Source organism: Treponema sp. OMZ 857, assembly GCF_024181085.1.
Lineage (GTDB): Bacteria > Spirochaetota > Spirochaetia > Treponematales > Treponemataceae > Treponema.
Map to the genome: position 1 here is coordinate 2479877 of NZ_CP051147.1, position 115343 is coordinate 2595219.

The window sequence follows — 115343 nt, forward strand, 5'->3', positions numbered from 1 at the left end:
TCGCACCATCACGTTTAGGCGTCAGCTTATTTCTCAGCAAGCTCTAGGATGAGCTGTACCTCTCCTTGCGATAGATTGAGGGCATTGGCAATAGCGTCCTGCGTCCATCCGCTTCTAAAGAGCTTCAACACATTCTCACGAGTACCCACTGCTGTTGAGCCTTCCGTCTTGTTGACCGGCTTTTCAGTTTTAACCAAATCCGCAAGCAGCTTCAGCTGGTTTTCCGAATTTTTCGATATATCTTGTAAGCGAGTCTCGGTGCCGGCAAGCCATTCGCGGGCATTGTGCAGTTTTTCAATACGCCCCTCAAGCTCTCCAAGCAATTCATCGATGGTATCAAGCTGCTCCCGCGCCTTCTCCGCTTTTTCCTGATTGGAAATAAGATATTCCATCTTTTCTTGAATATCTTGCAATTCCGGCGGAATGGTGTAGAGCTTACTCTGTACCGACTTAATATCTTTTTCAACCGTCTTTAAATCTTCAAAGGCGGCATCAATACTCTGCACTGTTTGGTCGAGCACAGTACCTTTTTTCTCCAACCGGTCATAGCGGGTATTCACATCGGCAATGCTTTCTTCGATACGCCGAATTTGCACCTGATAGCGCTGTAATTCATCATCAGCCGAAGCGAGCTCAACAAGTTTTTTATCCATCGATTCGGAAAGCACCGTCAGTTTTGCAAAGTCATTTTCCAAAATTTCAATGTTTTTACGTTCACCCATAAATCGGGCGATTTTTTGTGTCGCTTCCTCTTCGAGATGGGTTACCTTTTCGTATTTCAAATTCAGGTCATCCATTGTATTGCGGTAGATTTCAAAACGGGTAACTTCCGCTTTCAGCTTTTCGATATTCTGTTCCAAGTCGGCCTTCAATTCGTCCGCACGGTCAAACACGCGTGTCTGCGTAATAAAGGCATTTTGCCGCTTATCGATTTCTTCAACGGTTTCGGTCAGCTGATCGGAATCGCGCCGTATCTTTTCGAATAAATCATGCTGCGTTTCTTCCACTTCGCTGCGAAGACCGTGTACCAGCTCCCGTATGTTGTCAAGCGAATGATTTGCTTCCCCCGTCGCGTTGTTGATCCGTTTATCCAGCTCGTTCGTAACCTGTTCGGCATCACGCGTAAAGGCTTCGGTAACGCTGCGCACCTGTGCAGAAAATTCTTCTTCGGCACTCTGCACCTTTGCATTAAGATCATTGATTCTCTGCTGCATCAGTTTAAGCGCTTCATCGCTTTTCACGCTGAAATCTTTATAGTACGAGGTGTATTTTGAGCCGATGCCTTCGATAGCCCGTTCCGTCGATGCGGTAAAATTCGCAACCTTTTCGTCTACCGTAGCCCGCATCTCTGCCAACTGTTGGTCGATGCGAGCCTTCCATGTTTCAAAATCGGTTTTAGCCGCATCAAGCTGTCCGCCTGATTCTTGCTTAACCGTATCAAGCCAATTCTTTACCTCTTTTGTAGCATTTTCAACTTCAACACTCTGCTGCCGCATCGATTCCTGCAGTTCAAGCTTGAGACCGGAAAGCTCATTGCGCATATATGTTTGAGCTTTTTCCTTTGTCTGATCCATCATATTTTTAAACTGAGTGTTATAGGCGAGCAGCGCTTCATCGCTTGCCGTAATACGCTTGGCAATTCCCTCTTCGATTGCGGCAATATCTTCTTTGAATTTGGCAAAGTGTCCCTTGTATTCCTCTGCCGTCTGCGCAAGCCGTGCTTTTAAATCCTGTTTATACGCATCTTCCAAATCCTTACGCGCGGACTCGCTTTCCGACCCCATCAGTGCAAGCCGTTCGGTAACATCGTTCCGCAGCTTTTGGATATCTCCGCTGAGCGCATCGCTGCGGCGGGTCAATTCGCTTGAAAAATCGGTTTCAAAGAGGCGCAGCTTTTCGGAAAGCGCGGCTTGAGATTCCTCACGCAGCACGTTCAGCTGTTCGGTTATCTCCTGAAGTCTACCGGCAAGCGCATTTGCCCGTTCGGAAAAATGTTTTTCAAAGCCGTTATATTTTTCCTGCATGGTATAGGTATGCTTTCCGAAGTCCTGCAAAAGCCGGTCTTTCACCGACTCTTGTGCCTTTTCCATTTCGGCAGAAAGCTTATCGATACCGGCAATGGACTTATCAAATTTTTCGTAATAGTAGGTTGCTTGTTTTTTATATTCGGCAAACTTTGTATCTGCCGACTGAGAAAGCGCGGTAATACTTTGAGCAGCCTTTGCAGCGGTCTTTTCGAGGCGGGCATTTAATCCCGTTTCAAACTCGGTAAGGCGCGAATCAAGCTGCCGGTTCGTATTCTGCATATCCGCCTCGGTTTTCTCCAATCCTTTTTCAAGATTTGTGATGCGCTGCGTAAATGCAATCTCAGCAGCGCTGAACTGCGAATGCAGTGCGCTTTCAAGTTTATCAGCTTCTTCTTGCCAATCCTGTTTAAACTTTTCGGCAAGCGCTTTATTTTCGGTCATGCCGGCAGTGATCTCCGCTTCAAGCGCTGCAGAACGGTCATCAAGCGCTGCCTTATACTGCTGCATCTGTAGTTCCATCTGGGTCTGCAGTTTAGCAAAAGATTCATCGCCAAGGTTTTGAGCTTTTTTACTCGCCTCGGTGAACGCCTTTTTATAAAGGTCATTCAATTGGATTGAGGTTACCTCGAGCAATTCCGCACTTTTTTTCTCTGCGCCGGTAACCCTATTTTCAAAAGCGCTAATGGTATTATTAAAACCCGCAGTAAGCTGTTCTTCAAGCATCTGGAGATGTTCACGATTCTGCTTATAAAAGCTATCCTGCATTTCGGGCATCAGTTTTGAAATATGATTCAATTCACTCCGTGCATCCGTAATTTTTTTTGCAAGCGAATCGACAAAGTCTGATTCCTGACTGACCCGTGCAAGATTTTTTTCCGCAAGGGCAGCCATATCCATAACAGTCTTAATTGTCTCCTCCGCCCCTGCAACATTTTTTTCTATTGCATCGATGGATGATGAACGGGCAGTCAACACATCGGATTTTTTCATAAAATCGTTGTATATGGAATCGAGCCGGTTAACAGCCGCAATCGCCTGTGATAGTTTTGCGTCAAGCTCGATCGCCGCATCACGCAAATTCTGCGTCCGTTCCTTAACAAACCCTTCTATTTCATCTTTAACACGGTCGCCGTATTTTTTTGCTTTTTCTATCGAACGGCTGTTTTTATCCATTTGCCGAAAAAAAAGAATCAGCATCAGAGAAAGCATAAGCGTTATCGCGGAGGCCAAAAGTTGCATTGACATTCTAAGTTCCACCCTTACTTAAAATAAATTCTGTTTTAATGAATAGATCGGACACATCTAAAAACAGCGGTTTTTAAAATTATCCTACCTATTATATTATAGCACATAGTTTAAGAATTGACGATAGTTTGAAAAGGAAATATCAGCATACGGCGGTTTTTTTCTGAACAATGAAACAAGCGGATTTTCGATATAAGCGGTCTTCATACCGACTGAAGAAGCGCCTGCGACATCATACGCTTTACTGTTCCCGACATACAGTATCCGTTCGCACGGCGTGTTCAAGGCTTCGGCAAGTTTAAGAAAAGGGATACGGGAAGGTTTAAGAGCGCCAAGCGCTTCGGAATCCAGCGCAACATCGCAGAGCGGAAGAATGTCCCATACGGAACCTTTCTGTTCGGGCGGAAAATCCGATAGAATACCGATTTTAAACCCTGCCTCTTTTAATCGCATGATCGCTTCTTTTACAAAAGGGTACGGACGAATACGCACAAATTTCTTTTTCCACCCCTTATATATTTCTCTGTCTAAAAAATCGCCTACTTCTTGCGGGGAGATATTAAGATGAGTTGCCAATAGTTCATTTTGCACATTGAAAAAATCCGGCAGCACTTTATCCGGATCAGATGAACTATATCCGTGTAAAATATGGCGGACTTTTCCAAAAGCTTTCATAAAACGGATATGGCGGATAAAAAACGGAACAGCACGCAGCGTCAGCTTCCATGCGGGATAGAGCGTACCGTCTATATCGAATGCAATAGCTTCAATGCCGGGGATTTTGCTTACAATCATTTTTTTATTATACCGTACCGATTACACCCTGTCCATTCATAAAAAAGAACGTGTGTGAGCCTCAGTTGTTTTCATTTCAGTCTCTTTTTCGTCCCTTTGCTGCGAACCCTATAGAGGATATATGCTGCCCGAACCGGATATTCGGCGGTCAATCATAAGAGGATTGCCTTTATAACCGACCGAACCTGAACCGCTGATATCGGCTCGTAAAAACGTCGTAACCCATACTTTTGCAGAACCGGAGCCGGAAATGGAAATATCGGCATCTTCGGTTTCCAGACGAGTCGTTTTTATATTGCCGGAACCGGAAATACTGCCCTCTAAACTTTGAGCTTTCCCTGTTGCTCCAAAAGAACCCGAACCGGATATGTTCAGCTTTAATTTTTTTACGGTAATATCACGTGCAACAACATCACCGGATCCGGAAACAACTACCGACATCGTACGTCCGGGTATATTGAATGATGAAACGGTACCGGTAAGCGAACCGGAGGCTGTTAATTGTATTAAGACCGGCATGGTAATAATAGCTTTGCAGTTCGAGCACCCGATAACATATCCGTGCTGAAAGCCGATATGCAAGATATTATTAGAAACATCTACATATAAATAGTTGAAGAGATTTTCATCAGCATCAATGGTAACGGAAAAAGTTTCACTCTGTCGTATATCGACCATCCAATCGCCACTGATGGAAACGGAATCAAAATTACTTCGAGAAAAGCTTTCCGTTTTCAACGTTCCATTTCCACGGACACGACCATTAACTACGATAAAGCAGCTGCTGGCGGTAAACAGAAGCAATGCGGTAAGGGCAATGCATACAATACTGATTTTTATTTTATTCATAAAAAAATCCTATTATGATAAATTTCTTGTCTGCAGAATACTTTAAGACAAAAACCGTGTTAACGCAACAGGGTAAACGCATCAGACCATTTTTTAACAATCCTGCAGAATAGGGGATAGACTTTCCGTTAGGTATTGACAATTCATATACCGTTCGGTATATTATATACCAGTCGGTATATAATATGAATAGTACAACAAACGATAACAGCAGAGATGAAATTCTCAACACAGCCATTCGTCTTTTTTCTCAAAAAGGATATGAGGGAGTTGGTGTACAGGAAATTTGTGATAACGCCGGTATTACAAAACCGACCCTGTACTATTTTTTCAAAAGCAAGCAGGGACTCTTACAGGCAATAGCGGATACCAAAGGCGCGGAGCTATTGCATCGTTTGAGTGATGCGGCAGTGTACGAGCACGATTTTCTGAAAAGCCTAACACGCATTTTGACCGCAGCGATTGATTTTGCAGTTGCGTACCCCGCCTTTTTTAATCTGCACAGCGTACTCTTAAATGCACCCGGCAATGCGGAAACCGAGGCTGTCTACGCGCCGTTAAAACAGCGTTTTGATTCGGTATTTGCAGCATTTTTTATAAAATCCGCAAACGAGTTCGGCAATATGCGCGGGAAAGAGGAGCTGTACTCAATCTTGTTCCACAATAATGTTATTTCGGTAGCACTGCTGTGTGCGCAGAACAAACTGCCTAGAGATGATCAAACGATTTATCGGATTGTGCATAGTTTTGTCTACGGCGTCGCTTAACCTTTTGAAAATATACGGCGCATCTACTTCGTTGCTGCACACAAATTAATCCTCAACGTATCAAAGATACGCCTGCGGTTAATTTGTGTTCGCGCCTCGTATCTGTACCGTCTTTTTTCAAAAGGCTTACGGAAAGGGACTTTTGAAAATATACGGCGCATCTACTGCGTCGTACGCTGAAAATAAATGCTCAACGTATCATAGATACGCCTCCGCTTTATTTTCAGCTATCTCCTTGTAGCTACACCGTCTCTTTTCAAAAGGCTTACGGCAAGGAGTTCAGGACGGACAGGGATGTCCGTGGTTGCAAACAGAAGCGATGTTTTTGCACAGCAAAAACTCGCGTTCAAAAATTGACAAGGATGTCAATTTTTGAACTTGCCATGGATGGCGGTGATAGTAGTCAGAAGTGAGTTTGCTGCAAGCAAACTCACGCATTAGCTTGTACACGGATGTACATTTCAGAACCGCCACGGACGGCGGTGGTTCCATGCAGCAGCAAGTTTTTCGCGAGAAAAACTTGTCGTTGAACAGTGTACAAGGATGTACACTGTTCAACAGCGGAAAGGATTGTAGGGGCGGCGAAGCCGTTCCGAAGGAATGGAGCCGAGAGGCGGAACCCCGAAAAGCCTGGTTTTTGCTGGAAGCAAAAAGCCGCCCAAAACTAAAAAAATAAAACAAATGACGGAGGTGTCTATGTCTCAAGTTTTTTCAGATAAGGTTTTTTATCATATTTATGCGCTGGGGATGGGGAATTGTCCTAAGCGGAATGACTTTGCGTGTCCGGCGGGGGATTTTTTTGAGAAACTGGCGGGGCGGTTGGATGAGATTCGGGCGTTGGGGTGTAATGCGCTGCTGATTGGACCGGTGTTTGAGTCAACGGCGCATGGGTATGATACGGTGGATTATTACCATGTGGAGCGCCGGTTGGGGAATAATGAGCGGTTTAAGGAGTTTTGCCGTCTGTGCCACGAAAAGGGCTTTGCGGTGGTGCTGGATGCGGTGTTTAATCATACGGGGCGGGATTTTTTTGCGTTTAAGGATATTCAGCGGCATGGGTACGGCAGCGCCTATAAGGATTGGTATGTCAATCTTGATTTTTCCCGGCGGAGTGCGCAAGGGGATTGCTTTGAGTATGAAGGCTGGGCCGGCTGTAAGGATTTGGTCAAGCTGAATGGCGATAGCGCCGCAGTGCGGGAGCATCTTTTTGGTGCGGTAAAAATGTGGATTGAAGAATTTGGGATAGACGGACTCAGGCTTGATGCGGCGGATGTGTTAAGTAAAAACTTTCTTGATGCACTGGGGGATTTTTGCCGAAGTATTAAGCCGGATTTTTGGCTGATGGGTGAGGTGGTGCATGGCGACTATGCCGAATGGACGCGGAACGGCAGGCTTGATTCGGTAATAAATTATCAAATTTATAAAGCGCTCTGGTCGTGTTTGAATGATCAGAATATGTATGAGCTTTCGTATAATTTGGACAGGGAATACAATAGCGAAAGAGGAATGTACAGGGACAGTGCATTGTATAATTTTGTGGACAACCACGATGTAAACCGCGCGGTCAGTACGCTCAACAAGCCGGAGCAGCATATCCATCTTTTATACGGACTGCTTTTTACCATTCCCGGTATTCCGTCCATTTACTACGGCAGTGAATACGGCATCAGAGGGGTTCGGAGCCATAATTGCGATTATGAACTGCGTCCGCCGCTCCCGCCGTTCGGTGAGCTTCCTGATTTTACTGCTCCCGGTTTTGATGCAGGGTTTATCCGCACCTCGATTACAACATTTGCAAAGATACGCGGACAGCATCCCGCCTTACAGCGCGGGTCGTACCGGCAGGAGTTTATTGCAAACCGGCAATTCGGCTTTTGGCGTAAGTGCAACGAAGAACAACTATTGATTATCGCCAATTCCGATTTTGCTCAAAGCTTTGTTTCGCTGCATACCATCCCGACGGGTGAGTATGAGAGCCTGACGGATGGAAGAGTCTATCATTCCGATGCGTTAAAAGGACTGCAAATGCCTCCGTGTTCGATACTGATATTGCGCAAGAAGTGATCAAGGCAGTATACTGAAAAAATTATGATACATATATTGCTCGCAATCATTTACGCAGCGTTTATCAGTCTTGGACTGCCGGATGCTCTGTTAGGTTCCGCATGGCCGGCGATGTATCGGGAGCTTTCTGTCCCTGTGTCTTATTCCGGTGCTATTTTTATGATTATTGCAGGCGGGACTATTGTTTCCAGCCTCCAAAGCGACCGGTTGACAAAGATTTTCGGTGCCGGAAAAGTAACGGCATTCAGTGTTTTGATAACAGCAGCGGCACTCTTCGGTTTTTCGGTCAGCCATTCCTATAGTGCACTGTGCCTGTGGGCGATACCATACGGACTCGGTGCCGGAAGTGTTGATGCATCTCTCAACAATTATGTAGCAGTGCATTATGCCAGCAGGCACATGAGCTGGCTGCACTGTATGTGGGGGATAGGCGCCTCAATAGGTCCGTACATTATGGGCGCTGTTCTGACCGGCGGTCAGCCGTGGAATATGGGCTATCGATATATTGCGGTGCTACAAACCTGCTTAACCGCCGTACTACTGGTGAGTCTGCCGCTTTGGAATAAGCAAGCGAAAACAGATGGCACTACGGATGAGGATGTAAAAGCGCCGCCGCTCCCCCTAAGACAGGTGATTGCCATTCCCGGTGCAAAAGAAATTATGCTTACCTTTTTCTGTTACTGTGCTGTGGAGCAAACCGCAAATTTATGGACAAGCAGTTATCTGGTTTTACACAGAGGGCTTCCGGAAAAAGAGGCCGCAGGACTTGCCAGCCTCTTTTTTATCGGTATTACTGCGGGGAGATTTTTGAGCGGATTTTTAACCTTCAAATTAACCGATACGCAGATGATTCGGCTTGGACAAAGCGGCATCGGCGCAGGTGTTGTGCTGCTGTTCCTTTCGTTCGGAAAAACAACGGTACTGCCCCTGCTCGGTTTAGGGCTTATCGGCTTGGGGTGTGCACCGATTTATCCTTCGATTATCCATGCGACACCTGCACAATTCGGAAAAGATAAGTCTCAAGCGATGATCGGGGTCCAGATGGCGTCCGCGTATGCCGGAACCTGTCTGATGCCGCCGATCTTCGGGTTGGTTGCAAATCATATCGGTGTCGCATTGATGCCGCTCTATTTGGCGGTGATTTTAATTGTGATGATCTTTATGCACGAAAAAATGCTCACAAAAACGGCAACTTCTACAGCGTGCAGTTAAAATCCTTGACCAAGATACCGGGCAAGAGACAGCCGCCTACTGCGCGCTCTTCGTAGGTGCTTGTTTCTACAAAGAGTTTCCGTTCTTTGGTGAGTGCAAGGAGATTCGCGCCGAACATATTGTACAGCGATTCATCCCAGCGCATATCCGCAATGGGAGCTGTAATTTTTCCGTTTTCCACCCAGAGGCAGGCAAAGCGGGTCATACCGGTTACGCGGGCAGTTGCTGGATCGCTCCAGTTAAGGTAGTGGAAGTTCGAAATGTAAATGCCGGTTCCCAGTTCTTTGAGCGCATCCGCTTCGGCGAGCGACCCCGCTCCGATAGCTGCGGAACGAAATCCTTCACTTGAATCGGCGCCGTTTGCCTTTGTACCGTACTGTTTTTCCGAGCGGGAACTCACGATGGTATGAATGAGCTTTCCTTTTTCGATAACGGTTAATTTTTCAGGGGCGGATTCTCCTTCGCTGTTAAACGACGGTTCCACACCGATGGAAAAATCCTGCGTCAAATTGAAGGAATCGGCAAAATGCTCCCGCCCTTCTTTTAATGCAAGATAGGCGCTTTCGCCCTGCTGCATTCCCCGCTCTCCGAAGCCGTTCCACGAGAAAAACTCTACGACATCCACCAACGCATCCTCAGCGATAAAAACGCGGTATTTACCCGGCTCGATTTTTTTCGGTTCAAGTGCAAGCACCTGCAAACTCTGCCGCGCATCGGCGATGCGTTTTTCGTATTCAGCCTGCTGCCAGTCACGCCCTGCATACAAGCCTTTTACCGCGCGTCCATTTTTCAGCCAAATCGAATAGTCGAGCGTAAAGGTCTTTGTTTGGAACCAGTGCCGCGCACCGGCCGTATTAGCAGCCCCGCGGCATATCATCCCTTGCGAAAAAAGCCCGGCAAAATCCAAATCCGACACAGGCTCAAGCAGCGTCTTTTCTATTATCTCTTGCGGAAGCAACGCACCGTCATAGATTGTTTCGGAATCGTCACTTGCAGTGGGAATAGACTGATAGGGGTCTTCGGGAAGCTGCGCGATAATACTGCGTGCATTCTCCAACGCTGCGGCAAGCGTTTCCTTATCCTGCTCAAGCTGGCCGCTCAACCCTTGTGCAAAGCGATAGGTTTTCTTGTTTTTGTAGAGGGTAACCGAAACCGCAGCCTGTTTCACAAAACCGTTTTGGCGCACCTTGGCGTGATTCATCCGCAGGAAGTAAGTGTCCTCCGCGTCGTAGCTTAGAGACGCTTGTTCAGTAGGCAACAGCTCATCGAAGAAAAAGTCTGCAAGAGACTCAAAATGCCATTTAAAATCGGAATCCATTTCACACATCATTTCTTGATCACAACTCATTTTCCGCCTCCAAATACTTCAACATCGCTGAATGCACATACGGGACTTGCGTGCCCTACCCGTATCACCTGATTCGGTTCGCCCTTGCCGCAATTCGGGGTGCCGAACACCTCGAAAGTGCTTTCATCGCCGACTGCGCAGAGGCTGTTCCAAAAGTACCGTGAAATGCCGCGGTAGTTCGGGTCGCGGACGGTTTTTGTCAGTTTGCCGTTTTCGATCAGCTTGCCGTACTCGCAGCCGAATTGAAATTTATTGCGATAGTCGTCGATCGACCATGAACGGTTGGAGAACATCAGAATGCCGTTTTCGATTGAGGCGATGATGGAATCGAAGCTGCTCGTTCCCGCTTCGAGGTTGAGGTTTGCCATCCGGTCGATGGGCGGGCGATTCCACGAACAGGCGCGCTGGTTTGCAACGCCCCGGAGTCCCGACCGCTTTTGACTTTCCAAGCTGCCAAGCGCCCGTATCAAAATGCCGTCTTTAATGAGGTATTCTTTTACCGCAGCGTTGCCGATATCGTCCGCCCCGTAGCTTGCCAGCTCCTGCGCGATGGTCGGGTCAAAGGCGACGTTCATCAACGGGGAACCGTAGCGGAAGTTGCCGATATCTTCCGGCGTGATAAAACTGCCGCCCGCATAGTTGCGCTCATCGCCGAGGATGCGGTCTATTTCCAGCGCGTGCCCAACGCTTTCATGAATTTGCAGCATCATCTGGTCGGGCATTAGCACGAGCGTCCGCTTACCGTTGGGGCACGGCTCGGCGGTGAGCAATTCGACGGCTTCCGTGCCCGCCTTGCGTGCCTTTTCAAGCAGCGCCGCAGGGTTGAACAATTCCCGTCCGCCCTGATAAGTTAGTGCAGAACGTCCGTGCACGCTCCGCTGCTGGATAATATCTCCTTCACGTGCAACAGCGTTCATGCTGATGCCGCCGAACCGAACGGTTTGCCGGATGTCGGCGCCGTTGGTAGAAACCATTTCGGTTTCGCAGATACCTGTTTCGCAGGAAGCGGCGGTCTGAATAATCTTTGAAGAAACCTTTGCGGCATCGCAGATACTGCACAAGAGCTCAACCGTTTCGGCGGCGGGAATCCCGCTTAATTTTTCACGCTTTGAGGCATAGCGTACCTGCGCGGCGGGGCGCATCGTTTGGTCAAAACGATGGATGCCGTAGGGCTGCGCAGCCTGTGCCGCCGCAAAAGCCTGCTCCGCTGCACGTTTGATACCGCCGCTACTCAGGTCGGCAGTCGCCGCATAGCTAAACGTTCCCTTGTACAGTACCTCCAGCATAACTCCCTCGTCAGAGCCGCCGGCCGCCTCGTCAAATTTACCGTCGATAGCGGAAAACCCTGTCAGATAGTTGGTAACCCGCCGTAATCCGATCCACTCGGCCTGCGGGACAGCGTCCTTCGCTTCCTTCAAAAGCCGGTGTATATTCACTTTCATAAAAAACTCCTTCGATATTTGTTAAGCAAACACATGGATGATCGGTTGTATTTGTTTAATAGTTTCTTTTGTTTCTGCTTTCATGCTATCAATTTCATACCTATTTTGAATATTCAGCCAAAATTCAGGACTTGTGCTAAAAACCTGCGCGAAGCGCAATGCGGTATCGACTGTAATACCTCTTTTTCCTTTTATGATCCGTCCTATTTGTGTTTGCGAAAGCCCTGTCATTTGCGCAAGTCTATATGCTGTTATATGATACGGCTGCATAAACTCTTCATACAGTATATCGCCTACATGTACCGGTTTTAGTATAACATCCATCAATATGCCTCCTAATGATAATCAACGATATCTACTATAACAACTCGTCCATTGTTCCATTCAAAGCAAATACGCCACTGACTGTTTATTCTAATACTGTACTGACCTTTTCTGTCATGTTTTAAAGCTTCCAAACTATTTGATGGCGGAGATTTTAGATCACTTAACGAAATTGCAGCATCTATGAGAATTAATTTTTGCCGTACTCTTTGCTGTATTTCAGGAGGTAATCGTGTTGACGGCTGCATATTCCATATTTTCAGCGCTTCTTTATCTTGCCAATCAACTATCATAGGGAAATACTATCATTAGCGGTTAGCATCTGTCAACCTGAACCTTTGACAAAACACTCTTGACTTTTAGGGTATTATGGAAGAAAGCCAGTGTAATAAACTCTCTTCAAATTTTAAGGGAGATGGCTTTAGGTGTGGATGGGAAAAATACCGGAGCGCTTCGTTATCAAAATAGATAATTATGAGATTGCTCCGTATAACTTTTCAGTCCGCAAAAACTATAAATGGCAGTGAAAAAGCATTGCAAAAGGACGGGTATCGTAATGAAACGGAAGGAATTATTTTCAATGATTGGTGTAATACTGGTTTCTATAGGAACAGTATTTTTATTTTCGGGGTGTGTAACAGATTTTAACGGTCTCTTTTTTGGCAAAGAAGACACGTCGGTAAATTGGGAGATGACGGCAGTAGATAAAGTCCCTTCATTAAATCAACTGGAAAAATTAAGCAACCTTTCTAAAGAAGCCTCTGCAATATACAGATATGCAGATAGAGCACATGCGGAAGGTAATAAATGGTATAAATTTACGGCACCTGAAAAAGAGAAAGAAGAATATTACGCATATAAAAAAACAAATGGCAATTCTTATATATGGGAAGTATACAAGAAGCGATAAAAAAATCAATGAATCTGTTTGATAATTTTATTGTGCATTTCAAACGGGGTAGACTGACCGGCCTAAAAACAGGAAGAGTATAAAGAGCAAAAAATGCTATGAATACATACAGGAGTATTTGATGAAAAAACTAGGGTTCATACTATGCCTCGCCCTTTTCTATCCGTTTGTCGCCCCGAGACTATCATACGTTTGTCGAAGAGTGCGGAAACGCCTTAGACGTATATACCATACTGCAATATTCGCATTATCATACATTTGCAGAAGAGTGTGGAACCGTCTTAAACTCATATACTATGGTGCAATATTTGTGTGGAAAACATTTAAGCTTTTCGGCTTTAAAAACGGATGCAAATGTGCGAAAGCCGTAATACAAGATATTTACAATTTATGATGATCGAATATTATTCGGAAAGCTCATTTATTGGAGAGTGAAGTATGATCCGACAAGCGTATTTTTATGAAGGCGAAGACCATATCGATGACGAATACATCAAAACAATTGCTAGACGATGTGCAAGCTGTGCAAGAGATTTTGGGTGTTCTTATTGTACCAACTGTCAATTCAATCCAGCTCAATTTGTCGAATTTAATAGAGCAAAGATGCTCCGCACAGCCTTTTATATTAAAAATCAAGAGCGTATTGGATACCATAGTAAGCCCTCTGCTGGGGAACATAGTGAACCTTCTAGTGGTGAAGCTTTTTTAAAATTTCTTGCACTGTGTGCCGGTTTACTTATCATTATTTTAGCAGTTAAGAACAACATTGATACTACTCGATATCCTTATAGTGCACCGGCGAGTACCTATAATAAGCAGGTTCAACCTGTTAAAAAAGGTAAATCAAATACGTCGTTAAAGAATGTGGAACGTGAGGTGCAACGTGTGCTTTATAAGATTCACGATAATATACGAGATGTTAATAGAGATGGTGAGATAAACTGTCAAGATTATTGCTTGTTATTTTGTGATTATTATTCAACTGCTCAAATTGTTTATAACCAGTATATAGGGGATAGCGGACACGTGTTTATTAGAGTTCATACTGATGATGGATGGTTATATATAGAACCTCAAAATACAAATAATTATTATGCACGTAATGCGTGGTATAAAGATATATACCCCACAGTAAAAGAGTATAATAAAATTGTTCCATTGGAGTGGATACAATGAGTAAATAGTATCATACATAGTATGACTATAACAAAGATAGAAATCTCAAAAAGTATACGGAATACTATTTAGAGACGATTTTTGATATCAGGAGGAAATTAAATTATGAGTAAAATAATAGGTTTAATCGCTTGCAGCAGCCGTAAACTAGGACAAGATAATCTTGCTGAAAAATATTTAGCCAAAGATATATACAAAGGTAATACTTTTATAAAGTCAAAAGAAGAAGGACTAAAAAAATATAAGTGCGAAGAATGGTACATTCTATCGGGAAAGTACGGATTATTAGATAAAAACGAACGTATTTCGTATTATAACTTGTATTTAGGAAAACAATCGGCCGAATATAAAAAGAAATGGGCGGAAAATGTATTGAATACATTAAAGTCAAAGTATGATTTAAAAAATGATATATTTTATATTTTTGGCGGCAAATCATACTATGAGCATTTAATACCTCATTTACATTGCATCGTTTTTGCCTATAAAAACAGTAATTGTATTGACTTAAATAAACCGACCGAATATCGAAACGGGGAGGTCTATGATAGTAAAAGCGATAGAATTAAGAGATAAAGAAAATTTACAAAAGATAAAAAAAGCACCGGGATATTATAAATGGTGGGCAAATCGAGCTGAGTTAGATGTGATTTTAAATGAATTGGACATTAAGTTTGATGATATAAAATCCTCAATTGAAACGCAGTCGGATAAGTTTTGTATATATGTCGGTATTGCCGTAAAAGAATCTATTAGAGACAGATTGAATTGGCATATTAACGATACACATACGGAGACCCGCGTAAAATATGGAACATTATCTACCCTTAGACAAAGCATAGCCAGTATAGTTGCGCATGATCAGTATGACAAGAAAGCGACAGATGATTTTATTGATAAATTGGAAGTCGAATATTTTTTTAATGAGCAGCCGATAAAATCTGCTAATGCAAAAAATGAATTGACCGGTATTGAAAAGGTGTTATTACAAGAATATTTAAGAATTTTAAATATTAGAGACAACAACCATCCTTATGCAAAAGAAATAAAAAAAGAGTTAAAACGGCTGAGAAAGATAAGTAAGAATACGATAAGAGATCAAGCAAATTTTCCTGCCGGTAAAGTTTGAATAAAAATGCTATACTTGAGTTTTTTCATTTATTGAAACCAGGAAGGAGCTCATAGAGCAGCTCTTCGGATTTTGTATTATTTCTTTTCCCTATGACTGATGACGCGTTTCTTCAAGATTGATTCAGCAGTATTTGTGCGTTTCTTCAAGATTTCAAGAGTGGTGATAAAAATCCGAATTTCACTCGGCGCCTCCTATTTCTAAGAATGTCCTGTATATTTACAAAAGGCAGATAAGGGGGTATTGTTTATATGCAAAATAATAGGAGCTTCAGATGTTTTATGATAATAATCCGGCAAAAATAAATCGGTTCACCAAACCTCATTTCTTTCAGGGCGGGGATAAAGCCATTTTGTTGATACACGGGTATACAGGCTCTCCGCGGGAAATGCTGTGGCTCGGCACGCAACTGCATAAGGCGGGATACACCGTATCAATTCCGCGTTTGCCGGGGCATGGAACAAACAAAGAGGACTTTATCGCAAGTTCGTGGAAGGATTGGCTGCGGCGCGTGTATGACGAATATCTCAATTTATCCGAAGCATATCAGACGGTATATGTCGGCGGGCTTTCGATGGGCGGCGTGTTGACTGCACTCCTTGCGGCAAAATTTCAGCCTGAAAAAATCTTCCTTTGTGCACCCGCATTTATGGCTGCCGATTCGCGAATCAAACTGACACCGTACTTAAAATATTTTATACAGACCATTCCAACGGAAGGGAAAACATTTTATAAAGAACCCGAATATTATGATTGTGTTAAAGATTATTGCAATTATGATTACGTCGGCAAAGCTGCGGACTTGTACAAGCTGCAGAAGATGGCTATTCGGCAGCTTCCGAATATCCGGTCAAAGGTCATAACGGTTTTATCAAAATCGGATCAGTCGGTACCGTTTAAGGAAAAAGAACTTATCGACCGGCTGCTCAAGGCGCCGAATGAGTATGTCATCTTGGAAGAAAGCAGTCATATTGTTACCGACGATGTCGAGCGTGAACTGGTAGCGCAGCGTATTATCGACTTTTTGAACAGATAACTGATAACGTATTTTGCTCATTTCCGTGAGCTGTTTGTAAATAGCTTATTGAATAGAACTGTCCAAAAGCTTCAGCTTTTGGACAGTCCCTGCTACTGCTTATACCCGCGGACATCCTGTCAGAGTAGGTGTGCCGTATATTTTCAAAAAGAAACTAGGCCTTTCCCACCAAACACATCCACTCCGCTTCCGCAGCGACAGCATCACCGTTATAGATTTTACCGGATTGTTTAATCATTTGGGATGAAACACGCAGGTTTTTTACCTCGATGCGTACCGTATCTCCCGGGCGTACCTGTGCACGGAGCTTTACCTTATCGATAGTCGCCAAAAAGAACAGCGCACCTGTTTCAAACTTGCCCATAGAACTCAGTGCTGCGCCGCCCGCTTGAGCCATTGTTTCTACCAACACGACGCCGGGCACTACCGGATATTCGGGAAAATGTCCTTTAAAAAAGAACTCTTCCGGCTTAAAGGTATACCGGCTTTCGCTGCCTTCATCGTCGGCACGGATAATTTCATCAACAAACAAAAACGGCTTCCGGTGCGGAAGCAAGGCTTCAATATCTTTTGTCATCGTTTTCTCCTTTAGGGTAAACGCATCAGACATTTTTATGGATATCCCGCAGAATAATCGGAGATTGTTCAACCAGAGTTGAACCACTTCGCGGTTCAAATGGTCTCACAATCTCCATTATTCTGCGATTCTTACCTATTTGTCTGATGCGTTTACCCTTCTTCTAAATAAATAGCGCGAAATTTTATCTAAAATTTCGCGCATCTCAAAAGGAAGGCAACCGCTTGAGATATTCCTAATGCGGTTGCCCAATTTTTCCTACTTTACTTTTTTGAATACTAACACGCCGTTGTGGCCGCCGAAACCGAGCGAACCGGATGCGGCGCAATCGATCGTGCAGGAAACGCCTTTTTGCGGCAGGTAATTCAAATCGCACCCTGCCTCCAAATCAGGTTCCGTTAAGTTCACGGTGGGGGGACAGAAGCCTTCTTCAATTGCTTTTACGCAGATAATTGCTTCCAACGCGCCGGCAGCTCCCAAACAGTGTCCAATCATCGACTTTGTTGAAGAGATTTTCAGGTTATATGCATGTTGCCCGAACGCTTTTTTAATCATCGCGGTTTCGGAGGGGTCATTAATCGGGGTTGATGTTCCGTGCGCGTTATAGTACTGCACATCTTCCGGTTTTACCCCTGCGTCTTCCAAGGCCTTCGTCATCGCCAAAGCTCCGTTGACACCGGAAGGATCGGGGCTGGTCAGGTGATATGCGTCGGAGGAACCGCCGTAGCCGGCAAGTTCTGCATATATCTTTGCACCGCGCTTCTTTGCGTGTTCGTATTCTTCAAGAATGAGGATACCTGCGCCTTCCCCCATCACAAAACCCGTTCGCTTTTTATCAAAGGGACAGCAGGCTTTGTGCGGTTCATCATTATAATCCGACGCGAGCGTTTGCAGTACGCTGAATGCATTGATACCGAACCCTGTAATTGCGGCCTCGGTTCCTCCTGCAAGGCACATATCCATTCTACCCGAGCGGATTAAATCGAGGGCATTGCCCAAAGCGTCGGTACTGGAAGCACAGGCGGTCGTAATTGTCCACGAAACGCCATGCAGTCCGAAATGCATACTGACGTTGCCTGCTGCCTCGTTCGGAATGAGCAGCGGAATAGCGAGAGGCGGGATCCGCGAGTGCCCCGCTTCAAAGTATTTTTTGAACGAACTTTCATGGATTTCAAAACCGCCGATGCCGTTTCCAATCATCACGCCGGTACGGGCGCCCTCTATCGTTTCTTTTGAAAGCCCTGCATCCGCTACTGCCTGTACCGCTGCCGCCACTGCAAGCTGCGAAAAGCGTGCCATTTTACGGGCATCCTTTTTATCCATAAATACGGTAGGATCAAACTCTTTACATTCAGCCGCAATTCTTACCCTATCATCTCCTGGGTCATAGTTGACGGTAATCTTCTCGATTCCGCAGCGGCCTGCTTTTATTCCTTCCCATGTTTCCGCAACCGTATTTCCCAAAGCGGAAACAGCCCCAAGACCGGTTATTACAACTCTTCTCATTCTTTTCTCCTTCAATTAGGCGCCCATACCGCCGTCTACGCCGAGTACCTGCGCGGTAATATACACGGATAAATCGGATGCTAAAAAGACAGCCGCATTTGCAACATCAAGCGGCGTTCCTCCGCGCTTTAAGGGAATAGCGGTTTCTATCCAATTCTTCCGCATATCTTCCGGTAATGACGATGTCATATCCGTTTCGATATAGCCGGGCGCAATCGCATTGACCCGTACCCCTCTGCTGCCGATCTCCTTTGCAAGGCTTTTGGTCATACCGATTAAGCCCGCTTTACTTGCCGCATAGTTAACCTGCCCGCCTTGTCCGTGCAGACCGACGATACTAGCCATATTGATAATGGAACCTTCCCGCTTTCGCAACATATCGGAAGAGACAATTTGCGATACCAAAAAGGCTCCCGTCAAATTAACGCGCAGTACAGCGTCCCAGTCCTCCTGCGGCATACGGAAGGATAGCCCGTCCCGCGTAATTCCTGCATTGTTAACCAAAATATGGAATCCACCGGATTGTTTGAGCGCATCCTTCACCGTAGCGGTCAGTTCTTCGGCATTTCCGCAGTCGGCGTATATCTCGTGGAATACGCTATTGTGCTGTGCGGCGAATGCTTCCATTTCCGCCTTTCCTTGAGAGGGCTTTGTGCAGAGCCCCCATACCTCAGCGCCTTCTTCCAGAAACCTGCGGACTATTTCTTTCCCGATTCCGCGTGAAGAACCGGTTACCAATGCTTTTTTTCCTTGTAATAACATATAAACCTCTTATGAACGGCTGGTGTCTATCACAGCCGATAATTGTTCAGCGGTACCGGTGGGGCGGCAGTTTCCTGCACAGCCGCTGTCCCGCCACAGATTGCAGAGCGTCATGCCCGGCCCTATTTCCAACAGTGTAGCCGCATTTGCCAGCGCAGCGATTTCCCGCTCTTCCTCAAGCCAGCGCACAGGATGCGTTAGGTGCAGTACGGCGTTTTTTTTCGCTTCTTCGCCGGTTAAAAGCCGCTTTCCGGTAACATTTGAAAAAATCGGAATAACGGGATCATTGAACGGGACATCCTGCAGCACTGCGGAAAATTCTTCGGCTGCACCGCGCATCAGCGACGAATGGAACGGCCCTGCAACCGCAAGCCGGATAAAGCGTTTTGCTCCCGCTTCCTTGCAGAGTTTTTCTGCAATATCGAGCCCTTCGGCTGTTCCCGATACAACGGTCTGCATCGGACTATTCAAATTTGCCGCAAAGACAATCCCCGTTGCAGGATCGGAATACGGTTTCAAAATTTCGACAATCCGCTCAGGATCAAGTTTGAGTACCGCGGCCATACCGCACCCGCTGCCGGACGCTTTACTCTGCTCATCGAGTTTTTTGCAGTATTTCTGCATGATTTTTCCGCGCAAAGTTACCAGTTTTGTCATCGTTACAAGGTCTAAGACCTTTGCGGCATACAACGCTGAAAATTCACCTAGGCTGAACCCTGCGGCGGCAGCCGGCGTAATACCGTGTTCCTGCAAGACTGTAATAATTGCAGCCTGCATCGCGGTGATTGCAATCTGGCTTCGATCGCTGCGAGCAAGTTCTTCCGGTTCGGTGGTCCACAAGAAAGACGCGATATCCTCTCCCGAAGCTTTGCTCATCTCATCGATGACGGCGCGGGCTGACGGGTATTTCTTACAGATATCTTCAGCCATTCCCTTAAACTGAGAACCCTGTCCCGAAAACAAAAAAATATATTCCATTATTTTCCTTCTATAGATGTATTTATAGTAATCATAAAATTATATTAGACCTTAGAATCTAATGATAGCGCCGCCCCATGTCAGACCTGCGCCGAATCCGGTAATCAGTATGGTCATACCTTCATGTATTTTTCCCTGTTCCATCAGCTCGGTAAGGGTGATGGGGATGGACGCTGCCGAGGTATTCCCGTAGTTTTCAAGATTACGGACAAATTTACCGAAGTCGATTTTAAGCCGTTTGGATGCGGCTTCCAGTATCCGCTCGTTCGCCTGATGGCATACGATTAAATCAAGATCGTCGGCTTTCAAGTGTTCCTTTGCAAGCAGCGTTTTCACCGTTTCGGTAATATGACTGACGGCAAAATCGTATACAGCCCTGCCGTTCATGTGTACGCGTCGGTCGGGCGCAATATAGAGCTTATCAGCCCCCGTTCCATCAGCACCGAGTATAGTAGCACCGATACCCAGTCCGGAAGGCTCAAATGTGTTCTCAAGCAACGCAGCGCCTGCCCCGTCGCCGAATAAGACACACGTAGAACGGTCTGTCCAGTCCATAATACGGCTAAGTACCTCCGCCCCGCACACAAGTGCAAACCGCCAATGGTGCCGTTCCATCATACTTGCCGCCGTGTCCAGCGCGTAGATAAAGCCGGAACACCCTGCCGTTAGGTCAAAGCAAACCGAATGCACTGCTTGCAATTTATTTTGAATAAGGCAGGCATTTGATGGGGAACCCGGGAAATCGGGTGTTGCCGTGCCGCAAATAATCAGGTCGATTTTGTCTGCCGTTACAAGCTCGGAAGTCTTACTGTTTTTAAGCGCTTCCGTACATGCCTGATATGCCAGCGATGCGCTCGTTTCGTCTGCACCGGCAATCCGGCGTGAGCTGATTCCGGTGTGACTCTTGATCCATTCATCCGATGTATCGAGCTCCGGCGGAAAATCGGTATTTTTCATCTCTTTTAAGGGAAGGGCTTTACCCAATCCCTGAATAACAATAGCCATATTTTATCTCCAGTAATAAAATTAAGAAAAAAAACTGAGAACTGTATTTAACGCCACTAGCGTTAGGTATTTAACTACAGCCTATGATACTTTAGTATATTTTTTAATTTCTTGCAAATATACGACGCATCTGCATTGCCAAAAGGCTAGCGGAAAGGTTGTTCTTAACAGTCATAGTCACTTCGCTCATTTGACTTACTCAGCTGAGGGGGAATACTGTCCTATGCATTTTCTACAGCAGACTCGATTTTTCCGTTAGCGAGGATTTTGGGATATACCGTTATTCCCAGTTTTTTTTCGATGCCCTGCAAAATACGCAGCTCGTATTCATCTCCGATAACGATGTTAATGCCTTTTCTCCCTGCCCTTCCGGTACGTCCAGCGCGGTGTATAAAGACATCGGCATCCTTTGAAAGCTGCATCTGTACGATATAGTCAATATCGGCAATATCGAGTCCGCGGGCGGACAAATCGCTGGTAATCAATATCCGCGTTTTACCCGATCTAAACCGTGCGATAATTTGTTTTCGTTCGGAACCTTCAAGTTTACCATATAACGGCACGGCATCGATTTTTTTATATTGCAGCTTTTGCGCGAGGGTTTCGACTTCCTGTGCAGGCGCAGTAAAAATAAGGATTTTTTTTCTGCCGTCCAATGCTGTACTGTCCAATGCATGGATCAGCGCACGCAAGGTATCGGCTTTGCTCCGACGCTCGCTAAAAAGTGCCCAATGTTCAATGGACTTTTGCAGTACACCCGTATTTGCAATCGAAATATGTTCCGGTAATGCAGCAGTTTTCGAACGCCGCAAAAAGTTGTTCAGCAATTCACTGTTTTTTTCGTTAAAAGTTGCCGAACACGCGAGCGCCTGCACATCCTGCGGCAGCGCGGTAAGAACGACTTGCAGTGCATCTCTGCTTTCCCGCGCAAGCTGCCGGTCTGCTTCGTCAATTACTACAGCTTCTATTTCTTGCAGTTTGAGTTTCTTTAGCCCGATTAAATCGGAGATACGCGCCGGTGTTCCGATGATGACGGCAGGTTTTTCTTTTAAGCCGTCTATTTGCCGTTTTAGCGAACTGCCGCCGACACAGAGCAGTGTCTTAAAACATTTCGTATCAGTTCCTTGCAGTTGAGTTGCCGCTTCTTTAATTTGAGATGCAAGTTCTACCGTAGGGCTTAAAATAAGAATACGCGGAGCGGTTGTCTTTTTCTCATCCTGCATCAGCCGAGTTAGAAGCGGCAGCAAAAAAGCAAAGGTTTTACCCGTGCCGGTTTCGGATTCAAAAAAGACGCTTTTACCTTCTAAGGCGAGCGGTATCACTTTTTCTTGAATAGGGGTCGGTTGTATAATCCCGCCGGCGGCAAGTATTTTAACAAAAGGTTTGTACAGCGGCAAATCCAAAAAGTCAGTCATGTGGCAAGGATAGCATATTGTTACGGTAAATGCTATAATCGTGAAAATATCCAGCAGAGCAGTCTCACCGGATGTTTTATATAACCCCGCAGAATAATCGAGGCTATCCAACCAGAACTGAACCTCTTCGAGGTTCAGATGGTCTCACAGCCTCGATTATTCTGCGATTTTGATTTATTTATCCGGTGAGACTGCTCTAAGATACTTAAAAAAGAGGTTTCCTTTGAAAATAGGAATTGATACGCTCGGATGCGATCACGGCAGGTCGGGAATCGGAGCCTACATTCTTTCATTAGTCCATAATTTGCCCAAAACCGAACACAGCATTCAGCTTTTCGGCCACGAATTGGATAAATATACCTATACGTCGGGTGTTGAAGGGGTTAAGTACACCTGCGTTTCCGTCGGAGATTCTGCTTTTGCGGAGCAGACTTGGCATCGCCTTTCTTTTAATATCTTTGCCCGTAAGCAGCAATATGACATTGTTTTATTTCCATCGGGGACAAAACTCCTGCCCATGCGTTTTGAAGTACCGGCAGTGCTTGTTATGCAAAATATCCTTACGGATAATGCTCAAGGATATTTAAAAAACTTATCGTCTTTTGTTTCCAAGTTAACGCTCAAATCCGTCAAGGGAATCATCAGCCCCAGTAACTATATCAAGAACAATCTGCTTAAAAACGGCATTGCGGAAGATAAAATACGGGTTATCCACAACGGAATCGATACCGATCTATTTCACCCGCATAATCTGCAAGCGCAGGAAGCTCTGATGATTAAGCCCTTTGCCATTCGCCGTCCGTATATCATTTATGCGTCGCGGATTATTCATCCCGAAAAGCGGCATGTTGAGCTGATTAATGCTTTTTCCATCTTTAAGCAAAAAACGAAGGCGCCGCATCGGCTGGTAATTGCGGGTGCGGACGGCGAACAGGCGGAACAGGTGCATCAGGCTGTTCTTCGCTCTCCCTTTGCATCGGATATCTTGCTCACCGGATATTTCCCGCACGAGAATCTTCCGCTGCTCTATTCTGCTGCCGACCTCTGTGTGTTTCCTTCTCCCGTCGAAGGAGTCGGCTTGCCCGTAATCGAAGCGATGGCTTGCGGTATTCCGACAGCCTGTGTCCGTGCAGGGGCATTGCCGGAAATTGCAGGCGACTGCACTTGTTATTTTGAACCCGATAAGCCGGAAGAAATTGCCTCAGTCATCGGCAGCCTTATCAACGATAGCGCCGGTGCAAATAAAGAACGGCGACAAAAACTAATCGATGCCGGAATAGAATGGGTAAAGCAATACAGCTGGAAAAAAACAGCCGAAGAAACGCTTGCCTATTTGGAAACAATCAGATAATGAATGATAATCTTGACATATTCAAAGAAAATTCGATATACTTATGATCTATAGCTTTATTTTATGTGCATTGAGAAAAGTGTACTGGAGGAGAATAGTTGGCGGAGAATAAAGGTTTGCGGATTAATGAACAAATCCGTGTCCGCGAGGTTCGTTTAATTGATGATGCAGGGGAGCAAAAGGGCATTGTTTCCACCCTTGAAGCTCTTAGGATGGCTCAAGACGTTAATCTTGACCTCGTTGAAGTGGCTCCGCAAGCGGATCCTCCCGTTTGCAAGATTTTAGATTATGGAAAGTATCGTTTTGAATTGGAAAAAAAGCTCCGTGATTCCAAGAAAAAACAGAAGCTGCAAGTTCTCAAAGAAATTCGTATGCAGCCCAAGATAAATGACCATGATCTATCCTTTAAAGCACGGCATATACAGGATTTTCTTGATGACGGCGATAAAGTAAAAGTAACAATCCGCTTTCGGGGGCGGGAGTTAGCCCATACCGAGCTGGGGCTTGACGTATTAAATAACGTACTGGCAAAACTCGGCGGAGATTTAACGGTAGAAAAACCTCCGGCAATGGAAGGACGCACCATGTCGATGACGCTCGCGCCCAAATCAAAGAAATAATTTACGAGGTGTACTATGCCTAAGATGAAGAGTAAGAGTGCTGCAGCAAAGCGCTTTAAGCTTACCGGCAGCGGTAAAGTGAAGTACAAGCAAATGAATTTGCGCCATATTTTGACCAAGAAAGCCCCGCAACGCAAACGCGATTTGCGCAAGGCTGGAATTTTATCCGAAGCCGACAGCAAAAAGATAAGAAAACAGCTGCTTCCTTACGGCACCAATTAAGTTTTGATTATTTAGGAGAATACAATGCCCAGATCGTTATGTTCAAATAAACGCATTCATAGACGCAAGAAGATTTTAAAGTTAGCAAAAGGATTCCGCGGACGCAGGGGTACAAACTATAAAGCGGCAAAAGATGCCGTTGTAAAAGCCCTTACCCATAGCTTTGAAGCACGTCGCGACCGCAAAGGCGATATGCGCCGTTTGTGGATCAGCAGAATCAATGCCGCCGTCCGTGCGGAAGGAATGAGCTATTCACGCTTTATCAACGGAATGGCAAAAGCGGGTATCACTTTAAACCGCAAAGCCTTATCCAATATGGCCATCGAAGATCCGGCCGCTTTTAAAAGCGTTGTCGAACAGTCAAAAAAAGCATTAGGAGCCTAACGTATGCTAAACCTCGATCAAATTAAACAGCTTGAAGCAAGAGTCTCTAAAGCAATTGAGCTTATGCAGACTCTTAAAGATGAGAACGATTTATTAAAGCTTGAACTGCACGACCGCCAACAGCGAATCGAAGAGTTGGAGAATATAGTTCTTGTCTTTAGAAACGACCAAGCAAAGATCGAGGAAGGCATCATCAATGCGCTCAATCACTTGAGCGCATTTGAAGACACCGTATATCAGGCGGCAAATTCCGCTGCTGCATCTGCCGTACACGAAACAGCTCCGGCAGCAAACGAATATCAGGACGTGCAGTCAACAGCATCAAGTTCTATTGAAACCGCTGCCCCTGAACAACCGTCCGCCGTACATCAAGAAGCTTCAGAAGCTCAATATCCGGCCGCTGCTGCCGAAACGGCACCACAGCTGGCTCCGCAAGAACCGGTAAATCATTCCAATCAACTGGATATTTTTTGACAATGGCCGAACGCAAAGGGCGGCTGCAAATCGATCTGTTAGGTACGTCATTTGCACTTGCAGCAGACCAGCCCGCTGAATATTTGCAAGCCATTTATAATCATTACAAAAAAGTCGTGTCGGAGGTTCAGCAAACCTCCGGCGTTAACGATTCACTGCGTGTTGCAATTATCGCCGGTATCTTGCTTTCGGATGAATTGAGCAAAGAACGGCTCAATCAGCAGGGAACGATTCCGCAAAACGAAACAGAGGTATTAATCGAGCAGTCGGCAAAAAAAATGATTGAAGATATCGATTCGATTATTTATTCGCTCACTCCGTCAAATAATGAGCAAGCATGACCCTCTTTGTCGATGCGGACTCCTGTCCGGTGCGTATCCGCGAAATTATTTGTAAAACGGCAAAGCGGCTGCAAGTTCCGGCAGTGTTTGCCGCTAATCGTCCCATCCCTATTCCGAAAAATTCTTATTGTACCTCGGTTATAACCGAAGCCGAAGATCAAGCAGCAGACATATATATTCTTGCTCATGCTGTGCAGGGCGACATGGTTATTACCCGTGATATTCCGCTTGCGAAACAGCTGGTCGATGCGCACATCAAAGTTATTAACGACCGCGGTATAGTATATACTATCGAAAATATCGGCGAACGCTTATCTATCCGGAATTTTATGTATGAACTATCGGTAAACGGGCTTGCTCCGGAACGGACAAAAGCATTCGGTAAGAAAGAAATTATGGAATTTGCCCAATCGCTTGACCGGGAGACGCAGCGCCTTCTGAAAAACGTTCCTTGATAGCTTTGATTCTCGGTACAATTTCTAAAAAAGCATCGGTAATTTCGGGATCGAATTTTACGCCGCGCAGCCGCCGTATTTCCTCCAAAACTTTCTCTTCAGTCCATTCTTCTTTATACACCCGTTTGCACGAAAGCGCATCGTAGACATCTGCAAGCGCAGTAATGCGTGCGCCAAGCGGTATCTCTTCACCGATAAGCCCCTGTGCAGCGGTATGCGCACTGTTGTATTTTACTATTGCACCGGTCTCCTCAGAGATATGTCCGGGATAGCCGGTTCCGTCCCAGTTCTCGTGGTGCCGCAATGCAATGTCCCTCGACATGGTATCAACCGCCGAATTGCCTGACAAAAACAGCTTTGAACCGCGCCATGTATGGCTCTGCATAATTTGATATTCTTCAGCGGTAAGTTTGCCGGGTTTTTTGAGTATCGAATCCGAAATTCCAATCTTTCCGACATCGTGCAACATAGCGGCGATTTTGAGAGCATCTCGGAATTTTTCCCGTTCATGTCGATGGACATTATGGTTAAACGCCCAACGGTCATAAATTTCTACTGCGTAGTTTGCAACACGGTGTACATGGAGACCTGTCTCCCGCGGATCATGCAGCTCAGCCATCTGCACCATGCGCAGAATCATCTCGCGGGTAAGCGAGGCGTGCATAAGCGTTGCCGCAGCATTTGCCGCAAAATGAGAAAGGAACATTTCATCATCGGAAGTAAATGCGCGGATATTGCCGTGTACATCTAGCGCATTAATCATCTGTAACACACCTAGTACATCACCGGAAACGGCAATTAACGGTATCGTCAGCGTCGATACTGTTTTATAGCCTGTCGCCACATCACTGACAGTACCGAATTTATAATGCTTATCGGGAGAAATGGCATAAACATCAGGTTCATTGATTAGCTGTTTGGTAATCGCAGCAGAACCCGCAATAGTCGTGTCATTGATTGGGAACGAAAAAATATGAAACGGAAGTTTCTCTCCGGGTTTTAATCGCTTTTGCAGCGTTGCATTTTGCGCATAGTGAATAACCAGCTGTTTGCCTTCAACCAGATAAATGGAACCTGCATCGGCATTCAAAGCCTGCCGCGCCTCGGTTAATATCCTTTCCAGTAAAATATCTTTATCGCGAATACTGTATAATCGGGAAGTGGTCTGCATTATATCAAACAGAATTTCTTCCCGTGTCCTGACTGTCGGCATCGTATTCATACTATTTCCTTTCTACATTACAGTTAACAATATGCGGAGACTGATAATATCATCTAAAATGCGATATGACAATACGGACGGACACCCTGTACAGGGCTTCAGCATGAAAAAAGGATCTGAGCTCTAAAATTATCGTCGTAGATGCAAGCGCGCTTGCCCATACTGAGCGTATCCATTTTAGAAAGCATCTTAATTCTATTGTAGACAATTCTTCTGATAATAGCTAGGTTTTCTGCTGCATTCCGGTCAAGAACAGTACAGGCATCATCAGAAAACAACACATCTAAACACCAATGTAAGTTATTTTCTATCGCCCAATGACTGCGTACTCCCTTTGCAAATTGTTTTACATCTGTAAGACTCGTAATAAAATAGCGAATTTCACGGCATTCTTTCCCCTTCCTCGTTACAATGCTTTCGACCATACCGAATGCAGCAAGGTGCTTCCACTCCTTTTTATCTTCAAACCATTCTATGTTGGTATCAAGGCTATATATTCGCCTTTCTATTCTCCCGTGCCCTTTATCAAAGGTCGTATGGACGATCCGAGTCGATGGTGCAGGACTAAGAAAGAAGTCCTTTACCTCCTGCTCCATAAGCGGATGATTTCCTTTAAGAGCCAGAATATAATCATTATCTTTTGCAATCTTTTTCACTATTTCTTTCTGACATAGCATTGCATCAGCGGTTATAATGACGCCTTTGATTTTGAGTATCTGTATCAGCCTTTCAGCGATTGGTATTTCGTTCGTCTTTTCGCTGCTGCATTCCATCTGTCCGATAACGACTCCCAATTCATGGCTATAAGCGTGTAACAGATGCAATGGATCTATGCCGACTTCTTTCAACCCGCTTCCTCTTAGACTTTTTCCATCTAAACTGACATAACTGCCTACTGGAATATCGAGTTCTTCTTCTATCCAGCGAATAAATACACTTTGAAACTGTTTTGGATCTAACATTCCTAGTACTCGCCGTACCGTATCATATGAAGGCAGTCCATTCGGCAGTTTAAGACCGATAACATCTCGCAACCATTGTTCTTTTAGCCGCGCAAACTCTCGAATCCCATAGATGCTTCGTTCTCCGGCACTTACTCCACACATTACTACCATCAGTATTTCACTTATCGAATGCTTTACTTTCCAGTCTTGCCGACTGTCTTCTACTTGTTCAAATAATATCCCTTCCACCATAACGTTACTTTACTATACTTTTCTTTCATGCTGAAGCCCTGCTTTTGAAAATATACAGTGCATCTACTTCGTTGCTGCGCACAAATTAATCCTCAACGTATCAAAGATACGCCTGCGGTTAATTTGTGCTCGCGCCTCGTATCTACACTGTCTATTTTCAAAAGGCTTACGGAAAGACTGGTTTTAACAGATGGCATCTTCTAAAAGTCTAACTGAGTTTTTAGAGATGTCCAGTTACTACTTTCTGATATAATTATTGACGTCATACGGCTTACCCGCATTGTAATCGCGCAGGACAGCTGCGACGGTACCGCTTAGTAACAACAAGCTGATAAGATTCGGGATAACCATAATGCCGTTAAAGAAGTCTACCAGTTCCCATACCAAATCGATTTTCAGCAAGCTGCCTAAGAAGATAAATATTACAACCAGCAGCTTATACGGCATTAATCCTTTTGAACCGAATAGATACCGGATATTGGTTTCACCGAAATAGTACCACCCGATAATCGTGGAGAATGCGAAAAAGAACAAACAGATTGCAATGAAGAGGTAGCCGAAGGTATGTCCGAAGAGATGCTGTGAGAAAGCCTCCTGAACCAACTGAATACCTTTCATTACCGGCTGTCCGTTTTCAAATTTGATAATTCCGGAGCTGAGCACCGTAAAAACAGTAATATTCAAAACAACAAAGGTATCGATAAATACCGCGATAATTCCCAATACACCTTGCTCAACCGGGTTATCGACATTAGCAACCGCGTGAGCATGCGGCGTTGAACCCATACCAGCTTCATTGGAAAAAAGACCGCGGGCAATACCGTAACGAGCGGCACGTCCTATACCGAATCCCAAAGCTCCTCCCCAAACGGAGCGCGGGTTAAAGGCGCCTTTAAAGATCATCGCAAACATTGCCGGAATATTGGACGCATTCATTATAATAACGATGACCCCGACAATAATATAAACAATCGCCATTAACGGAACAACTTTTTCGGTAACGGAAGCAATACGCTTTACACCGCCCATGAAGATAATACCGGCAATAATCGCAAGGCCGATACCGGTTACCCACGTCGGCAGAGAGAACGCATTTAAGAACGCATCGGAAATGGAGTTCGCTTGAACCATATTTCCCATAAAACCGAGTGCAAGGATAATTGCAACGGAAAAGAACGCTGCAAGGAATTTTGAAAAGCCCGTATTCCCCAAACCGCGAGAAATATAATACGCAGGGCCGCCGACGGTTTGCCCCGAATTATCTTTTGTCTTGTATACTTGCGCGATACAGGCTTCGGCAAAGTTCGTCGCCATCCCCGCTAATGCGGCGAGCCACATCCAAAAGATTGCGCCCGGTCCGCCCATAATCAAAGCAGTCATTGCACCGACAAGATTTCCGGTACCGACTTGTGCTGCAATGGCCGTTGCTACGGCTTGGAAAGAACTCATACCGTGCTTTCCCGCTCTTTCTCCCTTTAAAGAGAAATTACTGAACAACCTGCTCCATCCGGCGCCGAACTTTGAAAATTGCACCCCTTTGAGTCGGAGTGTAAAAAACACCCCTGTTCCACAGAGCAAGGGAATAAGGAAGTAGGGACCCCATACAAAACCGTTAATACTTCCAAACACATGAGTAAGATTTTGTAAAAATGCTTCCATACAACAAGCACCTCCAATTAACAATCTTAATATATCGTATCATATATTATCGGCGCCCGCAAGAATATAATTATTTTTTTATCTATTTATAAATATTTTTAATAGAACTGAAAAACGAATAATAAGTAAGACGGAGGCGTAACGAGTTTGTCATAAAATTCCGGCTCTGTTGCTCACGCTGTGAACTTAGCGGTTAATTAGCATAAAATGGCTGATACATAAAGAACGCAGGGAAGCATCGAGTAAGATTTACCCATTTCCGATGCTTCCCTGCGTAAACTATTGGGTTGTATTTCTTACCGCATGTTTTCCAGAAGTTTAACGATAAACTTCCACATCCGCTCGGCTGAGGAAATACTCAAATGCTCATTCGGGGTATGCACATCGTATAAATTCGGGCCGAAGCTGAGGGCATCGATATCGGGGATGGTCTTTTTGATGAGACCGCATTCGAGTCCTGCGTGAACGGCGGAAACAACCGGCTCTTTCCCGGTAAGGTCTTTGTATGTTTTTACGGCAACGTCCCGGGCATGCGACTTCGGCGAATACTCCCACGCGGGGTACTCCGACACCTTGTTAAAGATACCGCCGGTACGTTCGGCGCATAGCCGCAGCACTTGTACAATTTCATCCAGCTCGCTCTTCACCGAGCTACGCACCGAAATCGTAAACTTCAGAGTTTCTCCGTCAAGGGCAAGAATGCCGTTGTTCAAGCTGGTTTGCACCAATCCGGGGATATCCATACTCATGTATTGTACCCCGTCAGGAGCCATCGTCATAAAGTCTATGATGCCGGAGCTGACCGTACCGTTATACATCATCTTAGGCAGAGCCGTCGCTGCTTCGGCTGCAATGCGGATATCTTTGTCGGCAACACGGTATTCAGCCTTAATTGCTTCAGCAAGTTTTGCAATCGCTATCTGTGCGCGGGCGGCATCCTCGATGGTGATAATCGCCTGCGCTTCTTTTGCAATGGCATTATGCTTCGAGCCGCCTGCAATGGACACGATATGCACGGACTGCTCAGCCTTTACTGCGGACAAAATTCGCCCCAGCAGTTTGATGGCGTTTGCACGTTGTTTAATAATCTCCATACCGGAATGCCCGCCGAGCAGTCCGTCAACTTTAATGGAGAGCGCCTGTCCCTTTAACGGTTCCGTTTGGATCTTAAAATCGACATGGGTATTGGCGCCACCTGCGCAGCTGACTAAAAAGACCCCTTCCTCTTCGGAATCGATATTGAAAAGAATTCTCCCCTGCAAATGATCGGCTTTTAACGCTCGTGCCCCGTCCATACCGACTTCTTCGGTTGTGGTAATTAAGACCTCAAGCGGCGGATGCACAAGCGACTTTGAATCGAGAATTGCCAATGCATAAGCGACCGCGATACCGTCATCTCCGCCGAGTGTTGTCCGGTCGGCATGGAGGTTGTCACCGTCCACAATCAGCTTGATCGGATCTTTAAGAAAATCGTGATTTGAGTCTGCCGTTTTTTCGCAGACCATATCCATGTGTCCCTGTAATATAACCGTAGGGGATTTTTCATATCCGGCTGTTCCGGGCTTTTTGATAATGACGTTGAGCGCCTCGTCTTGATACACTTCAAGTGAACGTTCTTTTGCAAAGCGTACTAAAAAATCGCTGATGGCCTTTTCGTTGTGTGAACCGCGCGGTACAGCCGAAATTTCGGCAAACCAACGGAATACTTCTTTGGGTTGAATGTTTTCTATATTCATAATTGTTCCCCCTGAGTGGAAAGAGTGGATTCCTCTAAACCATCGAAACATCGCTTAGAGTTCCTTTCAGTGTATCATAATTTTACGAATGTTACAGGGTGTCAGGGCTTCAGCATGAAAGAAAAGTATAGTAAAGTAACGTTATGGTGGAAGGGATATTATTTGAACAAGTAGAAGACAGTCGGCAAGACTGGAAAGTAAAGCATTCGATAAGTGAAATACTGATGGTAGTAATGTGTGGAGTAAGTGCCGGAGAACGAAGCATCTATGGGATTCGAGAGTTTGCGCGGCTAAAAGAACAATGGTTGCGAGATGTTATCGGTCTTAAACTGCCGAATGGACTGCCTTCATATGATACGGTACGGCGAGTACTAGGAATGTTAGATCCAAAACAGTTTCAAAGTGTATTTATTCGCTGGATAGAAGAAGAACTCGATATTCCAGTAGGCAGTTATGTCAGTTTAGATGGAAAAGTCTAAGAGGAAGCGGGTTGAAAGAAGTCGGCATAGATCCATTGCATCTGTTACACGCTTATAGCCATGAATTGGGAGTCGTTATCGGACAGATGGAATGCAGCAGCGAAAAGACGAACGAAATACCAATCGCTGAAAGGCTGATACAGATACTCAAAATCAAAGGCGTCATTATAACCGCTGATGCAATGCTATGTCAGAAAGAAATAGTGAAAAAGATTGCAAAAGATAATGATTATATTCTGGCTCTTAAAGGAAATCATCCGCTTATGGAGCAGGAGGTAAAGGACTTCTTTCTTAGTCCTGCACCATCGACTCGGATCGTCCATACGACCTTTGATAAAGGGCACGGGAGAATAGAAAGGCGAATATATAGCCTTGATACCAACATAGAATGGTTTGAAGATAAAAAGGAGTGGAAGCACCTTGCTGCATTCGGTATGGTCGAAAGCATTGTAACGAGGAAGGGAAAGAATGCCGTGAAATTCGCTATTTTATTACGAGTCTTACAGATGTAAAACAATTTGCAAAGGGAGTACGCAGTCATTGGGCGATAGAAAATAACTTACATTGGTGTTTAGATGTGTTGTTTTCTGATGATGCCTGTACTGTTCTTGACCGGAATGCAGCAGAAAACCTAGCTATTATCAGAAGAATTGTCTACAATAGAATTAAGATGCTTTCTAAAATGGATACGCTCAGTATGGGCAAGCGCGCTTGCATCTACGACGATAATTTTAGAGCTCAGATCCTTTTTTCATGCTGAAGCCCTGTTTTCAAAAGGTGTATACCTTGCAAAAACCAGCAATAAGCAATATCATTATACTTTAATGTTCAATGTATGAACCGCATAGGAGTAATGTATGGCACATAAAGTTCGGATTTCCGATCTGGTATTAAGGGATGCGCATCAGTCTTTACACGCAACGCGCATGACAACTGCAGATATGCTGCCTATTTGCAGCAAGTTGGATAGCGTCGGGTATTGGAGCCTGGAAGCATGGGGCGGAGCGACGTTCGATTCATGTATCCGTTTTTTAAATGAAGATCCGTGGGAGCGGCTGCGCTCTTTGCATAAGGCTTTGCCGAATACTCCCATTATGATGTTGCTGCGCGGACAAAACTTATTGGGTTACCGGCACTATGCCGATGATGTCGTCGATGCGTTCGTGAAAGCTGCTGCCGATAACGGCGTCGGTGTATTCCGCATCTTTGATGCGCTTAATGATCCGCGCAATCTTAAACGTGCGGCGGATGCAGCAAAGAAAACCGGCAAGCATGTCCAAATGGCGATCTCCTTTGCGACGACTCCGTATCATACTATCGAAAAATATGCGGAACTGGCAAAAACGTATACGGAATTCGGTGCCGATTCCATCTGTATTAAAGATATGGCAGGGCTTTTAAAGCCGTTTGAAGCATTTGATTTGGTAACAGCTATCAAGAAAAAAACGAGCATCCCGATCAATATTCATACCCATGCAACAACAGGGCTCTCCGTAGCGACGCTGCTCAAAGCGGCGGAAGCGGGCGCTGATATTTTGGACACTGCGATTTCATCGATGTCGATGGGAACCTCGCACAGCCCAACCGAAACTATGGTAGAAATTTTCCGCGGTACCGAAATGGATACCGGTTTGGATATTAACCTGCTTCTTGAAATTGCAGCCTATTTCCGTGAAGTGCGCAAGCATTACGTTCAGTTTGAATCGAGCTTCCTCGGCGCAGATACCCGTATCCTTGTGTCGCAGGTACCGGGCGGTATGCTTTCCAACCTCGAAAACCAGCTGCGCGACCTGAAAGCCTCCGACAAAATGGATGCGGTATTAAAAGAGATCCCGATTGTTCAAAAGGACTGTGGCTATATTCCGCTTGTTACTCCGACCAGCCAGATTGTCGGTACTCAGTCGGTATTCAATGTCTTGTTCGGCCGGTATAAAAAACTGACCGCAGAGACCCGCGATCTGCTTATCGGCCGGTATGGTAAAACCCCTGCTCCGTGCAATGAAGAACTGGTAAAAATTGCTTTGGCAGAAGCAAAAGTAGAAGCCCCTGTAACAGCGCGTCCTGCCGACCTCATTCCTAATGAGCTGGATAAAATAAAAGCCGAAGCAAAAGAGAACGGCGCGGGCAATTCCATCGAAGATGTTTTGACTTACGCGATGTTCCCTAAGGTTGCGCCCAAATTCTTTAAAGAGCGCAGTAAAGGCCCCGTTGTGTTTACGGCGCCGGCGGCGGAGAAAAAAGCTGTGGGTACTGCGAACGGCAGCGGCTCGTATACGGTAACGGTAAACGGAACCGATTATGCGGTTTCTTCATCTAACGGAACATTCACCGTAAACGGTACTGCATACGCGGTGAGTGTAAAAGAGAATGCATCCGCCGCATCTACGCAAAAAACGGCTGCCGCAGCTTCAGCATCAACCACATCAGCAGCCCCTGCCGCAGCGCAAGCAGCACCGGCCTCCAAACCGGCAGCACAACAGCCCGCTGCGTCCGCACAAACTTCAGCCGGAACAGGCGGCGAAAAACTTACCGCGCCCGTTGCGGGTACGCTATTACGGTACACTGTCACAGAAGGTGCACAGGTGAGCGAAGGGCAAACGGTCATGATGCTCGAATCGATGAAGATGGAGTTGGAAATCAATGCACATAAGGCGGGCGTTATTCACTTTACGGCGGCAGCCGGTGCACAGATTGCAGAAGGCGACTCACTCGCAGAAATCCGTTAACAGCCGCTCCGCCGGTAGTGCTTCTCCATGTTAGCAATAAAAAAAATATGCTGCAGTTGTTGTTTGACGGCTGCAACTGTTTTCTTTTTTATCATCCCTTCTTTATTTGCGCAGCCTTTTGGTGCCTTGGCACAAGCAACACCAACATCAGCGCAGAACGGCAGCTCTCCCGAACATATCGGCAAGAGAGCCGCACAGCTCTGCAATCTTGCCATATCAACGGCAGCTTCCGAACATACGGCATCATCTCAAAATGAGGAAGCCCTACATGCCGTTGTTTCTCAGCTTTCGCTTGAAGAAAAAGCGGCGCAAGTACTGATGGTTAATATTGCCGGAAGCAAAACAGCGGATGCAAAAAGCATCGCATCGTTTAAAGGAACCGTTCCGGGCGCCGTGCTTTTGTTCGGATATAATATCGCGGACACGCCCCAAGCGGTCGCAGATTTTTTGGAATCGGCCGTACAAGGTTTTCAGGAAGCGGCGCGCCGTTTAGGTCATACTTTTATCCCGCCGCTTTTCGCGCTCGATAACGAAGGCGGTACCGTCTACCGAACCCGCCGCATCACCGCCCCGCTGCCCGCTGCAGATGAAATCGGCAAGCGTTTTTCCGTCGAGGAAACGGAGGAGCTCTACCGATTGTTGGGACAGCAGATGCGGGAGCTTGGTCTCCATCTTAATCTAGCACCGGTCGCGGAAGCGGGAACGAAACACGTTGCAGCGGCGCTCGGTACGCGGACATTCAGCCCGGAAACCGAACAAGCGGGAGAATACGCCGCCGCCGCAGTACGAGGTATGCAGGACGCCGGTATTCTTGCGGCGGTCAAACACTTTCCCGGCAACGGCGCCGCGGATTTACACAAAAGCGCTGCCGAATTAACCGTTGACTATGACACCTTCCTCAGCCGCTATTGCTCAGTATTCCGGCCTTCAATTACAGACGGTGCGGCAGTGGCGCTCATTTCTCATATTATGGTGCCGGCAATTGAAGCGGTGCCGTTCTGCTTTTCCGAAAAGGGAATTGCCCTGCTCCGTAATGAATTGGGATTTTCCGGTCTTATCATCACCGACGACATTGCAATGCAGGCATTAAACCGGAACGGCGCATCGCCTGAAGAAAATGCTGTACGTGCAATCGCTGCCGGCTGTGATATGGTTATGTGTTCGCTGTCGAAAATCTATCCGTTGATTACAGCCATTGCCGAAAAAGCCCGCACCGATACTGCGTTTGCAAAGCGGCTTGACGAAGCAGTGCTTCACGTTTTAACTGCCAAGCAAAAAGTGAAACTCATCGATACAAGCAAGCCCATTGCTGCCGACAACTTCTCTATACCGCATACACCGGATTGGGAAAAATTCCGGCACGCAAAAGAAGCTTCCTCCGTATACGAAAAGGCAATTCGTTAAAAACTCATTTTATCCGATATGGAGAATAGCCTGAAGATGCTTGTGAAGCAATGTCTTTGTAGTCGTCAAAATGCGGAATATAAACACCGATATCGGAATCTTTTCGTTTATTTTGTTCAGTAAACCACTCATATAAGAAAATCTTTCCATTTGTTTGCATAATACCAATCGGATCAAATTCATAAAATTTTTTATTAGGAAATTTTTCCTTTACATAAGGGTGCTTTTCAAGCGCAACCCAATCCCGAGGGACGCTGTTTCCCAAAATTTTATCAAATCTACTTGGAAGTGCATAGTAAAAGAGAAGACCTGTATGCATATCCAGCGCGAAAAGATACACATCAAGCCATGGTAACAAGGTTTTCCCCGTAAAACGATAAAAACAAAACCTCTTTAGGAAATTTACGGTACCTTCATCTTGCGCATAGTATGCAGAGTCAAGCGGATGCATATTTTTGTATCTATAATAGCGAACATGCTTTATCATATTAAATTGGTAGGGAGAAACGACCTCATCCTCACTCCCTGACACCCAACAATTATCTTCTTTTAATTGCCATTCGCCTTTTTCAAACCAATACAACGGGATATTGGCGGAACTAACATACATTTTTAAAATAAGTCGGTCATATTCTTGCTCAGAAAAAGGCGAGCTTCGAGAAACATCTCCAAATAAATTTTTTTTCTGATGTTCTGCTGCTTCCTCTGTTGAATTGCTAGACATTTTTGATTCAGCACTATAGAGAGGAAGAAATACCACTGCAATATAAACGAACAGCAGAGCAAAGCATAATGAATGTTTATTATATAACATAATATGTATGGTTGTGCTATTTCTCGACTTTGTCAAGTGATCTGCACATCGCATATTACTGGTAAATACATCAAACAACATCCAATAAGTTTACCCTGACATTTTTTTAATAGATTTGACGAAAAGTCAAAATTTTTTTATATTACCTCTAGAAAATAGGAATAAATCCTATAACTATAAAGCATTTCTTTAATGTATTAAAGAAAAAGGAGGAACTATGACAGTTACTGTTGATGAAAAAGCAAGAACTTTTCTTGCAAAACACAATGAAACCAGCGTGTATACCTATTTAGGCGGATGCCGTACGTGAGGCGGCGTCGTACCTCAACCGGCCGTGTTTGCCGGTTCGCCTGATTCGCTCGATAACTACGATACCTTTAATGCTGACGGCATTACCGTCTATGTACGCAAAGGAACTCAAACCGAGAATGGAACACTGACCGTTACAGTGGTTAAGATGCTGTGGATGGATTCTTTAGCGGTAGAAGGGATGGCATATTAGCCATAGAAGTTATCCCCGCAGGATGAACGCCTCCGGCAATCGATTTTCAATCTATTTTGAAAATCGATTGTTGGGGTTACCGAAATGAGCTTCCCCTCCTTTTTATCTATTTCAAGATGTTTATCGTCTTTGTAAATATAAACTGTTTCTTTTTTATATGAACCGTCTCTATTCTTAAACGGAAGAAAATAAACTGAAAGCCTGCAATAATTTATAAATATTATCAGGGAGCTCAGTTTTGCCCAACACTGTGAGTTCCGTGATACCGGAGTCTGATTTATAGACATTGTATATGAAAAGCGATAAAATACCGGCTATTAGGATAGCGGTGTTATATACGGGTTTTATAATCCTATTTTTATAGATAATATGCTATCTATTATGCCGGTCTATCCTAATAGAGGAGTTTTTATGAAGGTTGTTATTGCCGGCTCAGGTGCTATGGGCTGCAGTTTCGGTTTTATGCTGCAAAAAAGCGGTAATGATGTAACACTGCTGGACGGTTGGCAGGATAATATCGATGCAATTAGAAAAAACGGTTTGCACTTGCAAGACGGTACTGCGGAATTATCGACAAAGATCGATGTTTATAAACCGGAAGAGTTTAAGGGCACTGCCGATTTTGTTATCGTGTTTACAAAATCGATGCAGTTGGAACATATGCTGAGTAGTATTAAACATGTTCTGCGGGATGATACAAAAATCCTCTGTCTTTTGAATGGACTCGGTCATACTGAAACACTGAAAAAGTTTATCGCTCCTAAAAATATTTTTATGGGTGTTACGGTAGTAACTGCCGGTATGAAGGGGCCGGGAAGTGCAGTGTTGTCAAGTCATGGAAAAACAGAAATTCAGAATATTGTACCGGAAGGTAAAGCCGGTGCGGAGGTCATTGTAGAAGCGCTCAATAAAGCAACAATGCCTGCAGTTTATTCCGATAATATTTTATGGTCTATTTGGCGGAAGGCAGCACTCAATGGAGCAATGAACAGCACCTGCACAATTATGGAATGCAATATGCTGGAGCTTGGCAGTATCGTAGGTTGTAAAGATATGATGCGCTGTATCATCTCTGAATTTGCCGCAATAGCAAAAACACAAGGGGTTACATTGGATATCGACTCCGTAACTGACTACGTTTACGGGTTTACGCAGCCGGACTTTGTCGGGGCAAAGCACTATCCTTCGATGCACCAGGATCTGATCAAAAATCACCGTTTAACCGAAATTGATTTCTTAAATGGTTATATTTCCCGTAAAGGTAAAGAACTGCATATCCCTACACCGTATTGTGATCTTATTACCACCTTTGTACACGGCAAAGAGAAATTATTCGGGTTATAAAAGGGCAATGGGAGTATCATTTTGGGGTACTCCCGTATTTGATAGTATAAGGATATAAGATCGAGAACATTATGGCTGAACAAACAAAGAAAATTACGGTTAAATTTTTTATTAATACGCTTTTAAATGGCATGGCTGCAGGGATTGTTGTTGCCCTTATTGCTAACGCTGTTTTAGGACAGATATTTAAGGCGTTGGCGCCATACGGTGCCATATTCGGTATGCTGTACCAGTCTGTTGCGGATGTGCAATATTTGGTATCTGCGGTGATCGGCTTTATCGTCGGTATACAGCTTGGTTTTGTGCCGATTAAGGCTTCTATGATCGGGCTTGCCGGTTTTATCGCGTCTGGAGCAGTACGCCATGTAGACGGTATTGTTAAACTTGCCGGTATCGGCGACTTAATCAATGTGATGATTATTGTTGCACTGGCAGCCCTTGTTACGCTGTGGTTGGGTAACAAGCTCGGCTCGCTTACGATTATTGTGCAGCCGATTATTGTTGCAGGCGGGTTGGGGGCATTGGGACTCTTTATCTTGCCGTATGTAGCAGAAGTAAGCGCTGCAATCGGCCGCGGTATTAACTCGTTTACCGTGCTGCAGCCGGTACTGATGTGTATTCTTATTGCCGCATCTTTCTCTATTGTCATTATCTCACCTATTTCGACGGTGGCAATCGGCATTGCGATTGGGCTTGCAGGGTTGGCATCAGGGGCTGCAAACTTGGGTGTTGCTGCTTGTACTGCCGTACTTATTGTAGGATCGTGGCGTGTAAATAAGGCTGGAATTACTGCAGCTATTGCCCTCGGCGGTATGAAGCTGATGATTCCAAACCTTGTGCGTTACCCTATTATGGCATTGCCGGTTGTATTAACGGCCGCTGCATCAGGGATCGCAGGGCGTTTCCTAGGTATTATGGGTGATAAGGTGAGTGCCGGTTTTGGTATTGCAGGACTTGTCGGTCCGATTAAGGCATACGAGCTATTAAGCGGATCACCTGCTGTGCGGATTGGTGCATTGCTGATTGCATACTTAGTTGTACCGTTCGGCTGTGCTTTGCTGCTGCATATTTTGTTTACAAAAATAATTAAACTCTATAAGCCGGAAATTTATAAATCCGAAGCGGTGTAGGTATTTAACGTCATGTATGGCAACTGTATCGGATATTTCCGGTGCAGTTGCCGTATTAAGACGGAATATCTTTATGTAAGAATATCATATCATGAGAATCAACAACCCCGACGCAGAGCGTTACCGAAAAACGGCAGGTATTAAACCGCACGAATAAAAGCAAAATAAAATATCGCAGTAAAGAAATAGAAAATTGCAATAATATAAAAAAATAAAGAAGAAGGCATAAATGCGGAGGCGGCAGCACCGGCTGCGAAACATATAATGCCGGACAGATAGTGTACACTGCGTCGCAGTTCTTGCCTTTTTCCACGGATAACTTTCCCCATCGCGAGTCCCGCATCCGTTAAATAGCCGCTAAAATGCGAAGTTCGTATTAAAATTCCGTCATAAGGAATGAACATACCGTTTTGTATACCGAGTATCACACAAGTTATGGAAAGGACAATACGTAGTGGAGGTCCTATAACGGCTATTGCAAAAAAGACTGTTGAAAAAACCAATAAAAGAATGCCATAGCGTTTTGAAAATGTACAATCACTCTTGTGAAAAAGCATACCGGAGATGCATGCGCCGATATAAAAAGAAAGAATAAGCAATAAAAATGCTGCTGCCTCCGCAATCGCTCCTTTGGAAAGGGTCAGCGCTACACGAGTAATAGTACCGGTATGATGGCTGACCGCCGTACCGGCTGTAATAAAAAATACACCGTTCAGAAACCCTGCGATAAAGGTTAGCAGATGTATTAATATCGTTAGAATAAGTTTATGTCTTTTACTCACTCGAATACTATAATCCGATTTCGATAAAAAAGCTATGCGATTTATTCTGGACAGTGCGATTTATTCATACAAAGGCTTTAATACCTGCCGTTCTCACTCTGCGGCGGGGTTTGTTGATTATCCGAAAAGTGATATAGTACATTCTCATCAGGAGGTATTCGTATGGATTTACAAACATGTATGGAACAGCGCCGAAGCGTGCGCAAATATACAAATCAGCCTGTACCGCGTGAGCTGGTACGGGAAATTATTCAGGCGGCGATTCTCGCTCCTTCGTGGAAAAATTCTCAAGTTTCGCGCTATTATGTAGCGGAAGGTAATGCCGAAAAAGAGCTTGCAAAATGTCTTGCGGATTTTAATCGGCAGAGTGTGCAAAATGCGCCGGTCTTGATTGTGTCTACAGTGGTCAATAAGCGTTCGGGCTTTACACGGAACGGGGAATATGAAACGCACCTTAAAGGCGGCTTTCAGTACTACGACCATGGAATGCAGGCGATGAACCTCTGCCTTAAAGCGCATGAGTTAGGGCTTGCAACACTTATTATGGGAATTTACGATGAGGCGGCAATCAGAAAGTTTTTTAATATCGATGAAAATCAAATTATCGTTGCAGTTATTGCCGTAGGTTATGCTGCCGAAGAGCCGCCGATGCCGAAACGGAAAACCGTGGACGATATTACGGTTTTCAAAGAATAGGGCATCTCTAAAAACTCGGTTAGATTTTTAGAGGTTTCCAATAAGGCACTAAAAGTATTAAAGCTACAAGCAGTTCTTAATGGCAGAGGTGACAGTGATTATCCTTGAAGTACAGGACATCTGTAAATATTACGGCACAGGAAAGAAGCGGCAAACCGGCTGCGAACACATCAGTTTTACCGCGGAGGCTGGAGGTATCTACTCCCTGCTCGGATTAAATGGGGCGGGGAAAAGTACGGTATTGAACAGCATCAGCGGGTACCGCTTGCCCTCTTCCGGAGATGTATCGATTTGCGGATACTCCATTTTGAACGAACCGATCGAGGCTAAGCGGAATATCGGGATTTTGTATGAGCAAAATCCGCTCTATGATTCGATGACGGTACGGGAGTTCTTACTTTTTACGCTGCAAATGCGCGGCTTCGGTAACACCGTGCAGCAAGACCTGCTTGACGAGGCGGTTGAGTTTACCGATCTGCAAGAGGTATACACCAAACGGATTAAGGAGCTGTCGAAAGGGTATCGGCAGCGGGTAGGGCTTGCGCAAGCGATTATCCATCATCCCCGCCTCGTCCTCTTGGACGAACCCGCGTCCGGCCTTGATCCGTTCCAGCTGAAAGACTTTGAAAAAAAGATACTCGCGCTATCCACGTATGCCGCGGTCATCCTTTGCACCCATCAGCTTGAACTGGCCGGACGAATATGCTCGCAGCATATTCTGCTCCACAAAGGACGGCAGATTGCCGGAGGAACACGGGCGGAACTCGCCGAGCGTTTATACGAGGACTTCGGCATTGAAGAAGATGCTGCTTCCGATACGCTTTTGTTCAAGACCTTTGAACAGTACGCCGGAGTTACCACCTGCGAGTTCCGTGAATCCGCCGTTTCCGAATCCGGTAAGCGGAGGCGGCGATGAATCGATTCCCGGCGTTTAAGGCGCTTTTTAACAAGGAACTACATACCCTCATATACAGCCCCGCACTGTATGCGGCAGCGCTCGTGCTTTACCTCGGAGCGGCGCTTCCGTTCGTGGGTTCAGGGTACTGGTTTTCGGCGGGGCTTTCGGACTTCCGCTCCTTTTTCCTCAATCTGCCGTTCCTGTTCTGTATTGTCATTCCTCTGCTTGCGATGAATAGCTGGGCTGATGAAAAAAAGCACGGCACCGACCGCCTTCTTGCCGCCTATCCGGTGGATAAACGCCTGCTTGCCGCGGCAAAATATGCAGCGCTACTCGTCTGTTTTGCAGGAGCCGCCACACTTACGATGGTAATTCCGCTTTCGGTTATTCCGCTTGTCTATTTTGATTTTTTTCCGTTTTTTCTTTCGTATTGTGCCGTTCTCTTCTTCGGCGCAGCCTTTACCGCATGGTCGCTCGCACTTTCAAATATCTCTGCGCATACCGCCGTCAGCTTTTTGCTCAGCTTTTTTACCGGCATCTTTTTTACCGCAAGCCACGTGCTTGCTCAAGTTTTGCCGCTCCCGTCAGCCATTGTAAAAATACTGCGCTATTGCTCTTTTACGCTTCATTTTGAATCGGCTGCGCGCGGTATTTTCGACACTCGTGATTTCTTCTTCTATATATTGCTCATCGTTGCGGCGCAGGGGCTTTCGGTCTTTTTACTGTACGTTCAGGAGGAAAGCCGATGAAAACAAAACCGATAAACATAAAAATGCGCAGCGTAAAAGAGTACCGTATTCAAGCCCTGCTGTTGGGTGCCATTGTAGTAACGGCAGCGCTGCTCTCACAGCGGCTCTATGCCCGGCTTGATATGACGCAACAGCACACCTATTCGCTTTCAGCCTATACCCGATCGATACTGAACAGCCTTGAAGGCACGGTAACAATCACGTGGTTCCGCTCGTACAATATTGATGGATTCCTGCCGTCGCTGCAATATGTTGAAGATATCCTCGCAGAATATCAGCGTACTGCGGACGGACGCTGCCTCGTGCTATACAAGGATACGGAGAAGCTTTCCCCGCAACAGCTGAATCAGCTCGGCATTGTCGCTCGGCAAATTGAGCGGAACAGCAACAATACGCAGGTACTGCAAAACCTCTATTCGGGGCTGCTGTGCGAATATCGCGGGGAAAGCCGCGTTATTCCGTTCCTTTCCGATATCTACACCCTTGAAGCTGATATTGCGCGTTTTATTACCGAGATGAATCAGGATGCGCAGGGGAGAAAGGGAGACCGCTCCGTTTATGTTGCGCTTCCCGAAGGCGGTACAGAAAATGGCGCAACGGGCAATTATAAGTATGTACTGCCGTGGCTTGAGTATGCGGGTTTTGTACCGATTATGTTGACCAAGCCTTATCTGGAGCTGCACCCCGAAATTCCACTATTGGTCATCGGTTCTTCCTATTTTGATGCCGATATGCTGACGGCTGTTGATACTTTCATTAACAGGTACGGTTCCGCCGTCTTTTTTGTGTCCGCAAACACCGTGGATATCGGCGGCAGCTGGGAGGCAACACCCAAAAAAGATGACGGACTGCTTGAACTGCTCGCCCGCTCCGGCTTTGCGGTGCAGACTAATCTTGTGATGGATCCCGTAAACTTCCGCATGACATTACCGGCCGCCGACGGCTCTCGGTACGAGCATATCAACTACCCGTTTTGGGTTCAGGTGTTCCGTCAAGAGGCGGAAGCGATTCCTCCGCTGCTATCTGCGGCAAAGCCCGTGCAGTTTTTCTGGCCGTCGGAGGTGGTTTGTACTACCGCGCGGGGAAAGACGCCGCTTCCGCTCTTTGTTTCAAGCAACAGGTCGGCGCTGCAACAGCCGCCGTATAACACCGACCCACACGGAACTCAGCTCGCCGCAGCAGCAAACGGCGAACACGCGGCCTATCCGCTTGCAGCCTTCAGCGAACGGGGCGTCAATGTGGTAAGCGGTATCAGCGGCGCAGACAATGCGCGGCTCTTGGTGATTGCGGATGAGTATTGCGTGAGTTCCGCCGTAGAATACACAAATTCCGATGCGAATTTGGACTTTATGGTGAATACCGTGTACTGGATTGCGCGGCAGGATGCGCTTTTGCAACTGAAAAACAAACAGCCTGCGGTTTTACCCTTCCGCTATTTTGAAAGCGATACAGCGTTTAACCGCATTATCGCCACCGCCCGTATCTTTAACCTTGTGCTGGTCCCCCTGCTGATTATCAGTGCAGGCGCCGCGCTGTACATCTTCCGGCGAAGGAACCGCGCATGAAAAAAGAAACAAAGGTTCTGTTTATCATCCTCTGCGTGCTGCTCTGCTGCTATGCGCTGAGCTTTTTACACCGGCCTTCATGGGCGGGCGTTTTTTCGAGTAGCTTGATGCATGAACAGGATATCCGCGAGGTTGCGGAAATCCGGTTTTCCATTCCGACAAGGGCTGAACCGGTAGAGATGGGCGAAATAACACTGATTAAAGACGGCGCCCGCTTTTATCTCCGCACCGGAAACGGGAGCTATCCGGTCAGGCAGGAAATTATCGATCGTTTTTTTTCGCTGCTCGGTGCCGGACGCTCCTTTCTCCCCATATCGGCACGCCCGCAGGATTATCCCGATTACGAAATCGATGATGGACACGCTTCGCGTATTGTCTTTGTGCGGAAGGATAAAACCATTCTTTCGGAACTCTTTTTCGGAATGACCGATGCGGCCGGCGCCGGTCGATATGTACGGACGGGAACAAGCGTCAAGGTGTTTTTAATCGATAATGCGTTTGAACCTTTTTTAACGGTCGCCGCTCCCTTCTGGCTCGATTTACAGATATACGCGGCGCTTTTCCGCGGCACGGGCATCCAAGGCTTGGAGTACGGAAATCACAGCGTAATCAGGACGGAAGCGAACGGCGATGCGTTCCGCGCATTGGAAAGCTTTTTAGAAAAATTCTCCTGTATCGATATATACAGCGCGCCGCCATTGCAAAGTCCTCAAACGGCACGGGTGCGTTTAGCACTCGGTAACGGCACGGAGCTACGCTTTTCGTTTACTCCTCTGCAAAGCGGCGACTATGTATTTTTCGATAACCGCAACTCAAATGCCTACCTCATCAGCGGGTATACCTGCGAACAGCTGCTCCGGCATATCGATGCAATATGTAATTCGTAATGGGGATAGAAACTAAGAATTGGGTAAAAACGCCGTTATGGTGGAGTTCCTCTAAAGGGAAACGCTCATGTATACGACGGTGCGGGTATACACGGCAGGTTTTCTACACCGCTGTTCCAGCTGCTGAATGATTTTTTTGAGGGCACCTTCCTCCGAAACAAAAGCGCTGCGGATTGCCGTGCCGTATTCAGATTCTATTGAGAACCATCGTCCGAGTTCCGCCTGCGTTATCAGCCGCTTCTCCTTATAGTCTACTTTTTTTAAGAGTTGTACGCGGTACCCCGCTTTTTCGGCGATGTCTGCAACGGTGTTCTCCGTCCATGCGGTACGCGTATTTCGGCTGTCTGAAAAAAATGCGGCTTCGGCAGCCGAAAAACGATTTACGGATTCATCAGTCGGGAGCAGTGCCGACAGCCGGAGTCCCTGTTGCGGAAGCGCGAATGCAAAAATGATACGTGCACCGGCGGTATGCTCTTGCGCTACACGGGAAAAGAAAGCAGTAAAACCGTCCGCAGTCGCAGCGGGGTTATACGAAAGCACAACATCAAACGCCAGCTCGGGAAAAAGAGCCTTACTATCTGACGGAGGAGCAGCTTTTTCATCGAGCTGAGTAGCGGCAGGTGTTTTTTCACTAGGGTGGGTACAGACTGGAAGCACGGTCATAATCGGACGGTTTAAAAATTCAAAGGTTTCCGCGTACCGCTGTGCGGAGTGTAAGGCTTCTGGGTATTCAAAGATTCCTGCGGTACATCCGTTGAGGGTGATACGGGTACTCGGCCACAGCAAAAGCCCTCCGTCAGCCCGGTACACCAACACGCGGTCATCGACGGACAGGTTTGCCAGTCCGATAATGGTGTCCCGTATCTGCTCCAGTATTTCGGCGCTGCTGCCTTCCGTCCGTGCCTGCCAGTCCTCAACCGTAAAGGCATCCTTCTTTCCCTCGGCAGCCTCGTGTATTGCAGCCAGCTGGGTTTCCCGCTTTGCCAGTACCTCATTCCGTATCTTTTCTTCGTAGCCGGTGTATCCGGGTGTGTAAAATACCCTGCCGATCAGTTCGTCGGGCAGATACTGCTGCGCAATCCAGTGGTCGCGGTAGGCATGGGGATACAGATACCCTTCGCCGTGCCCGAGCGATTCTCCGTCGCGGTTCGCGTCTTTCAAATGGTTCGGCACCTCGGTTTGTTCCTTTTCTACCGCCTTGAGAGCGTCAAAGAAACCGAGCGAGCTATTCGATTTTGGGCAGGTTGCAAGATACAGCGCCGCGTGGGTGAGATGGTACCTGCCCTCCGGCAAACCGATACGGTCAAAGGCTGCCGCCGCGCTTGTAACAACGGTCAGCGCGAGAGGATCGGCAAGTCCGATATCCTCGCAAGCGGAAATAAGCATACGCCGAAAGATAAAGTGAGGGGACTCCCCTGCCCGCACCATTCGGGCAAGCCAGTAGAGCGCCGCATCGGGGTCGCTCCCTCGGATGGATTTTATAAAGGCACTGATGATATCGTAATGGTAATCGCCGTCCTTATCGTAGAGCACCGCTTTTTGCTGGATACTTTCCTCGGCAGCTTGCATACCGATAGTGATTTCCGTACCGGCAGGCGGCGGCCAGTTATCAACAGAGGTTTCAACAGCTAGCTCAAGCGCATTTAAGAGGCTGCGGGCATCACCTGCGGCGGTTTCGACGAGGTGTTCCAATGCGCCTTCGGTAAAAGAGACTTTCCATTTTCCGTAGCCCCGCTCCGTATCCTGCAAGCACCGTTCCACCGTCCGGTACAGGTCGGCATCGGTGAGCGCCTTGAGCTGAAATACCCGACTGCGGCTCACTAAGGCTTTATTCACTTCAAAAAAAGGATTTTCGGTTGTCGCGCCGATAAAAATAATGGTTCCGTTTTCCACCCACGGCAGCAAAGCATCCTGTTGGGCGCGGTTCCATCGGTGTACTTCATCGACAAAAAGAATGGTCGGTTTTCCGTAGAGTTTTTTATATTGCTCCGCCGATGCAATCGCATCGCGTATCTGCTGTACGCCTGCAAGGACGGCATTTAAACTTAAAAAATTACTTTTGGTATGATTGGCAATGACTTGAGCAAGAGTTGTTTTTCCCGTTCCCGGCGGCCCGAAAAAGATAACGGACGAGAGCCTGTCCGCTTGGATAGCTCTTCTTAACAACCGCCCTTTCCCGACAATGTGTTCCTGCCCGATATATTCGTCAAGACTGCGGGGGCGCATTCGTGCAGCAAGCGGAAGCCGTTCCGCCGCCGCTGCCGTCTCAAATAAATCGTTACTCACGGTTCCATTCTTTTTTACCAAAAGAATAGAAGCCCCACAAGCCGGTATATTTTGCGTTGGGATCGTTTACGCCCACATAGATAATATAACCGGTACCGTAATCAAGCGCATAAATAGGATTAATCGTATGTTTTCCAACACTATTGTTATATTGATGGATATTTGCCGACGGTACGGAAGAATCTGCGGAACCGGCAGAGACGGTGTGGGCATTCGCTAAATTTGTATCAGTCGCTGAAGCCAATTTAATTTCCCCATATCCCTTTATACCGCTGATCAGTACTAACTGCTTACTCGGCAAATAAGTAATACTTTGCGGGCTGCTTACTCCGTGTACAATATTTGTCCAAGTCGAAGTATTGCCGTCATAACAGTACAATTTCGTGTTGTCAACAACAAAGACGGAGTCTGTAGGGCCTTCGCAAATCCCCTTTAGTCCAGAAGAAGGACTGTCGGTTCCGATTACCTTTGTACCGGTATTATTGTAAAGACCGTCTTCCAATAAGCAGTATAAACCGGCTGCACCGACCGGCGCCTTGTCGGTAGGCGACGCCCATGTATTCGGCGTACCGCTTTCAATAGCGCTGCTTATCGTATAGGTTGTCGTATTACCGCTCGTTCTCGAGTCGATAGCAAAAACCACCCGCGTTCCGAAAACAGCCTTCGCCGTTAGTCCGGACACCTCAGTCCAAGATTTAGCTCCCGTGTCGTACCAATAAATTGTGAAGGTATCGCCTTGCCCGAATGCGGCATAGAGATCGGAGCCACTGACAGCAAGCCCTGTGCAACGCCCCGATGGACAGCCGCTCAGCTCCGACCATTTTCCTGTTTCTCCCTTTGCCTTGTACCATATTTTTCCGTTTGAAGCATATAACGTACCGTTTATCTCAACTATTCCACAGACGAAGCCTTTAACGGATGCAGGATTGAGCTTTACCTCCTGCTCTATCGCAGCGAATATCGGCGGATTTTTACATGCTGATAAACCGATTATGACAGAAATTACAAAAGCGATTGCAAAAATTCTTTTCTTCATAGTTCTGTTCCTTTTTTAAAAGTGATACCGGGCAGCAAAGCCGATATTCAAGAAATTGCCCGTACGATTCAAGCTTGAATCTTTATACCATTGCGGAACAATATCCCATGATAATTCGCCGCCGAACGACCATTCGGGGGAATACTGATAGAAAACGCCGACTTGCGGTCTAAAAAACAAGCTGAAATACCGCGTACCGTTATAGGATTGAAAATCACCGCCGATCCCAAACGTGAGCGGAATACGGAATTTTTCGATTGCAAAGGTGTATCCTGAATTGATTGTAAAGGGAATGGCAAAATAGAGATTGCTGCCGCGCGTTAAATGAAAGGTAAAAGCAACATCACCGCCGATGGAAACTCCTTTCGTCAGATAGTGAGTATAACCGAGGAAGATGCTGCCGCCCGGATAGATATTGGGTTTAATCGCAAACTTATTCGGTGAGGTATTAAAAAGCGGTATCCCCAGCTGTAAACCCATGCGGATAAACTGATCGCCCTTCCGAATAGGTTCATAAACATACGCAGCAATAGGGGCTTGTGCAGACGGTGTTTCCGGTTCTTGAGTTTCGGCAGCTTCTTGCGCAAAGGTATTCCATATCAAAATAGAAAAAAAGAAAAATAACCAACAACGTTTCATAAAGGAATTCAACTCCATCTCATTTTATAGGATTGGGCATCTCTAAAAACTCAGGTATAGATTTGTAGAAGATCCCGATAAAACAATATCAAACTTGCCTTGTAAAGTATCTGTAAACAATCACCTTGTACCATAGGTTACAGAAGCGCCGGCGTTAACCAAGCGATATCCCATGCATAGAGCGCTAATGCAATCAACCCCATACTGATTAGTAATAGCGGTGCATTTTTCCATTGTGTACTGACATTGCTCTCTTCAACTCTCCGTCTGACGGCACAAAGTACAAACGACCAAACAAGCATACTTACTAAGGCGCTCACCAGAATAGCAATCAGTTCGATATAGGTGAAAGCCTGATAGAGGGCAAAGATAACGGTACCGCCCGAAAACAAGCGTTCCCGTATCAGCCGACTTTCAGAATGTTTAAAAAATATTCGGTGTACGGTCAGATCGCACAGATACACGATTATCAATGCGGCAATCGGCGTTATACTTACAATATCGAGCGGTAATAAAAGAGAAAATTCAAGGAGCCAGCTGAGTGACGCAGAAATAAGTATCACTGCGCCATCCCGTAGAATAAACGGAATCACTGCGCGGGTTGAACGCGCATTCATCGAAAGGCGTTCCAAACCGATACCGTGCAAAAAGACTAAGGAAGCAGGAAAAGTATAAAAAAAGATCAAGGATGCAATAAACATACGGAATCTCCCCTACTGCCGGTTTCGATACGATTCATCGGTTTGGAACGGCAAAAGTTCACCCTTATGAAAACTGCGGAAAAGCCAGAGTGCAACACCGAGCATCATAAGAACGCCGGCGCTGCTCCCCAAAAACTTAAGCGGTAAAGGGAACGGGATAAGCGTAATACTGAATAAGCCGGAGCGAGCAGGTAAAGAAACCGTACCGAACACCACGAGTTCCCGCAATATCGAAATAGCCGCTAAGAGAATCGAATAGAGTATCGGCACTTCAAACGGATATTGGCTTGAATCATACATACCGATGCTGATAATCAGTATATACGAAAACCCAACCATATATATGTATCTTTCAAGGCTAATTGCCATCACGGGAAAAATTGCCCCTACGATTTGCGCATATAAGGCTGCCGCAAGAATAATATCAAGGGAGAGTATCATCTGAGAAAATTTATCAATTCTAAAATAATCAATAAGCATCTTACTTGCTATTCCGACAGCCAAAAGAAACCAAAATTCCGCAATAAAGATCAAACCTTCAGCAAAATGAGCTGCGAGGGGGATGACCGGACATAAACCTAAAAAAAAGACAATAGATTTGTTTATCATATTACCACCACTCCCACCGCTTCATTACCGTTTCAATTTTATCTTGCTGCATTGCAACGGCTGTCTGCGTTATTCCGTAGCGCTCCGCTTGCTCCGGAAGGGCGTCAACTCCGGCGAGTCCGCAGAAGATGCAACCGATTGAGCGTTCATAAAAAAAGACGGCAGGATAAACACCGTACTTACCGGTTAGCGGGAGCATAAATACAAAAGCTTCATATCCTGAGTATGATGCAGACAATACAGTGCGGAACGGCAAGCCGGATACTCTTGAGTTACCAATGCCCGTGATTGTTATTTGTTGATCCTTAAAGCCCGGATATGCACGGCAAAGCTTTTCTGCTGCGGCGGTCAAATATTGGGCATCCGCTTTTTTCCGTAGATATGACAGCCCAAAAAATGAGGCAAAGAATACAAGCACAATTCCGGCAAGTGCGGCATATTTTTTTAAAAGGTATTTTGCAGCATCGGTCATAATGCACCTCGTCTTCTTTTATAAAAATATGCTTCGAGCCACTCGATGAGGGGGGTGAGGCAATCAACAAATAAAACGGCGAAAGGAATACCGGCCGGTATCGCACCGGGACCCGCAATACAAAAAGCTAAGATGCCGGTCAGTATACCCGTGATGAATCTCCCTTCCCATGAACGGGGAATAGAGCCGCTGTCGTTCATGACAAAAAAGGCCGAAAAAAGAGCGCCGCTCGTCAGTAGCGCAGATAATATATCACCCTGTCCGTATGCACTTGCTTGCGCTGCGGAGGGAAACAAATACACAAGCAGACCGTAAACGATCAAAAAGGTAAAAGGAAGTGTTTTATGAATCGTTTTTACTGACAGCAATACAATCGAAGAGCATAACGTTAAGAGATTATAACGGAAAGCCGGTACGGCGGATGGATAATGAAGGAAAAGACTGATATACCCTTCCGGCAGCGTTACATCAACCCCGTGCAAAAATGTTGAATTAAACACTGACGTTATATATTGGTCGGCCGGTGTCTGCAACAGACCGGAACCGTCCATCGCTGCAAAAACGCTACCGCCGGAGAGTATCCGATCGGCACTGACCGGTTGCACAAAGCAATCGGGTTTGCAGACTGCTGCAATACAGACGGCAAGCATGACCGGATTAATCCATGAGGAACCTTTTCCGCCGAAAACACCCCAGCTGAAAAAATAACTCATAAACGCGATCAAAAAGCTAAAAACGAAGCCTCCGTTAACCGGTAGGAAAAAACCGATCAACAATCCGGTTACGAGCGCATGAATATCAAAGGTACCCTTCCCTTGCATATAACCGATAAGAAAAGACGCAAGCGCTGCCGCCGCTCCGGCGGATATAACCAGAAAGATACTTGCAAAATCGTGCATAATGCCCATCGCGATAAGCTGAAGCGATAGGAGGCTCAGCACGAGTATAGCTGTCTGCCGCGCATTCATACCGGTATAGACGTAAGGCGCAGGAGCGGGCATTGTACGGTTATACGGCATAACTATCTCCTCTTGCTGCTGCCGATTTGATAATCGCGCTTAACGGAATACGTACCGGACATACTGCCGAACAACAGGCACAACCGCTGCATAATGCAATAGAACACAGCGTTTCGGAGGTGTACCGGTCTCTTTGAATATGGCGTACCGTATCGATGGGGTCGATATATGCCGGGCAGCTCCGCAGGCATTGTCCGCAATGGCCGCATTCCTCCAGTTGTTGTTGAATATCAATATCTTTCCCGACCGCGTGGATCGATTTAATTCCCTTGCCGGCAGGTAAGTCTAAACTGTCAACCAATGTTCCGCGCAACAAACCGTTAATAATGATATGTGTATTTTTGCTTTTAAAGCCGCCGCATTCTTCTATTAGATGTCCGATCGGTGTCCCGATGCGTACTTTAATAACCTTGGCATGTTCCAATGTCTTGCCGGTAAGGAGCAAATACGTTGTCAACATCGGTTGGTTGTGCTGCACCGATTCATAAACCGACAACGCAGTCGAAGCGTCGATCACGACAGCATCTTTTTCTGCCGAACGTGTATGGGCAGTTCCTGCCGGATAGGTTTGCGGGATGGTGAGATGTGCAAGATCGCGGTTGGAAATAACGGTTCCGATTGTATCAAAAAGGGCACGGTCTTTCTTTTCCGTACCTGTTTCAACGATGATTTTTGCGGCGCCCATCGCATGAGCGATAATGCCGATTCCTTCTGCAACTTCACGGATAAAACGGTGGGCTAAAAAAGAATCCAGCATACATGTAGGGTCTTTATCGTAAAGCATAACGGTTAGCGTTTTTACACCGTGCTTTGCCGCCGCTCTCATATCTTCTGCAAGAGAAACCGTTTCTCCTGAAGTATTCACTAAACCGGCATGGTCAAGGAAATGAATCAGCCCTATCTGATCGCTTTGCTTCCATAAGTACGGAGTACGTTGCTTCCCCAATATACCGAAGCTGCCTCCCGTTTTGATATGGAGTCCGCGGAATGAATGACCGTTTGGAAGCTGTGCGTCAACAATCCCCGAAACAATACCGGGAACCGAGGCATGAACGTGCGCCGATAAGCTATTCCCTGCACGGGCAACCATCTGTCCTTCATTCACAAAATCTCCTACGGAGACCAGCGGAAGGCTGCTCGTTTGTGTTCTGAATGCAAGCGGAACCAACGCATATTGCGGCAGAAAAGCATTTCCTTCAAATTGGGGCTCTAAGCGGATATATTTTACTTGCTGTTGTCCTCGTTTAAATCGTATAAATTCCATCATCGTATTTTGCTCATTATAATCAGAACACAGGGAAATAACAACGTGCCGAGGATAATAAAAAACGAGGCAAACGGAGTCAGTGTAGATACATATAAGGGGCGATAGGCAGCAGCAGAAAAACCGGCTTGGGCTATCAGCATCTTTTCTAGCGGGAGCAGCGCCAGCCGTTCGTTTCTTAAAGCTCGAAGAATAAACACCGTATCAAAGGAATAGATAACTCTTTCTTCACGATGCAGTTTTCCCTCTGAATTCTCATAATAGGAATCAAAGTACACCCGCATATTCGGCGTAAGCGGCTGGAGCGGTTCATGCACATTCAGGTAGGGTAAAACAGCCGTATACCAATAATCTTCTATATAGTTACTTAAATCGGGGAGATAATCTTGCGGCCGCGATGCCTGCACGGTAAAAAAGCCGGAATCGGTAAACGGAATCGGCTGCCGTGAAACCGGCTGAGGCGCATTCAATTTAGCGGCAGCGGGACTTAAACGGTTCGTTGAGAACACAAGCGGTATAATCGCAGACACCAGCAGCAAACAGCCGGTTAAAACGGTAGCAGTAATTGCATATCGTGTATTCCAGAACTGTGCCCATGATTGCGGATGCATGGCAAACAGCTTTAACGAAGGATGTTGACGGTACTGCTCCCAATACGTCTCTTTCAGCTGTAAAAAGCTGTATACGGAAAAAAGTATACTTGCCGATAACAGCAGCGCCAGCAAGAAAAAACACAAGGAAACTATTCCATCGATAGCCGCAGTCAACAGCGGGGCAGCAGGAAGAATCAGCATGAATATATTATGCTTTATCCGCTCTTTAAGCTGCTTCCACTGAATAGTCAATTCGTTTTCCAGAGCCTCCAACCAATATGCGGCAGTCAATATACTTAACAGGGCAGTTGCAGACGATAAACTGCTTTTAATACAAAAAGCGTAACAGACAAAGCTGAACGCAGCGGCAAAAAACAGCAGTTTTTTACGGGAACCGGCAATACAGTAGGCAAACAGAATAAGCGCAAGCAGCCCTTGTATCGGACTATATGGAATAGCAGCTTCAAGAAAAAAATGAGCTCGTTTACCGTAGAGCGAAAAATAGAACGAAAGGTATTTAAAAATCGAAGTATATGGAAGATACAGATATTGATATCCGCCGTCGTCATCGCGGAACCATCGGGTATAACGGCCGATATCGGTAAATGGAAAGCGTTCATGCCGGCCGGTTCCTAGTAATGAAAAGCGGTTTGAAACGGAAAACTCCGATGCAGCTCCCGATATACCGGCCTCTTCCGCAGCAGAAACATACCGTTCAATATCGTCCGAACAGGGAACCGCTGCTATCCGGTACCCATCCCACACAGGAGCATAAAAACGGAGAGGAAAGATAATAAAAAGCAAGAGGATTCCGGTTGCGATGAACGCCGACAAGAAATATAAAAAACCGTTCAGCCGCTTCATGGGTTATACTGTATAATAGAGTGAAAAATAACTTCCGATTACAACACCGAGAATCATACCGGCAAAAACTTCAACAGGGGTATGACCTTGAACTTCTTTCACGGGCTTAAAAGGTATGTCCATTGTTTCGGCCATTTTAGCGCCTACTTCGTTTAACATTTTTGCTTGAAGTCCGCTTGAACGGCGGACGCCCATTGCATCTCTAATAACAATCATCGCAGAAAAAATAGAAAAAATAAATAAATCCGAAGAAACGCCCTGTTTAAAACCGATTGTAGTCGAGAGAGCTGTCACAAGAGCAGAATGACTTGAGGGCATCCCTCCTGTGCGCCATACCAATAAGTCAAAAAAGACCGGCAGAGAATGTACTGATGATCCGCAAAATCCGATGAATGTTTTGATAAATTGACTCAAAAGCCAGCTTGTAATCGCCGCTAAAAAAATCGGGTTTTGAGCTACAATTTTAACTTGTGTAAAAAAAACCTGCATCTTGTGGACAGTTTTGTATAATTAACAGCTTTTGTCAAGCACCGCATCTTTTAAAGAGGCTATCCAGCATTGCATGAGGATGCCGAATGCGACTGCAACATTGAGCGAGGCTTTGATGCCCTTCATCGGAATGCTGACAATACCGGCGGAAACCTTTTTGAGGGCTTCCGCGCTGAGCCCCAGTTCTTCGGAGCCGAGCAGGACAATGCCGTGCTTGGGGAAAGAAAAAGAAGTAATCGGAGTACCGCCGGTTTCAAGCGCAAAGACGGGTAAGTCGGGAGGCAGAGCTTCAAGCGGGCAATACTCCCACGGCAGAAAGTGAGTACAGCCCATCGCCGACCGCTGCGCACGGGGCTGTTCTGGCGAAACGCAGCCCTCCGACAAGAGCAGTTTTTCCGCACCGAAAGCCTCTGCGGTTCGGAATATGGAACCGAGATTAAAGGGCGCGCGGATATCTTCGGCATACACATAGACGCCCGGATAAAACGGGCGCATTACCGGAAGCGCTGCCGACGGTTCGCCGGTCTGTGTTTTAGTGTGTGGTGCTGTTGAATTTGCTGCTGCACCGGGCTTCAATACAGCGGCAAATTCAGGTATTACCGAATACGGTGCCGGTGCATCGGTTCCATAACGCAGCCCCGGAGCGATTAAATCCCATTCTGAGGGCTGCACGCCGCTCTGCCGGTACAGCGCATGGCGCAGCGTATTAAATAGTACGCGGTAATCTCCGGCGGTGAGCGTTTCCGCACGTAAGGCGGAAATATAGGTTTTGACGGCAGCGGTAATAACGGAATCGGACGGATACATTGACGCAAGATGCGCACAAAGCCCTTCGATATAAAATGAATCGCAGGAAAGAGAAATAGCCGAATACGGTAAGCCGGAAGGAACCGCAACGCATTCGGCTTCAAGTATCTCAAGAATTTTGATAATCTTGCGTATCTTTTGAGTAGTAGGGAGCCGGACAAGCTTAAAAAGCTCGATCATCTGCTAATATGCTTGTTTAAGCAGCTCAAACACATCGTCGCTCCGCATCGGTTTGGGGATATAGTTCATAAAACTGAGCGACACGGCGTCTTCGGAAATGGCGACCAGCTGCTCAATAGACAAACCGATATCTTTTAAACGAGTGGGCAGATTAGCTTGAGCCAAACGGCGGCGGATTTCCTCGATAGCGGCCTTTGCTACGTAAAGCGGATCAACACCGCGTGTATCGACATTCAGCATCCGCCCGATCTTTAAGAGTTTGTCGAGATTCGATGTTTGCGCATTCGTAAGGATATACGGCAAAAGGATGGTTCCGACTACCGAGCTTGAGATATTATAGCGACCTGCACATGCAAGTGCGATGGCGCTGCCTAATCCCGGACTGGAAAAAGAAATACCGATGGCGGTTAAACAGGCTGCTTCCGCAATAACCGTTTCGCGAGAAGCACCGGTAGAACGCCCGTGCTGCGGATCAAGCGACAATAAAAAGCGGTCGATTGCTTTCCCTAAAATCGTTTCCGACAAAAAGTTCGTTTTTGAGGAAGTATACCCTTCAAACGCAATACCGACGCCTTGAAGAATAGTTGCCGTCGTTGCATTTGGTGCAAGGTTTGAATAGCAAGCGGTATCGAAAACGCAGAGCTTACAGAGATCCTTCCGCACTTTTAACAGATGAATTTTTCGTGAACGAGCGTCAACAATCGGACTGAACGGAGTAAAGGTAAACGGTTCGCGGCAAGTAGCGGGAACTTCGATAAAAGGAAGCGGTTTCGCCGTACAGGGCTTTCCTTCGATAAAATCATAGATGGAACCGCTTTCATTATACAATGAGGCAACAGCGCGGCCGACTGCAACCGGTCCCATACCGCCGGAGGCAATAACAGCATCGATAAAGACTCCGCGTGCAAGACTTAATGCATTTTCGATAATATCCGAGTCGGCGGAACGTTTTACACCGTCAAATACGAGAACGGATATTCCCCTTTCTTCCAATGCATCAATAACTTTTTTTGCAATACCGGTTTCGTGCAGCAACGGATCAACAATAAATAAGAATTTTTTTCCAAACTGAACGGCTTCCGCACCGATTTTTGCTATGGAGTAACTTCCAAGAATAATATTTGATGTAAGCTTAAAGGTAAAATTAGACATACTCGTATTCCGCCTTTATTTCAGGTTTTTTGGGAGAAAATATATTAGCGATTAAAACTGCGTTGAAACGGCACCATACAGTTGAACCGGGTACCGCACTCTTTTAGAGACCGTAATCGTCTAATATCCTGTCAGCAACGAGTTCCAAGAGAGCATTATTTATATATGAAGGATCTGCAAGTTTTTTCTTTACCTCAGCAACCTTATCTTCACGAATATCCGGTGCATTTCTCACCGCTTCCAATGCAATATTTGCATCTGATAATACCCGTGCTTCATGTGAAACGGAAACCGCATCGGTTTTACCGAATGCTTCAGTCCTTTGCGTCCGCTGAAGAGGTTGTACAGGTTTTACAGGATCAATTCCGTTTAGTCTATCAATCGTCATGTTTTTTCCGCCTTCCATAGCTTTTATCGGCATTTTTATCGAAAAAATTAAGCTCTTCCGGATACAAAAACCGAAAACTCGCCTTTTATCGATTGCCGCTCCTGTAATGTATGTAAAATATCCGATACCGAACCGGATAAAATTTCTTCATGCAGTTTGGTCAACTCGCGGCCGACGACAACCTGTCTATCGCTATCAATATCGGCAATATCTTGTAAGAGCTTAATAATTCTGAACGGGGATTCGTAGAGTACGAAACCCGTTTGCATATCGAAAAGCTCCTGCAGCCGCCGTTTTCTCCGCCCCTGTTTGGGGGATAAAAACCCCTCAAACAGTACCGAAGAGTCGCCCGTTCCCGCAATGCTGACCATAACCGCAAATGCGGATGCGCCCGGAATGGGGACGACAGGATACCCCGCCTCACGTACCAGCTTGACGAGAACGGCTCCGGGGTCGCTCAAAGCAGGAGTCCCTGCATCGCTCGCATAAGCGACGTTCTTTCCGTCAGCCAATAGACCGATAATTTTCTGCGCAGCTTCCGCTTCATTCTGCGCCCTGCACGAAATAAGCGGCTTCCGTATCTCAAAATGAGTTAAAAGCCCCAGCGTATGCCGCGTATCCTCGCAGGCAATATAGTCGGCCGTTTTGAAAATTTCCAATGCCCGTACTGTAATATCGCCTAAATTTCCAATCGGTGTTCCGACTATATATAACGATGCCACTATAAAAGTATACTGCGTTTTATAGGTTGTCGCAAGTCCATGAATCGTGTATCTTATTAGTATGGGTACGTTTCTTTCACCGCTTTCGTGGTTCATATTGGTGTTTATCGGTATACTATTAATGGTTGTCGCCTATTTTTTGTTTACTTTCAGCAGCAAAAAAACCGGAACTGCCAAATATTTACCGAAAGGAAAACCGGGTGCGCCCGGCGTCTGCCCTGTTTGCTGTACCGTATTAAGGAAAGGGGAACAGCTAAAAACAAAGGTTTACCCATCGGAAGGAACCGACCGATTATGTTCAATCTATGGGTGTCCTCACTGTTATCCGATAATAGAACCCGATGCAGACCGCTTTTGTCCTGTATGTAAAGCACCTATTCCAGCCGATTCATACCTCATTGCCCGGCTATTTGACCGCGGTAAAACGGATAAACACGTGCGCATTCTCGGATGTAGAGCATGCCGGCACGCATAAACCGACAACGCCGTATCCACAATTTTAATCGCAGAAGTATAGGTTCCCTCACGGAAAAACTCCGCCTCTGCCGCGGTGATGTCGTGTCTTTTATCGGAAGCGGCGGCAAAACCACCTCCATGATTACCGCGGCAAATGAACTTGCGGCACAGGGATTGCGCGTTGCGGTAACTACTACAACAAAGATGGGAGCACGTGAAAAGGGACGGCTTGATTCCGCCGTGTCTTTTTTCGGCACGGAGATGGGAGAAAAACTGAGTGCCCCGCCGCCGGAAGTCATCGATAGCCTCTGTGATAACTATGATGTGGTGTTAATTGAAGCGGACGGCAGTAAACGGCGGGCGGTCAAGGGATGGAATGATACCGAACCCGTCATTCATCCCCGTACCACAAAAACGGTAGGACTTATTTCGACACGGACACTCGGCAAGCCGGTGAATGAAACATGGGTACACCGAACGGAACGATTTTTGAACATTACTTCCGCAAAGATGAATAAACCATTGCGGCTTCCCCATATTATGCAAGCGGTTTTTCATCCGAACGGTCTTTTTTTAAAGGCGCACGGTACCTGTTTTGTACTCTGTGTTGCGCCGAGGAGCGAACATGAAGCAATCCGCACCGCTTATTATCGTGCGCGGGGCAGGCGATTTGGCCAGCGGGGTACTGGCAGCAATCCATATCTCCGGTTTTCGTATCCTTGCACTGGAAACCGAAAACCCTTCCGCCATTCGCCGCACCGTTGCGTTCAGTGAGGCTGTTAGGATTGGGCATTGCTCAATAGAGAGAATCGAAGCGCGCCTAATTGCAAAGGAGCAAGCCGCAGGGATTCTATCTACGAACGATGGCGAAGCGGGTACCGGTACTATGGCTCATTTACCCGGCGTAGAGGCAATGACAGTCGATATCGAAACCGGCACCGCTGCCGACTCCAAAGCAAACCGTTTAAGCTTTATCCCCATTGCGGTTGACCCTACGGGAGAGTTGATTAGTGAGTTGCAGCCTGCCGCCGTTGTGGATGCCATCATTGCGAAAAAAAATTGCGGAACGCGCCTCGATATGGCGCCGTTGGTGATTGCGCTGGGGCCGGGCTTTACCGCCGGGAAAGACGCGCACATCGTTATCGAAACCATGCGCGGGCATAATTTAGCGCGCTTGATTTATCAAGGAACAGCGCTCCCCAATACCGGCATTCCCGGACTGGTCGGCGGAGAAAGCGCCTTGCGGGTTATCCATGCGCCGGCAGCAGGCACTCTGCGTGTTCTGCGCGATATCGGCAGCTCGGTTGCCCGCGGCGAAACCATTGCCCGCATCATACATACCGACGGCAGCGTTACCGACGTTGCCGCTTCGCTTAATGGAATAATCCGCGGTATGTTGCCCGACGGGTTTACCGTTCGCAGCGGCCTTAAAATGGCGGATATAGACCCGCGCCTTACCGAGTTGAATAACTGTTTTACCATTTCCGACAAAGCGCGCGCACTCGGCGGGGCGGTATTGACGGCGCTGCTTTCCCGCGGTATTGTGCCGTAAAATAGCATCATGACGGAGCTGTGGATTTGCCGGCACAACGGATTATCTTTTGAACAAGAACGTACACAGGCAAGGGAAGTGCTGAAAAATGCGCTTGCCGAACGGATTCCTCATTGTCCCGAACCGCTTTTGTTTGAATATGGAAAGTACGGGAAGCCGTACCTAAAAAATGCAGCGTGGCACTTCAGTGTATCGTATACGCATGGGGTATGCCTCATTGCGTTATCCGACGGAGAGATTGGAGCTGACATTGAACGGCTACGCGCGGCAAAACCGCACGTTGCAAGCCGTTGTTTTACCGATTCCGAAAACCGTTATCTTTACCAAGATATGACGTTGTTTGATAAACGGTTTTACGAGTTGTGGACACAAAAAGAGGCATATCTCAAATATACGGGAGAGGGCTTTTACCGCTCCCCGAAAAGTGTCGATGTTTTATCCCAGCCTATTTGCGAATGCCTCTATACTTTTGCAAATAATGATGCAATAATTTCTTTATGCGGCCGAAGCATACATCCCGTTTCGGTCTATCAGGTTTCTTTATAAGAAAAGTAAGAAGGTGGTTTATGAATCAAGATATGGCAATACTGTGCGTTATCGGCGCTCTTTTGCTTATTATGATGATAAGTTGGATTATCAATCTTGTACGGGCGGCAAAAAACAAGCAGCCGCTGCGCTGGTTGGGGCGGATTGTATATATATCCGGAATCCTTTGTATCGGTTTGAATGCAATCCGCAGTTGGCGAATCTACGAAAATAGTGCCGGTATCATTATTGCGGCTCATGCGATCGCCCTTTTCAGTATTTTATCGGCTCTTATCCGGTCGGAACGGCAGCATAACGAACAAAGCAAGCCGTGAACAAAGTTTGTTTGAGGCGTTTGTGCAAAAATCGGTGTGTACCTGCTTAAAAAGCAGCTGCCGCAGTCGGTTGGTATTTTACGGTCATGAGAGCCGTGTATCCGAATTGTACGGCGGACGGCGGAAGTGAAGAAACTCCGCGGCATATTTTTGCGGATTGCAGAGGTGCCCGCATCCGTTTGCGAGATGGAAAATATCGGTTGAGTTGAGTACCGCCGCGTCAAGGTTATGTTCAACGGAGATAACCGTCAGCCCCTGTTCCGTATTCAGTTTTTTAATAAAGGTATAAATTTCCTGCTGGCTCTGTATGTCGATTCCCGTTGACGGTTCATCAAGGATGAGCAAGTCCGGCTCACCGATAAGGGCACGGGCAATGTACATCTTTTGCAGTTGCCCGCCGGACAGCGTCCCCGCCAAAGCATACTTGTAATCAAGCAGCCGGACATCCGAAAGATAGCGGTCGATAACGCCCTTGTCGTGCTGTTTGCGTAATATCCGATAAGAATTTAAGGTTTCGTAAACGGTAATGGGAAAGCCCGTTATCGCCGCTTTTTTTTGCGGCACATAGCCGATACTACGTGCGTTGCAGCGGATAGTCCCCGTATCGGGAGTCAGCAGTCCGAGAATCAGCTTTATCAAGGTGCTTTTTCCCGTGCCATTTTCTCCGACAATCGAGATATACGCCCCTTGCTTAATCGTAAGGCAGAGATTTTCAAATAATACTTTTTTACCGGCGCCGTACTTAAACGATAAATTCTGAATACAGACCATTCCGCACGCTTCGGTATGTTCGTGTGCGGGACTAAAAGCCGGCAAAAATGAAGATTCCTGTCCATTCATAAAAATACGTTAGGCCGGTTCGTGAAATTTTGCATTGAGTTTTTCACATATTTCACGCAGCTGTGATTCATTTTCAATATTATGCTGCCTAAGCAAAATCGGCGGAATTTGATAGTAGCTGATATTTCCGTCAAAGAACTGCAACATAAATTCAGCAAAACTGACCGTAGAAATAAGCTCATAATATTTTTTAGGGGCAGCTTCCGGTTCATATTGGTATTTTATCGTATTGATAATAGCGGCGGGTAAATGCCATTTTTCAGCAACTGCAACACCGATCGCTTGATGCTCCATCCCCGACATCACGCTCTTGATAACCTGATCGGGAATATTTTTTTCGGCTTTCAAGTCGTCGATTTTTTCCAATACTTCCGGATAAATGGAACTGAAAACAATCTTACCTAAATCGTGCAAAAGAGCACAAACATATATTTCTTCGAGAAGTTTTGTCTTTCCCTGCATTTTAGCAAGGTTATATGCAAAAAATGCACATCGATAGGTATGATCCCACAGCCTTTTTTGCTCACTCCCCGTTACTTTTAAAACTTGCAGCGTTCCAACGGAATACAACAGATGCTGAATACCCCGTATGCCGGCCATTTTAACCGCTTCGGTAATACTCATACATTCCTTTGTAAGCCCGAATGCAACAGAGTTGACAAGTTTTAACAGGTCGGTTGTTAATGCAATGTCATCACTGATAAAAGAGGCAATGGTACCCATTGTCGCATTCGGATCGTTGATAAGATGCTGTATTTGCACGATTTTTTCGGGAAATTGCGGAATTTCTTCAATATAATCGACAATCGTCTTAGTCAATTCTACGAGGTGCCGGTTCGCTTCAAAATCAACCGGAATGGTTATTCGATTAATCGTTAAGTCTTTTTCCGAAATCAATTGGAACGCATCTTCTTGCAATCCGATTTTTTTCAGCATGAGAAGCATGATAATTAAACCAAGTCCCGCACCTTCCGTATCATCGATGGCCTGCATAAAAGCTTGATCCATATTTTCATAGTCCCGTGCAACCACCATTCGGTCGAAAATACGTTTGAATTCAGTTGCGACCATTTGGACATTATTGCGTACTTCGAAAATAATGTTTCCTTGCTTTACCTGCATAATAACTTTAATATAAAGACCTGCTTTTTTTTGTTGCTGCAGATAATAATCGATGTTCTCGAGACTTTCTTGTTTAAAATTGAGCATACCTTCGTCATAGGACTTCTGATCATAAATATCAAAGCCTTTTTCTTTAAAATACACCCGTTTTGTATTTGCCTTTTTCGCGTTCGTTGTCAGTTCACTGAGACAATAGACAATATAGTCTTGAATTGCATCTTGATGAATTACGCTAAGGAAAGCCTTTGCAACATCGACAATATAGTTTTCCGTTTCCTTGGGGAGCGTATAGGTATTAATCGAGATGGGGATATTCATCTGCACCGCTTGTTTAATCTTGTTTTTATCTACCGGTATAGTTGCAACATTATCCATATATTTAGTATAAGAGAAATTGATAATTTTCGCAATGCGTTATGAACAAAAAGCAGCGGCTTCTGCGGGTACCGGTAACAATCAGACCGATGCCTCTACCCTGATACGAAGCAGTGCGTGTATTGATATTCCATACTTTTGCGGGTAAAATATCGCACACGTGTATCACTGCAAACCGATACCGTATTTTTCCTATATATAGAGAAGAGGTCGAATGATTCACACAATTTTAGAGAAGAAACAATTCTCAAAAGATGTTTTCTATTTGCGCGTTGCTGCGCCGGAAATTGCCCGTCAGAGAAAGGCGGGACAATTTGTCATTATTCAGCTTGATATCGATTACGGCGAGCGTGTTCCGCTTACCATCGCCGATGCCGATCCTGACGCGGGGTGGATCGCGCTTGTCGTTCAGGCGGTTGGAGCTACCACGATTAAGCTCTGTCAGAAAGAGGTGGGAGATTCGGTTGCGGCAATCCTCGGGCCGCTCGGCAATCCCACTCATATCACAAAAGTCGGAAAGGTAGTGTGCGTCGGCGGCGGCATTGGTACGGCGCCTTTACACCCGATTGCCCAAGCCTATAAGCGTGCGGGTAATGAAGTTGTTATCATCATCGGCGGGCGTACAAAAGAACTCGTTATTTTCGAGGAAGAAATGCGTAAGATAGCGGATGAACTCATTATCGTAACCGATGACGGAAGCTACGGCAGAAAAGCGCTGGTTACCGAACCGCTCAAAGAAATTTGCGAAAGCGCCGCGCCGCCTCAAGAGGTTATTGCAATCGGCCCGCCGATTATGATGAAATTCTGCGCAGCAACAACCCGTCCGTTCGATATTCACACAGTGGTCTCGTTAAATACGATTATGATCGACGGTACCGGAATGTGCGGAGGCTGCCGCGTTACGGTTGACGGAAAGACAAAGTTTGTCTGCGTAGACGGTCCCGAATTTGACGGGCATAAAGTTGATTTTGACAATATGATGATGCGGATGAAAGCGTTTAAGGAACGGGAAGATCACGATCGTCATGTATGCAGAATCGGGCTGTCGAACGGAGCCAATTAAGCCGAACAAGGATAAACCGGCATCTCCCGAAATTTGCCGGATAGAGGAGTATGAAATGGGAAACGAAAGTACAAATACCGAACATCACTATGTGCCCCGCGAAGAACTTGCGGAACAGGCAAAAACATATTGGGGCGAACTGAAAGATAAAGAATTAAAAATGAAGGATCGCGCGGCTATTCCGATACAGGAAATGCCGGTGCTTGAACCGCATGCCAGAGCCCGCCTTATGGACGAGGTCGCAACCGGCTACACCGAGGAACAGGCGCGGATAGAGGCTGAACGCTGCTTAAACTGTAAGAACCGCCCCTGTGTACAGGGCTGCCCGGTCGGCATCCCCATCCCCGAATTTATCACGTGTATTCAAAAGGGAGATTTTAAGGCTTCCGTCGATACGATTAAAACGACGAACTTGCTCCCCGCTATCTGCGGCCGCGTATGCCCGCAGGAAAAACAGTGCCAAGCGGTATGTACCGTCGGCAAGATGCATAAATCGGTGGATAAGGCGGTTGCAATCGGCAGATTGGAACGCTTTGTTGCAGATTGGGAACGGGAAAATAATAAAACAACGATTCCGCCGATTGCTCCCGATACCGGAAAGAAGGTTGCGATTATCGGTTCAGGACCCGCAGGTCTTGCCGCCGCCGCCGATATCCGCCGTGCCGGTCATGCGGTAACCGTATTCGAAGCCTTCCATAAAACGGGCGGCGTTATGGTCTACGGAATCCCCGAATTCCGGCTCCCCAAAGACATTGTCGCTAAAGAAGTGGAAAATCTGAAAAAGATGGGCGTCAAGTTTGAAACCAACTTCTTAGTCGGACGGACGGCAACGCTGGAACAGCTGCTCCAAGAAGACGGATTCGACGCCGCCTTTATCGGTACCGGCGCGGGGCTTCCTAAGTTTATGAACGTCGAGGGAGAAAACCTCATCGGCGTATTCAGCGCAAACGAGTACTTAACCCGTGCCAATTTGATGAAGGCCTATCAAGAAGATAAGGCAGACACGCCGCTATATCCTGCAAAGGTTGTTGCGGTTATCGGTGGCGGAAACGTCGCGATGGATGCCGCCCGTATGGGATACCGGCTCGGCGCCGACAAAGTGTACTGTATTTACCGCCGTACCCGTGCCGAAATGCCCGCCCGTGCCGAAGAAATCGCCCATGCGGAAGAAGAAGGCGTTGAGTTCTGCTTTTTGCAAAACCCGACACGCTTTATCGGCGACAAAGACGGCAAGGTGTGCGCAGTCGAAGTGCTGAACTACGAGCTCGGTGAACCCGACGCTTCCGGCCGCCGCAGCCCCGTCGCCATTCCGGGCACCGAACATCAAATCCCGGTAGATACGGTTATCGTTGCGCTCGGCAATAGCTCTAACCCGCTGATGGCAAAGACGACGGAAGGATTGCAGGTAACCAAGACCGGCAACATCATCGTCGATGAAAACCAGAAAACCAGTATCCCGAAAGTGTGGTCGGGCGGAGACATCGTACTTGGTGCTGCCACCGTCATCCTCGCGATGGGCGAAGGACGCAAAGCGGCGGCGAGTATTAACGAATATTTAGCACAGTAACACAAAAGGAGAAATCGTATGAAAAAGTATGTACCGGAACCGTTTAGAATCAAAATGGTAGAGCCAATCAAAATGACAACCCGCGAAGAACGCCTCAAAAAACTTGAAGCGGCAAAGTACAATATGTTCAACCTGCGCGGGGAAGATGTGTACATCGACTTATTAACCGACAGCGGAACAAACGCAATGAGCGATAAACAGTGGGCGGGTGTGATGGTCGGTGATGAGGCATATGCCGGCGGCAAAAGCTATTTTAAATTGCTGGAAGCGGGACAGGATATTTTTGGATACGAATTTATCCAGCCGGTACATCAAGGACGTGCAGCGGAAAAAGTTATGTTCCCCTTATTGCTTAAAAAAGGGCAGTTCGCTATTTCCAATATGTTCTTTGATACGACACGAGCTCACGTAACATTATCCGGCGGAAAACCGGTAGACTGCGTATGTGCGGAAGCGAAAAAACCGTCCGTCTATGCTCCGTTTAAGGGTAACATGGATGTTGAAAAACTTGAAAAGTATATCAATGAATACGGCAAAGAAAATGTCGGCATGATTGTTATGACCATTACCAACAATTCTGCCGGCGGTCAGCCCGTATCAATGCAAAACATCCGCGAGGTTTCTGCGGTCGCAAAAAAATATGGCATCTTATTTAATATCGACGCCGCTCGTTTTGCTGAAAACGCGTATTTTATCAAAGAACGCGAAGCGGGATACAACAATAAATCCATTAAAGACATTGTCCGCGAGATGTTTAGCTATGCCGACACCTTTACGATGAGTGCAAAAAAAGATGCAATCGTCAACATGGGCGGCCTCATCGGTATTAAGAACAACAAAGATATTTACCAGCTGATTAAAGGCAACTGTATTTCGTTTGAAGGGTTTATTACCTACGGCGGCCTTGCCGGCCGGGATCTGGAAGCCTTGGCGATTGGTTTGTACGAAGGTATCGATGAGGCATATCTGAAATACCGCAATGCTTCTATGGAATATTTGGCATCTCAGCTGCTTGATGCCGGTGTTGCCATCCAAAATCCTGCGGGCGGACACGGTGTTTACGTCGATGCGAACGCAATGTTCCCGCACATTCCCTACTATGAATTCCCCGGCCATACACTCTGTGTAGAGCTGTACAAAGAAGCCGGTATCCGTACCTGCGATATTGGGTCGTTCATGCTCGGCAATGATCCTGAAACAGGCAAGCAGATTAAGTCTGAATTTGAGTTTGCACGGTTAGCTATCCCACGCCGTGTATATACGCAGGCACATTTGGATGTCATTGCCGAAGCATTAATCAACATCAAAGAGCGAGCTTCGCAGGTGAAAGGCTACCGCATCATCTGGGAACCGCCGATTTTACGTCACTTCCAAGCTCATTTGGAACCCATTAAATAGTCCTAAGCGGGCATTCGGAACACGATATGATGCATAAAGAAACACGGCGCGATCAATTCGGCTCACAGTTTGGATTTATTCTTGCTTGCATCGGTTCCGCCGTCGGTATGGGGAATATCTGGCTGTTCCCGTTTCGTGCCGGGCAGTTCGGAGGTGCGGCATTTTTAATTCCCTACGTCATCTTTGTTACTTTTATCGGATATACGGGTATTGTTGAAGAAATGTGTTTAGGACGGGCAATGAGAACAGGCCCGCACGGTGCGTTTCTGAAAGCGACTCAAATGCGCGGCAATAATTCCGGAGCTGCTATCGGATGGATTCCCGTTATCGGTTCGCTCGGTATTGCAATCGGATATACGGTTGTAGTCGGCTGGATTATCCGCTTTACGGCGGGAGCTTTTTCGGGTTCCATGCTTGCAGCGGAAAACAGCGGTGCATACTTCGGAGCCATTGCCGGACGGCTTTCAAGCTTACCGTGGCACAGTACCGCAATTATCGGTTGCGTTATAATTATGGCAGCAGGTATTTCATCAGGTATCGAAAAAGTCAACAAAGTGATGATGCCGGCATTTTTCGGCTTGTTTATTATTCTTGCCATTCGTGTTGCGACATTACCGAAAGCAGCTGACGGATATACCTTTTTATTTAAAGCAGACTGGAGTAAATTAGCTGATGTAAAAACATGGGTTTATGCACTTGGTCAAGCATTCTTTTCGTTATCCCTCGCCGGAAGCGGTACTGTGGTATACGGCAGCTATTTGAAGGATAATGAAGATGCTCCAACCAGTGCAAAATTCACGGCGATATTCGATACGCTTGCAGCGCTACTTGCGGCATTGGTTATTATCCCCGCAGTCTTTGTGTATAACCTTGAACCGACAGCAGGGCCTCCGTTGATGTTTATCACCATGCCGATGATCTTTAAAGAAATGCCTGCCGGCACCCTGTTTTCGATTATATTCTTTGTTGCGGTATTGTTCGCCGGAATTACCTCACTGATCAATCTCTATGAAACACCGGTAGAAATGCTGCAGCAAAAGTTTAAGCTGAGCCGGAAAGTTTCGCTTCTGATTGTGCTCGGTCTCGGTTTTCTTATCGGATTGATTGTTGAAGACGGAAACATACTCGGTACATGGATGGATGTTATCAGCATTTATATTATTCCGCTCGGAGCCTTACTTGCCGGTATTATGTTCTTCTGGGTATGCAATAAAGATTTCGTGTTACGCGAAGTTTCAAAAGGCCGCTTAAAACCGATCGGCAGCGCGTATGTTGTGCAAGGAAAATATCTTTACTGCGGCGTTACCGTCATCATATATATTCTCGGTATTTTCTACGGCGGTATCGGTTGATTCTGCTTGTATCGGTTTTATTTTCTTTGTTCAGAATGGGCTAATGCAATGATAGCGTTTAAAAATGCGGTTTTGCCGCAGTATCTATCTGCATCTATCGCTCCGCCAGCCATGTGCGCGTGGCCTCCTCCAGACCCCATGTCTTTTACCGTTTCTTGAATTAAATACCCCGCATCAAGCTTGCTATCACGGCTTCGTGCAGAGAGTTTGTATTCAGGCCCGTTTGTTTCTATTACAATAACAAAAGAAATATCTTTTATCCAAATTAAAAAATCGGCTACAATCGACAAAATGGCTCTTGAGTAATCTTCACTTAATTCTACAATTAAGAAATTATCTATGCGTAAATAGTCGGTAAAAGCCCGTCCTATTTCTTCAAGATCACAGATGTTTATGGTCGTTTTAATCATTTGATATGTTTTTTGCACATCCGATTTAAAGTAGAGCTCATAATAAGCATCCAGATCAAGTTTGTTTACACTTCTGGATAAAAAAGCCGTATCCAGCTGTATACCTGCAATCATTGCTGTCGCAGTCATTCCGTCATATTCTTTTCCCGATTCTTTCCAATAAGACCAAATAATAGAAGAACAGGCTCCGATTCCCGCCCTTATATCCGTATAAGCTGCTGTAGACTGCATTCGTGCCGGATGGTGATCTATTACGGCCTTTAAGATACCGCCTACCTTTTTTACGGTTCCCTTAAAAGGGGAGCCGTCTACAATTACAACTTGGTATTTTTTTAAATCAGCAATTTCATCAAGTTTTAAAAGAGGATAAGCTAAATATTCTACAAATTCTATTAAAGATAGACTTTGAATATGACCGCCATAAGCAATCTCTACTTTGTAGCCGTAACTTTCTAAAAGTTTTAAAAGAGCATACGCCGCACCGAGGGCATCATGATCCGGAAAATCATGCGTTTGTATAAGTACCGGTTGGTCTTTGCTTAAAACCGAACAAAGCGTAGATAAATTTTCTTCCATAAAAGAATAATCCTAAAGTAAAGTAGATAACATTATAGCATAAAAAGAGGTATTTTCCAATCGTAACAATTCGGTGTAACTTATTAAAGGAGAGGACAAATAGGCATTATTATTCTATGGGACTGTTAAAAATAGTCTGACGCAGCTCCCCCTTGCTCTGTCAAAAATCCTAGACAAGAATAGAGAAATATTGTACGGTATGTACCTGCCGATTAACAATTTTACTATTTTTAATCGCTTTATTCATAATTAATATAGTTAATATAGTAAGTAGGAGTGTAACATGACGTTAAAACAAAAAATCATCATACTCGGTTGTAGTATCGCCTTAATTGCAGGCGTACCGCTTTTTGCAAAACCTAAAACGGTTTCCGTTGCGGTCTTCGTACCTGGAATTGTCAAAGGAAACCCGACGTATGAATTGCTCGTAGAGGGTGTGCAAGACGCGAAGGCGCAGCTGGATAAAAAAGGTACACCGATTACCGTCAAGGTTGTAGAAGGCGGTGTGAATCAGGGAGAATGGCAAAACGGATTGACGGCGCTTGCCTTAAGCAAAAAGTATGATCTCATTATCAGTTCCAATCCTTCGTTGCCGGCCATTGCAGAAAAGGTGCTGCAATCCGCTCCCAAGCAAAAATTCTTGCTGTTGGACGGCTACCTTGCCGGAAACGCTCAAATAAAAACCGTCGGATTTAATCAGTACGAACAGGGTTACCTCAACGGTTACTACGCTGCGCTCATCAGCAGCAGTTCGATGAAGAATGCAAATGCTGCGTATAAGATCGGTCTTCTCGCCGGGCAGGAATTTCCGGTTATGAATGACAAAATCCGGAAAGGCTACTTGGACGGAGCAAAAGCCGTCAATAAAAACTTTGAGCTGGATTTCCGTGTCCTCGGTAATTGGTATGACGCAGCAAAAGCCTCCGAGCTTGCCGCTTCGATGATTAAAAACAATGTGGATGTCATCTTAACAATCTGCGGCGGCGGAAATGCCGGCGTTGTGGCAGCCGCCCGGGAACACGGCGCGTATGTGATGTGGTTTGACCGGCCGGGCTATTCCTACGGGAAGGACATTGTCGTCGGCTCAACGGAGGTCAGCCAAAAGACAGCCTGTACCGATTCCGTGATTGCCTTTGGGGAAGGACGCTTGGAGTTCGGCACATCGGCAGAACTCGGCATAAAAGACGGTGCGGTAAACTTTGCCTTTGAAGGAGTACCTTCCGCCGTACCGGCAGACATTACTCAAAAAGTAAAACAACTGATAGACGGCGTTAAAACCGGAGCATTGACCTTATCCGCTCACTAGGATGCCTTTGTGTTTTCGACGGAAAACTTACGCTTTACGTTTCCGGAAAACGGTATTACCGCTGTAGACGGGGTAAGCATTGAGTTTGAGGCAGGTAAGATACATGCGCTGTTAGGCGAAAACGGCGCCGGAAAGTCAACGCTTGCCCGCCTCTGTACCGGTCATTTACAGCCGGACAGCGGGCGCATCCTTTACAATGGTGAAGCGCTGAACTTACGTTCCGCTGCGGACGGTATTGCACGGGGTCTTGTGCTGACGCCGCAGCATCCGCAGCTTTCGGCGGAGCTTACGGTATGGGAAAATCTTGCAATCGGATTACATACTGCAAAAGATATCGCTTCTGACTTTCTTTCGCCCCAAAAAACTCAAAACGCAATTGCGACGGCGCTCGCCTGCTACGGTATCGTGCTGCCGCTCACCCAAAAAGCGGAAACGCTCGATACGGCGCAGCTGCACTGGGCGGCAATCGGAGAAGCGCTGCTTAAAAATCCTTCCGTATTCTTTTTGGACGAACCGTCCGCCTCCTTTAGTCCGCAGGAAATTACCCAGCTATACGGCATACTCCGCAGCTGCGCGGACAGGGGCGCGTGTATTATCGTAGTAACACACCGCATTCAAGAAGTGTTGAGCTTTATGGACACGGTGCATATTCTGCGGAACGGCAAGACGGTTTGGAACGGTTCGATCGATTCTACCGTAAACGCAAACCTCCTGCTGCAAGAAATTTTCGGTTCCGAACAGGCGGAATGGACTGCCGCCAAAGCAGCATCGGATACTCCGCCGATTCAAGCCGACTCCGGTACAGCCGCCGGTTCATCAAACATTACTACTCCATCGCATACAAATACGCCGCAACCCGACACGGTCTCTCCGGCATCGCAGTTCCAAAGTTCTTCTACATCGCAGTTTCAGAATCCTTCGGCAAAACCGGCGGCGGGGCTGACCGTTTCGCATGTTGCCGCCGTCAGCAGCAGAGGAGTCCGCTTTTCGGATTTTTCAATCGATGTTCCGCACGGAAAGATAACCGGCGTCGTCGGCATAAAAAAACAGGGGCTGGAGCTTTTAGAATATCTACTGGTCAACACGCTCAAGCCGGACAGCGGTACTATCCGGTTTGACGGGCAGCCCCTGAGCCGCATACCGCGCGAAACCTACGCCTACATCCCCAGCAAGCGGATGAGGAACGGCATTGCCGGCAGACACAGCATTGCGGAAAACCTCTACGTCCGCGCACGCGCCTTGCTGTACCGCTTCGGTATTTACTCCCCCGCAGCGGTTGAAGCATGGAAGCGCAGCTGTTCATTCGATATTCCCCGTTCGTGGAAAGATTCGGTGTTGAGCTTATCCGGCGGTATGATCCAAAAACTGATTTTCAGCCGCGAACTCGACAATCCGCCGCCGCAGTTGGTTATCTGTGCCGAACCCTACTGGGGGCTGGACAGGAAGGTACAGCTTGCGCTGCTGCAGCGGCTCCGCAATCTCGCTGAAAAGGGGGCGGCGGTTATCGTGCTCACCTCGGACGTAGACGCTGCGCTTGAAACCTGCGACCGTATTCATGTATTATACCGCGGTGTCCTGACCCGCTTTATGGAACGTTCCGCATATAACCGCGCGGAAATCATTGCGGCGATGATGCAGGCGAGTAAAGATGAATAAAGATACGCAACAACACCGTCTCAAAAAAGCAGCCCCGCTTTTAAACAGTATTATTTCGGTAACCGCAAGTGCAACCGCAGCGGCAATCTGTTTGGCGGCGCAGAGCGAGGAACCGCTCGAAACGCTCATCGCGTTTTTTATTTCCCCTTTCACCAATACGTTTTATTTCGGCAATATGCTCGACCAAGCCTCCCTCATTTTGCTCTGCGCAATGGGTTTTATCCTTCCGGCAAAGGCAGGCTTTTTCAACCTCGGCGGTGAAGGGCAAGCGTATCTCGCCTCGTTTATCGCGGTAGAATTCGCATTGCTGACTCCCCAGTTCCCGCAGCCCTTCGGCCTTATCACCGGATGCATACTCGCAGCTCTTTGCTCCGGCGTTTTAGGTTTTATTTCCGCTTTTTTGAAACAATTTCTCGGCATTACCGAACTGATCAGCACCTATTTATTATCATGCGCACTGCTCCCGCTCATCGACTACGGCGTGAATGACATATTCAGGGATTCCTCAAGCAATCTGATGGCAACCCCGTATACAAGCGAAGCGTGGTTCTTCACTTCCTTTTGGAATCCTTCGACATTGAATAGCAGCATCTTTTTTACGGTGATAATAACGGCGCTGCTTTTCTGGATGTTCAAGCGTACCCGCTACGGTTACGAACTCGGATTAACCGGCAATAACCGCGCCTTCGCACAATCCCAAGGAATTAAAGTCGGCTCGATTTCAGTCTTGGCGCTGACATTCGGCGCAGCATCCCACGGACTTGCGGGCGCATTCAGCGTATACGGCTCGCGGCACTATGTTTATGCGGGCATTACATCGGGACTGGGCTGGAGCGGCATCTCCGCAGCGCTTATCGGACGCAATCATCCGTTGGGTGCGGTATTCGGCGCGCTCTTTTTTGCGTGGATGGAAGCAGGCGGCAAGGCTGCGATGCTCCAGACAAGCACTTCTTTTGACCTTTCGTCAATTGTGCAGGGGATTGCGTTTATATTGATAACGGTTGATTTTTTCCGGCAAAAACGAGGGAGAAAACCTTTATGATAACCGCGATTACTTTGATTGCACAAGCCGCGCCGCTGCTGATTGCCGCCTGCGCTGCCCTCGTTTCGGAATATGCAGGGCTGTTGAATGTCGGGATAGAAGGACTGATGCTTTTAAGCGCCTTTACGGGAATCGGCGGAATTCTATTAACCGAAAGCCTCGGCGGTCTTATTCCGGGACTTGCCGTCTCGCTTGCGTTGGGTGCAGGGTTGAGTATGTTTATTACCTATCTTGCTATCTATCGTAAAGCCAATATCTACATACTCGGACTTGCGGTAAACTTAACCGCCGCAGGCTTTGTTTCGATACTGAGCACACGGTTTTTCGGTAACCGGAGCATCGTTGCGCTGCCGCCGGAGCTGCTGCTTCAGCCGCAGCTCGTCAAAACGGTGAGCGCAGCGCTCGCCGTTTTGACCGGCCTCGGACTTGCGCTCTTTTGCCGCTACACCAAAACAGGCTTGCGGATAAAGATTCTCGGAAAAGACTCTGCATTTTTGGATTCGATTGGGGTGCATACCGCACGGTTAAAGATAGCGGCAATGGGTATGTCCGGGGCGGCAGCGGCGTTGGCAGGCTGCCTGTTATCCCTCCAGCTGGGAGCCTTTGTTCCAAACCAAAGCGCCGGCAAGGGGTGGATTGCCCTTGTGCTTGCGTATGCAGGAGGACGCTCCGTTATCGGAACAATCTGCGCCGCGCTGCTGTTCGTCTATCTTGAAAACACCATCGCGGCGGCGCAGATCGGTATGGAACATCCGGCGCTTTTAATCGGCCTGCCTTTCGTGCTCGGACTCTTCCTGATTATCGCCGAAAAGCTGATTATCCGCCTATGGAAGCGGTATAGGGGGAAATGATTGATAAGGAATTATCTTATCGCTTCCACCTCGGCTTGGCTGAGTCCTGCAATTTTGCAAATATCGTCAAGCGGATAGCCCATAGTAAGCATTGTTTTTGCTGTTTCGAGCTTTGCTTGGCGGGAACCGCGTGCCTCGCCTTCGGCAAGGCCACGCTCAAGCCCTTTTCTCTCCGATTCGCTTATCATCGATAACCGATCGCTCTCATATTCCCATGCTGCTTCATACCGTTTCCGTTCTTGCTCATCAAGATAAAAAATATCCATCACTTGGTTTGCTTTCGTCATTACCGCATTTCCCTGTGCAAGCATTGCTCTCTTCTCCTTGCTGTCTGTTTTGATAAACATAAGCCATTTTTCTAGGCTTGTCAAATTATCTTTTTGTAGCTTTGTTAAGTCTAAAAAGTGAATCTCTAATAACTCATCTAAGAGTGTTTGCTCTTCACTTTCCCGTATCTGATAGATCGAATGTACTTTCCGACTTAGCTTAAAAGGGCTATTCACTACATTGATTGCAATACATTTTTTTAAATTTCCATACTGTAAACCACTGCTGAAATGCTCATGGATCAGTTTAGAACAATAAAAGATACTGCGCTTCGGGTAATAGTCAAAGTAAGTATTCTGCATTTCTACATCAATTTTGCGGCCGTCTTTTAAACGAATTTTTATGTCGAGCCGACCGGTTTTTTCTTTATAGAAACGCGGAAGCTGTTCGGTATTCTCGATACGGACATCATCAAAATCATCTTTACCCAAACTCGTAACCAATGAGATAAACTCAATCATAATATCTTTGTTTTCTTCGCTACCAAAAAGCTTTTTGAATGCGTAATCGTTTCGAGCGGTAAAACGCAACTGCTGAGTTATAATAGATTTTCTCATTCTCACCTCCTACAGTACTTATGCGACTTTTGGAGATTTTTGGCTAAGAAAATTAAAGGTGATAGGGTATTTTTCTATAATTTAAAAGACATAAAGGCTTCGGTAATGGCATCATTACCCATTATTGCTACCCGAATAGAATCTTAGGCACTGTCAGTGCTACGGACTTGCCGTTGTATGTGTATGTAATCCGCTCGGTTGCATCATCGAGGATAACGGCGGCGGGTTTGAGTTTCGGCGCAAGGGCAAAATAGGCGGCGACTTCGGAAAGACCTTTTTCTATCGGGAATTTTTCGCTCAAGTCGTGCAGCGAAAATTGAACGGCGCTATGGAGAAATTGACTGCGATACTGTTCAATATGTTTTTTGAGCAAGGCTTCATCAATATAAAATTGATTAAAAATACCGCTTCGCTGCAGCAGCGCTGCCGACTCTTGCTCGGTGAATGATACGATCGGTTCAAAGCTTTGGTTAAGCGGCGGAAGAATAAGCGTCCGTGCCTGCGGGAAAGAGAGTTTCAGCCTGGTCTGAATATAAAAATCATCAGGAAAAACAATATCACGTTCGGCTAATTCAAAGGCTTTCGTCTTGATAAAAGCAATAAGTTCGGTCAGCTGTTTGTGATCACCGCAGTCACGCGAAAGCAGCACACGGTTGAGCCGGTGCGTCAGTGAATGGTTGGTGTCGATAATCTTCCGTCCCGCTTCATGCAGATATTGCTTGAGGTGCAGCAGGAAAGAATCCTCCCATGCAATGCCATGCTCGGTTACCTGTGCGATAATCGTCCGGGTTAAGTGATTGATCTCGTTTTTACCGGCATCGGCTGCAAGAAAATCCCAAAAAGAATCGAAGGTTTGCCCCTGCGGAGTTTCCTTCATTTCCAAATTGGCATCAAGGGCGTAGCCAAGCACCGCGCCTTTTGTTTCGCTCACCGACTGTTTTTTGTATACATCAGCAAGAATGGTTTTAAAATTTTCTTCTACCTGCCGGAAATCCGATAAGAGTTCGCGTGCCGCTTTTGAAACTTCACGTAACCGTTCAACCATTTGCACCGGCGTATACACTTCCACCTCTCCGGTTGTTTTAATTGCATCTATACGTTGCTGCAATGCTTCTTTCTGTTTTTCAAGTTCTGCAATTTGTGTTTGAGGATCGTGCGTAGTGTTTTCCGAAAGCTCTCTGAGTTTATGCAGAATATCTTGAAAGCGGGATTCTGTACCGATAAACGTTTTTGAATCCATCGTATCAAGCCAGGTAAACAGCCGTTCCACCCCCGCGCTCAGTTCGATAATCACATCCTGCCGCTCATTATAGTATTTTTTGATATAGCCGGCCTTTTCCGAACACCATTTATTCGCTAAAAAATGGGCGCGCGCCTCGATGCTTTGCATTGCGAGTCTGAACTCTTCGCTGTTTTGTATTTCTGCTGTTTCCCCATCATACCAATCGTCGATACTGCTATTGTCAAGTCCGGAAAATTCCTGCGACCGCAAAAAATCCGCCAGCAGCGTTTCAAATCGATCGGCATTAATCGTTTGCAGATTCCGCTCTCTAAATATTTTAAAAAGAAATGAAATAACCGGTGCGGGATTCTTTGAACGTAAAAGCCGCAAACCCGAATCTTCCGCAATTAAGGTTGCTATATATGCACTGTCAGAGCTTTGCATAACTATTCCTTATCGTTATAAGTGATGCGAGTCTTTCCTTGATAAAATCCTGCGGAAGGCGTTCCTGCTCAAGTCTGTTGCACTTCGGGTGTTCCCGCAAATAACGGAAAAGGGTTAACTCTTCGGCGGTGAGATAGAGGTCTGCGCTATTCCGCTTAGAGGATTTTCCGGGAACGGCAAACTGCGCGAATGTTTGGTAAGTTGTGCTATCCATACAAAATGAGGTAACGTCCGGAAAGATTGCGCGAAATTCCGACAGGATTTCAAAACCGTGTTCGTCTATATCCCCGAAGTAATAGAGCTTCTTTTGACGTAGATGGATATTGTGCTGTAATTGTACGGCGGCAAATCCCGAACCGAAAATACAGAGCCCTTTAGGAACGGCGGGGAATGTTAAATACACCAGCAGATTTTCAACAATAAAAATAGTATCGACGGAATTAAAGCGAAGTGTTGCAAACGCTTCAAGCGGTAGTTGTACTTCACTACTTTTGAGCGTTTCTCCCGCAATAGTTACGCTGATTATATCATCCAATAAACGGAGACGGATAAACGACGGTGCCGTGCGAACTCCCCATTCGGCATATATAGCTTCCGTAGTGTTTTGTAATTTCGTTACTTTTTCTCCCGCGCTACATCCATTGCAGGATTCAGCAGCGAGCGGTTGTGCTCTATCACTGCTCTGTCCACCGGTTTCATCTCGATGCCTATCGCTTTTGAGTGCACAATAGAGCGAGAAAATGAGTGCACGGTTTTGTTCGATAAACTTTGTGTGTACCGGAAGCGGAATTTCGCGCAGATATAATCCGCACGGGCTATGATGTATAAACCAATCCGCGCATAAAAAAAGCTGCTTCCAATACTGTGCCTCAAACGACTCGGTTAAAACGGAGCTATGCTTGACCGTCCAGTTATGCATAATATCTGCAGCATCAAGTTTGAGGCATTGCGTTTTAATATGTTCGAGATTTGTTTTGAAATTGCAGGCTTCCGTTTCTTTTTGAATAAATCGCAAAAAATCAGCTTCGCTTTCAAATAGGATTTTTTCAATAACGGTCTGCATGCCCTTGCTGCGGGTTTTAACGACAGAGCTCACCACCGTGTAGCCGAATCCCTTTACCTGCTTTGAATGCCGGTACAGTTTTTCCGCTTCCGTTTTCCGCATGGCAAAATCATCCTTTGCGGAACCTCGTGCCGCCGGAATATGCAACGGAAAAAAAGCGTCGTCTCCATTAAGTACGGAATACAGATACGGTACGAATTTATGCTCGGCTTTTTTTCTGATCTCGTCAACGCTAATCATACTGTCCTTTGAAAATATACGGCGCATCTACTGCGTCATACGCTGAAAATAAATGCTCAACGTATCAAAGATACGCCTCCGCTTTATTTTCAGCTATCTCCTTGTATCTACACCGTCTATTTTCAAAGGCGGTGATTCTATTTAATGCAAGTATCATTACAAACGTATCAGCAATACTATCTGATGCATTTACCTCATACCGTGAAAATAATACCCCTTACAATATACCGCTTGTAGTTACTCTTTCCTTTTCTTTTTGATACCGGTCAATCGTGATATTCAGTAGGCGCGAGGTATTATCGTTATGCTTTTCGGTAATGTGAACCGATGCGATATAATCTTCTACGATGTTGATTTTATCCATCGGTGTTACGAGAATCATCTGGAGTCCGATCTCTTTAAACAGCTCCATTGCATAGCACGAATTGTCCATATCGATTTTACTGAATACCTCATCGATGATCACCAGCCGTAACGAACATCCTTCTCCGCCGGTAATGCCGAATTGAAATGCAATTGCCGATGCTAAAATCGTATAGGTTAATTTTGATTTTTCTCCGCCCGACAAACTTGCAGAATCTTCGTAATATTGTTTTTGCGTATTGTCGTTGAGATAATATTCAATAGCGGCAAAATTAAACCACTGGCGCACATCCAGCACTTTTTTACGGCGCGGATCATTTTCTTTTAAGTAGGCAATCAGCGTTTCAATTTTTTTATACTCTTCAAATTCCGAACCGGATGTGCGGTTAAAGATGGATGCGGAGTCAGGCAATGCGGCTAACAACAGAGCCTGAAAATCTTTTATGGACTGATCGGTTGTTTTGCGATTTTCCAGCTTGATATACGTCGGAGGATTTTTGCTGTAGGGAATTGTTTTTAAGCTTTTATTCAATTCCTCTATTCCGACAATAATCTGCTGACGTCCGGTATCAAGTATGGTCTTAAAATTGGTAATATCGTTTTTTACGTGCTCATTAAAAATAAGCTTAAATTTTTTCCGGCACGAAGGTAAATCATCGCGGTTCACTCGATCGTAAAAGGCTTGAAAGTCTGCAAGCCCCGATACTTCTGCTTGGAAGTCCCGTACATCAGCCTCCCACGACGGAAACTTTCGTTTTATATCCGGCTTAGGGTTTTTCACTGCGGACATTTTTTCGCGGACTTTCCGCTCTGCATTTCTGACAGCTGTTTCTGCCTGTTCGCTCTCTTTATTCAATGCCAATTCAATCCGATCCCGTTCGGTATCAACGGCTTCAGGCTGTTCAAAAGTTTTTTGTACACTGAAATGTTCTGCAAAAACAGCGAGCGCTTTTTGTGTTTCTTCACTTTCCTTATCGGCATACTGATTCAACTGAGCGGTACAGCGTTCCTCTTTGATGCGGATATCCGTCAGCTGTTGTTCCGCTTTTGACGATGTTTCAATATAACCGGTACGCGCTTCTTCTTTTGTTTGCTTCTCAATTTGCAAACCTTGCAATTTATTTTCAAGCTGCCGCAATTCTTTGTCTCCGCGGAGGATAGCTTCCTTTTCTTCAAGAGACGCATTCAATGCAGCTGAATATTTCTGCACATCAAGATCATCCCAGAATTGAACTTTTTCCAAGCCGGCTAAAATAGTAAGCTGATCGGTTATATCATCTTGTTTTTTCTTGCTGTCTTCCAGAGCGATATCGTCTTTCGCAATTTCGTTTTGCAGTTTTTTTAAGCTGAACGAAAGTTCCTGCCGCTTTTGAATATTATCCCAGCCAAGCACAAATGCTTGCCGACCCGGCTGCTGCGGGCGGTCGTCTTTTTCATGGCGTATTTTTGACTTAATTAAACCCGTCGAGGTAAGCGCCTTGGCTGCCCTGCTAAATGCTTCCGTATCATCAGTACAAATATAATCGAATGTGTCATACAGATACGCTTCAAGCCAATCGGAAAGTTCATGCTTTTTTTGTATCTCTAATTTCGCAATAAGTGAATTTTTTTCAGGGAAACTCTTTTTCAGCTGCGGTTTGGTATCTGTTTTAAGGTAGACGAGCCGTCCCCGTAAATTATGTGTTGCCGCATACGTATTCACTTTTGTATAGAGGTGAGGAGGCACCAGCAGACATAACGCAAAGTTATGCAGCAGTTTTTCTATCGCGGCTTCCCATCGGCTTTCTTCTTTTGCGACCTGCAATAGCTCTCCGGCAAACACCAGTTCTTTTTCCGAGCAGCCGATATGTGCGCATATTTGATCCCGTATCCCGATATTATGCGCAGGGATATTCGTTGTCCGTTTACTCAGCGATTCCAATTCTTCGATAATTGCTTGTTTTTCTTTTTTATTTTCCTGATTTTGCGCATTCCGTTCAAGGCTTGATTTATACAGCAAATCTCTTTCCGCACTCAGCTGTTTTTTTAATTCCGGCAGCAATTTGATATTTTCGTTAAATTTCTTTTCCGTTTGCGGAACTTCCAAAGATAAAACACGGGCGCACTGTTCATAGTCCCGCACATTATTCCGGCATGTCTGCAATTTTAATTCAACAGATTGAATTTTATATTCAATTTCTTTGATCAGAATTGCCGTGCTGTTTTTTTGAATAACTGCTTTGAGCGAATCCATATCGGCCTCAAGCTGTTTTATTTCAGCTTCAAGTATATTTCTTTTATTATCAGCGAGCAACTTTTCTTGTTGTAAAACAACTATTCGTTTTGTAATCGTATCCAGGACCGTTTGTATATACCACAACTGTAAAATCATTTTGAACTGTTTTAATGTTCTATTCTTTTGCTCGCAGTCTTCAAATATTTTTCCGGCATCTAAAATTTCCTGCAGTAGTCTGAGCTGTTCTTGTGCTTTTTCTATCTCGTTGTATATCTGAGAAAGCTCTTCGTAATGCTTTACCAAATCATCAAAATCGCGTTCGGTATCGCGACTTTCAAACATATAGGTTCTGATAAAGTCATTTAAGTTGCCGACTCCTTTCAGTCCAACCGTTTGCGAAAAAAGATAGAGAGCCCGATCCGAACGTAAACCTGCAAGCTGAGAGAATGCTTCTGCATACGGGGCATAATTATCGACGTAAAATTTGGTTCCGAATACTTCGGTCATGCGTTTTTTCCAATTGCTCTGCGGTGTAAAATCAATCCCTGCTTTTTGTATCTCTTCAATTGAAAGCCGCGTATGTGTTATCGAATAGATTTTTTGCAAGGCTCCGCCGCCGGAAAAAAACCGCACTTGCATAAGCGTTATCGGCCTTTGATCATCTCCCAACACAAAGCAGCCGAGCAAAATAGAAATACAATTTTCTTTTGTGCGTAAATTTTTTGCAGTGCCGGAGGTAAATTCTTCCTCGCGTTTGTTCCCATACGTACCCAGCACATAGCTGATTTCATCACGTTCCCGTTTGCTCTCCGCTCCGGCAGATTGGTTATAAAAGCGCTGCCGCGGCGGCACGATAAGCGACAAAAAAGCATCCACCAGCGTCGTCTTCCCGGAACCGTTTAAACCGGTCAACAGCGTCGCCTTTTTTCCGCACCGCATCGTATACACTTTTGAATCAAAAACACCCCAGTTGTATACTTGAAAAAAATCAAGATACATTCCGTTTTTATCAATATCTTCGGTTTTCAATAAATCAAATTGCATTAGCCGTTCTCCTAAGGTAAACGCATCAGCCATTTTGGAGTATATTCCCGCAAAATGAGAGGCTGTACCACCAGAGTTTCGCCACTTTGCGGCTCAAATGGTGTTCCAACCTCTTATTTTGCGATATGTGGTCTGGGTGGCTGATGTGTTTACCTTGCTTGTTTTGAAAAAAAATAGGCCGTTCCGTAAACATTAACTATTACCCTATTATTATCCTTAGTTATTCTCTTCAACACGCCAGTATCCGTTTTTATCGGCGCCGACACGGGTGATGTGTCCTGCTTTTTTTAACTCTGCAAGTTTGCGACTTATTGTTATCCGCGATTTTCCTGTTTTTTTTGCAAGTTCTTCGTAGGAAATAGCAGGATTTTCTTTAATACAGGTTAAAATCATATTTACAGTATCATTTACAGTATCATTTACAGTATCATCCTGTTTATTTTCTTGTATCGTTTGCATAATGATTTCAAGCATAAAGTCTATAAAAATCCCGGAGTCGTTTGCTGCCGTACTGTGTTCCAATGCTCTGTAATAGGCAGCCTGATTCTTTAAAATCATATTTTCTATCGGCAGATGTATAAACAATGGATTCCATTCTGCTAGAATACGTGAATGCCAGAGCCTCCCCATTCTGCCGTTACCGTCTTCAAAGGGATGAATAAATTCAAACTCGTAATGAAATACACTGCTTTTAATAAGCGGATGAGCGTCCGTATCTTTGAGCCATTGAAATAAATCATCCATCAAAAAGGGTACCCGATCGGCAGGAGGAGCAATATGACTGATGCCGTCTTTTCCCGCAATACAGACACCGCCGTACCTAAAATGCCCCGGATGATCCACAAGACCAAACGTCATCAATTTATGTGCTGCAAGTAAGTCCTCTTTTTTATAAGGGTTAAAGGACATACATTGTTCATAGGCTTGAATTGCATTTTTGACTTCTTGTACCTCTTTTACCGGCGCGATGATATGCTTTCCTTCAATGAGAGCCGTAACTTGTTCTTCCGTTAGTGTGTTCCCTTCGATCGCAAGCGAACCCTGTATCGTTTTCATCCTATTGATTTTCCGCAAGCATACGCTATCAGACTGTTCAAATCTGATCTTCAACCGCTCCATTGCGGCAGCTATCTGAGAAATAAGATTGATCGCTTTTGAGGTAATTTTAAACGGCGGTTCGTATTGCATTTGTATTCATTATACCGGATTTTTGACAATTTCTCTACCTTGCACTTTTATGTTTTTTAATAGCAACTCTTTCAAAAAAAGGATATACTGACTGTGAAAAAGGAGAGCAGTCATAGGAGGCTGAATGATGACGGCACAGTGGGCAGCAGTCTGTATAAAATTGTTACAAGGGGCTATTTACGAAAATGAGGAACCTGAGGCATGGAAGCTCTTGCAGCAATACCAGCGTGAAATTGCCGCATATTTTGACCAAATTGGTATCAGCCTCTTTATTGAACCGGCCGACGGCTACGCATTTTTAGAGCAAAAAGAGAGCGAAGAAGGGGATTCTAAAGCTGTCAAACTTATCCGGCATTATCCGCTGTCATTTGAGTTATCATTGCTGTGTGTACTGTTGAGGGAGGCCTTGGAGCAGTTCGATGTTTCTCAAAACACATCTTCAATTTTAGTACTTAAAGCAAGTGAAATCCGTGGAATGCTTTCCATCTATTTTAAAGAAAAAACCGATCAAACAAAACTCTATAAAGAATTAAATAGGTATTTAAATCAAGCTGTCGATATGGGCTTTCTTAAAAACTTGAGCGAAAAAGACCTCAGCAAAACCGGCGATGCAGATATCGACCCCGCATATGAAGTCCGCAGAATAATACGGGCAAAAGTCAGTGTCGATTTCTTAGCCGAATTCAAAGAGCGGCTGCAAAAGCTTTAGAAACCGGCTAAACCAATATTTCCCGGCAGCCGGTTTGCTCTTTTCGTGAGTTTTAATAGTTGGGCAGACCTTTAAACCCGACGCGCACCGTCCCCTGCCTCGCAGGCAAAAAAGGAAGCTGTCAGTCCTGTTTTTTCGGTGTAGGCTTTGCCGACACGAGCAGTAAATTCCGCAACGGCATCTTTTTGCACTAAGGCAATGGCACAACCGCCGAATCCCGCGCCGGTCATCCGCGCACCTAAGCAACACGGTTCAGCATTAGCAGCATCGGCGAGCGTATCAAGTTCAAGACCGGTGACTTCATAGTCGCGCCGCAGCGAGTCATGGGACGCCTTGAGCAGCTCGCCGAGTTTCGGCAAGTTACCGGCTTTTAGCGCCGCAACCGCTGCAAGTACCCGTTCGTTTTCCGTAATACAATGGCGCACCCGTTTATAGATACGCTCATCGGCTATTGCCGCCTCAACCGCACTCAAATCAGCAGAGGTCAAGTCACAGAGGTTATAAATAGGCTTAATCTTCTGTAAAAGAGCAAGTCCTTCCATACATTCGGCGCAGCGTTCATTATACTTTGAGTCCACAAGCGCACGTTGCTTATTGGAGTTCATCACAACAATACGGTAATCACCCAGAACAAGCGGTACATATTCATACTCAAGCGTTGCCGTATCAAGCAGCATCGCACATTCTTTTTTACCCATTGCAATACTGAACTGATCCATAATTCCGCACTGCATATTCATAAAAACATGCTCGGACTCTTGCCCCATTTTAGCAAGTTCTACCGCATCAACCTTAAAGCCGAACAATTCGGCGACTGCCCGCCCGAAGCCGACTTCCAGCGCAGCCGACGAAGAAATACCGCCGCCTGCCGGCAACTTGCTAAAAAACAGTACCTCAAAACCGCTTGTCAGTTTGTATCCGCCTTTTTGCAGCATCGCGAGCATACCATTCAGATAGTTCGCATATTGATTTTCTCTCCGGTAGCAGAAGGTTTCCGTAGAAGAAAATTCAAGTGCACCCGGAAACCGTATATCATCATAGATAATCGTTGTATCGTCTCTCTTGCGCAGCAGCACATAGAGGTACCGATCGATCGCCGCAGGGAACACCTTCCCGCCGTTATAATCAATATGCTCTCCGATAATATTGATACGGGCAGGGGAGGCAATCATCATGATTTCTTCCGTACCTGCTCCGTACCGCTCGGTAAAAGCCTTTGTCAATTCCGCCTTCATCTGTTCTTCCGGCAAATCGGTTAAAAACTGTATAAACTCATGCTGTGTCATAGCGCCCCTCCCTTTAGGATTATCACAGCAGACTGTTTTTTAACAACCCCGCAGAATAATGAGGTTGCTTAACCAGAATTGAACCTGCGGTTCAAATGGTTACTCAACCTCATTATTCTGCGATTCTGATTTATCTGTCTGTTGTGATAATCCTTCTGCTAAATAAAATAAACTGTGTGAAATTTTTGACAAAATTTCACACAAAAGGTAAGCAACCGTTTGAAATATTTTTGGTACGGTTGCCTTATTCTGTTGTCCAACGGTTACTATTATTTTCGGCATTTTGAGGCGGATGTCTTATAAGCAGCCGCTTACAGTACCGATGAAAGGTCTGCGATGACGGTATCGATTCGTCTATTGATAATATGAGTAACGGTAAACGTTATCCGTCCGCAGGTGATCCTTTTATTAGTATGCGGCAAATATCCCCATTTTTCAAGTAGAAAACCGCCGAGCGTGTCATAATAATCGGAGTGAAAATCGGTGTGTAGTAATTCGTTGCAATCTTCCAGCCGCAAAGTACCGGGGAGGACAAGCTGCGAAGTATTGATAAAACGCACCGAACGCATCGGGTCGTTTCGCGCCTTGCCGTACTCATCCTGCACCGTACTGAACACCGCAGCAATGATATCATCCATCGTAATGAGCCCCGCCACACCGCCGTGTTCATCGATGACGATTGCGATATTTTGCATCTTGGCATTCATCGCTTTGATAATAGAAAAGATGGAAGCTCCCTCGGGAACAAAAATCGCAGGACGCTGCAAAGTCTCAAGTTCAGGCTCCCGCCGCTCCTGCAAAGCAAACAGCAGCGTCTTATAATGGATAATACCGGTAACAGTCTTTGTTTCGGAATCGTAGACAGGCAAGCGGGAAAAACGGCTGCGGCGGAACTGCTCGATAACCTGCGGAAAAGTCGCGGCAGAATCAACGTAACTAATTGCCGTACGCGGCGTCATAATATTGCGGAGCTTAACATCCTGCAGCAAAACGGCTTTGCGCAACAGCGCTTCTTCTCCGGCGGCGAGGGCGCCGTCTTCTTGCCCGATATGCACGAGCAGTTGAAGATCTTTTTCCTTGAGTGTATCCGGCGTTGTTTTCGGGCGGGCATTACACAGCTTAAGCACCGCTTTTGTCAGCAGCGAGAACACCGCCACAATGGGGCGGAGCAGTGTGTAACACACATACAACGGCAGCGAGGCTTTCTTGCCGATCGATTCCGCCCGTTCGGCTGCCAGCGCTTTAGGGAAAATTTCGGCAAGGATGATGATGAGTACGGTAATAATTGCAGTTGCTGCGGGAACAGCCTGTGCGCCGAACACATTGAGGGTAAAGGCGGTGATAAGCCCCGAATTAAGTGTGTTGACAAAATTGGTGCCGATAAGCGCGGTCGTAACGATTTTTTCTTTCATTTCTACCAACCGAGCTAACCGTTGAGCATTCCTGCGGGAGCTTTTTTTGAGATTGCGATATTCCGATCGCGTAATAGCAGTTACCGCCGTTTCGGTACCCGAAAAAAAGGCTGCGCAGGCGAGTAGGATAATTATTTCAACACTGATAACAACAAGATTCATTCTTCCGCCTGCATCCGCACTTCAACTTGCTCAATGCGGTTTGCTTCAACCTTTGTTACGGTAAAACGATAGGATTCGACGGTGATCGAATAACCTGCCGCCGGAATTTCACCTGCTTTCTCCATAATGTAGCCACCGATGGTGTCGCTATACTGCGATTCAAGGTTGAGGTTCAGCTTTTCGTTTAAATCGCCGAGCCGGGTAATGCCTGCGATGGAGAAAACATCCGCTACTTCGCCTTCATCATGAGCGGTACCCGCATCACCGGCTCCTGCCTGTACTGTTCCCGCCGTATCAGCGCGTATGTTTACACCCGCAACAGTACTGTAAGTATCCTTGCCCGCCTCTGCGGTATCTATGTTTGCCGGTTCGGCAGTTTGTCCAGGTTGCAACGGCTGCACTGCCCCAACCTCCTCACCGGCAGCACCGGCTGCTTTTGCAACAGTATCTGTTTGTCGAGCTGTACCTGCTTGCACGGCAGCGTCTGCCGGTACGACAGTTTCCCGTACATCATATTCGTCAAGAATACTACCGAATATTTCTTCGCTGACATCCTCGACGGTTATCAATCCCGCAGTGCCGCCGTACTCATCGAGTACAATCGCCATCGTTTGCTGCTCGGTATGGAATTTTTTTTCTGCTTGAGCGAGCTTCGTTGTTTCAAATACAAAAAGCGGTTTACGCAGATAGGCGCTTACCTGAAAGGCAGCACTTCCGTCCAAGTATTCGGGAGAAAAGAGAAAATCTTTAATATAGAAGAACCCTTGTATTGCATCGATATTTGTGCTGTACACCGGAAAGCGCGAAAAGCGGGATTTTTTTGCCAACTCTATAATCTCTTCCGCAGATGACCCGATGTGAATTGCCGTAATATCACGCCGCGGCGTCATCACACTGCGAACGGAAAAGTCGCCGTAACGAAGGATGTTCGTTAGCAACATACGTTCATCACTGCCGATAAAGCCGCCCTCCTCCCGCGCTTGAAAAAACTCGCGTAAATCCGCCTCAGTAACAGCCGCCGTGTTTTGCGCTTCACGGATTCCGCAAAGCCGCAGCAAAACATCGGTAATCGCAGAAAAAAGTGCAACAACCGGCGAGAGTATCGCCATCAATAATAAGATAAAGCGGGCAAAGACAAGGCTCAAAGCATCGGGATACACCAACGCAATCGACTTAGGCAAAATTTCGCCGAAGATCAATAGCAGTACCGTACCTGCGGCGACCGCAATACCCAACCCTGAATCCCCGAATATCCGCAGCGCGGCGGCAGTCAGTACTACGGATATAGCGATGTTGACAATACTGTTTCCTATCAAAATTGTTGATAAAAATTTTTGTTTATTTTGCAGAATCTTTTCCGCCCGCGCTGCTGCACGGTTATTTCGTTCGCGCAAAAACCGCAGCTTGAGCTTATTCAAAGATAAGAACGCCGTCTCTGCCGACGAAAAAAACATCGACAGCAAAAAAAGCGCTAATAAACTGATGAGCAGTAAAATTATATGCGGGGGTTCTCCAGTATCCATATTCGATAGATTATATTAAAAGGAAATGTTAAAAATGTCAATTTTTACTAAGAGTGCTTCCGGCTTGACAAAATACGATACGGCATATACCCTTTTATTAATAACACCTTTCTTAAAGGAGGAGATATGAGAAAAGAGTTCCGCATTACGGCGTTGGTAGTAGGTATCCTTTCTATTATTGCAGGTATCTATATGTTCATCAACCCGATTACCAGCTTGGCATCGCTTTCGTTTTTTTTCGCAGCGGTTATGTTTATAAACGGTGTGTATGAAATTATCCATTATTTTGCAGACAGAGAAGACCATATCTTAATTGTCTTGCTGAACGGTATCCTCACTATCCTGCTTTCAATTCTCGTACTGACCAGCCCTCTGTTTACAGCCGCAACGATTATCCCGTACCTCTTTGCCTGTTGGATATTGTTCAGCGGTATTACGCGGTTTATTATCAGTTTTAAAATCCGCTATATAACCAGAAGAGGCGGTTTTTATTTGATGCTAGTCGGCATACTGGGTATCATCTGTGGAATTGTTATGCTGATGCATCCGCTCTTTACAAGCCTATTCGTCGCATATATGATCGGCTTTGACTTCATCTATCACGGTATTATCAGCATCGTTTTATTCTTTAGAGGACGATAACCGGTTGGAGAAGATTCATCAACTGATGCACAGCTCTGTGCATTAGTTGATGCAGGTGATAAAAGGCTGTAAGCAGTTCTGCGGTATACAGATAGTCAAACAGTTGTTTCTTAGTAAACGCTGAACTCTCCCGCTGGAAGTTTGATTCCGGCTTGTCATCTATGGGTTATTTCTTGTATATTCCCTATATACAATATCATTGTGAGGTAGGCTATGGATCATCGTTTTAAAAGGGTACGTTCTATTTTTTTATGCATCGTAGTAACACTCTCTTTTCTTATTGTTTTTACCGCTTGCCGCGATGAACGAGACGCAGTTCTCTATCTGTATAATTGGACATACTACACACCCGATTCCGTTATCCAAGCTTTTGAAAAAAAATACAATGTCAAAGTTGTCTATGATGATTTTGCATCCAATGAAGATATGTTCGCTAAGCTTATGGCCGGTTCAAAAGGCTACGACCTTGTTATCCCATCGGCGGATTATGTTTCAATCATGATAAAACTGAACATGCTTGAGCCTATCGATATTTCAAAAATCCCGAACATCCGCTATTTACGCCCGGAAGTACTCCATCGAATCGAGTATGACCCAAAAATGGAATTCTCTGTACCGTATTACATGGGTGCAGCAGGTATTGCGGTAAACACCAAAGAAGTGCCCAATTATGAACGCGGTTGGAATATCTTTGAACGGGCAGATTTAAAAAACAGAATGACGATGATGGATGATATGAGGGAAGTGCTCGGCGCTGCATTAGGTTCTTTGGGTTATGAGCCGAACAGCACCAATCCTGATGAGCTGGAACAAGCATATCGTCTAATCCAAAACAATTGGAAACCGAATCTCATAAAGTTTGATGCGGACGGCTTTGCAAAATCTTTTGCGTCAGGGGATTTTTTAGCGGTGCAAGGATATGCGGAGGCAATTTTTGCAGAGTTGCAGGAAGATCAAACGCAGTATGTTGACTTCTTTATTCCGCAAGGCGTTCATTCAGGCTTGTATATCGACAGCTTCTGTATTCCCAAAGGAGCCCCTCATCCGGAACTTGCACATGCCTTTATCAACTTTGTGCTTGAACCTACCGTTTATGCCGAGTTCTTAGATACATTCGGCTTTCCGGCTTCCATCCATACGGAGGCAAGGTACTACCAAAAGAAACGACCTCACTACGCACTTGATGATCTCAACGACTGCATTCTCAAACAGGACCTCGGTGTAAACTTAGAGCTGTATAACAGCTATTGGCAGCGGATCCGTTTTACGCCATAGGATAAGTCGCCGTTCTCTAAAAAAATTTTATTGCCGTTTTTCCATTTTGTGCGTAGATTCATTGTATGAATATAGACAAATACACAGTGAAAGCACGTGAGGCTTTGCAGGACGCTGCCTCGCTTGCCGAACAAGACAATCACAGTCAGATTGAGCCGGTTCATCTCTTATATAAACTCTTAGATCAAGAAGAGGGGATTGTACCGCCGCTCATTGAGAAGATCGGTGCATCAACTGATCAGATTCTTGATGCACTCGATACTATTTTGGATAAAAAACCGCGGGTAACCGGAGACTCTGCACAGGTATATATGTCGCCGGTTTTAACAAAGCTCTGCGCTCAGGCGGAAAAGATCGCCGCTTCGCTCAAGGATGAGTATGTTTCCACGGAGCACATTCTGCTTGCGCTTACCAAAAGCGATGACGAGGTTGGTGAACTGCTCCGCTCGCACGGTATTACCTACGATGCGGCGTTGAGAGCCTTAAAAGATGTGCGGGGAAATCAGCGGGTTACCAGCGAAGACCCCGAAGCGACGTTCAACAGCCTCGAAAAATACTGCCGCGATTTAACCGAACTTGCCCGGGAAGAAAAAATCGATCCTGTTATCGGACGTGATGAAGAAATCCGGCGGGTGATGCAGGTATTGTCACGCCGCACTAAAAACAACCCCGTATTGATCGGTGAGCCGGGTGTCGGTAAAACCGCTATTGTCGAAGGGCTTGCCCGCCGGATTGTGTCCGGGGACGTGCCGGACAGCCTTCGCGGGAAAAAGCTCTTGTCGCTTGACCTCGGCGCCTTGGTTGCCGGCGCTAAATTCCGCGGCGAATTTGAGGAGCGCCTCAAGGCGGTTATCTCCGAGGTGCAAAAAGCCGAGGGCAGTATCATCCTCTTTATTGATGAGCTGCATACCCTTGTTGGCGCCGGTGCAAGCGAGGGGGCGATGGATGCTTCCAACCTCTTAAAGCCTGCCTTGGCACGCGGTGAGCTGCGGGCGATCGGCGCTACCACCTTGGACGAATACCGCAAGTATATCGAAAAGGACAGCGCCTTGGAGCGCCGCTTCCAGCAGGTATACTGCCCCGAACCGAATGTAGAGGACACCATTGCCATTCTGCGCGGCTTGCAGGAAAAGTATGAAGTCCACCACGGTGTACGCATTAAGGATGAGGCGCTCATCGCGGCAGCGGTACTTTCCAACCGCTATATCACCAACCGCTTTTTGCCGGATAAGGCAATCGACTTAGTGGATGAGGCTGCCAGTAGGCTCAAAATGGAAATTGAAAGCCAGCCGGTTGAGCTTGATCAAGTGGAGCGCAAAATCCTCCAGATGAACATCGAGAAGGTGTCTCTTTCAAAAGAAACGGATGCGGCTTCAAAAGAGCGGTTGGAAAAGCTGGAGCAGGAGCTGTCCGACTTAACCGAAAAGCGGAATGTGATGCAGGCACAGTGGCAAAACGAAAAGACCCGCATCAACGAGTCGAGGAAATATAAAGAAGAGCTTGAGCAGCTGCGCCGCGAAGAAACGCAATTTACACGCGACGGCAATTTGAATAAGGCAGCCGAGCTGAAATACGGACGCATACCGGAACTGGAAAAAAAGATTGCTGCCGTTACCGCAGAGCTTGCAAAAAAAGCGGGCAGCAGCGGGCAGCTTCTCCGCGAAGAGGTTTCCGAAGAAGATATCGCTAAGATTGTTTCGATGTGGACGGGGATTCCCGTTGCAAAGATGCTGGCGAGCGAACAGCAGAAGTACCTCGATCTGGAAGCAGTATTGCAGAAACGGGTTGTCGGACAAGATCAGGCAGTACAGGCGGTTGCCGATGCCATCAGACGGAATAGGGCAGGACTTTCCGACCCCAACCGCCCGCTCGGCAGCTTCCTCTGTATCGGGCCTACCGGTGTGGGCAAAACCGAACTGGCGCGCACCCTTGCGGACTTCCTCTTTAACGATGACCGGGCGCTTACCCGTATCGACATGAGCGAATATATGGAAAAGCATTCGGTGAGCCGCTTAATCGGAGCGCCGCCCGGCTACGTGGGCTATGACGAAGGCGGACAGCTGACCGAAGCAGTGTGCCGCCGTCCGTACAGCGTGGTGCTCTTTGACGAAATCGAAAAAGCGCATCCCGATGTGTTCAATGTATTCTTGCAGATACTGGATGACGGGCGGCTGACGGACGGACAAGGCAGGGTAATCGACTTCCGCAACACGATTATCATTATGACAAGCAACCTCGGCTCGGAGCTGATTTTGTCGGCGGATACCCCGGAAGCAATGACTGCGCAGATTAAAGACCTGCTCAAACAGCATTTCCGCCCTGAGTTTTTGAACCGTATCGATGAGCTTTTAACCTTCGGACGGCTCGGCAAAGAGCATATCCGCAAGATTGTCGATATTCAGCTGCAGGCTGTTTCGGCACGGCTTGAAGCACGCCGCCTGCATTTGATTGTAACGGATGCTGCAAAGGACTTCCTCGCCGATATCGGCTACGATCCTTTGTACGGTGCGCGCCCCTTAAAGCGGGCTATCCAAACCGAACTTGAAAACAAGCTCGCCAAAGAGCTACTTTCGGGCGCTTTCGTCGGTAAAACCGATATTACGGTGGATGCCGGAAAAGGCGGCTTGACGTTTAAGGCGTAAGGTACGTAATGCTTTACTTGGTAATGTGTTACTTACACATTACCAAGTAATTTGTTCGCAGTAATACCGTAGACGGTATGCATATTTTCAAAAGACCTTGCATTTCTCAATATTTGCCCCTATACTTATAGTTATGCTGAACTGCCACATAGGATTACCGCAGCACCAACCGCCTCTCTCAAAAGCGCAGATATCCGCATATTTTCAAAAAGTGCTTGACACGCACGTAACCGGCGGTACAATCACTCAGCAACTCAGCAACTCAGCAACTCAGCAACTCAGCAACTCAGCAACTCAGCAACTCAGCAACTCAGCAACTCAGCAACTCAGCAACTCAGCAACTCAGCAACTCAGCAACTCAGCAACTCAGCAACTCAGCAACTCAGCAACTCAGCAACTCAGCAACTTTAGCAACTAGACTGTGCCCTGAAAAACGGGCGTCTTTTTCATTCAGACAACAGCATAATCATTTTTTCTCAGTTTTTGCAGACGGCAACCGTACTGTTAATCTTTTCCATATTAAACCGCAAAGAGTACCACGTATGCGGAGAAAAATAGAGGAGAACATCCCTTTCAAAACCTTGGCGTGCTCTGCGTGCTTCGCGGTTATATTAAGAAATAAACCGCAAAGACCGCTAAGGGCGCAAAGAGACACCGGTAAATACCAAACCACATCCCAACCTCCTTAGCGTCTTCTGCGTACTTTGCGATGAAAAATTTTAAGGAATAAACCGTCTAGCGGTTAAAAACATATAAGTTCTAGGAGAAATGCTATGAATAAAAATAGAAGAACGAATCGGCTGTTGAGCCGGTTGGCAGTAGGATTGATGCTTGCTGCAATGGCCTTGTTTACCGGTTGTCCGAATAAGATAACGGTTAAACCGGAAACCTTTGCGGTAACGTTTAGCGCCGGGGAACACGGTACGCTTAAAGCAAAGGCAGACAGCGTAACGGAAACGGATAAAAGCCCGATAAGCGTCGAAAAGGATAAAACCGTAACCTTTACGGCAAAGCCCGCGGACGGCTACGTAGTAGATAAATGGACGGTCAATGGCACGGTTATAACGAACGATGCAACAACGTATAGCCATAAAGTAACGGCTGCCGTAACGGTAAAGGTGAGCTTTAAGGCATTGCCGCCTGCTGTCGTAGCAGTAACGGGTGTAACGCTGGATAAGCCTACGGTAAGTCTTGTAGCAGGAACTAGTACAACACTGACTGCAACAGTCCTGCCTGCAAATGCAACAAACAAAACAGTAACGTGGAGTTCCGATAAGCCTGCGATAGCGAGCGTTGATAAAAACGGTACAGTAACAGCCAACAAAGCCGGAGAAGCGGTTATCACGGTAAAGAGCGAAGATGGCGCTAAAACAGCAAGCTGTACGGTAAGGGTGCTAACCCGATATACCATCATCTATCACCCCGACGGGGGAAGTAACCATGCCGACAACCCTGCAAGCTATACGGTAGAAACGGAAACAATCACCTTAAAACCTGCGAACAAAGCAGATCATATCTTTTTCGGCTGGTATGCCAGTGCAGACTTCAGCGGTGAAAAAGTAACGGAGATTACAAAGGGCAGCAGCGGAAACAAAGAGCTGTATGCAAAGTTTATCGAAATGAAAATGATCGATATTGCTGCGGTAACGAACGGAAACCTTGGCCACAACGATGAGGGTGATAACGCAGTACACACGGTAAAACTTACTGCCTACCGGATAGGAGAGAGTGAAGTAACGCAGGAGCTGTGGCAGGCAGTGATGGGGGAGAATCTGAGTTGGTTTAAAGGAACAGAAAATCCGCCTGACGGCAGTGAAGTGCAGGAAAAACGGCCGGTGGAGTATGTGGACTGGTATAAGTGCATAGCGTTCTGCAATGAGCTTACCAAGAAAGTAGCGGCGTTAGGAGAAAGCCAGTGCGTATATCGCGTTGAAGGGCATATCTACGGCACGGCCGATGCAGTAGCGAAAAAAGTACCTGAGATGGATATGAGCAAGAAAGGATTTCGGTTACCGACGGAGGCTGAATGGGAATGGGCAGCGAAGGGCGGTACAGAGGACAAATGGGCAGGAACGAATGACAAAAACGAGCTTAAAAAGTATGCATGGTATAAGGATGATGACGGTGGAGATGCGAATAGCAAAACGCATGAAGTAAAGCAGAAGCAAGCGAATGGGTTCGGGTTGTACGACATGAGTGGGAACGTATGGGAATGGTGCTGGGACAGGTACGGCACTTTGTCGAATCCGTTGCCGGAGAACTATACAGGCGATGCTTCCGGTTCTATGCGCGTTGGACGCGGAGGTAGTTGGGACGGCAATGCGGGCTTCGCTTCTTGTGCGTATCGGCTCAGCATCGACCCGGTCAGGAGCTACCGCGATCTTGGGTTGCGTGTGGCTTGTCGCCCCTGATGAAAAATGTACATCCGTGTACATTTTTCATCGACGAGATTTGCGATGATCGCAAATCTCGCTTCTACATGGAACCAGCGGCATCCGTGCCGCTTTTGCCTGTGAGGTTGAGCAGCCTGTTAAGCAGTTGTACATCCGTGTACAACTGCTTAACAACAAGTTTTTCTATCGAAAAACTTACTACTGTTTGGAACCGCCGCCATCCGTGGCGGTACTGAAACGAGTTAGTGTGAAAGTTACTACTGTTTAGCTTTTATTTTCAGAACTATGCTTTGTAACCAAGGCGGGTTCTTAGGGCAGAGCCCTAAATCGCCGTTTTTCTTTAGATGGGGTCGTAGGGGAAGACTTTTCTTTTTATCGAAAAAAAAGAAAAGTCTTCCCCTAACTTAATAAAAAAGGTGATTTTTTCTTCATTTCTTTAGCCATTTTTGCATCCGTGCTTTATATATCCTGTTGGAACTACTGCTGTCAGTGGCGGTGCACGGAGGTGAATTACTATGAGAAAACATAATCGGCGTTACAAAGATTCTGTCTTTGTCGATCTTTTCAGTAATGATAAAACTGCAAAAGATAATTTTTTAGCGCTGTATAATGCCTTGTATAATACGAATTATGAGTCTACAGATATATTGAAAAATATACGGCTTAAACAAACAATGTATATGTCATTCGCTAATGATGTATCGTATCTCGTTGATAATAAAATTATTGTACTTGCAGAACACCAGTCTACCGTAAATCCGAATATGCCATTAAGATGCCTTGAATATGTTACGCGGTTGTATGAGCATATTCAAAATCCCCGCGACCGCTACTCACGGGCACTGAAAAAGATTCCAGTTCCGGTATTTTACGTCTTTTACAATGGAAGGGAAAATCTTCCTGCACAAAAAATACTGAGACTTTCGGATCCCTTTATCATGCAATCTGAGACACTAAGTCTTGAACTTGTTGTAAAACTGATAAATATCAATTATGATAAGGATAGTCAAATAGTAAAGAGTTGTGAACCGTTGGGACAATACAGTCGGTTTGTGGATGCAGTACGTCGGCATATTGCAGTTGATAAAGAGCATGGGTTTGAAAATGCCATTAAAGAATGCATCAAAAACGATATATTAAGGGAATATTTACAAAGAAAGTCACGGGAGGTAGTTAATATGTTAATAGCCGAATATGATTACGATACCGATATTGCAGTCCAAAGAGAAGAAAGTTTAATGCTTGGGATACAACAAGGTAAAACTCTCGGCCTCACCGAAGGTGTCCACCAAAAAGCACTTGAAACGGCGAAAGTAATGCTGACTATGGGTTATCCCTTGGCCGATATTTGCAAAATTTCCGGACTCTCCTCAGCAGAAGTGGAAGCACTATAAGAATTATGCTTTGAAACAAAGGTGGGGTCTTAGGGATGGATTGCTACGCCAGCGAGCAATCCATCTAAGTCGCCCGCTGAGGAGTGTCTCTCCCTGTACTCCCCTTGGCCGATATTTGCAAAATTTCCAAAAACTAAAAGGCTTACATTTTTTTATAATATCGTTTAAAAGTTTATACATGTACATTGATGCCCACCTCCATCCCGCAGATTATTTTGATACGTGCGCCTCTGTAGGCGGTGCCGGAAATGTAGACAAACCGTTTGCGTATCCGGTATCGCTTTGCTGCTCGGCGCATGATCATACCGAATATGAAAGACACCGCAGTCTCTTTGAACGCAATGTATGCGGCGATGCCAATTCTCCTACTACGGGAACAGTCCTATACCAAAGCGAAACTCATTTACAGCCGTCTGCACAACAGCACGTACTCTTTTCCTTCGGCATCCATCCCCAAAATCCCGTAACCGATGAAGCGGAGTTTTTATACCGCCTTTTGGAAACACGGCAAATCCACGCAATTGGAGAATGCGGATTCGATCTTTTTAATGATGAGTATAAACAACTCTTGCCGATGCAGCAAACAGTATGGGATATGCAATTACAGTGGGCGCAAGAGTTTCAGCTACCGGTAGTGATTCATTGCCGGAAAGCGCTGCCGCTCATCTTTGATTCGGTGCCTCGGTTAAAAAAACTGCCGGCAGTTATCTTCCACGGCTGGGGCGGCAGTCCGCAAGAGGCGTCGGCATTTCTTAAAAAAGGCGTCAACGCCTATTTTTCGCTCGGTAAGGCAGTGCTCCGCGGGCAAAAATCCGTATGCGCAATGGCGGCCTCATTCGATAGTACGCGCCTCTTAACGGAAACCGATGCCCCGTATATGAGGCTCAAGGCGGAACCCTACTCCCATCCCCGCGATATTATCGCAGTTATGGCGCAGTGTGCAAACCTGCGGTACAACAGAACCGATTCGGTAAAACGGGCATGCGTTATCAAACAATATGAATCGTCCACGGCGGCACTTGAAGAAATCAGCATCGATGAAGCTGCAATAAAAGAATTCACCGATATGATTGTACGGAATTTTAATTGTGCATTTGGATTATCGGATTGAACAAATAGAGGGGAAAAAAGGCGCCGATCAGAATCGAACTGATGAATGAAGGTTTTGCAGACCTCTCCCTTACCACTTGGGCACGGCGCCGATAATGGAGCTACTATATCAGAAACCGATATCTTATGCAAGAGGTTCGTCAGGGCAAATGCATCAGTCGGTGTTTAAATAACCCCGCAGAAAAATTGAGTCTATTCGACCAGAACTGCCAAGGATGGCAGTGGTTCCATACAGAAGCGATGTTTTGTGCACGCACGAAACTTGATAGTAAAAAGGGAAGTTTTTTCAAGGGGTTTGCCCCTAAAACAGCAGTTAATAGCACACGAAAAAGCATCATTGATTAAAAAATCGTTACAGCTTTTTCTACACTTATTTTTTCTATATTGCTATCGTACACTATATTCATAAAAAGTCAAGCCCTTTTTGATATATTTTTGGACATTTTATATATTTATGCAATAAGCGTCTCGCTTGTAATTGCTTGTGCAATTGCCCTGCTCATCTCTCGCTTCTTTTCTTTCCTCGCCTGCGTTTCATGGTTGCAGTAATGGCGTAATACCCAAAGACTTTTATGTCCGGTAACCATCATAATTTCCCGCTCTAGGAATCCTTTATCCCATAAAATGACAGCTGCTAAATGACGATAGGAATGAATACTCAAATGCGGTACATAAAAGTCGAGCGCTTTCATCACGCGGATAAATTCTTTCCGTATTGAATCATACCCGATGGGACGGTCTGCCCTTGTGCTATTATAGAACAAGAACGCATCGTCGTTATCTTTTTGCGGATGGGTCTCAATGAATTCCTTTAATAAGACGGTAAGGTGCGGGGAAATAGGAACTTCTTTATGAGATTTGTTTTTTGTATCTTTCAAGATATGGCTACTGAAATGATAGTTTTTTGTAATACGCACGGTTGCCTGCGTTTCGCCGTCATTAAAAAGAATATCGGAAATTTTAAGAGCGGCAACTTCACCGATACGGCAGGCTGTTTCCAGAGCGAGTTTATTGATACAGTAGTGCATTTTATTCTTAAAATGTTCAGTAGTCGAAAAGAGCTGTACCGATTGATCGATGGTTAAAATGGGCTTTATCTCACATTCTCCTTTCGGCGGATGAATTTGCGAAGATATATCAGTATCGAGTAACCCTTCTTTATAGGCGAACTTAACCGTCTGCTGGAGCCATTCACTCATTTTCTTGAGGCTGCTTACTTTAAGAGAGCCCAAAAGGGAGACAAGAAATTTATTGATGTCTTTTGCCGTTACTGTATGAAGCGGGGTATTCTTAAAATACGGGAATAAACGCTTTTGCAGCATATAGCGTATTTTTTGAAACCGTGTTTTCCCCGGAAGGAGTTTTTCCGGTACGCCTTCCTCACGGAGGGCGGCAATATAGGGAGAGCATTTCCAATCCCAAAAGGCTAAGGTGTAATCGACAAATGAAAGAGATGCACGGCTATTTACGGTAGCGTTTTTTTTTACGTCGAGCGATTCAGTGTGTGGTGGTTGTTGAGGATGCTCGCTCTCTTTTTGATTATCACAAGGATGAACGGAAGAGGATAAACCGTACATATAAGAAGCGAGGGAGAGAATGTGAGAAAGCTCATCGGAAGGAATACGCTTATTTACGATCATTTTTTTGAATGTTTCGATAACCGCATGAACTTCAAGGGTTTGTTTTTCTTCTTTATTGTGTTTTTTCGGTATGCCGCCATAGAGCCATGCAATAACGACTTCTTCAGCTTCTTGTCTGGAAGACTTACCCGTTGAGCGGGCTGTTAAGGGTTTGCCGGTTACCGGATCGGTGAAGCGGCAATACCAAATGCCGCCGCGGAGATAAAGGTAATATTTTTTTGTTTTCATCAGTTCGTGTGCTCCTTAAAAAATCCTTCTATCAGGAAATAAAAATACTTATGGAAGGGTGGTATTCGCGTTGTATACCGGGGGCAATTGTTTCATAATGAAACACCCCTCCCTGTCCATATTTTTCCGATAAAGGCGGCGCATACTTACCGTCGTATCTTTCGTTCTTTTGATGTGTCGAACGATAAGTTTATTGTACCATTAACAAGGGAAAGAATGCAAGAGAAAACTTTTCCGGCTTTGCTTTTACAGTTCTTTTTGCGCACGGATTTTCCATTTAAAAGCAGTGCTGCATCAGAAGCAGATAAAAGCGTGCCGTATGTTTTTTTCCATATGGTGAAGCGGCAGCCGGTAACGGGATACTGATTACAAGAGAATGCTTTTTCCATTTCAACAACTGCGCCGCCGCAGAGCGGACAGGTACCAATTTTTTGTTTTTCAAATACGGCTATAGAAATCTGCTCTTTGCAGACATTCGAGACAAACGCTTCTATTTTTTCTAAGAACGTTTTTGAATCGGTTTTTAATGCATACTCCCATTCGGCTGTTTCCCGTGCTGAAATAAGCGGAGAAAGAAGCGGAAATTTTTCAAGCTGCTGAATTAAAAAAATCCCTTTTTCCAAAAGATGAAGATTCTTTTTTTCCTCATGTATGTAGGCGCGATCCAAGAGCGTTTGAATAATTGCAGCGCGGGTTGCTTCGGTGCCAAGGGAGGCACTGTACTTTCCGTTCTCTTTCGGCTTTTCCATAAATTGCAAAAGCGAGTCATAGCGATAGGGCTTTTTACTCTGTGTTTTCTTTTTTTCTGTCCGTACTTCCTTGCAAAGAAGATGAGTTGTATCAATATCATCAAAAGTATTTTCTTCACCCTTATCCGGTACACTGGTTTCATCGGAGGATTCACCTTCCTTTGAGAAAAGTGATTTCCATCCGATTTCAAGTGTCTTTCGCCCTCGTGCAATAAAAGGTACACCATCTATCATAAGAAAGAGTGTTTGCATTTCATAAACAAAGAGATGAGAAAAAGAAGCAAAGAATTGTTTTACGACAAGAGAGAATACCGCCTTTTCACTTTTTGAAGCAGTATCGGGAATTGCTTGCAGGGGGATTAGTGCATGGTGATCTTCAAGTTGCGCATCATTAAAGAGACGGGCATTACGATCCTCCAGTAACGCAGTATCAACAGCGTCCGTATATTCAGGATATACAGCGCTCATACGTTCAAAGACATCTTTAATAAGCGGAACGTCAGCACTTCCCATCACACGGCTTGGAGCACGAGGATACGAGAGGCATTGATACTTTTCATAGAGTGTTTGTGCAATGGCAAGGGTTTGGTCGGGAGAAAGGGAAAGAGAAGCAAAGGCAGCACGTTGCAGGGCACTTAAATTAAAAAGGAGCGGAGGGACTTCTTTTTTTTGTTCTTGTTTTATTTCTTGTACGACTACCGGTTTTTTTGAAAACCGGTCAGGAGTAAAACAGTCGTTTTGGAAAGCAGTGGTAATCGAGGCGTCTTCATTTTTTGTATAGGCCTTTGCCGTGAAAATAGCCTCACTTGAGGCTATTTCCGCGACATACTCATAATAAGGAGTTGGGATAAAGTCGGCGATTTCTTTTTCCCGCCTGAATATTTCGGCGAGTACGGCTGTCTGCACTCTTCCGACCGAAAGGAGTGTTTTTGCATGGATGGATAACAGACGGGAGATATTGATTCCGACAAGCCAATCGGCTTTTTGGCGAGCATAGCCTTGACGAGCGATATCATTATAGTCGCTTAACGGTTTTACCTTTTTTAAGGCCTCTGTAATAACAGGCGGTGTAAGCGCAGAAGATGTCCAAAATCTAAAAATATTTTTCGTATCAGTGATACCCGCTTCGCTTAAAACGATGCGAGCAATAAGCTCCCCTTCACGACCTGCGTCGGTCGCGATAATGATAGTGTCACTTTGGTGTGTTTGTAATAATGACACGACAAGGTTAGCTTGTTTTTTTGACGCTTCAATTTTTTTAAAACGTATTGTGTGAGGGATAATCGGCAAATCCGAAAGGTTCCATTTTTTATAGTGTACTTCATAATCTTCAGGATCGAATGCTTGAAAAAGGTGTCCGAGACAATTGGTAATAAGATAGCGGCTGTTTTCATAGTAGGAGCCGGTAAAGGGAACAGCGAGCGCATGGGCAAATGCTTTAGCGACGGAAGGTTTTTCAGTTAAAATAAAAGTCATAAAAAGAATATAAGGTATTGCAGTAATAACATCAATATGCTATACTCACAGGTGTCCTAAAGAGGCAAGATAAAGGAATGTTAACGCATTTTTTTTTCTGCCTAGTGCATGAGATAGAAATTTGTGAACACCTGTGCGCAATGTTATCTGAGCAAACAAAATTATATTTGGTGCATCAAATATAATTTTGTTATACATGGGGCGTTTTGGTGATTTTTCAGTTCTTACCGGTTTTTAGCAATACACTTGAGGCTTAAATAGCCTCAAGTGAGGCTATTTAATTTTAAAGGAAAACGATGGCAATACAGTTGAACCTTGAAAGGCTTGGTGCATACGAAAAAGATCTTTTTAAGATCAAGCGCGTGCATAAAAAGAATGACATGAAAGAAGCGCAAAAGCTTTTTACTGCACTAAAACGCCGACTGCACAGCGGTGGACAAATAGGGGTGCCAAAAAACGGCGGTAGAATAGTCGGCTCTTTACGAAAGCGTCAGCAGCGCTGCATGGTGAAATTTTTTTATGGGACAAAAATGAGTGCGCATCAAAAATATCTGGAAGAATATATGCCGCAAAAAAATAAAGAAGCGGTTCTTGAAAAACCTGAACTATTCGGAAGCGATAGCGAAGAATATAAGGCGCACATGAGTGATAGACATTTTAAGTTTATTATTTCTCCCGAGCGAAGCGATATAAACTTAAAAGTCTTAACTGAAACACTGGTGAAAAAAATCAATACGCTTTACGGGCTTGATGTTTATTATCAAGCGGCAGCACATTACGACACCGCGCATCCGCATGTACACCTTCTTATCAATGGCGTCGATAAAAATGGGCGTGTTATTGAGCGATTTCCGAAAGATTTTATCAAACATACCCTTCGTGTGATGGCACAGGAAGTATGTACTTCACTTTCAGGGTATCGTACGGTCGAAGAAGTTCGGCAAAGTAAAAGCGACTTATATAAAAGTAATCGCTTTACCGCACTTGATAAAGCAATACAGGCAAGTGCATGGAGACGTGATGAGCGAAGTAAAGCAATTATTTTCACCCATGATTCACTGTCAGTAAAAAAGCGGCTTGAGTACTTATCAGCGCTTGATCTTGCCTGTCATACCGGAAGCGGCCGGTATGAGCTTAAAGACGGATGGGATGAATCGCTTAAAAATATGGGCAGGTATAACCGCTTCCTTGAAGTATGGAATACTTATAAAGGAAGCGGAAAACAGGTGAGTGTCTATCAAGGAAAAGAGGAGCTTACCGGAATTATAAAGAAGGTGTATACGATGAATGACGAAGATACATGGAATAACGGGTTTGTCCTTGAGACGGAAAAAGGGATTTATTATGTTCCGACACTGCACAATATCGCAGAGCGTTTTATTGGAAAGACAGTGAGGTATCGCGGCGGAAATACCCACGGGAGTGGAAAGCAGCGAGGAAAGATCACGCTTTATGGCAGAAATACGTAGGCATTTTATATGAAAATGAAAGGAGCAAAAGATGAGTAAGAAAAGTGAATTTATACGAGGTAAGCCGACTCGAAAAAAAATAACGGTCATTATGGATATCCTTAATTTTGTTATTCCGGTTATCACCGTAGTCGGCGGCTTTTGGTGGAGTACACAAGTTTTCGCACACCTTATGCGCTATAATCCTCATATTGTCAGGTATCCGTTATTTCGTTTTCCTTCAGGATATCCGGTGTATAATCCGTTTGTGTACTTCGGCTGTTTCATCAAATACTTTCTTCGTCCCGGCTTTGATGTGTATTTATTCCGCTCAATAAAGCCAGCTCTCATTGGAACAGCAATCGCGATCGGTTTTATTATTCTGTATGTCATTCGCTCGTTACGGCAAAAGGAAGAACATCTTTATGGAACGGCGCGATGGGCAACAGAGAAAGACCTTAAAAATGCAGGGATGTTTCGTGAAACCGGCGTCGTATGCGGGCAGACAGCAGATGCTGAAATCAGTGCCGAGTACAATGCAAAAGATGATGCCGTACGCCTTAAAACAATATCCGAAGGCAGAAGGCTCTTGTGCCATTCGGGGAAAACCAACACCCTCTGCCTCGCTCCGACGCGAAGCGGGAAAGGTGTATCGGTTATTATCCCAACGCTATTGAACTATCCGCATAGTGTTATTGTCTTTGACCCTAAGGGAGAAAACTGGAATATTACGGCAGGTTTTCGAAAGCAATTTTCACACTGCCTTAAATTCTCTCCCATTTCACGTGATACGCTGAGGATCAATATTATCGATGAGATACGGGACGGAGACTTTATGTATAGCGATGCGAACCTCATCGCCGATATTCTTTTCGCAAGTGATAGTGCCAAAGATTCAGGGACGGAACAATTCTTTAATAATAGCGCCAAAGATTTTGTTACCGGTGTCATTTTGCATGTAAAATATTCTGATCAATACCCTGCAAAAAATCTCACCACCGTGTTACGGCTCATATCGGAGTCAAATGCTTTTTTCTCACAAGGACAAACGGAAACCGATATTAAAAATCCGCTTGTTGAGGCGATGCTTAAAGATAGGCACAGCGGCAATAAAAGTGCTTGTAAGACAATCGCCGGATGCGCAAGCAGGCTTTCAAAAAATCCGAAAGTCCAAGCAGACGTCCTTTCAACGTGTTTTTCAAAATTGCAATTGTTTGAAGATCCGCTTATTGAAAATGCGACGTGCGCAAGTGATTTTTCAATTGAAGATTTTATTTCAACGAAGACCCCAATATCATTATATCTGACCGTTCCATATGCACATATTAAACGGATCGCACCGGTATTCCGCTTACTCATTGAATTTATGCTCAGGAAATTTTCTGAAGGGGAAACACAGTATGGAGCAGTTAAGCTTTCTGAAGATTTACTTTTTATCCTTGATGAGTTTCCGATACTCGGCTATTTCCCGTTTCTTGCAGAAACGATGGGTGTTCTTGCAGGTTATGGGGTACGTTTCTTAATCATCTGCCAGGCAATGAATCAACTTGTGAAATTATATGGACAGGAACATCCATTTTTAGACCACTGTGAAAATACGATTGTTTTCAGGCCGAGAAAGCCCAGTGATGCAAAAGTCTTTACTGACTTACTCGGTAAAGAATCGGTTGTGCATGAAAACATTTCACAATCGGGAAGGAGGTTCGGCCCGCTTGATAACCGCAACCTTGCCGCACAAGAGATACAGCGGGACTTAATGAATCCGGATGAGCTTACCAAACTTGATTGGAATTCACTTCTTTTAATTAACAATGGTATGCCGTATATCGGAAAGAAAGTTGTCTACTTTGACAGTCCTCGTTTTAAAGACCGTGCCAATATGAGTGCGCCGCAAAAGAGGAAAGAGCTTTTAAGCGAATGTGTAAAACTCCCATCTAACAATGGAATCGATATTTTAGCACGGTCAGCTGAAGTTGAAAAAGCCATGCAAAAAGATACACCGCTTTTTTTAATGAGCGGACAGGATATCCATGTCGGAGAAGCGACGATGGAAAACGCAACACTTGCCGATTTTCTTGAACCGCTTCCGCAGGAAGGTGAGCGGCATTTTTGCGATCCTTCCGATCCGTGTATCCAAGAATTAAAAAGGAGAATTAGCACACTGGAATTACAAATAGCCGGTGAGAGTGAAAATGAATGGGAGAATCAAGATCATGAGGTCTTCTAAACGAAAAGAATGGAAATTCTCTATCAGAGTTGACAGAGAACTGTATGAAATTTTATTGATAAAGAGCAAAATGCGGTGCGTTTCCGTTTCTGAAATTGTCCGCAATGAGCTAACTCGTGTACTAATACCAAAAACGAAAGACCCCAATACGCAGGAAAAAGCGCTAATAAAAAAACCTCGTCACAGAAAACAAAAGCTGTCAAATTTTGAACGATTAAAAATACGAATCGCCACAATTGCCAGAAGACTTTTTGCGAACAAATGAAAGAGAAAGTTGGAGTTCTAGTATTCTGGTTTGATTTAAGGAGGAATCAGATGGCACAGTTTTGCATTATGAGAACAAAGAAGCTCAAGACTGACCAGAATGTTGGGGCGAGTGTCTCTCATGCTTTGAGAACTCGCGAGACCTTAAATGCTGATGAACAAAAAACACCGGATAACTGGTGTTGCTGGAAAGGTACGAAGGAAGAATGCAGAGACAGAGCGATGGCAGAATATCGCAAGCAGCTTCCGGAAAGGGTGAGGAAGAATGGGGTGCGAGCAGTTGAGCTGATGATGACGGCAAGTCCTGAAGTTTTCACAAGAATAAAGGCGAATGAATATCTTAACGCTTGTGACGAATGGGCTAAAAAAGTATTTGGTGCATCAAACATTTTTCTCATCACGCATCATTATAACAAGACCACCCCTCATACATCGATACTCCTCGTGCCAATCGATCCAAAGGGAAAGCTCAACTGTCGGCATTTTCTTGGCGGAAAGGAGAAGATGAGCGGGTTACAAGATAGCTTTGCGGAAACCGTCGGGAAGTCGTTCGGTCTTGATAGAGGTGTGAAAGGCTCGAAAGCAAGACATCAGACGATAAAGCAGTTTTACGGTAAGGTGCAGGCTTTGGACAAGGCAATAACTCCGCCAAAGAAAAAACTACTCGAAAGTCAGACAGAGTATGAGGAGTGGGGCAAGGAGCTGGGAGAGAAGATGAGGAATAAGAGGAGTATTTGATGAAAAAGACAAATAAACCATCAGTGCCAGCTTTTTCAGGAAGAAAAGGGCGGTTTATTGCTACACGCGTTGATCAAAAATTGTATGAACTGCTGCAGCTAAAAAGTAAAGAACAGCGTCAGTCGCTTTCCGATATTGTTCGTGATGCACTTGCACTCTATGTTACGCAAGAAGTGAATGATAAAAATTTATTCTATGATGCAATTTCTCAAGTGAAAAGTCTCCTTTATTTTCTTGAAAAAAAGGTCGATTTTCACCGGGAGCTATGGTTTTATTCTCTTATTCCACAGTTTGCCAATTACGTCGATTATTTCGATAAAACGGCAGAAGAAAAAAAACAGATTGGATCTATCGCTGTCAAACGACGTAATGACCTTTTAAAAAGTTTCACCCAAAGAATGTACCGGCAGCCGTCAGTGATAGAAAATTTTTTACAAGATTTTCTTGAACAAAGCAATGCAGTGGAAGAAAACCAGGAATAGACAGTATGAGCGATGATGATATTCGATTAAAACGACAATATGATAACCTTATGCGGGATTTACAGCCGCTTGAGTGTTATCTTGCTGACAGTGAAGTCACCGATATTGCAACCCTTTCCGATGGGGAAATTGTCATAGAAAAATTTTGTAAAGGAAAAGAATTTACCGGAATATATCTTACGGAAGGACAGACACAGCGGATTACGCGAAGTCTTGCGACGGTTCTCCATAAAGAGATTGAAAACTCGCGTATTCCAACGCTTGAAGGTGTTATTCCTCATTACAATGCACGTATCCAAGCGGTCTTTCCGCCGTGGACAAAGCGGACACAAGTATATATCCGCCGTCCTGCGCAAAAAATATTTACGCTTGAGCAGTATGTTGATCAAGCATTTATGACGGAGGAACAGTATGACGTAGTGACAAAAGCAATTAAAGCGAGAAAAAACATTATGGTCGGAGGAGCGACCGGAAGCGGAAAAAGCACATTTTTAAATGCCGTGTTACACAAGATGGTGGAATACACGCCCGATGACCGGTTTCTCATTATTGAAGATGTCCCTGAATTACAGTGTACGGCACATGATGCGCATTTTCTTTTGACAAGTTCAAAGGAAGCTTCCGAAGCAATCGCCTCGGCAATGCGTATGAAGCCGCGCCGTATTATTTTTGGGGAATTACGTTACGGCAGTGTCGCTAATGAGCTCTTGAAGGCATGGCAGACCGGGCATCCGGGAAATGCTACGACTATTCATGCAGAAAGCGCACCGCTCATGCTTGCGCGTATTCAAGGGCTTTTACGGGAAGTCATTATTGGCTCATTACCTCCTGTATCGGATGCAATACACGTATGTGTGCATTTGACTGCAACGGAAACGGGACCAAAGGTCACCGAAATACTCGATACGTCGATAAGCGGACTTGATGAATACATCAAGGAAATGCAGCGCATTTCTTCATGATGCTATTGATGGTATAACCGCAATATATTATAGTATTATAGACTGTACGGTAATAAAGTCTGCGCTATCACAGATACGGTAGGTATATGGGCAGATGATGGCAGAGCTTCATATCAATGAAGTATTCAATGTGTCGATAAACAGCACGTTTTTCTGCAATAATATTGATGTAATAACATTAATATCATTGCAGTATATCGCGCGCTGTAATTTTAAGGAGTGTTACATGAAAAAGAAAGTGCGTGAAAAACTTTCACACAGCACAAAGCTGTCCTCTAAACGGACAGGGAATGGGAAAAAAATAATCGCATTTTGTATTGTTTTTTTCATCTCAATTGTATGCGCCTATGCAGATAGCGGGCGAAGCATTGGAAAGCTTGATGATTATGCTCGATTGATTTTGGGCATCTTTACGAGTTTTTGGATGAAAGCCCTCTGCGCGGTAGCTTTTATCATTATTTGTATACGGGCAATTACTGTCGGTCGTGACGAGCCGGGGCTTATCAAAAAATACATTCCGTGGATGATGGGCGTTTTATTACTTATGAGTGCCGGAGACATTGTTAATTTCTTCTTCAACGGAAACGAAAATATCGCCGACCAGCTCGGAGGCTTAGTACAAGCGGTATCGCTGCTTGTTGCATAACAGACTATAGGTAAGGAGAAAAAAGAATATGGCGAAAGTTGTAACCCATTTATGTGTTGCGATACGGCAATACACAGATAAGGACGGAAAAGAAAAAACACAGTATCAACGGATTGGCTGTGAAATGGAAGATGAAACCGGAAAACGTTTTATCATTCTTGACCGCTTCATCGCCCTTTCAGGGCTTCCTGATTTTTCAAACGGGAAATATAGCGATTCGGTTTTGGTCTCGAAATTTCCTGTAAAGAAAAAAGGAGAAGCTGAGAGTGAGACAAGTTTTGAAAGTGAAGAAGCCGATAACGGCATCTTTTAAACCTCTGTGATATGAAACAAACGGAGCGTATTGAAGCGTCAATGCGCTCCATACTCGTAAGATGAGGAGTGTAAAAAAATGGAAATGATCAGTGATTATGCAATACCGGTTCATAGAAGCCTTATACAGGTTGATATGCTTTTTGGTATTGGAACAAAAGCGGCGATCCTTCTTTTAATTGTTACGGTGGTCATGATACAGATTACCGGCGCGTGGTTTTTAATCGTTTCAGCGGCACTTTTTTTTCTCATGCGATTACTCGCAAAGCATGATCCATATTTATTGGATATTCTTTTTGATTCGGTTTTGCAACAGGATATTTACTATGGATAAAGAAGAAGGCGAAGATCTGCGTGAATACGATTTCGCACTCGCTTTAAGCGAAGAGCGCAGGATAAGCGTACAGGAAGCGCTCTATAGTTGCCAGTGCTTACGGGATTTTTTCCGTGAAAAAATCCTTGAAGGAAAGTCCGTGTATATCCACGGCATTGGCCGATTCCAAGTGAAAAAAAGGAAATTTCGGCATTGTAGAGATTTTCAGTCAGGGCAAGACATAGGGGAAAAAGAAGTTTCGATTCTTCAGTTTACAAGTGCCCATTCATTACGAACACAGTTAAGAAAAAAATAATGGAGGTGGAAAAACGAAAAACCTATTAAAAAGCCTTTTTAAACCACGCCGGTTTATTGAAGGGTTCGACTTAAAAAGGTACAAAGAAAGAAAAAATATGTTTTCCTCATGGTGTCCATGGGCGACACTGTTAGCAGATGGACTCGTTCTTTTAAAGAATGGAGCACTGTTACAAAGCTTTACCTTTTCAGGGCCGGATCTTGAATCGGCATCGGCGGCAGAAATTGCAGGAGTATCGGCACTTTTTAATGACGCTGTAAAACAGCTCGGCGGAAGGTGGGCAGTACAACTTGAGGCGCAACGGTATAAAACAACCGTGTATCCTTCAGCGCAGTTTGACAATCCTGCAGCATACATTATCGATAAAATACGGGAAGGCATCTACTCAGCCGGTAAGGAAAATACGCATTTTGCTTCTTCATATTACCTTTCCTTCACGTATGAACTGCCCTCTGATTTAAAACGAAGCAGTACTCGCTTCTTTTTTTCCGGAGGAGATAAAAGCAAAGGAAGTTACACGCTCAACATCGATGCGATTATGGGAGAAATAAAAAGTTTTCAATCGGTAACGAGTAAAATAACAGATACGCTCAAGCGTGCGCTTGTTATTGAACCGCTCAATTCCGATGAAATGCTTACGTACCTTCACACGTCCGTTTCACTGAAATGGCATCCGTTAAAAGCGCCTGAGTACCTTTTGTTTTTGGATAAGATTATTACTGATTCAAATATCGAAAACACGATTCCATTAAAGCTCGGAGACTATTACGTGCCGGTTATCACAATTAAAGATTTCCCGCAAGAAACGTATCCTGCCATTTTTGACCGGCTTAATCGCACCGGCATTGAATACCGCTGGTCAACCCGCTTTATCTGTCTTGATAAAAAAGACGGATTAAAAGAAATCGACAAGTGGCAGGGACGTTTTCATGGGGGAAGAAAAAGTGCGAAGCAAATTATGACTGAGTACACCGAAAAGCACGAATCAAGCCGCATAAATCAAGGTGCGGTTGCCCTTGAAGCAGACGCTTCTGCTGCACAGGTAGAGGCGATGACAGACCTATACCGGTTCGGCTATTACACCTCGACACTTGCCGTATGGGATCGCGATCTTGAGAAAGCGGAAGAGAAAGCGCGTATTTTGGAAGGTGAAATAGCCGCTTGTATGTTTAACAGCATCCAAGAGACGGCCAATGCATTCGAAGCATTTCTTTCGATGATGCCGGGTAATGTCTATGCGAATATCCGCCGCCCCTTAATTTCAAGCGGGAATCTTGCCCATATCATTCCGCTTTCTGCCGTGTGGACAGGGATTATCCATAATGATTTTACCGAAAGTATTTCAGGATGTGCATCGCCTCTTTTAACCTGTTCGAGTAATTATGCGACACCGTTTTTCTTTAACTTAAATGTCGGTACTGTTGGGCATACGTTCTTTTTCGGGCCGACGGGATCGGGAAAATCGACAATCTTAGCGCTCATTGCCATTCAATTTTTAAAGTATCCGGATAGTAACGTTATCATATTTGATAAGGGCAAAAGTGCACGCAGTGTTACGATGGCCGCAGGCGGCGTCTATGCAGAGCCCGGTATCGGAGACATCGGCTTTCAGCCGCTTGCAGACCTTACTACCCCGTCAGATATTTTATGGTGTGCAAGTTTTATCGAAGTACTTTTAAGCGAACAGGCGGTTGCCGTTGATGCTTCAATGCGGAACGCCATTACCGATGCGCTCAAGCTCATGAAAGATATTCCGCTTGAAGATCGTACCCTCACCACCTTTACCACCTATGTGAGCTACACCAATCCGACGACCGGCATAAACGACATTAAAGCCGGTTTAAGTCCGTACCTGAAAGGAGGGCAGTTCGGCAATATCTTTGATGAATCGGAGACGTCGCTTCCGTATTCAAAGTGGACAATGATAGAGATGGGCTCCCTTATGGACTTATCTGAAAAGGCGGTTCGCCCTGCACTCGTTTTCTTATTTAAATACATCGAACGTATTTGGAAAGGAACGAATGCAAAACCGAAACGGAAAAAAGAACTCACCCTTTTAATTCTCGATGAAGCGTGGCTGTATCTTGATAATCCCGTTTTTGCGACTCGTATCAAAGAGTGGCTTTTAACGTGCCGTAAGGACAATGTGTTTGTCGTTTTTGCGACGCAGCAGGTAGAAGCAGCTCGCCGATCAAGTATCGCTCCTGAAATTGTGCAGTCATGCCTGACAAAAGTCTACCTTGCAGATAGAAGCGCGCAAGACGCTATTCAAAAAGAAGCATACCGTTATTTCGGTTTAACCGATGCGGAAATTTATGCGATTTCAAAGGCACAGCCCATGCGCGATTATTTTTATAAATCTTCGCTCGGAACACGTATGTTTAATCTTAACCTCGAAAAAGGGCAGCTTGCAATTCTTTCAAGCGACCATGCCTACCTCGATTTACTTGAGCAAAAGTACGGAAGGAATTCAAAACGGTATCTTGTTTTTGAAATATTAAAACATCGTGGAATCCCATTTACTCATTTTTTTGATCAGCAAACACTCACTGAATTATTGAATGAAAGGAGCGTACTATGAAAAAAGTACAGTGTATTATTCTTGCCATTCTTCTTTTCGCAGCTCATACCCATGCGCAAATGGCGGTTTTTGATCCGAACAATTGGTTAACGGCTATCGATACCCTTTATGCAACGTACGATCAACTGATGAATACGGTTCAACAGCTCAAGACACAGTACGAGCAGCTGCAACATGCATACGAGATGGCAAAGACATGGGATTTTTCAAAACTAAAATGGGATGGAGACTGGGATTTCCGTAATGAAATTAGTAATGCCGGAGCTGCGGTCAACCGGCAGCTGGCAGGCTTACGGAACATGAAAGAAGCACTCCAGAGTCAAAACATTCGATTGGGAGGAGTAAGTTACAGTATTGCCGATTTAGTCGGTGCCGGAGATGTAAATAAAAATATTTTGCGTTTTGTTGAGCATGGCGCTGAGTGGATGAGTAATGAGCAAATGAGCCGCGCGGTACGTGGTTTCACCGGAAAAATGAGCGAAAGAGAAAAACGTGCAATCTGGAGCAAATACGGTATCAGTCCCGAGAACTTTGTTTTTGTCAAAGAGACGGAAAAATTTTTGAGAAAGCAAGCCGATCGGGTGATTGCCGCAGGACTTGATGAAAATACGGATGCCCTCATTGAATCGACGACAAAAAAATACGGAGACGTGTTTGCTGCTGCGATGAATGGTAAAAATCCGACGGAACTTTTACAGCAGATTGCAGCAATGTTGAAATTGCTTGGAGAGCAGGTAAATACGCTCAATACGAATTTAAGTCAAATCGGAACGCTGTATGCAACCCATACCCAAAGAGAAAAAACGCAACAAGACATTGCCCGCGATACGGCAAATACCATCAATGAAGCACAAAAAAGAGGGACGCCTTCCAGCATGTTTGTTATCATAAGTGAGGATAAATAAAAGGAATGAATTATAATTGGATTGACGTTCCATTTCTCGATGCGATGGAATATTTTTCGAGCATCTTCTATTACTTTCTCACTGTTGCAAAATGGCTCGGCTACATTCTTGCTATCGTAGGAATCGGCTGGACAGCACTACAGCTGATGTTCGCATCCGTTTCGACGGAAAAAGCCTTGAAAGGACTCTTTTTTAAGTTTGCCCTGTTCTTCTTTATTCTTGCAATCTATCATCCGGCGGTTACCCTTCTTGCAAAAACGGTCACGAAGTGGGGAGTGAGAGCCGGAGACGGGGATAACGTGATTCAAGAAAACCTGACCGTTCTTCTGAAAAAAGCAGAGCATGATTTACAAATTGCAGAGTCTCTTGAAGCGGGGGGGAAAAATGCGGAAGTTTTAACGGTTACAGCAATTCCTCAAATGAAAAGCCTTAAAAACACTCACATAAACGGATCGCCGCTTGTAGGATCAGATATCATTGATTCTCAAGGGAGAGAACAATACGTCAATGCAGTTAATAAATATCGTACTACGGAGGAAAACCGCGAATGGGCAGAAAAAACGATTAAAGCAGTGAGCGCCGTATTAAAACCTACCTATTATAAAGATAAAAACGGAAACCTCATCAAAGGATATTATCTTGATGTTATGATGAAAGGGAAAGGCAGCGTTGCAAGTTCCTTTGTTTCCCCGAATGCGATTTTACGCATCGCCCTTTTAACGGCAAATATTTTAAATAGCCGTCAGATGGATTACCTCACCGTTAAAATGGAAGAAGGGAAAAAAGATGCCGGTTGGCTTTCGATGAATAAGATCGGTATTGTGCATTTAACGATGGCAGACATCGGAAACACGCTTCTTACATGGCTGTGCTGTCTTTGTCTTATCGTCGGCTCTATTTTTGCCATTATTCAATACGTCATGTGCATTTTAGAATACTCCATTATTGCAAGTATCGGTATCATCTTTGTGCCGTTTTTACTGTTTGACGGAACA

104 protein-coding genes, 1 tRNA gene and 1 pseudogene (1 of these 106 cut by a window edge) are annotated in these 115343 nt (G+C 45.5%); 59 read left to right on the forward strand and 47 right to left on the reverse strand.

Going from position 1 to position 115343, the window contains the following annotated elements; genetic code table 11:
* Window positions 1-26 precede the first annotated feature (26 nt).
* The 3 genes from E4N66_RS11120 to E4N66_RS11130 all read right to left on the reverse strand — a co-directional run bounded on the left by E4N66_RS11120 (window position 27) and on the right by E4N66_RS11130 (window position 4916).
* Complete coding sequence (locus tag E4N66_RS11120) at window positions 27-3272, reverse strand: SpiroCoCo family coiled-coil protein (protein WP_253728066.1); 3246 nt, start codon at window positions 3270-3272, stop codon at window positions 27-29.
* Between the two features lie 96 nt (window positions 3273-3368).
* The gene (locus E4N66_RS11125; protein ID WP_253728067.1) at window positions 3369-4067 is read right to left on the reverse strand and encodes an HAD family hydrolase; all 699 of its coding nucleotides are present in this window, start codon (window positions 4065-4067) and stop codon (window positions 3369-3371) included.
* A gap of 108 nt (window positions 4068-4175) precedes the next feature.
* Entirely contained in the window at window positions 4176-4916 is a 741-nt protein-coding gene (locus E4N66_RS11130) for a head GIN domain-containing protein (RefSeq protein ID WP_253673656.1), read from the reverse strand.
* Window positions 4917-5101: 185 nt separating this feature from the next.
* On the opposite strand from E4N66_RS11130, the gene E4N66_RS11135 reads away from it, so the two are divergent.
* From E4N66_RS11135 to E4N66_RS11145, 3 genes are all read left to right on the forward strand, one after another.
* Entirely contained in the window at window positions 5102-5683 is a 582-nt protein-coding gene (locus E4N66_RS11135; RefSeq protein WP_253728068.1) for a TetR/AcrR family transcriptional regulator, read from the forward strand.
* Window positions 5684-6379: 696 nt separating this feature from the next.
* On the forward strand, window positions 6380-7747 hold the full coding sequence (locus E4N66_RS11140) for an alpha-amylase family glycosyl hydrolase (protein ID WP_253728069.1): 1368 nt from the start codon (window positions 6380-6382) through the stop codon (window positions 7745-7747).
* 24 nt (window positions 7748-7771) lie between these two features.
* A complete protein-coding gene (locus E4N66_RS11145; protein WP_253728070.1) occupies window positions 7772-8959 on the forward strand; it encodes an MFS transporter in 1188 nt (395 codons plus the stop codon).
* On the opposite strand, the gene E4N66_RS11150 is transcribed toward E4N66_RS11145, so the two are convergent.
* The 4 genes from E4N66_RS11150 to E4N66_RS11165 are packed head-to-tail and all read right to left on the reverse strand — an operon-like array spanning window position 8943 to window position 12366.
* Window positions 8943-10307, reverse strand: a complete 1365-nt coding sequence (locus tag E4N66_RS11150) for a TldD/PmbA family protein (RefSeq protein WP_253728071.1) — start codon at window positions 10305-10307, stop codon at window positions 8943-8945. The genes E4N66_RS11145 and E4N66_RS11150 overlap by 17 nt on opposite strands.
* The gene (locus E4N66_RS11155) at window positions 10304-11749 is read right to left on the reverse strand and encodes a TldD/PmbA family protein (RefSeq protein WP_253728072.1); all 1446 of its coding nucleotides are present in this window, start codon (window positions 11747-11749) and stop codon (window positions 10304-10306) included. Before E4N66_RS11155 ends, E4N66_RS11150 begins: the two co-directional genes overlap by 4 nt.
* A 21-nt stretch (window positions 11750-11770) precedes the next feature.
* Complete coding sequence (locus E4N66_RS11160; RefSeq protein WP_253728073.1) at window positions 11771-12073, reverse strand: HigA family addiction module antitoxin; 303 nt, start codon at window positions 12071-12073, stop codon at window positions 11771-11773.
* An 11-nt stretch (window positions 12074-12084) separates the two neighbouring features.
* Window positions 12085-12366 (reverse strand): type II toxin-antitoxin system RelE/ParE family toxin, encoded by a 282-nt coding sequence (locus E4N66_RS11165; protein ID WP_206182424.1) that lies wholly within the window; start codon window positions 12364-12366, stop codon window positions 12085-12087.
* Between the two features lie 263 nt (window positions 12367-12629).
* On the opposite strand from E4N66_RS11165, the gene E4N66_RS11170 reads away from it, so the two are divergent.
* The 5 genes from E4N66_RS11170 (at window position 12630) to E4N66_RS11190 (ending at window position 16324) form a co-directional block, all read left to right on the forward strand.
* Window positions 12630-12983, forward strand: coding sequence for a glycosyltransferase (locus tag E4N66_RS11170; protein ID WP_162664712.1), 354 nt, complete (start codon window positions 12630-12632; stop codon window positions 12981-12983).
* Between the two features lie 438 nt (window positions 12984-13421).
* Complete coding sequence (locus E4N66_RS11175; RefSeq protein ID WP_253728074.1) at window positions 13422-14159, forward strand: hypothetical protein; 738 nt, start codon at window positions 13422-13424, stop codon at window positions 14157-14159.
* A 105-nt stretch (window positions 14160-14264) separates the two neighbouring features.
* On the forward strand, window positions 14265-14735 hold the full coding sequence (locus E4N66_RS11180; protein WP_253728075.1) for a DUF6884 domain-containing protein: 471 nt from the start codon (window positions 14265-14267) through the stop codon (window positions 14733-14735).
* Window positions 14704-15288: a GIY-YIG nuclease family protein gene (locus tag E4N66_RS11185; protein ID WP_253728076.1), complete on the forward strand. Its 585-nt coding sequence runs from the start codon at window positions 14704-14706 to the stop codon at window positions 15286-15288. Before E4N66_RS11180 ends, E4N66_RS11185 begins: the two co-directional genes overlap by 32 nt.
* 274 nt (window positions 15289-15562) lie before the next feature.
* Window positions 15563-16324: an alpha/beta hydrolase gene (locus E4N66_RS11190; protein WP_253728077.1), complete on the forward strand. Its 762-nt coding sequence runs from the start codon at window positions 15563-15565 to the stop codon at window positions 16322-16324.
* 154 nt (window positions 16325-16478) lie between these two features.
* Here the strand turns inward: E4N66_RS11190 and fabZ are convergent, their stop codons facing one another.
* The 6 genes from fabZ to E4N66_RS11220 form a co-directional block, all read right to left on the reverse strand.
* On the reverse strand, window positions 16479-16901 hold the full coding sequence (gene fabZ / locus E4N66_RS11195) for a 3-hydroxyacyl-ACP dehydratase FabZ (protein WP_016522437.1): 423 nt from the start codon (window positions 16899-16901) through the stop codon (window positions 16479-16481).
* 258 nt (window positions 16902-17159) lie between these two features.
* Entirely contained in the window at window positions 17160-18407 is a 1248-nt protein-coding gene (gene fabF, locus E4N66_RS11200; protein WP_253728078.1) for a beta-ketoacyl-ACP synthase II, read from the reverse strand.
* Window positions 18408-18422: 15 nt separating this feature from the next.
* Complete coding sequence (gene fabG, locus E4N66_RS11205) at window positions 18423-19169, reverse strand: 3-oxoacyl-ACP reductase FabG (RefSeq protein ID WP_253728079.1); 747 nt, start codon at window positions 19167-19169, stop codon at window positions 18423-18425.
* 9 nt (window positions 19170-19178) lie between these two features.
* Window positions 19179-20147, reverse strand: coding sequence for an ACP S-malonyltransferase (locus tag E4N66_RS11210; protein ID WP_253728080.1), 969 nt, complete (start codon window positions 20145-20147; stop codon window positions 19179-19181).
* A 51-nt stretch (window positions 20148-20198) separates the two neighbouring features.
* Entirely contained in the window at window positions 20199-21152 is a 954-nt protein-coding gene (locus E4N66_RS11215; protein WP_253728081.1) for a beta-ketoacyl-ACP synthase III, read from the reverse strand.
* 221 nt (window positions 21153-21373) lie between these two features.
* Window positions 21374-22567, reverse strand: a complete 1194-nt coding sequence (locus tag E4N66_RS11220; RefSeq protein WP_253728082.1) for a DEAD/DEAH box helicase — start codon at window positions 22565-22567, stop codon at window positions 21374-21376.
* A 223-nt stretch (window positions 22568-22790) separates the two neighbouring features.
* On the opposite strand from E4N66_RS11220, the gene E4N66_RS11225 reads away from it, so the two are divergent.
* From E4N66_RS11225 to E4N66_RS11255, 7 genes are all read left to right on the forward strand, one after another.
* Entirely contained in the window at window positions 22791-23918 is a 1128-nt protein-coding gene (locus E4N66_RS11225) for a glycosyltransferase family 4 protein (RefSeq protein ID WP_253728083.1), read from the forward strand.
* Between the two features lie 98 nt (window positions 23919-24016).
* A complete protein-coding gene (infC, locus tag E4N66_RS11230) occupies window positions 24017-24538 on the forward strand; it encodes a translation initiation factor IF-3 (protein ID WP_016522923.1) in 522 nt (173 codons plus the stop codon).
* Window positions 24539-24553: 15 nt separating this feature from the next.
* On the forward strand, window positions 24554-24760 hold the full coding sequence (gene rpmI, locus E4N66_RS11235; RefSeq protein ID WP_253728084.1) for a 50S ribosomal protein L35: 207 nt from the start codon (window positions 24554-24556) through the stop codon (window positions 24758-24760).
* A gap of 24 nt (window positions 24761-24784) precedes the next feature.
* Window positions 24785-25144 (forward strand): 50S ribosomal protein L20, encoded by a 360-nt coding sequence (gene rplT / locus E4N66_RS11240; protein ID WP_044014010.1) that lies wholly within the window; start codon window positions 24785-24787, stop codon window positions 25142-25144.
* Window positions 25145-25147: 3 nt separating this feature from the next.
* Window positions 25148-25618, forward strand: a complete 471-nt coding sequence (locus E4N66_RS11245) for a cell division protein ZapB (protein WP_044014011.1) — start codon at window positions 25148-25150, stop codon at window positions 25616-25618.
* 2 nt (window positions 25619-25620) lie between these two features.
* Window positions 25621-25959, forward strand: a complete 339-nt coding sequence (locus tag E4N66_RS11250; protein WP_253728085.1) for a cell division protein ZapA — start codon at window positions 25621-25623, stop codon at window positions 25957-25959.
* Window positions 25956-26414 (forward strand): YaiI/YqxD family protein, encoded by a 459-nt coding sequence (locus E4N66_RS11255; RefSeq protein WP_044014015.1) that lies wholly within the window; start codon window positions 25956-25958, stop codon window positions 26412-26414. The genes E4N66_RS11250 and E4N66_RS11255 overlap by 4 nt, the downstream gene beginning before the upstream one ends.
* Here E4N66_RS11255 and E4N66_RS11260 read toward each other — a convergent pair.
* From E4N66_RS11260 to E4N66_RS11275, 4 genes are all read right to left on the reverse strand, one after another.
* A complete protein-coding gene (locus E4N66_RS11260) occupies window positions 26353-27636 on the reverse strand; it encodes a GAF and HD-GYP domain-containing protein (RefSeq protein ID WP_253728086.1) in 1284 nt (427 codons plus the stop codon). The genes E4N66_RS11255 and E4N66_RS11260 overlap by 62 nt on opposite strands.
* A gap of 98 nt (window positions 27637-27734) precedes the next feature.
* Window positions 27735-28832: an ISAs1 family transposase gene (locus E4N66_RS11265; RefSeq protein ID WP_253728087.1), complete on the reverse strand. Its 1098-nt coding sequence runs from the start codon at window positions 28830-28832 to the stop codon at window positions 27735-27737.
* Between the two features lie 237 nt (window positions 28833-29069).
* A complete protein-coding gene (locus E4N66_RS11270; protein WP_253728088.1) occupies window positions 29070-30491 on the reverse strand; it encodes an alanine/glycine:cation symporter family protein in 1422 nt (473 codons plus the stop codon).
* A gap of 296 nt (window positions 30492-30787) precedes the next feature.
* Window positions 30788-32227, reverse strand: a complete 1440-nt coding sequence (locus E4N66_RS11275; RefSeq protein WP_253728089.1) for an aminoacyl-histidine dipeptidase — start codon at window positions 32225-32227, stop codon at window positions 30788-30790.
* A 143-nt stretch (window positions 32228-32370) separates the two neighbouring features.
* Here E4N66_RS11275 and E4N66_RS11280 point away from each other — a divergent pair, with 143 nt between their 5' ends.
* The 4 genes and pseudogenes from E4N66_RS11280 to E4N66_RS11295 all read left to right on the forward strand — a co-directional run bounded on the left by E4N66_RS11280 (window position 32371) and on the right by E4N66_RS11295 (window position 36836).
* Window positions 32371-32706 (forward strand): transposase family protein, encoded by a 336-nt coding sequence (locus tag E4N66_RS11280; RefSeq protein WP_253728090.1) that lies wholly within the window; start codon window positions 32371-32373, stop codon window positions 32704-32706.
* A pseudogene (locus E4N66_RS11285) lies at window positions 32643-33466 on the forward strand (ISAs1 family transposase). The gene E4N66_RS11280 and the pseudogene E4N66_RS11285 overlap by 64 nt, the downstream one beginning before the upstream one ends.
* 97 nt (window positions 33467-33563) lie before the next feature.
* A complete protein-coding gene (gene oadA / locus E4N66_RS11290) occupies window positions 33564-35432 on the forward strand; it encodes a sodium-extruding oxaloacetate decarboxylase subunit alpha (RefSeq protein WP_253728091.1) in 1869 nt (622 codons plus the stop codon).
* Window positions 35433-35495: 63 nt separating this feature from the next.
* The gene (locus tag E4N66_RS11295; RefSeq protein WP_253728092.1) at window positions 35496-36836 is read left to right on the forward strand and encodes a glycoside hydrolase family 3 N-terminal domain-containing protein; all 1341 of its coding nucleotides are present in this window, start codon (window positions 35496-35498) and stop codon (window positions 36834-36836) included.
* 4 nt (window positions 36837-36840) lie between these two features.
* Here the strand turns inward: E4N66_RS11295 and E4N66_RS11300 are convergent, their stop codons facing one another.
* Window positions 36841-37650 carry a hypothetical protein gene (locus tag E4N66_RS11300; RefSeq protein WP_044017008.1) on the reverse strand — a complete coding sequence of 270 codons (810 nt, stop codon included), beginning with the start codon at window positions 37648-37650 and terminating at the stop codon, window positions 36841-36843.
* A gap of 217 nt (window positions 37651-37867) precedes the next feature.
* Here E4N66_RS11300 and E4N66_RS13015 point away from each other — a divergent pair, with 217 nt between their 5' ends.
* The 3 genes from E4N66_RS13015 to E4N66_RS11315 all read left to right on the forward strand — a co-directional run bounded on the left by E4N66_RS13015 (window position 37868) and on the right by E4N66_RS11315 (window position 40626).
* Entirely contained in the window at window positions 37868-38152 is a 285-nt protein-coding gene (locus E4N66_RS13015) for a CC/Se motif family (seleno)protein (RefSeq protein WP_305880151.1), read from the forward strand.
* A 411-nt stretch (window positions 38153-38563) separates the two neighbouring features.
* Window positions 38564-39496, forward strand: coding sequence for a 2-dehydropantoate 2-reductase (locus E4N66_RS11310; protein WP_253728094.1), 933 nt, complete (start codon window positions 38564-38566; stop codon window positions 39494-39496).
* Window positions 39497-39567: 71 nt separating this feature from the next.
* Window positions 39568-40626, forward strand: coding sequence for a PTS sugar transporter subunit IIC (locus E4N66_RS11315; RefSeq protein WP_253673630.1), 1059 nt, complete (start codon window positions 39568-39570; stop codon window positions 40624-40626).
* A gap of 140 nt (window positions 40627-40766) precedes the next feature.
* Here the strand turns inward: E4N66_RS11315 and E4N66_RS11320 are convergent, their stop codons facing one another.
* Entirely contained in the window at window positions 40767-41408 is a 642-nt protein-coding gene (locus E4N66_RS11320) for a YoaK family protein (protein ID WP_253728095.1), read from the reverse strand.
* 162 nt (window positions 41409-41570) lie between these two features.
* On the opposite strand from E4N66_RS11320, the gene E4N66_RS11325 reads away from it, so the two are divergent.
* From E4N66_RS11325 to E4N66_RS11345, 5 genes are all read left to right on the forward strand, one after another.
* Window positions 41571-42104 carry a nitroreductase family protein gene (locus tag E4N66_RS11325; protein WP_253728096.1) on the forward strand — a complete coding sequence of 178 codons (534 nt, stop codon included), beginning with the start codon at window positions 41571-41573 and terminating at the stop codon, window positions 42102-42104.
* Between the two features lie 79 nt (window positions 42105-42183).
* Window positions 42184-43020 (forward strand): ABC transporter ATP-binding protein, encoded by an 837-nt coding sequence (locus E4N66_RS11330; protein ID WP_253728097.1) that lies wholly within the window; start codon window positions 42184-42186, stop codon window positions 43018-43020.
* Window positions 43017-43751, forward strand: coding sequence for an ABC transporter permease (locus E4N66_RS11335; protein WP_016522893.1), 735 nt, complete (start codon window positions 43017-43019; stop codon window positions 43749-43751). The genes E4N66_RS11330 and E4N66_RS11335 overlap by 4 nt, the downstream gene beginning before the upstream one ends.
* A complete protein-coding gene (locus E4N66_RS11340) occupies window positions 43748-45316 on the forward strand; it encodes a Gldg family protein (RefSeq protein WP_253728098.1) in 1569 nt (522 codons plus the stop codon). The genes E4N66_RS11335 and E4N66_RS11340 overlap by 4 nt, the downstream gene beginning before the upstream one ends.
* Window positions 45313-46203 (forward strand): DUF4340 domain-containing protein, encoded by an 891-nt coding sequence (locus tag E4N66_RS11345; protein ID WP_253728099.1) that lies wholly within the window; start codon window positions 45313-45315, stop codon window positions 46201-46203. The genes E4N66_RS11340 and E4N66_RS11345 overlap by 4 nt, the downstream gene beginning before the upstream one ends.
* Before the next feature lie 51 nt (window positions 46204-46254).
* Here E4N66_RS11345 and E4N66_RS11350 read toward each other — a convergent pair whose 3' ends face one another.
* The 14 genes from E4N66_RS11350 to rsmI all read right to left on the reverse strand — a co-directional run bounded on the left by E4N66_RS11350 (window position 46255) and on the right by rsmI (window position 59409).
* On the reverse strand, window positions 46255-48489 hold the full coding sequence (locus tag E4N66_RS11350) for an AAA family ATPase (RefSeq protein WP_253728100.1): 2235 nt from the start codon (window positions 48487-48489) through the stop codon (window positions 46255-46257).
* The gene (locus tag E4N66_RS11355) at window positions 48482-49525 is read right to left on the reverse strand and encodes a hypothetical protein (RefSeq protein ID WP_253728101.1); all 1044 of its coding nucleotides are present in this window, start codon (window positions 49523-49525) and stop codon (window positions 48482-48484) included. Before E4N66_RS11355 ends, E4N66_RS11350 begins: the two co-directional genes overlap by 8 nt.
* A 15-nt stretch (window positions 49526-49540) precedes the next feature.
* Entirely contained in the window at window positions 49541-50164 is a 624-nt protein-coding gene (locus tag E4N66_RS11360) for a TP0733 family outer membrane beta-barrel protein (protein WP_253728102.1), read from the reverse strand.
* A 137-nt stretch (window positions 50165-50301) separates the two neighbouring features.
* A complete protein-coding gene (locus tag E4N66_RS11365; RefSeq protein WP_253728103.1) occupies window positions 50302-50865 on the reverse strand; it encodes a hypothetical protein in 564 nt (187 codons plus the stop codon).
* Between the two features lie 12 nt (window positions 50866-50877).
* Window positions 50878-51474 (reverse strand): hypothetical protein, encoded by a 597-nt coding sequence (locus E4N66_RS11370; RefSeq protein WP_253728104.1) that lies wholly within the window; start codon window positions 51472-51474, stop codon window positions 50878-50880.
* 1 nt (window position 51475) lies between these two features.
* Window positions 51476-51946, reverse strand: a complete 471-nt coding sequence (locus E4N66_RS11375) for a hypothetical protein (protein WP_253673609.1) — start codon at window positions 51944-51946, stop codon at window positions 51476-51478.
* Window positions 51943-52965 carry an RnfABCDGE type electron transport complex subunit D gene (locus E4N66_RS11380; RefSeq protein WP_253728105.1) on the reverse strand — a complete coding sequence of 341 codons (1023 nt, stop codon included), beginning with the start codon at window positions 52963-52965 and terminating at the stop codon, window positions 51943-51945. The genes E4N66_RS11375 and E4N66_RS11380 overlap by 4 nt, the downstream gene beginning before the upstream one ends.
* A complete protein-coding gene (locus E4N66_RS11385; protein WP_253728106.1) occupies window positions 52955-54232 on the reverse strand; it encodes a nitrogen fixation protein in 1278 nt (425 codons plus the stop codon). Before E4N66_RS11385 ends, E4N66_RS11380 begins: the two co-directional genes overlap by 11 nt.
* Window positions 54229-55686, reverse strand: a complete 1458-nt coding sequence (locus tag E4N66_RS11390; protein ID WP_044014051.1) for a hypothetical protein — start codon at window positions 55684-55686, stop codon at window positions 54229-54231. Before E4N66_RS11390 ends, E4N66_RS11385 begins: the two co-directional genes overlap by 4 nt.
* 3 nt (window positions 55687-55689) lie before the next feature.
* Entirely contained in the window at window positions 55690-56175 is a 486-nt protein-coding gene (locus E4N66_RS11395) for a divergent PAP2 family protein (RefSeq protein WP_044014052.1), read from the reverse strand.
* A 21-nt stretch (window positions 56176-56196) separates the two neighbouring features.
* On the reverse strand, window positions 56197-57162 hold the full coding sequence (locus E4N66_RS11400; protein ID WP_253728107.1) for a TrmH family RNA methyltransferase: 966 nt from the start codon (window positions 57160-57162) through the stop codon (window positions 56197-56199).
* A gap of 3 nt (window positions 57163-57165) precedes the next feature.
* Window positions 57166-58314 carry an iron-containing alcohol dehydrogenase gene (locus E4N66_RS11405; RefSeq protein WP_253728108.1) on the reverse strand — a complete coding sequence of 383 codons (1149 nt, stop codon included), beginning with the start codon at window positions 58312-58314 and terminating at the stop codon, window positions 57166-57168.
* Window positions 58315-58417: 103 nt separating this feature from the next.
* Window positions 58418-58702, reverse strand: a complete 285-nt coding sequence (locus tag E4N66_RS11410) for a flagellar biosynthesis anti-sigma factor FlgM (RefSeq protein ID WP_253728109.1) — start codon at window positions 58700-58702, stop codon at window positions 58418-58420.
* A gap of 47 nt (window positions 58703-58749) precedes the next feature.
* Window positions 58750-59409, reverse strand: a complete 660-nt coding sequence (gene rsmI / locus E4N66_RS11415; protein WP_253729453.1) for a 16S rRNA (cytidine(1402)-2'-O)-methyltransferase — start codon at window positions 59407-59409, stop codon at window positions 58750-58752.
* Between the two features lie 76 nt (window positions 59410-59485).
* Between rsmI and E4N66_RS11420 the strand changes: the two genes are divergently transcribed.
* Genes E4N66_RS11420 through E4N66_RS11440 form a run of 5 tightly spaced genes read left to right on the forward strand, consistent with a single transcriptional unit; the run spans window position 59486 to window position 62292 of the window.
* The gene (locus tag E4N66_RS11420) at window positions 59486-59899 is read left to right on the forward strand and encodes a hypothetical protein (protein ID WP_253673603.1); all 414 of its coding nucleotides are present in this window, start codon (window positions 59486-59488) and stop codon (window positions 59897-59899) included.
* Complete coding sequence (yqeC, locus tag E4N66_RS11425) at window positions 59884-60654, forward strand: selenium cofactor biosynthesis protein YqeC (protein WP_253728110.1); 771 nt, start codon at window positions 59884-59886, stop codon at window positions 60652-60654. Before E4N66_RS11420 ends, yqeC begins: the two co-directional genes overlap by 16 nt.
* Window positions 60551-61432, forward strand: a complete 882-nt coding sequence (yqeB, locus tag E4N66_RS11430; protein ID WP_253729454.1) for a selenium-dependent molybdenum cofactor biosynthesis protein YqeB — start codon at window positions 60551-60553, stop codon at window positions 61430-61432. Before yqeC ends, yqeB begins: the two co-directional genes overlap by 104 nt.
* Before the next feature lie 9 nt (window positions 61433-61441).
* The gene (locus E4N66_RS11435) at window positions 61442-61978 is read left to right on the forward strand and encodes a 4'-phosphopantetheinyl transferase family protein (protein ID WP_253728111.1); all 537 of its coding nucleotides are present in this window, start codon (window positions 61442-61444) and stop codon (window positions 61976-61978) included.
* A gap of 20 nt (window positions 61979-61998) precedes the next feature.
* Window positions 61999-62292 carry a hypothetical protein gene (locus E4N66_RS11440; RefSeq protein ID WP_044014064.1) on the forward strand — a complete coding sequence of 98 codons (294 nt, stop codon included), beginning with the start codon at window positions 61999-62001 and terminating at the stop codon, window positions 62290-62292.
* Window positions 62293-62376: 84 nt separating this feature from the next.
* Here E4N66_RS11440 and E4N66_RS11445 read toward each other — a convergent pair whose 3' ends face one another.
* Both E4N66_RS11445 and E4N66_RS11450 read right to left on the reverse strand, forming a co-directional pair.
* Window positions 62377-63063, reverse strand: a complete 687-nt coding sequence (locus E4N66_RS11445; RefSeq protein ID WP_371921845.1) for a metal ABC transporter ATP-binding protein — start codon at window positions 63061-63063, stop codon at window positions 62377-62379.
* Between the two features lie 78 nt (window positions 63064-63141).
* Window positions 63142-64629, reverse strand: a complete 1488-nt coding sequence (locus tag E4N66_RS11450) for an HDOD domain-containing protein (protein ID WP_253728112.1) — start codon at window positions 64627-64629, stop codon at window positions 63142-63144.
* Between the two features lie 217 nt (window positions 64630-64846).
* Between E4N66_RS11450 and E4N66_RS11455 the strand changes: the two genes are divergently transcribed.
* The 4 genes from E4N66_RS11455 to E4N66_RS11470 are packed head-to-tail and all read left to right on the forward strand — an operon-like array spanning window position 64847 to window position 70009.
* On the forward strand, window positions 64847-65692 hold the full coding sequence (locus tag E4N66_RS11455) for a sulfide/dihydroorotate dehydrogenase-like FAD/NAD-binding protein (protein ID WP_253674849.1): 846 nt from the start codon (window positions 64847-64849) through the stop codon (window positions 65690-65692).
* Between the two features lie 55 nt (window positions 65693-65747).
* Window positions 65748-67259, forward strand: a complete 1512-nt coding sequence (gene gltA / locus E4N66_RS11460) for an NADPH-dependent glutamate synthase (RefSeq protein ID WP_253728113.1) — start codon at window positions 65748-65750, stop codon at window positions 67257-67259.
* A gap of 18 nt (window positions 67260-67277) precedes the next feature.
* On the forward strand, window positions 67278-68657 hold the full coding sequence (locus E4N66_RS11465; RefSeq protein WP_253728114.1) for a tryptophanase: 1380 nt from the start codon (window positions 67278-67280) through the stop codon (window positions 68655-68657).
* A 26-nt stretch (window positions 68658-68683) separates the two neighbouring features.
* Window positions 68684-70009, forward strand: coding sequence for a sodium-dependent transporter (locus E4N66_RS11470; protein ID WP_253728115.1), 1326 nt, complete (start codon window positions 68684-68686; stop codon window positions 70007-70009).
* 17 nt (window positions 70010-70026) lie between these two features.
* Here the strand turns inward: E4N66_RS11470 and E4N66_RS11475 are convergent, their stop codons facing one another.
* A complete protein-coding gene (locus E4N66_RS11475) occupies window positions 70027-70995 on the reverse strand; it encodes a DHH family phosphoesterase (RefSeq protein WP_253728116.1) in 969 nt (322 codons plus the stop codon).
* 283 nt (window positions 70996-71278) lie between these two features.
* Here E4N66_RS11475 and E4N66_RS11480 point away from each other — a divergent pair, with 283 nt between their 5' ends.
* Genes E4N66_RS11480 through E4N66_RS11495 form a run of 4 tightly spaced genes read left to right on the forward strand, consistent with a single transcriptional unit; the run spans window position 71279 to window position 75850 of the window.
* A complete protein-coding gene (locus E4N66_RS11480; protein WP_253728117.1) occupies window positions 71279-72301 on the forward strand; it encodes a BMP family ABC transporter substrate-binding protein in 1023 nt (340 codons plus the stop codon).
* A gap of 9 nt (window positions 72302-72310) precedes the next feature.
* Window positions 72311-73957, forward strand: coding sequence for an ATP-binding cassette domain-containing protein (locus tag E4N66_RS11485; RefSeq protein ID WP_253728118.1), 1647 nt, complete (start codon window positions 72311-72313; stop codon window positions 73955-73957).
* Window positions 73950-74999, forward strand: a complete 1050-nt coding sequence (locus E4N66_RS11490) for an ABC transporter permease (protein ID WP_253728119.1) — start codon at window positions 73950-73952, stop codon at window positions 74997-74999. Before E4N66_RS11485 ends, E4N66_RS11490 begins: the two co-directional genes overlap by 8 nt.
* The gene (locus E4N66_RS11495; protein WP_253728120.1) at window positions 74996-75850 is read left to right on the forward strand and encodes an ABC transporter permease subunit; all 855 of its coding nucleotides are present in this window, start codon (window positions 74996-74998) and stop codon (window positions 75848-75850) included. The genes E4N66_RS11490 and E4N66_RS11495 overlap by 4 nt, the downstream gene beginning before the upstream one ends.
* 11 nt (window positions 75851-75861) lie before the next feature.
* On the opposite strand, the gene E4N66_RS11500 is transcribed toward E4N66_RS11495, so the two are convergent.
* The 5 genes from E4N66_RS11500 to E4N66_RS11520 form a co-directional block, all read right to left on the reverse strand.
* Complete coding sequence (locus E4N66_RS11500; protein ID WP_253728121.1) at window positions 75862-76734, reverse strand: Rpn family recombination-promoting nuclease/putative transposase; 873 nt, start codon at window positions 76732-76734, stop codon at window positions 75862-75864.
* A gap of 127 nt (window positions 76735-76861) precedes the next feature.
* Entirely contained in the window at window positions 76862-78400 is a 1539-nt protein-coding gene (locus E4N66_RS11505; protein WP_253728122.1) for a DUF3375 family protein, read from the reverse strand.
* Window positions 78387-79730 carry a DUF3322 and DUF2220 domain-containing protein gene (locus tag E4N66_RS11510; protein ID WP_253728123.1) on the reverse strand — a complete coding sequence of 448 codons (1344 nt, stop codon included), beginning with the start codon at window positions 79728-79730 and terminating at the stop codon, window positions 78387-78389. Before E4N66_RS11510 ends, E4N66_RS11505 begins: the two co-directional genes overlap by 14 nt.
* Window positions 79731-79920: 190 nt before the next feature.
* Window positions 79921-83325 (reverse strand): ATP-binding protein, encoded by a 3405-nt coding sequence (locus tag E4N66_RS11515; protein ID WP_253728124.1) that lies wholly within the window; start codon window positions 83323-83325, stop codon window positions 79921-79923.
* A gap of 216 nt (window positions 83326-83541) precedes the next feature.
* Window positions 83542-84513 (reverse strand): Fic family protein, encoded by a 972-nt coding sequence (locus tag E4N66_RS11520; RefSeq protein WP_253728125.1) that lies wholly within the window; start codon window positions 84511-84513, stop codon window positions 83542-83544.
* A 124-nt stretch (window positions 84514-84637) separates the two neighbouring features.
* Here E4N66_RS11520 and E4N66_RS11525 point away from each other — a divergent pair, with 124 nt between their 5' ends.
* Window positions 84638-85222, forward strand: a complete 585-nt coding sequence (locus E4N66_RS11525) for a DUF4194 domain-containing protein (protein ID WP_253728126.1) — start codon at window positions 84638-84640, stop codon at window positions 85220-85222.
* 71 nt (window positions 85223-85293) lie between these two features.
* Here E4N66_RS11525 and E4N66_RS11530 read toward each other — a convergent pair whose 3' ends face one another.
* The 3 genes from E4N66_RS11530 to E4N66_RS11540 form a co-directional block, all read right to left on the reverse strand.
* Complete coding sequence (locus E4N66_RS11530) at window positions 85294-86508, reverse strand: galactokinase (protein WP_253728127.1); 1215 nt, start codon at window positions 86506-86508, stop codon at window positions 85294-85296.
* A 311-nt stretch (window positions 86509-86819) separates the two neighbouring features.
* Window positions 86820-88082, reverse strand: a complete 1263-nt coding sequence (locus tag E4N66_RS11535) for a hemolysin family protein (RefSeq protein WP_253728128.1) — start codon at window positions 88080-88082, stop codon at window positions 86820-86822.
* Window positions 88079-89605: a hemolysin family protein gene (locus E4N66_RS11540; RefSeq protein ID WP_253728129.1), complete on the reverse strand. Its 1527-nt coding sequence runs from the start codon at window positions 89603-89605 to the stop codon at window positions 88079-88081. The genes E4N66_RS11535 and E4N66_RS11540 overlap by 4 nt, the downstream gene beginning before the upstream one ends.
* A gap of 126 nt (window positions 89606-89731) precedes the next feature.
* On the opposite strand from E4N66_RS11540, the gene E4N66_RS11545 reads away from it, so the two are divergent.
* From E4N66_RS11545 to E4N66_RS11570, 6 genes are all read left to right on the forward strand, one after another.
* Window positions 89732-90247 (forward strand): HdeD family acid-resistance protein, encoded by a 516-nt coding sequence (locus E4N66_RS11545; protein WP_044014100.1) that lies wholly within the window; start codon window positions 89732-89734, stop codon window positions 90245-90247.
* Between the two features lie 213 nt (window positions 90248-90460).
* Window positions 90461-91522, forward strand: coding sequence for an extracellular solute-binding protein (locus tag E4N66_RS11550; RefSeq protein WP_253673576.1), 1062 nt, complete (start codon window positions 90461-90463; stop codon window positions 91520-91522).
* Between the two features lie 65 nt (window positions 91523-91587).
* The gene (gene clpB / locus E4N66_RS11555) at window positions 91588-94164 is read left to right on the forward strand and encodes an ATP-dependent chaperone ClpB (protein WP_253728130.1); all 2577 of its coding nucleotides are present in this window, start codon (window positions 91588-91590) and stop codon (window positions 94162-94164) included.
* A gap of 773 nt (window positions 94165-94937) precedes the next feature.
* The gene (locus tag E4N66_RS11560; protein ID WP_253728131.1) at window positions 94938-96575 is read left to right on the forward strand and encodes an SUMF1/EgtB/PvdO family nonheme iron enzyme; all 1638 of its coding nucleotides are present in this window, start codon (window positions 94938-94940) and stop codon (window positions 96573-96575) included.
* A 497-nt stretch (window positions 96576-97072) separates the two neighbouring features.
* Window positions 97073-97951: an Rpn family recombination-promoting nuclease/putative transposase gene (locus E4N66_RS11565; protein ID WP_253728132.1), complete on the forward strand. Its 879-nt coding sequence runs from the start codon at window positions 97073-97075 to the stop codon at window positions 97949-97951.
* Between the two features lie 178 nt (window positions 97952-98129).
* Window positions 98130-99062 (forward strand): TatD family hydrolase, encoded by a 933-nt coding sequence (locus tag E4N66_RS11570; RefSeq protein ID WP_253728133.1) that lies wholly within the window; start codon window positions 98130-98132, stop codon window positions 99060-99062.
* Between the two features lie 18 nt (window positions 99063-99080).
* Here the strand turns inward: E4N66_RS11570 and E4N66_RS11575 are convergent.
* The 3 genes from E4N66_RS11575 to E4N66_RS11585 form a co-directional block, all read right to left on the reverse strand.
* Window positions 99081-99152: transfer RNA gene (locus E4N66_RS11575), tRNA-Cys, on the reverse strand.
* Between the two features lie 361 nt (window positions 99153-99513).
* On the reverse strand, window positions 99514-100929 hold the full coding sequence (locus E4N66_RS11580) for a tyrosine-type recombinase/integrase (protein ID WP_253728134.1): 1416 nt from the start codon (window positions 100927-100929) through the stop codon (window positions 99514-99516).
* Between the two features lie 146 nt (window positions 100930-101075).
* Window positions 101076-103154: a DNA topoisomerase gene (locus E4N66_RS11585; RefSeq protein ID WP_253728135.1), complete on the reverse strand. Its 2079-nt coding sequence runs from the start codon at window positions 103152-103154 to the stop codon at window positions 101076-101078.
* A 296-nt stretch (window positions 103155-103450) separates the two neighbouring features.
* Between E4N66_RS11585 and E4N66_RS11590 the strand changes: the two genes are divergently transcribed.
* The 12 genes from E4N66_RS11590 to E4N66_RS11645 form a co-directional block, all read left to right on the forward strand.
* A complete protein-coding gene (locus tag E4N66_RS11590) occupies window positions 103451-104623 on the forward strand; it encodes a relaxase/mobilization nuclease domain-containing protein (protein WP_253728136.1) in 1173 nt (390 codons plus the stop codon).
* Window positions 104624-104654: 31 nt separating this feature from the next.
* Complete coding sequence (locus tag E4N66_RS11595) at window positions 104655-106829, forward strand: type IV secretory system conjugative DNA transfer family protein (protein ID WP_253728137.1); 2175 nt, start codon at window positions 104655-104657, stop codon at window positions 106827-106829.
* Between the two features lie 261 nt (window positions 106830-107090).
* Complete coding sequence (gene mobV / locus E4N66_RS11600) at window positions 107091-107831, forward strand: MobV family relaxase (protein ID WP_081984377.1); 741 nt, start codon at window positions 107091-107093, stop codon at window positions 107829-107831.
* Window positions 107831-108313 carry a ribbon-helix-helix domain-containing protein gene (locus tag E4N66_RS11605; RefSeq protein ID WP_253728138.1) on the forward strand — a complete coding sequence of 161 codons (483 nt, stop codon included), beginning with the start codon at window positions 107831-107833 and terminating at the stop codon, window positions 108311-108313. The genes mobV and E4N66_RS11605 overlap by 1 nt, the downstream gene beginning before the upstream one ends.
* Window positions 108314-108318: 5 nt before the next feature.
* Entirely contained in the window at window positions 108319-109275 is a 957-nt protein-coding gene (locus E4N66_RS11610; RefSeq protein WP_253728139.1) for an ATPase, T2SS/T4P/T4SS family, read from the forward strand.
* 226 nt (window positions 109276-109501) lie between these two features.
* Window positions 109502-109921 carry a hypothetical protein gene (locus E4N66_RS11615; RefSeq protein ID WP_044013480.1) on the forward strand — a complete coding sequence of 140 codons (420 nt, stop codon included), beginning with the start codon at window positions 109502-109504 and terminating at the stop codon, window positions 109919-109921.
* Between the two features lie 28 nt (window positions 109922-109949).
* On the forward strand, window positions 109950-110234 hold the full coding sequence (locus tag E4N66_RS11620) for a hypothetical protein (RefSeq protein ID WP_253728140.1): 285 nt from the start codon (window positions 109950-109952) through the stop codon (window positions 110232-110234).
* Between the two features lie 78 nt (window positions 110235-110312).
* Complete coding sequence (locus E4N66_RS11625) at window positions 110313-110567, forward strand: VirB3 family type IV secretion system protein (RefSeq protein ID WP_253672453.1); 255 nt, start codon at window positions 110313-110315, stop codon at window positions 110565-110567.
* Window positions 110560-110862, forward strand: coding sequence for an HU family DNA-binding protein (locus E4N66_RS11630; RefSeq protein ID WP_253728141.1), 303 nt, complete (start codon window positions 110560-110562; stop codon window positions 110860-110862). The genes E4N66_RS11625 and E4N66_RS11630 overlap by 8 nt, the downstream gene beginning before the upstream one ends.
* Before the next feature lie 97 nt (window positions 110863-110959).
* Complete coding sequence (locus tag E4N66_RS11635) at window positions 110960-113443, forward strand: VirB4 family type IV secretion/conjugal transfer ATPase (protein WP_253728142.1); 2484 nt, start codon at window positions 110960-110962, stop codon at window positions 113441-113443.
* Window positions 113440-114348, forward strand: coding sequence for a hypothetical protein (locus E4N66_RS11640; protein ID WP_253728143.1), 909 nt, complete (start codon window positions 113440-113442; stop codon window positions 114346-114348). Before E4N66_RS11635 ends, E4N66_RS11640 begins: the two co-directional genes overlap by 4 nt.
* 5 nt (window positions 114349-114353) lie before the next feature.
* Window positions 114354-115343, forward strand: partial view of a type IV secretion system protein gene (locus tag E4N66_RS11645; RefSeq protein WP_253728144.1) — the 5' portion only. The gene runs 954 nt beyond the window's last position; only the first 990 of its 1944 coding nucleotides appear in the window; its start codon is at window positions 114354-114356; its stop codon lies beyond the right edge, outside the window.

Excerpts from the sequence above, each read along its gene's own strand:
- E4N66_RS11120 (WP_253728066.1), bottom strand. The coding sequence starts at position 3,272 with ATGTCAATGCAACTTTTGGCCTCCGCGATAACGCTTATGCTTTCTCTG.
- E4N66_RS11125 (WP_253728067.1), bottom strand. The coding sequence starts at position 4,067 with ATGATTGTAAGCAAAATCCCCGGCATTGAAGCTATTGCATTCGATATA.
- E4N66_RS11130 (WP_253673656.1), bottom strand. The coding sequence starts at position 4,916 with ATGAATAAAATAAAAATCAGTATTGTATGCATTGCCCTTACCGCATTG.
- E4N66_RS11135 (WP_253728068.1), top strand. The coding sequence starts at position 5,102 with ATGAATAGTACAACAAACGATAACAGCAGAGATGAAATTCTCAACACA.
- E4N66_RS11140 (WP_253728069.1), top strand. The coding sequence starts at position 6,380 with ATGTCTCAAGTTTTTTCAGATAAGGTTTTTTATCATATTTATGCGCTG.
- E4N66_RS11145 (WP_253728070.1), top strand. The coding sequence starts at position 7,772 with ATGATACATATATTGCTCGCAATCATTTACGCAGCGTTTATCAGTCTT.
- E4N66_RS11150 (WP_253728071.1), bottom strand. The coding sequence starts at position 10,307 with ATGAGTTGTGATCAAGAAATGATGTGTGAAATGGATTCCGATTTTAAA.
- E4N66_RS11155 (WP_253728072.1), bottom strand. The coding sequence starts at position 11,749 with ATGAAAGTGAATATACACCGGCTTTTGAAGGAAGCGAAGGACGCTGTC.
- E4N66_RS11160 (WP_253728073.1), bottom strand. The coding sequence starts at position 12,073 with ATGGATGTTATACTAAAACCGGTACATGTAGGCGATATACTGTATGAA.
- E4N66_RS11165 (WP_206182424.1), bottom strand. The coding sequence starts at position 12,366 with ATGATAGTTGATTGGCAAGATAAAGAAGCGCTGAAAATATGGAATATG.
- E4N66_RS11170 (WP_162664712.1), top strand. The coding sequence starts at position 12,630 with ATGAAACGGAAGGAATTATTTTCAATGATTGGTGTAATACTGGTTTCT.
- E4N66_RS11175 (WP_253728074.1), top strand. The coding sequence starts at position 13,422 with ATGATCCGACAAGCGTATTTTTATGAAGGCGAAGACCATATCGATGAC.
- E4N66_RS11180 (WP_253728075.1), top strand. The coding sequence starts at position 14,265 with ATGAGTAAAATAATAGGTTTAATCGCTTGCAGCAGCCGTAAACTAGGA.
- E4N66_RS11185 (WP_253728076.1), top strand. The coding sequence starts at position 14,704 with ATGATAGTAAAAGCGATAGAATTAAGAGATAAAGAAAATTTACAAAAG.
- E4N66_RS11190 (WP_253728077.1), top strand. The coding sequence starts at position 15,563 with ATGTTTTATGATAATAATCCGGCAAAAATAAATCGGTTCACCAAACCT.
- fabZ (WP_016522437.1), bottom strand. The coding sequence starts at position 16,901 with ATGACAAAAGATATTGAAGCCTTGCTTCCGCACCGGAAGCCGTTTTTG.
- fabF (WP_253728078.1), bottom strand. The coding sequence starts at position 18,407 with ATGAGAAGAGTTGTAATAACCGGTCTTGGGGCTGTTTCCGCTTTGGGA.
- fabG (WP_253728079.1), bottom strand. The coding sequence starts at position 19,169 with ATGTTATTACAAGGAAAAAAAGCATTGGTAACCGGTTCTTCACGCGGA.
- E4N66_RS11210 (WP_253728080.1), bottom strand. The coding sequence starts at position 20,147 with ATGGAATATATTTTTTTGTTTTCGGGACAGGGTTCTCAGTTTAAGGGA.
- E4N66_RS11215 (WP_253728081.1), bottom strand. The coding sequence starts at position 21,152 with ATGGCTATTGTTATTCAGGGATTGGGTAAAGCCCTTCCCTTAAAAGAG.
- E4N66_RS11220 (WP_253728082.1), bottom strand. The coding sequence starts at position 22,567 with ATGACTGACTTTTTGGATTTGCCGCTGTACAAACCTTTTGTTAAAATA.
- rpmI (WP_253728084.1), top strand. The coding sequence starts at position 24,554 with ATGCCTAAGATGAAGAGTAAGAGTGCTGCAGCAAAGCGCTTTAAGCTT.
- rplT (WP_044014010.1), top strand. The coding sequence starts at position 24,785 with ATGCCCAGATCGTTATGTTCAAATAAACGCATTCATAGACGCAAGAAG.
- E4N66_RS11245 (WP_044014011.1), top strand. The coding sequence starts at position 25,148 with ATGCTAAACCTCGATCAAATTAAACAGCTTGAAGCAAGAGTCTCTAAA.
- E4N66_RS11250 (WP_253728085.1), top strand. The coding sequence starts at position 25,621 with ATGGCCGAACGCAAAGGGCGGCTGCAAATCGATCTGTTAGGTACGTCA.
- E4N66_RS11255 (WP_044014015.1), top strand. The coding sequence starts at position 25,956 with ATGACCCTCTTTGTCGATGCGGACTCCTGTCCGGTGCGTATCCGCGAA.
- E4N66_RS11260 (WP_253728086.1), bottom strand. The coding sequence starts at position 27,636 with ATGAATACGATGCCGACAGTCAGGACACGGGAAGAAATTCTGTTTGAT.
- E4N66_RS11265 (WP_253728087.1), bottom strand. The coding sequence starts at position 28,832 with ATGGTGGAAGGGATATTATTTGAACAAGTAGAAGACAGTCGGCAAGAC.
- E4N66_RS11270 (WP_253728088.1), bottom strand. The coding sequence starts at position 30,491 with ATGGAAGCATTTTTACAAAATCTTACTCATGTGTTTGGAAGTATTAAC.
- E4N66_RS11275 (WP_253728089.1), bottom strand. The coding sequence starts at position 32,227 with ATGAATATAGAAAACATTCAACCCAAAGAAGTATTCCGTTGGTTTGCC.
- E4N66_RS11280 (WP_253728090.1), top strand. The coding sequence starts at position 32,371 with ATGGTGGAAGGGATATTATTTGAACAAGTAGAAGACAGTCGGCAAGAC.
- oadA (WP_253728091.1), top strand. The coding sequence starts at position 33,564 with ATGGCACATAAAGTTCGGATTTCCGATCTGGTATTAAGGGATGCGCAT.
- E4N66_RS11300 (WP_044017008.1), bottom strand. The coding sequence starts at position 37,650 with ATGTTATATAATAAACATTCATTATGCTTTGCTCTGCTGTTCGTTTAT.
- E4N66_RS11310 (WP_253728094.1), top strand. The coding sequence starts at position 38,564 with ATGAAGGTTGTTATTGCCGGCTCAGGTGCTATGGGCTGCAGTTTCGGT.
- E4N66_RS11315 (WP_253673630.1), top strand. The coding sequence starts at position 39,568 with ATGGCTGAACAAACAAAGAAAATTACGGTTAAATTTTTTATTAATACG.
- E4N66_RS11325 (WP_253728096.1), top strand. The coding sequence starts at position 41,571 with ATGGATTTACAAACATGTATGGAACAGCGCCGAAGCGTGCGCAAATAT.
- E4N66_RS11330 (WP_253728097.1), top strand. The coding sequence starts at position 42,184 with ATGGCAGAGGTGACAGTGATTATCCTTGAAGTACAGGACATCTGTAAA.
- E4N66_RS11335 (WP_016522893.1), top strand. The coding sequence starts at position 43,017 with ATGAATCGATTCCCGGCGTTTAAGGCGCTTTTTAACAAGGAACTACAT.
- E4N66_RS11340 (WP_253728098.1), top strand. The coding sequence starts at position 43,748 with ATGAAAACAAAACCGATAAACATAAAAATGCGCAGCGTAAAAGAGTAC.
- E4N66_RS11345 (WP_253728099.1), top strand. The coding sequence starts at position 45,313 with ATGAAAAAAGAAACAAAGGTTCTGTTTATCATCCTCTGCGTGCTGCTC.
- E4N66_RS11355 (WP_253728101.1), bottom strand. The coding sequence starts at position 49,525 with ATGAAGAAAAGAATTTTTGCAATCGCTTTTGTAATTTCTGTCATAATC.
- E4N66_RS11360 (WP_253728102.1), bottom strand. The coding sequence starts at position 50,164 with ATGAAACGTTGTTGGTTATTTTTCTTTTTTTCTATTTTGATATGGAAT.
- E4N66_RS11365 (WP_253728103.1), bottom strand. The coding sequence starts at position 50,865 with ATGTTTATTGCATCCTTGATCTTTTTTTATACTTTTCCTGCTTCCTTA.
- E4N66_RS11370 (WP_253728104.1), bottom strand. The coding sequence starts at position 51,474 with ATGATAAACAAATCTATTGTCTTTTTTTTAGGTTTATGTCCGGTCATC.
- E4N66_RS11375 (WP_253673609.1), bottom strand. The coding sequence starts at position 51,946 with ATGACCGATGCTGCAAAATACCTTTTAAAAAAATATGCCGCACTTGCC.
- E4N66_RS11380 (WP_253728105.1), bottom strand. The coding sequence starts at position 52,965 with ATGCCGTATAACCGTACAATGCCCGCTCCTGCGCCTTACGTCTATACC.
- E4N66_RS11385 (WP_253728106.1), bottom strand. The coding sequence starts at position 54,232 with ATGATGGAATTTATACGATTTAAACGAGGACAACAGCAAGTAAAATAT.
- E4N66_RS11390 (WP_044014051.1), bottom strand. The coding sequence starts at position 55,686 with ATGAAGCGGCTGAACGGTTTTTTATATTTCTTGTCGGCGTTCATCGCA.
- E4N66_RS11395 (WP_044014052.1), bottom strand. The coding sequence starts at position 56,175 with ATGCAGGTTTTTTTTACACAAGTTAAAATTGTAGCTCAAAACCCGATT.
- E4N66_RS11400 (WP_253728107.1), bottom strand. The coding sequence starts at position 57,162 with ATGATCGAGCTTTTTAAGCTTGTCCGGCTCCCTACTACTCAAAAGATA.
- E4N66_RS11405 (WP_253728108.1), bottom strand. The coding sequence starts at position 58,314 with ATGTCTAATTTTACCTTTAAGCTTACATCAAATATTATTCTTGGAAGT.
- E4N66_RS11410 (WP_253728109.1), bottom strand. The coding sequence starts at position 58,702 with ATGACGATTGATAGACTAAACGGAATTGATCCTGTAAAACCTGTACAA.
- E4N66_RS11420 (WP_253673603.1), top strand. The coding sequence starts at position 59,486 with ATGGGTACGTTTCTTTCACCGCTTTCGTGGTTCATATTGGTGTTTATC.
- yqeC (WP_253728110.1), top strand. The coding sequence starts at position 59,884 with ATGCCGGCACGCATAAACCGACAACGCCGTATCCACAATTTTAATCGC.
- E4N66_RS11435 (WP_253728111.1), top strand. The coding sequence starts at position 61,442 with ATGACGGAGCTGTGGATTTGCCGGCACAACGGATTATCTTTTGAACAA.
- E4N66_RS11440 (WP_044014064.1), top strand. The coding sequence starts at position 61,999 with ATGAATCAAGATATGGCAATACTGTGCGTTATCGGCGCTCTTTTGCTT.
- E4N66_RS11445 (WP_371921845.1), bottom strand. The coding sequence starts at position 63,063 with ATGGTCTGTATTCAGAATTTATCGTTTAAGTACGGCGCCGGTAAAAAA.
- E4N66_RS11450 (WP_253728112.1), bottom strand. The coding sequence starts at position 64,629 with ATGGATAATGTTGCAACTATACCGGTAGATAAAAACAAGATTAAACAA.
- gltA (WP_253728113.1), top strand. The coding sequence starts at position 65,748 with ATGGGAAACGAAAGTACAAATACCGAACATCACTATGTGCCCCGCGAA.
- E4N66_RS11465 (WP_253728114.1), top strand. The coding sequence starts at position 67,278 with ATGAAAAAGTATGTACCGGAACCGTTTAGAATCAAAATGGTAGAGCCA.
- E4N66_RS11470 (WP_253728115.1), top strand. The coding sequence starts at position 68,684 with ATGATGCATAAAGAAACACGGCGCGATCAATTCGGCTCACAGTTTGGA.
- E4N66_RS11475 (WP_253728116.1), bottom strand. The coding sequence starts at position 70,995 with ATGGAAGAAAATTTATCTACGCTTTGTTCGGTTTTAAGCAAAGACCAA.
- E4N66_RS11480 (WP_253728117.1), top strand. The coding sequence starts at position 71,279 with ATGACGTTAAAACAAAAAATCATCATACTCGGTTGTAGTATCGCCTTA.
- E4N66_RS11490 (WP_253728119.1), top strand. The coding sequence starts at position 73,950 with ATGAATAAAGATACGCAACAACACCGTCTCAAAAAAGCAGCCCCGCTT.
- E4N66_RS11495 (WP_253728120.1), top strand. The coding sequence starts at position 74,996 with ATGATAACCGCGATTACTTTGATTGCACAAGCCGCGCCGCTGCTGATT.
- E4N66_RS11500 (WP_253728121.1), bottom strand. The coding sequence starts at position 76,734 with ATGAGAAAATCTATTATAACTCAGCAGTTGCGTTTTACCGCTCGAAAC.
- E4N66_RS11505 (WP_253728122.1), bottom strand. The coding sequence starts at position 78,400 with ATGCAAAGCTCTGACAGTGCATATATAGCAACCTTAATTGCGGAAGAT.
- E4N66_RS11510 (WP_253728123.1), bottom strand. The coding sequence starts at position 79,730 with ATGCGCCGTATATTTTCAAAGGACAGTATGATTAGCGTTGACGAGATC.
- E4N66_RS11515 (WP_253728124.1), bottom strand. The coding sequence starts at position 83,325 with ATGCAATTTGATTTATTGAAAACCGAAGATATTGATAAAAACGGAATG.
- E4N66_RS11520 (WP_253728125.1), bottom strand. The coding sequence starts at position 84,513 with ATGCAATACGAACCGCCGTTTAAAATTACCTCAAAAGCGATCAATCTT.
- E4N66_RS11525 (WP_253728126.1), top strand. The coding sequence starts at position 84,638 with ATGATGACGGCACAGTGGGCAGCAGTCTGTATAAAATTGTTACAAGGG.
- E4N66_RS11530 (WP_253728127.1), bottom strand. The coding sequence starts at position 86,508 with ATGACACAGCATGAGTTTATACAGTTTTTAACCGATTTGCCGGAAGAA.
- E4N66_RS11535 (WP_253728128.1), bottom strand. The coding sequence starts at position 88,082 with ATGAATCTTGTTGTTATCAGTGTTGAAATAATTATCCTACTCGCCTGC.
- E4N66_RS11540 (WP_253728129.1), bottom strand. The coding sequence starts at position 89,605 with ATGGATACTGGAGAACCCCCGCATATAATTTTACTGCTCATCAGTTTA.
- E4N66_RS11545 (WP_044014100.1), top strand. The coding sequence starts at position 89,732 with ATGAGAAAAGAGTTCCGCATTACGGCGTTGGTAGTAGGTATCCTTTCT.
- E4N66_RS11550 (WP_253673576.1), top strand. The coding sequence starts at position 90,461 with ATGGATCATCGTTTTAAAAGGGTACGTTCTATTTTTTTATGCATCGTA.
- clpB (WP_253728130.1), top strand. The coding sequence starts at position 91,588 with ATGAATATAGACAAATACACAGTGAAAGCACGTGAGGCTTTGCAGGAC.
- E4N66_RS11560 (WP_253728131.1), top strand. The coding sequence starts at position 94,938 with ATGAATAAAAATAGAAGAACGAATCGGCTGTTGAGCCGGTTGGCAGTA.
- E4N66_RS11565 (WP_253728132.1), top strand. The coding sequence starts at position 97,073 with ATGAGAAAACATAATCGGCGTTACAAAGATTCTGTCTTTGTCGATCTT.
- E4N66_RS11570 (WP_253728133.1), top strand. The coding sequence starts at position 98,130 with ATGTACATTGATGCCCACCTCCATCCCGCAGATTATTTTGATACGTGC.
- E4N66_RS11580 (WP_253728134.1), bottom strand. The coding sequence starts at position 100,929 with ATGAAAACAAAAAAATATTACCTTTATCTCCGCGGCGGCATTTGGTAT.
- E4N66_RS11585 (WP_253728135.1), bottom strand. The coding sequence starts at position 103,154 with ATGACTTTTATTTTAACTGAAAAACCTTCCGTCGCTAAAGCATTTGCC.
- E4N66_RS11590 (WP_253728136.1), top strand. The coding sequence starts at position 103,451 with ATGGCAATACAGTTGAACCTTGAAAGGCTTGGTGCATACGAAAAAGAT.
- E4N66_RS11595 (WP_253728137.1), top strand. The coding sequence starts at position 104,655 with ATGAGTAAGAAAAGTGAATTTATACGAGGTAAGCCGACTCGAAAAAAA.
- mobV (WP_081984377.1), top strand. The coding sequence starts at position 107,091 with ATGAAAGAGAAAGTTGGAGTTCTAGTATTCTGGTTTGATTTAAGGAGG.
- E4N66_RS11605 (WP_253728138.1), top strand. The coding sequence starts at position 107,831 with ATGAAAAAGACAAATAAACCATCAGTGCCAGCTTTTTCAGGAAGAAAA.
- E4N66_RS11610 (WP_253728139.1), top strand. The coding sequence starts at position 108,319 with ATGAGCGATGATGATATTCGATTAAAACGACAATATGATAACCTTATG.
- E4N66_RS11615 (WP_044013480.1), top strand. The coding sequence starts at position 109,502 with ATGAAAAAGAAAGTGCGTGAAAAACTTTCACACAGCACAAAGCTGTCC.
- E4N66_RS11620 (WP_253728140.1), top strand. The coding sequence starts at position 109,950 with ATGGCGAAAGTTGTAACCCATTTATGTGTTGCGATACGGCAATACACA.
- E4N66_RS11625 (WP_253672453.1), top strand. The coding sequence starts at position 110,313 with ATGGAAATGATCAGTGATTATGCAATACCGGTTCATAGAAGCCTTATA.
- E4N66_RS11630 (WP_253728141.1), top strand. The coding sequence starts at position 110,560 with ATGGATAAAGAAGAAGGCGAAGATCTGCGTGAATACGATTTCGCACTC.
- E4N66_RS11635 (WP_253728142.1), top strand. The coding sequence starts at position 110,960 with ATGTTTTCCTCATGGTGTCCATGGGCGACACTGTTAGCAGATGGACTC.
- E4N66_RS11640 (WP_253728143.1), top strand. The coding sequence starts at position 113,440 with ATGAAAAAAGTACAGTGTATTATTCTTGCCATTCTTCTTTTCGCAGCT.